The organism is Pseudomonas gregormendelii (genome assembly GCF_017114825.1).
GTDB lineage: Bacteria > Pseudomonadota > Gammaproteobacteria > Pseudomonadales > Pseudomonadaceae > Aquipseudomonas > Aquipseudomonas gregormendelii.
In genome coordinates, this window is the sequence record NZ_JADEVO010000003.1 from 112,803 (window position 1) to 228,145 (window position 115,343).

At 60.8% G+C, this 115,343-nt stretch carries 98 protein-coding genes and 3 pseudogenes (2 of these 101 cut by a window edge); 59 read left to right on the top strand and 42 right to left on the bottom strand.

Annotated features, from left to right (window positions below):
• Window positions 1–3,837: the 3' portion of an ATP-dependent RNA helicase HrpA gene (hrpA, locus tag IMW75_RS03585; protein WP_205891896.1), read on the top strand. It extends 75 nt beyond the left edge of the window; only the last 3,837 of its 3,912 coding nucleotides appear in the window; the start codon falls outside the window, past its left edge; the stop codon is at window positions 3,835–3,837.
• Window positions 3,838–4,162: 325 nt separating this feature from the next.
• Window positions 4,163–5,284: a beta-ketoacyl-ACP synthase III gene (locus IMW75_RS03590; protein WP_205891897.1), complete on the top strand. Its 1,122-nt coding sequence runs from the start codon at window positions 4,163–4,165 to the stop codon at window positions 5,282–5,284.
• A gap of 241 nt (window positions 5,285–5,525) precedes the next feature.
• Here IMW75_RS03590 and IMW75_RS03595 read toward each other — a convergent pair whose 3' ends face one another.
• Window positions 5,526–6,842 carry a putative porin gene (locus IMW75_RS03595; protein WP_205891898.1) on the bottom strand — a complete coding sequence of 439 codons (1,317 nt, stop codon included), beginning with the start codon at window positions 6,840–6,842 and terminating at the stop codon, window positions 5,526–5,528.
• 281 nt (window positions 6,843–7,123) lie between these two features.
• Here IMW75_RS03595 and IMW75_RS03600 point away from each other — a divergent pair, with 281 nt between their 5' ends.
• Window positions 7,124–8,248 (top strand): GNAT family N-acetyltransferase, encoded by a 1,125-nt coding sequence (locus IMW75_RS03600; RefSeq protein ID WP_205891899.1) that lies wholly within the window; start codon window positions 7,124–7,126, stop codon window positions 8,246–8,248.
• 15 nt (window positions 8,249–8,263) lie between these two features.
• On the opposite strand, the gene aqpZ is transcribed toward IMW75_RS03600, so the two are convergent.
• The 5 genes and pseudogenes from aqpZ to IMW75_RS03625 all read right to left on the bottom strand — a co-directional run bounded on the left by aqpZ (window position 8,264) and on the right by IMW75_RS03625 (window position 13,473).
• The gene (aqpZ, locus tag IMW75_RS03605) at window positions 8,264–8,959 is read right to left on the bottom strand and encodes an aquaporin Z (protein WP_205891900.1); all 696 of its coding nucleotides are present in this window, start codon (window positions 8,957–8,959) and stop codon (window positions 8,264–8,266) included.
• A 295-nt stretch (window positions 8,960–9,254) separates the two neighbouring features.
• On the bottom strand, window positions 9,255–11,087 hold the full coding sequence (locus IMW75_RS03610; protein ID WP_205891901.1) for an ABC transporter ATP-binding protein: 1,833 nt from the start codon (window positions 11,085–11,087) through the stop codon (window positions 9,255–9,257).
• Window positions 11,088–11,168: 81 nt separating this feature from the next.
• Complete coding sequence (locus IMW75_RS03615; protein WP_205891902.1) at window positions 11,169–11,726, bottom strand: peptidylprolyl isomerase; 558 nt, start codon at window positions 11,724–11,726, stop codon at window positions 11,169–11,171.
• A 3-nt stretch (window positions 11,727–11,729) separates the two neighbouring features.
• Window positions 11,730–12,535 (bottom strand): annotated as a pseudogene (locus tag IMW75_RS03620) (alpha/beta fold hydrolase).
• Window positions 12,536–12,549: 14 nt separating this feature from the next.
• Window positions 12,550–13,473: a PA3225 family LysR-type transcriptional regulator gene (locus tag IMW75_RS03625; protein WP_205891904.1), complete on the bottom strand. Its 924-nt coding sequence runs from the start codon at window positions 13,471–13,473 to the stop codon at window positions 12,550–12,552.
• A gap of 49 nt (window positions 13,474–13,522) precedes the next feature.
• Between IMW75_RS03625 and IMW75_RS03630 the strand changes: the two genes are divergently transcribed.
• From IMW75_RS03630 to IMW75_RS03640, 3 genes are all read left to right on the top strand, one after another.
• On the top strand, window positions 13,523–13,837 hold the full coding sequence (locus tag IMW75_RS03630; RefSeq protein WP_122837881.1) for a 3-phosphoglycerate kinase: 315 nt from the start codon (window positions 13,523–13,525) through the stop codon (window positions 13,835–13,837).
• A 237-nt stretch (window positions 13,838–14,074) separates the two neighbouring features.
• Entirely contained in the window at window positions 14,075–14,674 is a 600-nt protein-coding gene (locus tag IMW75_RS03635) for an FMN-dependent NADH-azoreductase (protein WP_045058708.1), read from the top strand.
• 350 nt (window positions 14,675–15,024) lie between these two features.
• Window positions 15,025–15,891 (top strand): carboxylate/amino acid/amine transporter, encoded by an 867-nt coding sequence (locus IMW75_RS03640; RefSeq protein ID WP_122837882.1) that lies wholly within the window; start codon window positions 15,025–15,027, stop codon window positions 15,889–15,891.
• A gap of 63 nt (window positions 15,892–15,954) precedes the next feature.
• Here IMW75_RS03640 and IMW75_RS03645 read toward each other — a convergent pair whose 3' ends face one another.
• A complete protein-coding gene (locus IMW75_RS03645; protein ID WP_205891905.1) occupies window positions 15,955–17,253 on the bottom strand; it encodes a mechanosensitive ion channel family protein in 1,299 nt (432 codons plus the stop codon).
• A gap of 193 nt (window positions 17,254–17,446) precedes the next feature.
• Here IMW75_RS03645 and IMW75_RS03650 point away from each other — a divergent pair, with 193 nt between their 5' ends.
• Window positions 17,447–18,793, top strand: a complete 1,347-nt coding sequence (locus tag IMW75_RS03650) for a DEAD/DEAH box helicase (RefSeq protein ID WP_205891906.1) — start codon at window positions 17,447–17,449, stop codon at window positions 18,791–18,793.
• Between the two features lie 58 nt (window positions 18,794–18,851).
• Here the strand turns inward: IMW75_RS03650 and IMW75_RS03655 are convergent, their stop codons facing one another.
• Together IMW75_RS03655 and IMW75_RS03660 are read right to left on the bottom strand one after the other, a co-directional pair.
• Window positions 18,852–19,127: a hypothetical protein gene (locus IMW75_RS03655; protein WP_045058698.1), complete on the bottom strand. Its 276-nt coding sequence runs from the start codon at window positions 19,125–19,127 to the stop codon at window positions 18,852–18,854.
• A gap of 86 nt (window positions 19,128–19,213) precedes the next feature.
• Window positions 19,214–19,945 (bottom strand): DUF899 domain-containing protein, encoded by a 732-nt coding sequence (locus IMW75_RS03660; protein WP_205891907.1) that lies wholly within the window; start codon window positions 19,943–19,945, stop codon window positions 19,214–19,216.
• A 172-nt stretch (window positions 19,946–20,117) separates the two neighbouring features.
• On the opposite strand from IMW75_RS03660, the gene IMW75_RS03665 reads away from it, so the two are divergent.
• Window positions 20,118–20,507, top strand: a complete 390-nt coding sequence (locus IMW75_RS03665) for a transcriptional regulator (RefSeq protein WP_205891908.1) — start codon at window positions 20,118–20,120, stop codon at window positions 20,505–20,507.
• 148 nt (window positions 20,508–20,655) lie between these two features.
• Here the strand turns inward: IMW75_RS03665 and IMW75_RS03670 are convergent, their stop codons facing one another.
• The 3 genes from IMW75_RS03670 to IMW75_RS03680 all read right to left on the bottom strand — a co-directional run bounded on the left by IMW75_RS03670 (window position 20,656) and on the right by IMW75_RS03680 (window position 22,734).
• Window positions 20,656–21,525 (bottom strand): DUF6279 family lipoprotein, encoded by an 870-nt coding sequence (locus IMW75_RS03670; RefSeq protein ID WP_205891909.1) that lies wholly within the window; start codon window positions 21,523–21,525, stop codon window positions 20,656–20,658.
• Window positions 21,526–21,624: 99 nt separating this feature from the next.
• Window positions 21,625–22,341 carry a TorF family putative porin gene (locus IMW75_RS03675; protein ID WP_045058694.1) on the bottom strand — a complete coding sequence of 239 codons (717 nt, stop codon included), beginning with the start codon at window positions 22,339–22,341 and terminating at the stop codon, window positions 21,625–21,627.
• Between the two features lie 204 nt (window positions 22,342–22,545).
• Complete coding sequence (locus tag IMW75_RS03680) at window positions 22,546–22,734, bottom strand: hypothetical protein (protein ID WP_177328536.1); 189 nt, start codon at window positions 22,732–22,734, stop codon at window positions 22,546–22,548.
• Between the two features lie 351 nt (window positions 22,735–23,085).
• Here IMW75_RS03680 and IMW75_RS03685 point away from each other — a divergent pair, with 351 nt between their 5' ends.
• Both IMW75_RS03685 and IMW75_RS03690 read left to right on the top strand, forming a co-directional pair.
• Window positions 23,086–23,922, top strand: a complete 837-nt coding sequence (locus IMW75_RS03685) for a CvfB family protein (protein ID WP_045058693.1) — start codon at window positions 23,086–23,088, stop codon at window positions 23,920–23,922.
• A gap of 43 nt (window positions 23,923–23,965) precedes the next feature.
• Entirely contained in the window at window positions 23,966–24,358 is a 393-nt protein-coding gene (locus IMW75_RS03690) for a DUF2177 family protein (RefSeq protein ID WP_045058692.1), read from the top strand.
• 4 nt (window positions 24,359–24,362) lie between these two features.
• Here IMW75_RS03690 and IMW75_RS03695 read toward each other — a convergent pair whose 3' ends face one another.
• A complete protein-coding gene (locus IMW75_RS03695; RefSeq protein WP_205891910.1) occupies window positions 24,363–25,544 on the bottom strand; it encodes an MFS transporter in 1,182 nt (393 codons plus the stop codon).
• Window positions 25,545–25,645: 101 nt separating this feature from the next.
• Here IMW75_RS03695 and ptrR point away from each other — a divergent pair, with 101 nt between their 5' ends.
• Together ptrR and IMW75_RS27145 are read left to right on the top strand one after the other, a co-directional pair.
• On the top strand, window positions 25,646–26,539 hold the full coding sequence (ptrR, locus tag IMW75_RS03700) for a putrescine utilization regulator PtrR (RefSeq protein WP_045058690.1): 894 nt from the start codon (window positions 25,646–25,648) through the stop codon (window positions 26,537–26,539).
• A 139-nt stretch (window positions 26,540–26,678) separates the two neighbouring features.
• The gene (locus tag IMW75_RS27145; protein WP_003184145.1) at window positions 26,679–26,807 is read left to right on the top strand and encodes a PA1414 family protein; all 129 of its coding nucleotides are present in this window, start codon (window positions 26,679–26,681) and stop codon (window positions 26,805–26,807) included.
• Window positions 26,808–27,226: 419 nt separating this feature from the next.
• Here the strand turns inward: IMW75_RS27145 and IMW75_RS03705 are convergent, their stop codons facing one another.
• The 4 genes from IMW75_RS03705 to speB all read right to left on the bottom strand — a co-directional run bounded on the left by IMW75_RS03705 (window position 27,227) and on the right by speB (window position 31,710).
• Window positions 27,227–28,606 (bottom strand): sodium:solute symporter family protein, encoded by a 1,380-nt coding sequence (locus IMW75_RS03705; RefSeq protein WP_205891911.1) that lies wholly within the window; start codon window positions 28,604–28,606, stop codon window positions 27,227–27,229.
• A 146-nt stretch (window positions 28,607–28,752) separates the two neighbouring features.
• Window positions 28,753–30,273 (bottom strand): purine-cytosine permease family protein, encoded by a 1,521-nt coding sequence (locus IMW75_RS03710; RefSeq protein ID WP_045058688.1) that lies wholly within the window; start codon window positions 30,271–30,273, stop codon window positions 28,753–28,755.
• A gap of 54 nt (window positions 30,274–30,327) precedes the next feature.
• Window positions 30,328–30,750: a YybH family protein gene (locus IMW75_RS03715; RefSeq protein ID WP_045058687.1), complete on the bottom strand. Its 423-nt coding sequence runs from the start codon at window positions 30,748–30,750 to the stop codon at window positions 30,328–30,330.
• Window positions 30,751–30,759: 9 nt separating this feature from the next.
• The gene (speB, locus tag IMW75_RS03720) at window positions 30,760–31,710 is read right to left on the bottom strand and encodes an agmatinase (protein WP_045058686.1); all 951 of its coding nucleotides are present in this window, start codon (window positions 31,708–31,710) and stop codon (window positions 30,760–30,762) included.
• Between the two features lie 263 nt (window positions 31,711–31,973).
• On the opposite strand from speB, the gene IMW75_RS03725 reads away from it, so the two are divergent.
• Both IMW75_RS03725 and IMW75_RS03730 read left to right on the top strand, forming a co-directional pair.
• Window positions 31,974–32,867, top strand: coding sequence for a LysR family transcriptional regulator (locus IMW75_RS03725; RefSeq protein ID WP_045058685.1), 894 nt, complete (start codon window positions 31,974–31,976; stop codon window positions 32,865–32,867).
• Window positions 32,868–32,871: 4 nt separating this feature from the next.
• Window positions 32,872–33,468 carry a tRNA-uridine aminocarboxypropyltransferase gene (locus tag IMW75_RS03730; protein ID WP_205891912.1) on the top strand — a complete coding sequence of 199 codons (597 nt, stop codon included), beginning with the start codon at window positions 32,872–32,874 and terminating at the stop codon, window positions 33,466–33,468.
• A 76-nt stretch (window positions 33,469–33,544) separates the two neighbouring features.
• Here the strand turns inward: IMW75_RS03730 and IMW75_RS03735 are convergent, their stop codons facing one another.
• The 3 genes from IMW75_RS03735 to IMW75_RS03745 all read right to left on the bottom strand — a co-directional run bounded on the left by IMW75_RS03735 (window position 33,545) and on the right by IMW75_RS03745 (window position 38,528).
• On the bottom strand, window positions 33,545–34,918 hold the full coding sequence (locus tag IMW75_RS03735) for an HlyD family type I secretion periplasmic adaptor subunit (protein ID WP_045058683.1): 1,374 nt from the start codon (window positions 34,916–34,918) through the stop codon (window positions 33,545–33,547).
• Between the two features lie 9 nt (window positions 34,919–34,927).
• A complete protein-coding gene (locus IMW75_RS03740) occupies window positions 34,928–37,087 on the bottom strand; it encodes a type I secretion system permease/ATPase (RefSeq protein ID WP_205891913.1) in 2,160 nt (719 codons plus the stop codon).
• Window positions 37,088–37,169: 82 nt separating this feature from the next.
• Window positions 37,170–38,528 (bottom strand): TolC family outer membrane protein, encoded by a 1,359-nt coding sequence (locus IMW75_RS03745; RefSeq protein WP_205891914.1) that lies wholly within the window; start codon window positions 38,526–38,528, stop codon window positions 37,170–37,172.
• 608 nt (window positions 38,529–39,136) lie between these two features.
• Here IMW75_RS03745 and IMW75_RS03750 point away from each other — a divergent pair.
• Window positions 39,137–47,062 (top strand): retention module-containing protein, encoded by a 7,926-nt coding sequence (locus IMW75_RS03750; protein ID WP_205891915.1) that lies wholly within the window; start codon window positions 39,137–39,139, stop codon window positions 47,060–47,062.
• 118 nt (window positions 47,063–47,180) lie between these two features.
• On the opposite strand, the gene lapD is transcribed toward IMW75_RS03750, so the two are convergent.
• From lapD to IMW75_RS03770, 4 genes are all read right to left on the bottom strand, one after another.
• On the bottom strand, window positions 47,181–49,121 hold the full coding sequence (gene lapD, locus IMW75_RS03755) for a cyclic di-GMP receptor LapD (RefSeq protein ID WP_205891916.1): 1,941 nt from the start codon (window positions 49,119–49,121) through the stop codon (window positions 47,181–47,183).
• A 32-nt stretch (window positions 49,122–49,153) separates the two neighbouring features.
• The gene (gene lapG, locus IMW75_RS03760) at window positions 49,154–49,861 is read right to left on the bottom strand and encodes a cysteine protease LapG (RefSeq protein WP_045058678.1); all 708 of its coding nucleotides are present in this window, start codon (window positions 49,859–49,861) and stop codon (window positions 49,154–49,156) included.
• A gap of 117 nt (window positions 49,862–49,978) precedes the next feature.
• Entirely contained in the window at window positions 49,979–50,374 is a 396-nt protein-coding gene (locus IMW75_RS03765; RefSeq protein WP_045058677.1) for a YbaN family protein, read from the bottom strand.
• A gap of 10 nt (window positions 50,375–50,384) precedes the next feature.
• Window positions 50,385–50,972: a UPF0149 family protein gene (locus tag IMW75_RS03770; protein ID WP_045058676.1), complete on the bottom strand. Its 588-nt coding sequence runs from the start codon at window positions 50,970–50,972 to the stop codon at window positions 50,385–50,387.
• Window positions 50,973–52,765: 1,793 nt separating this feature from the next.
• Here IMW75_RS03770 and recQ point away from each other — a divergent pair.
• The 3 genes from recQ to IMW75_RS03785 all read left to right on the top strand — a co-directional run bounded on the left by recQ (window position 52,766) and on the right by IMW75_RS03785 (window position 57,331).
• Window positions 52,766–54,892: a DNA helicase RecQ gene (gene recQ, locus IMW75_RS03775; protein WP_205891917.1), complete on the top strand. Its 2,127-nt coding sequence runs from the start codon at window positions 52,766–52,768 to the stop codon at window positions 54,890–54,892.
• A 119-nt stretch (window positions 54,893–55,011) separates the two neighbouring features.
• Window positions 55,012–55,446 carry a MarR family transcriptional regulator gene (locus IMW75_RS03780; protein ID WP_045058845.1) on the top strand — a complete coding sequence of 145 codons (435 nt, stop codon included), beginning with the start codon at window positions 55,012–55,014 and terminating at the stop codon, window positions 55,444–55,446.
• Window positions 55,447–55,573: 127 nt separating this feature from the next.
• Entirely contained in the window at window positions 55,574–57,331 is a 1,758-nt protein-coding gene (locus tag IMW75_RS03785; RefSeq protein WP_205891918.1) for a motility hub landmark protein FimV, read from the top strand.
• 115 nt (window positions 57,332–57,446) lie between these two features.
• Here the strand turns inward: IMW75_RS03785 and IMW75_RS03790 are convergent, their stop codons facing one another.
• On the bottom strand, window positions 57,447–59,636 hold the full coding sequence (locus tag IMW75_RS03790) for a patatin-like phospholipase family protein (RefSeq protein ID WP_205891919.1): 2,190 nt from the start codon (window positions 59,634–59,636) through the stop codon (window positions 57,447–57,449).
• 71 nt (window positions 59,637–59,707) lie between these two features.
• Here IMW75_RS03790 and IMW75_RS03795 point away from each other — a divergent pair, with 71 nt between their 5' ends.
• The gene (locus IMW75_RS03795) at window positions 59,708–59,995 is read left to right on the top strand and encodes an Rdx family protein (protein WP_205891920.1); all 288 of its coding nucleotides are present in this window, start codon (window positions 59,708–59,710) and stop codon (window positions 59,993–59,995) included.
• Here IMW75_RS03795 and IMW75_RS03800 read toward each other — a convergent pair.
• Window positions 59,989–60,882: a DMT family transporter gene (locus IMW75_RS03800; protein WP_205891921.1), complete on the bottom strand. Its 894-nt coding sequence runs from the start codon at window positions 60,880–60,882 to the stop codon at window positions 59,989–59,991. The genes IMW75_RS03795 and IMW75_RS03800 overlap by 7 nt on opposite strands.
• A 106-nt stretch (window positions 60,883–60,988) precedes the next feature.
• Window positions 60,989–61,753, bottom strand: coding sequence for a helix-turn-helix transcriptional regulator (locus IMW75_RS03805; RefSeq protein WP_205891922.1), 765 nt, complete (start codon window positions 61,751–61,753; stop codon window positions 60,989–60,991).
• Window positions 61,754–61,888: 135 nt separating this feature from the next.
• On the opposite strand from IMW75_RS03805, the gene IMW75_RS03810 reads away from it, so the two are divergent.
• The gene (locus IMW75_RS03810; RefSeq protein ID WP_045058850.1) at window positions 61,889–62,704 is read left to right on the top strand and encodes a UDP-2,3-diacylglucosamine diphosphatase; all 816 of its coding nucleotides are present in this window, start codon (window positions 61,889–61,891) and stop codon (window positions 62,702–62,704) included.
• A gap of 20 nt (window positions 62,705–62,724) precedes the next feature.
• Here IMW75_RS03810 and IMW75_RS03815 read toward each other — a convergent pair whose 3' ends face one another.
• On the bottom strand, window positions 62,725–63,315 hold the full coding sequence (locus IMW75_RS03815) for an HD domain-containing protein (protein WP_205891923.1): 591 nt from the start codon (window positions 63,313–63,315) through the stop codon (window positions 62,725–62,727).
• Between the two features lie 27 nt (window positions 63,316–63,342).
• On the bottom strand, window positions 63,343–63,654 hold the full coding sequence (locus IMW75_RS03820) for an Mpo1-like protein (protein ID WP_045058852.1): 312 nt from the start codon (window positions 63,652–63,654) through the stop codon (window positions 63,343–63,345).
• Between the two features lie 161 nt (window positions 63,655–63,815).
• On the opposite strand from IMW75_RS03820, the gene IMW75_RS03825 reads away from it, so the two are divergent.
• The gene (locus tag IMW75_RS03825; protein WP_082069152.1) at window positions 63,816–64,877 is read left to right on the top strand and encodes an AraC family transcriptional regulator; all 1,062 of its coding nucleotides are present in this window, start codon (window positions 63,816–63,818) and stop codon (window positions 64,875–64,877) included.
• On the opposite strand, the gene IMW75_RS03830 is transcribed toward IMW75_RS03825, so the two are convergent.
• On the bottom strand, window positions 64,834–66,288 hold the full coding sequence (locus tag IMW75_RS03830) for a TrkH family potassium uptake protein (protein ID WP_045058854.1): 1,455 nt from the start codon (window positions 66,286–66,288) through the stop codon (window positions 64,834–64,836). The two genes, IMW75_RS03825 and IMW75_RS03830, sit on opposite strands and share 44 nt — an antisense overlap.
• A 121-nt stretch (window positions 66,289–66,409) precedes the next feature.
• On the opposite strand from IMW75_RS03830, the gene IMW75_RS03835 reads away from it, so the two are divergent.
• Window positions 66,410–66,976, top strand: a complete 567-nt coding sequence (locus tag IMW75_RS03835) for an NAD(P)H nitroreductase (RefSeq protein ID WP_205891924.1) — start codon at window positions 66,410–66,412, stop codon at window positions 66,974–66,976.
• 96 nt (window positions 66,977–67,072) lie between these two features.
• On the opposite strand, the gene IMW75_RS03840 is transcribed toward IMW75_RS03835, so the two are convergent.
• From IMW75_RS03840 to IMW75_RS03860, 6 genes and pseudogenes are all read right to left on the bottom strand, one after another.
• Window positions 67,073–68,413, bottom strand: coding sequence for an ATP-binding protein (locus IMW75_RS03840; protein ID WP_205891925.1), 1,341 nt, complete (start codon window positions 68,411–68,413; stop codon window positions 67,073–67,075).
• A 172-nt stretch (window positions 68,414–68,585) separates the two neighbouring features.
• Window positions 68,586–69,035 carry a Spy/CpxP family protein refolding chaperone gene (locus IMW75_RS03845; RefSeq protein ID WP_122837915.1) on the bottom strand — a complete coding sequence of 150 codons (450 nt, stop codon included), beginning with the start codon at window positions 69,033–69,035 and terminating at the stop codon, window positions 68,586–68,588.
• Window positions 69,036–69,260: 225 nt separating this feature from the next.
• Complete coding sequence (locus tag IMW75_RS03850; RefSeq protein WP_205891926.1) at window positions 69,261–69,938, bottom strand: response regulator transcription factor; 678 nt, start codon at window positions 69,936–69,938, stop codon at window positions 69,261–69,263.
• A 7-nt stretch (window positions 69,939–69,945) separates the two neighbouring features.
• Window positions 69,946–70,027: pseudogene (locus IMW75_RS27295) on the bottom strand (translation initiation factor 2); the annotation flags it as partial.
• A 101-nt stretch (window positions 70,028–70,128) separates the two neighbouring features.
• On the bottom strand, window positions 70,129–70,428 hold the full coding sequence (locus tag IMW75_RS03855) for a YciI family protein (protein WP_045058859.1): 300 nt from the start codon (window positions 70,426–70,428) through the stop codon (window positions 70,129–70,131).
• Window position 70,429: 1 nt separating this feature from the next.
• A complete protein-coding gene (locus tag IMW75_RS03860; RefSeq protein WP_122838617.1) occupies window positions 70,430–71,026 on the bottom strand; it encodes a septation protein A in 597 nt (198 codons plus the stop codon).
• A gap of 87 nt (window positions 71,027–71,113) precedes the next feature.
• On the opposite strand from IMW75_RS03860, the gene IMW75_RS03865 reads away from it, so the two are divergent.
• The 8 genes from IMW75_RS03865 to arfB all read left to right on the top strand — a co-directional run bounded on the left by IMW75_RS03865 (window position 71,114) and on the right by arfB (window position 79,055).
• Window positions 71,114–71,977 carry a PHP domain-containing protein gene (locus IMW75_RS03865; protein WP_205891927.1) on the top strand — a complete coding sequence of 288 codons (864 nt, stop codon included), beginning with the start codon at window positions 71,114–71,116 and terminating at the stop codon, window positions 71,975–71,977.
• Window positions 71,978–71,990: 13 nt separating this feature from the next.
• Window positions 71,991–72,620 carry an L-threonylcarbamoyladenylate synthase gene (locus IMW75_RS03870; RefSeq protein ID WP_045058915.1) on the top strand — a complete coding sequence of 210 codons (630 nt, stop codon included), beginning with the start codon at window positions 71,991–71,993 and terminating at the stop codon, window positions 72,618–72,620.
• 60 nt (window positions 72,621–72,680) lie between these two features.
• Window positions 72,681–73,439: a segregation and condensation protein A gene (locus tag IMW75_RS03875; protein WP_177328538.1), complete on the top strand. Its 759-nt coding sequence runs from the start codon at window positions 72,681–72,683 to the stop codon at window positions 73,437–73,439.
• An 11-nt stretch (window positions 73,440–73,450) separates the two neighbouring features.
• Window positions 73,451–74,485: an SMC-Scp complex subunit ScpB gene (gene scpB / locus IMW75_RS03880; RefSeq protein WP_205891928.1), complete on the top strand. Its 1,035-nt coding sequence runs from the start codon at window positions 73,451–73,453 to the stop codon at window positions 74,483–74,485.
• Window positions 74,486–74,613: 128 nt separating this feature from the next.
• Window positions 74,614–74,805: a DUF1289 domain-containing protein gene (locus IMW75_RS03885; RefSeq protein ID WP_045058864.1), complete on the top strand. Its 192-nt coding sequence runs from the start codon at window positions 74,614–74,616 to the stop codon at window positions 74,803–74,805.
• 155 nt (window positions 74,806–74,960) lie between these two features.
• On the top strand, window positions 74,961–76,229 hold the full coding sequence (rluB, locus tag IMW75_RS03890) for a 23S rRNA pseudouridine(2605) synthase RluB (protein WP_045058865.1): 1,269 nt from the start codon (window positions 74,961–74,963) through the stop codon (window positions 76,227–76,229).
• An 877-nt stretch (window positions 76,230–77,106) separates the two neighbouring features.
• A complete protein-coding gene (locus tag IMW75_RS03895) occupies window positions 77,107–78,519 on the top strand; it encodes an amino acid permease (RefSeq protein ID WP_205891929.1) in 1,413 nt (470 codons plus the stop codon).
• Between the two features lie 122 nt (window positions 78,520–78,641).
• Window positions 78,642–79,055 (top strand): alternative ribosome rescue aminoacyl-tRNA hydrolase ArfB, encoded by a 414-nt coding sequence (gene arfB / locus IMW75_RS03900; RefSeq protein WP_045058867.1) that lies wholly within the window; start codon window positions 78,642–78,644, stop codon window positions 79,053–79,055.
• Here arfB and IMW75_RS03905 read toward each other — a convergent pair.
• The 6 genes from IMW75_RS03905 to phhA all read right to left on the bottom strand — a co-directional run bounded on the left by IMW75_RS03905 (window position 79,052) and on the right by phhA (window position 83,459).
• A complete protein-coding gene (locus IMW75_RS03905; RefSeq protein ID WP_205891930.1) occupies window positions 79,052–80,251 on the bottom strand; it encodes an MFS transporter in 1,200 nt (399 codons plus the stop codon). The two genes, arfB and IMW75_RS03905, sit on opposite strands and share 4 nt — an antisense overlap.
• Window positions 80,252–80,333: 82 nt before the next feature.
• Window positions 80,334–80,573: a hypothetical protein gene (locus tag IMW75_RS03910; RefSeq protein WP_205891931.1), complete on the bottom strand. Its 240-nt coding sequence runs from the start codon at window positions 80,571–80,573 to the stop codon at window positions 80,334–80,336.
• Between the two features lie 37 nt (window positions 80,574–80,610).
• On the bottom strand, window positions 80,611–80,742 hold the full coding sequence (locus tag IMW75_RS27150) for a hypothetical protein (protein WP_272873804.1): 132 nt from the start codon (window positions 80,740–80,742) through the stop codon (window positions 80,611–80,613).
• A gap of 306 nt (window positions 80,743–81,048) precedes the next feature.
• The gene (locus tag IMW75_RS03915; RefSeq protein WP_209012690.1) at window positions 81,049–82,242 is read right to left on the bottom strand and encodes an amino acid aminotransferase; all 1,194 of its coding nucleotides are present in this window, start codon (window positions 82,240–82,242) and stop codon (window positions 81,049–81,051) included.
• Window positions 82,242–82,598, bottom strand: coding sequence for a 4a-hydroxytetrahydrobiopterin dehydratase (locus IMW75_RS03920; RefSeq protein ID WP_045058870.1), 357 nt, complete (start codon window positions 82,596–82,598; stop codon window positions 82,242–82,244). The genes IMW75_RS03915 and IMW75_RS03920 overlap by 1 nt, the downstream gene beginning before the upstream one ends.
• 69 nt (window positions 82,599–82,667) lie before the next feature.
• On the bottom strand, window positions 82,668–83,459 hold the full coding sequence (gene phhA / locus IMW75_RS03925) for a phenylalanine 4-monooxygenase (protein ID WP_045058871.1): 792 nt from the start codon (window positions 83,457–83,459) through the stop codon (window positions 82,668–82,670).
• 319 nt (window positions 83,460–83,778) lie between these two features.
• On the opposite strand from phhA, the gene IMW75_RS03930 reads away from it, so the two are divergent.
• The 29 genes and pseudogenes from IMW75_RS03930 to fliM form a co-directional block, all read left to right on the top strand.
• A complete protein-coding gene (locus tag IMW75_RS03930; RefSeq protein WP_205891932.1) occupies window positions 83,779–85,341 on the top strand; it encodes a sigma-54-dependent transcriptional regulator in 1,563 nt (520 codons plus the stop codon).
• Between the two features lie 286 nt (window positions 85,342–85,627).
• A complete protein-coding gene (locus IMW75_RS03935) occupies window positions 85,628–86,368 on the top strand; it encodes a flagellar basal body rod protein FlgF (RefSeq protein WP_045058873.1) in 741 nt (246 codons plus the stop codon).
• Window positions 86,369–86,413: 45 nt separating this feature from the next.
• Complete coding sequence (gene flgG / locus IMW75_RS03940; RefSeq protein WP_045058874.1) at window positions 86,414–87,199, top strand: flagellar basal-body rod protein FlgG; 786 nt, start codon at window positions 86,414–86,416, stop codon at window positions 87,197–87,199.
• Window positions 87,200–87,251: 52 nt separating this feature from the next.
• A complete protein-coding gene (gene flgH, locus IMW75_RS03945; RefSeq protein ID WP_045058875.1) occupies window positions 87,252–87,947 on the top strand; it encodes a flagellar basal body L-ring protein FlgH in 696 nt (231 codons plus the stop codon).
• Between the two features lie 18 nt (window positions 87,948–87,965).
• Window positions 87,966–89,075, top strand: coding sequence for a flagellar basal body P-ring protein FlgI (locus IMW75_RS03950; protein ID WP_045058876.1), 1,110 nt, complete (start codon window positions 87,966–87,968; stop codon window positions 89,073–89,075).
• A gap of 11 nt (window positions 89,076–89,086) precedes the next feature.
• Entirely contained in the window at window positions 89,087–90,394 is a 1,308-nt protein-coding gene (gene flgJ, locus IMW75_RS03955) for a flagellar assembly peptidoglycan hydrolase FlgJ (RefSeq protein ID WP_205891933.1), read from the top strand.
• A 23-nt stretch (window positions 90,395–90,417) separates the two neighbouring features.
• The gene (gene flgK / locus IMW75_RS03960; RefSeq protein WP_205891934.1) at window positions 90,418–92,442 is read left to right on the top strand and encodes a flagellar hook-associated protein FlgK; all 2,025 of its coding nucleotides are present in this window, start codon (window positions 90,418–90,420) and stop codon (window positions 92,440–92,442) included.
• Between the two features lie 14 nt (window positions 92,443–92,456).
• Window positions 92,457–94,046 carry a flagellar hook-associated protein 3 gene (locus IMW75_RS03965; protein WP_205891935.1) on the top strand — a complete coding sequence of 530 codons (1,590 nt, stop codon included), beginning with the start codon at window positions 92,457–92,459 and terminating at the stop codon, window positions 94,044–94,046.
• Window positions 94,047–94,388: 342 nt separating this feature from the next.
• Window positions 94,389–95,315: a ketoacyl-ACP synthase III gene (locus IMW75_RS03970; protein ID WP_205891936.1), complete on the top strand. Its 927-nt coding sequence runs from the start codon at window positions 94,389–94,391 to the stop codon at window positions 95,313–95,315.
• 242 nt (window positions 95,316–95,557) lie between these two features.
• Window positions 95,558–97,240, top strand: coding sequence for a flagellin N-terminal helical domain-containing protein (locus tag IMW75_RS03975; protein WP_205891937.1), 1,683 nt, complete (start codon window positions 95,558–95,560; stop codon window positions 97,238–97,240).
• Between the two features lie 86 nt (window positions 97,241–97,326).
• Window positions 97,327–97,671, top strand: coding sequence for a flagellar protein FlaG (locus IMW75_RS03980; RefSeq protein WP_205891938.1), 345 nt, complete (start codon window positions 97,327–97,329; stop codon window positions 97,669–97,671).
• Between the two features lie 81 nt (window positions 97,672–97,752).
• Window positions 97,753–99,126 (top strand): flagellar filament capping protein FliD, encoded by a 1,374-nt coding sequence (gene fliD / locus IMW75_RS03985; protein WP_045058883.1) that lies wholly within the window; start codon window positions 97,753–97,755, stop codon window positions 99,124–99,126.
• A 153-nt stretch (window positions 99,127–99,279) separates the two neighbouring features.
• Complete coding sequence (gene fliS / locus IMW75_RS03990; protein WP_045058884.1) at window positions 99,280–99,660, top strand: flagellar export chaperone FliS; 381 nt, start codon at window positions 99,280–99,282, stop codon at window positions 99,658–99,660.
• 33 nt (window positions 99,661–99,693) lie between these two features.
• On the top strand, window positions 99,694–99,990 hold the full coding sequence (gene fliT / locus IMW75_RS03995) for a flagellar protein FliT (protein WP_045058885.1): 297 nt from the start codon (window positions 99,694–99,696) through the stop codon (window positions 99,988–99,990).
• 173 nt (window positions 99,991–100,163) lie between these two features.
• A complete protein-coding gene (locus IMW75_RS04000) occupies window positions 100,164–101,639 on the top strand; it encodes a sigma-54 dependent transcriptional regulator (protein ID WP_045058886.1) in 1,476 nt (491 codons plus the stop codon).
• A 128-nt stretch (window positions 101,640–101,767) separates the two neighbouring features.
• A pseudogene (locus tag IMW75_RS04005) lies at window positions 101,768–102,934 on the top strand (sensor histidine kinase); the annotation flags it as partial.
• A 125-nt stretch (window positions 102,935–103,059) separates the two neighbouring features.
• The gene (locus IMW75_RS04010) at window positions 103,060–104,433 is read left to right on the top strand and encodes a sigma-54-dependent transcriptional regulator (protein ID WP_205891939.1); all 1,374 of its coding nucleotides are present in this window, start codon (window positions 103,060–103,062) and stop codon (window positions 104,431–104,433) included.
• 115 nt (window positions 104,434–104,548) lie between these two features.
• Complete coding sequence (fliE, locus tag IMW75_RS04015) at window positions 104,549–104,878, top strand: flagellar hook-basal body complex protein FliE (protein ID WP_045058888.1); 330 nt, start codon at window positions 104,549–104,551, stop codon at window positions 104,876–104,878.
• Window positions 104,879–104,893: 15 nt separating this feature from the next.
• On the top strand, window positions 104,894–106,681 hold the full coding sequence (gene fliF / locus IMW75_RS04020; protein WP_205891940.1) for a flagellar basal-body MS-ring/collar protein FliF: 1,788 nt from the start codon (window positions 104,894–104,896) through the stop codon (window positions 106,679–106,681).
• Window positions 106,674–107,693: a flagellar motor switch protein FliG gene (gene fliG / locus IMW75_RS04025; RefSeq protein WP_045058890.1), complete on the top strand. Its 1,020-nt coding sequence runs from the start codon at window positions 106,674–106,676 to the stop codon at window positions 107,691–107,693. Before fliF ends, fliG begins: the two co-directional genes overlap by 8 nt.
• A 7-nt stretch (window positions 107,694–107,700) precedes the next feature.
• A complete protein-coding gene (gene fliH / locus IMW75_RS04030; RefSeq protein WP_205891941.1) occupies window positions 107,701–108,501 on the top strand; it encodes a flagellar assembly protein FliH in 801 nt (266 codons plus the stop codon).
• On the top strand, window positions 108,491–109,849 hold the full coding sequence (fliI, locus tag IMW75_RS04035) for a flagellar protein export ATPase FliI (protein ID WP_045058892.1): 1,359 nt from the start codon (window positions 108,491–108,493) through the stop codon (window positions 109,847–109,849). Before fliH ends, fliI begins: the two co-directional genes overlap by 11 nt.
• Window positions 109,850–109,855: 6 nt before the next feature.
• A complete protein-coding gene (gene fliJ, locus IMW75_RS04040) occupies window positions 109,856–110,305 on the top strand; it encodes a flagellar export protein FliJ (protein WP_205891942.1) in 450 nt (149 codons plus the stop codon).
• Window positions 110,306–110,390: 85 nt separating this feature from the next.
• Entirely contained in the window at window positions 110,391–110,690 is a 300-nt protein-coding gene (locus IMW75_RS04045) for an STAS domain-containing protein (RefSeq protein ID WP_045058894.1), read from the top strand.
• Entirely contained in the window at window positions 110,687–112,402 is a 1,716-nt protein-coding gene (locus IMW75_RS04050; RefSeq protein ID WP_205891943.1) for an ATP-binding SpoIIE family protein phosphatase, read from the top strand. Before IMW75_RS04045 ends, IMW75_RS04050 begins: the two co-directional genes overlap by 4 nt.
• 31 nt (window positions 112,403–112,433) lie before the next feature.
• Window positions 112,434–112,805, top strand: coding sequence for an Hpt domain-containing protein (locus IMW75_RS04055; RefSeq protein WP_045058895.1), 372 nt, complete (start codon window positions 112,434–112,436; stop codon window positions 112,803–112,805).
• Between the two features lie 82 nt (window positions 112,806–112,887).
• Window positions 112,888–114,171, top strand: a complete 1,284-nt coding sequence (locus tag IMW75_RS04060; RefSeq protein WP_205891944.1) for a flagellar hook-length control protein FliK — start codon at window positions 112,888–112,890, stop codon at window positions 114,169–114,171.
• Between the two features lie 195 nt (window positions 114,172–114,366).
• Window positions 114,367–114,867, top strand: coding sequence for a flagellar basal body-associated protein FliL (gene fliL, locus IMW75_RS04065; RefSeq protein ID WP_045058897.1), 501 nt, complete (start codon window positions 114,367–114,369; stop codon window positions 114,865–114,867).
• Between the two features lie 9 nt (window positions 114,868–114,876).
• Window positions 114,877–115,343 carry the beginning of a flagellar motor switch protein FliM gene (gene fliM, locus IMW75_RS04070; protein ID WP_045058898.1) on the top strand. The gene runs 502 nt beyond the window's last position, so only the first 467 of its 969 coding nucleotides appear in the window; its start codon is at window positions 114,877–114,879; its stop codon lies off the right edge, out of view.

Consider the following 115,343-nt stretch of genomic DNA (forward strand, 5'->3'; position numbering starts at 1 on the left):
CTGCGTCGGCAGCTGCTTGAACTGCGCAAGAAGCCAGACGAGGCCAAGCTCGCCCAGTGGGTGACGCGCATGCAGGCATCCTGCGACCAGGTGCTGGCGCGGCGTGCCAGCCTGCCGGTGGTGCGATATGACGACAGCCTGCCCATCGCCGCCAAGCGCGATGAAATCAAGGCTGCGCTGCTCAAGCATCAGGTCCTGATCATCGCGGGCGAGACCGGCTCGGGCAAAACCACCCAGTTGCCGAAGATCTGCCTGGAAATTGGCCGTGGCCAGCATGGGCTGATCGGCCATACGCAACCCCGTCGGATCGCTGCGCGCAGCGTGGCGAGCCGGGTGGCTGAAGAACTGGGCACGCCGCTGGGGGCGCTGGTCGGTTATCAGGTGCGGTTCGAAGATCAAAGCGATTCCAATACGCTCATCAAGCTGATGACCGATGGCATCCTGCTGGCGGAAACCCAGAACGATCGCTACCTCGAACGCTACGACACGATCATCGTCGACGAAGCCCACGAACGTAGCCTCAACATCGACTTCCTGCTGGGTTACCTCAAAACCCTGCTGCCCCGCCGTCCGGACCTCAAGGTCATCATCACGTCGGCCACCATCGATCTGGAGCGTTTCTCCAAGCATTTCGATGATGCGCCGATCGTTGAAGTCTCGGGTCGCACCTTCCCGGTGGAAACCTGGTACCGCCCGCTGACCCTGGAGCAGGACGAAGAGGGCAATCGCGTCGAAGATGACTTGACCGTGGATCAGGCGATCCTCGCCGCCCTCGACGAAGTCGCCGCGTTCGAGCGTAGCGAGCGTAAAAGTCCCGGGGATGTGCTGGTGTTCCTGCCCGGCGAGCGGGAAATCCGCGACGCCGCCGACATGCTGCGCAAGGCCCAGCTCAAGCACACTGAAATCCTGCCGCTGTATGCACGGCTGTCACCGGCCGAACAGCAGCGCATTTTCCAGTCGCACCCCGGGCGCCGGGTGGTGCTGGCTACCAACGTCGCGGAAACCTCGCTGACCGTGCCCGGCATCCGCTACGTGATCGACAGCGGCACCGCGCGCATCAGCCGCTACAGCTATCGGGCCAAGGTCCAGCGCCTGCCCATCGAAGCCATTTCCCAGGCCAGCGCCAACCAGCGTAAAGGTCGTTGCGGTCGCGTCGAACCAGGCATTTGCATCCGCCTGTACAGCGAAGAGGATTTCATCGGGCGCCCGGAATTCACCGACCCGGAAATCCTGCGTACCAACCTCGCGGCCGTGATCCTGCAGATGCTGCACCTGCGCCTGGGCGAGATCACCGATTTTCCGTTTATCGAACCGCCCGATGGCAAGGCCATCAGCGACGGTTTTAACCTGCTGCAAGAGCTCTCGGCGGTCGATCGCAACAGCCAGCTGACACCGCTCGGTCGCCAGCTGGCGCGGCTGCCCGTAGACCCGCGCATGGGCCGCATGCTGCTGGAAGCGGCCAAGCTGGGCAGCCTGCAGGAAGTGCTGATCGTCGCCAGTGCCATGTCGATCCAGGACCCGCGCGAGCGTCCACCCGAACGCCAGCAGGCTGCCGATCAGGCCCACGCGCAGTGGAAAGACGTGGACTCGGATTTCGCCGGGCTGGTCAATCTGTGGCGTGGTTTCGAGGAGCAGCGCCAGGCGCTGACCGCGAGCCCCTTGCGTAACTGGTGCCGCAAGAACTTTCTGAATTACCTGCGCCTGCGCGAATGGCGCGACTCCCATCGCCAGCTGAGCCTGATCTGCCGCGACATGCAGTTGAGCCTCAATAAAGAGCCGGCCGATTACCCGAAACTGCACAAGGCCGTGCTGTCCGGATTGCTCAGCCAGATCGGGCAGAAGACCGACGAAGGCGATTACCTTGGCGCGCGGCAGCGACGGTTCTGGATTCATCCATCGTCGGGCCTGGGCAAGAAACGTCCGCAATGGCTGATGACCGCCGAACTGGTGGAAACCACCAAGCTCTATGCGCGCATGGTCGCCAAGATCGACTCCGACTGGATCGAGCCTCTGGCCGGGCACCTGATCAAGAAAAACCACTTCGAACCCCATTGGGAGAAAAAGCGCGGACAGGTGGTGGCTTTCGAGCAAATCACCCTGTTCGGGCTGATCGTGGTCGGTCGCCGACCGGTGCACTATGGTCCGATCGATCCGGTGGTGTCGCGCGAGCTGTTCATCCGCGAAGGCCTGGTGCGCGGTGAGATCCAGTCCAAAGCCAAATGCCTGTCGGCCAATGCGCAGTTGCTGGAACAGCTCGACGAGCTGGAAGCCAAGGCCCGTCGTCGCGACATTCTGGCCGATGAAGAAACCCTGTTTGCGTTCTACGATGCGCGGTTGCCGGCGGAGATTCACCAGACCGCGACTTTCGACAGCTGGTATCGCGTCAACAGCCAGAAAGATCCGCAGTTGCTGATCATGCGCGAGGAAGACGTGCTGGCCCGGGAGGCCAGCGAAGTCACCGCACTCCATTACCCGGACACCCTGCACATTGGCGATCTGGAACTGGCCCTCAGTTACCATTTCGAACCGAACCATCCCCGGGACGGCGTGACCCTGCGGGTGCCGGCACCCTTGTTGCCGATGCTGCCACCGGAGCGTCTGGAATGGCTGGTGCCTGGCGTGATCGAGGCCAAGTGCATCGCCCTGGTGCGCAACCTGCCCAAGGCCCTGCGCAAGAACTTTGTACCGGTGCCGGACTTCGTCAAGGCCGCCCTGCAGCGCATGACCTTCGCCGAGGGCTCGTTGCCCCAGGCACTGGGTCGCGAATTGCTGCGCATGACTGGCGCGCGGGTCAGTGACGAAGCCTGGGCCGAAGCGGCGCAGCAGGTCGACAGTCATCTGCGCATGAACCTGGAAATCGTCGATGGCCAGGGCAAGTTCCTCGGCGAGGGTCGTGATCTGGCCGAGCTGACTGCGCGTTTTGCCGAGGCCAGCCAGGCCGCGCTGGCCGTGCCGCAAACCGCCAAAAGCCAGCAGCCGGTAGAGGCGAAGGTGTTTGCCGCAGTGGCGGAGAAAACCCAACAGAAGATCGCCGGCCTGTCGATGACGGTGTACCCGGCATTGGTGGAGGAGGCCGGCACGGTCAAGGAAGGGCGTTTCTCGACCCCGGCCGAAGCCGAGTTCCAGCATCGTCGCGCTCTGCAGCGCCTGCTGATGCAGCAACTGGCGGAGCAGGCCAAATTCCTCCGTGGCAAGTTGCCGGGGCTGACCGAGCTGGGGTTGATGTACCGCGACATGGGGCGCATCGACAGTCTGGTGGAAGACATCCTGTTGGCCAGCCTCGACAGTTGCATTCTCGAGGGCGAAGACCCGCTGCCGCGCGATGGCGCCGCACTCGCGGCATTGGCCGAGCGCAAGCGCGGAGCCTGGACCGAACACGCCGAGCGCCTGGCGCGGTTGACCCTGGACATTCTCAAGCTCTGGCATGGTCTGCAGAAGCGCTTCAAGGGCAAGATCGACCTGGCGCAAGCCGTGGCCCTGAACGACATCAAGCAACAGCTCGGCAACCTGGTGTATCCGGGCTTTGTGCGTGAGACACCGATGCAGTGGCTCAAGGAGTTGCCGCGTTATCTGAAAGCCATCGAGCAGCGCTTCGAGAAACTAGGCGCCCAGGTGCAGAAGGATCGGGTCTGGAGTGGTGAACTGTCCGGCCTGTGGGCTCAGTACCAGACCCGTGCGAACAAGCACGCCCAGGAAGGCAAACGCGATCCGCAGCTGGAGTTGTATCGCTGGTGGCTGGAGGAATACCGGGTTTCGCTGTTTGCCCAGCAGTTGGGCACCAAGGTGCCGATCTCGGACAAGCGCCTGAACAAGCAATGGTCCCAGGTCGAGCCATAGCCCCGGCAGCTCCTGCATGGGGCCGCCGAAGGCGATCTTTTGATCTTCCTGTGTCGCGACAAAAAATCAAAAGATCGCAGCCTGCGGCAGCTCCTACGTCGGGGCCGCGTAAAATCGTTGGGTCGTGCAATATAGGGCGAAAACTCGGTGTTTATGGCAAACTTCGCGCCTATAAACGCCGGCCCTGCGGTTTTGAGCCTTCGCGGCTACAGGCGGACCGGAATAAAGCGATGCCAGGTTTGCGTTCCACGGACGGGAATGAACCCTTTGTGTGTTGGTACGTCGGTGCCAATGCTTTCTGCCTGAACAGATTAGAGAAACGACCATGCATAATGTCGTCATCAGTGGCACCGGCCTGTACACCCCGGCCAACAGCATTTCCAACGAAGAGCTGGTGCAGTCTTTCAATGCTTACGTCGCGCTGTTCAACGCCGACAACGCCGAAGCCATCGCCCGCGGCGAAGTCGAAGCCTTGACCGAGTCCAGTGCCGCATTTATCGAAAAAGCCTCCGGCATCAAGAGCCGGTTTGTCATGGACAAGGATGGCATCCTCGATCCGCAGCACATGGCGCCGCGCCTGCCGGAGCGTTCGAATGACGAATGGTCGGTGCTGTGCCAGATGGCCATGGGAGCTGCCGAGCAGGCCCTGCAACGCGCCGGCAAGACCGCTGCAGACATCGACGGCGTGATCGTCGCCTGTTCCAACCTGCAACGTGCCTACCCGGCCATTGCCATTGAAGTCCAGGAAGCGCTGGGTATCCAGGGGTTCGGCTTTGACATGAACGTGGCCTGTTCTTCGGCGACCTTCGGCATTCAGGCGGCAGCCAACAGCGTACAACTGGGCCAGGCCCGGGCCATCCTGATGGTTAACCCGGAAGTCTGCACCGGCCACCTCAATTTCCGTGATCGTGACAGCCACTTCATCTTTGGTGACGCGGCCACAGCGGTGATCATCGAGCGTGCCGACCTCGCGACTTCCCAATACCAGTTTGACGTTGTTAGCACCAAGCTGCTGACCAAGTTCTCCAACAACATCCGCAATAACTTCGGCTTCCTCAACCGCGCGGCGGAAGAGGGCATTGGTGCCAGGGACAAACTGTTCGTGCAGGAAGGCCGCAAGGTATTCCGCGATGTCTGCCCGATGGTGGCCGAACTGATCGCCACTCACCTGGAAGAAAACCAGTTGAACGTGGCTGACGTGAAGCGCTTCTGGCTGCACCAGGCCAACCTCAGCATGAACCACCTGATCGTGAAGAAGCTGCTGGGCCGTGAGGCGACGGAAGAGGAAGCACCGGTGATTCTGGACACCTATGCCAACACCAGCTCGGCGGGTTCGGTGATTGCGTTTCACAAGAACCAGGATGACCTGGCGGCGGGCTCGCTGGCAGTGCTCAGCTCGTTCGGTGCGGGTTACTCGATTGGCAGCGTGATACTGCGCAAGCGCTAAACGCCCACACCTGTAGGAGCGAGCTTGCTCGCGATGGTCGTCAACGATACCGCGGGGAGCCTGGCACCCTGCGAAGTCCTCACTACCATCGCGAGCAAGCTCGCTCCTACAGTGGGGCAGGGGAATGCGCGAGCGCAAAAAAACCGCTATGCACTATCGGACGGATGATGGGGACCGATAGCACAAAGCGGGTTTATAAACGCGACTCAGGCCTCCCTGCCCGAGCTGGAGAGCGGGGTTATCAGAACTTGGCTTCAGCATCCAGTTGCAGGGTGTTGATTTTCGAGTCGCGCAAAGTGGCGTTGGTATAGTCGGATTTCGCCATCAGGTAAGTCGCGCCGAGGGAGAAGTTCTTGTCCAGCTCGTAGCTCACTTTCAACTTGCTGCCGCGCGAACCGGTGAAACCGTTGGCGAAGTCAGAGTCGGTGAAGGCGCCAACCACGGAGTTACGCTGTACATCGCGATAGTTGTAGTCCAGGCCGAAGCCGTAGACCTTGGTCTTTACACCCGCCAGCCAGCCCATGTCCTGGTCGTTGCTGGCATCCTGGTTATTGACCACCTGACCGTACAGCGACAGCGGCATCGGCAGGCCGCCGATGTCCAGCTGACCAAAGCCTTCGTACAGTTTGAACTGCTCGTTCGGGGTGTTGCCGTTGGTGGCCAGTACCGATGGGATGCTGGTGCCGCCGGCGGTGATGTCGTCGTCGTTGTCGTAGCCGTAGATGCTGCCGCCCAGGGTCAGCTTCAGGTTGTCGGTGAGGGCAAAACGCGCGCCCAACTGGCCTGCGTAAAGGCGCAGGTCGTGCTTGAATTGCACGCCTTCACCGTCGACGTTGTCCTTGAGGGTGTAGTGACCGGCGCTGCCGAACAGTTCGGTGCTCGCGCCCAACGGGTATTTGTAAGTGACGGCCAGGCCTTCGGGGCTGATATCGCTATCCCAGATGATGTCGCCCATGCTTACCCATTGCTGCGGCATCTTGCCGCCAACGATGTGCAGGTTCTTGATCGCATCGGGATGGTAGTCGACGTAACCCTGATCCAGCCAGATCGATTTCTTGTCGAAGTAGTTGTCCAGGCTCTGGTTGGTGGAGCGCGCGTCGTCGTTGTTACCGGTAGCGATACGGATACCGGTGTCGACTTGCGGGTTGATCTCGGTGTAGGCACCCAGGCGGGCACGAACACGCTGACGATCGGAGTCGCGGTTGTTGGGAACGCCATCGTTCTTGATGGTTTCCTGGCGGAACCGCACATCACCCTTGAACTGGGTCTTGGCCGCCCAGGCCAGTTTCTGGTCGAAAGTACTCAGTGCGTCTGTTTTCTTCGCGGTGGCCGCGATCTGCTCGTTGGTCTCTTGCTGAGCCTGACGGGCAATCTGCTGGTCTTTCTGATCCCTGGCCAGCTCGGCTTGCAGTTCACTGTATTGCGCGGTGGTAATCGAGCCGTTTGCCTTGAGCATGTCGAGCAGTTTGGCTTCGACTGCGGCACTGGCCGGGACGCTCATGGCCAGCAACAGACCGCCACACAGGGCCGCCGCAGTTTTCGTGGAAGCAAGACGCATATCAATCTCCGAAGATGAGAGTGGATGACTGAGCCATCCAGGACACAACCGACCTTTGATGGACGGAAAACAGTGGCCGGGTAGAACCCGACGCTCTAAAAACAGGCGCCAGTATCGCGATCGTTTATGACAGAGCAGTGGCAAAGTGATGGCGATGCGATGACGATACGAATTCAACTGCAAGGCCCCGTCCAGAGCACTGCGGTCGGATAGGTCGTGTAGGTTGCGCCGCGATAAGCGATACTCGCGAAGCTTTCACGCATTCAGGTGAAGAGGAATTTATGCCCCTGCAGCGACTGGAAAATCTGTCCGACATTGCCCCGCGCACCTGGGATGCCCTGGTGCCGGAGGCCCAGCCGTTTTTGCGCCATGCCTTTCTCAGTGCCCTGGAAGACAGCGCCAGCATCGGCCCGCATTCGGGTTGGCAAGCCGAGCATCTGTTGCACGTAGAGGGCGACCGGCTAATCGCCGCGCTCCCCTGTTACCGCAAGTGGCACTCATACGGCGAATACGTGTTCGATCACGCCTGGGCGGATGCCTGCGCACGGGCGGGCATCGACTATTACCCCAAGCTGTTGACAGCGGTGCCGTTCAGCCCGGTCAGCGGGCCGCGACTGCTGGCGGCCAGCGTGGAGGACGGCTTTGAATTGCTGCAGAGCCTGCCGGGTTACCTGGAAATCGAAGGCCTTTCCAGCGCCCACATCAACTTTACCGATCCCTTTACCGACGCCGCTTTGGCCCAGCAACCGGGCTGGCTGCAGCGAATCGGCTGTCAGTACCACTGGCAGAATCGCGGTTATCGGGACTTCCAGGATTTCCTCGACGCCCTCAGTTCACGCAAGCGCAAACAGATGCGCAAGGAACGCGAGCAGGTCGCGGGGCAGGGCATCGAGTTCGAGTGGCTGGAAGGGCGGCAACTGAGCGAAGCGCAGTGGGATTTTGTCTATGCCTGCTACGCCAACACGTACGCGGTGCGGCGCCAGGCGCCTTACCTGACGCGGGCGTTTTTCAGCTTGCTGGCCGAGCGCATGCCCGAGTCAATTAGGGTGGTCCTGGCCAAACAAGGTGCACGCCCGGTGGCAATGGCTTTCAGCCTGGTGGGCGGCGGCAGTTTTTACGGGCGCTACTGGGGCTGCCTGGCGGAATTTGACCGCCTGCACTTTGAGACCTGTTTCTACCAGGGCATGGATTACGCCATCGCCAATGGTTTTCAGCGCTTCGACGCTGGCGCCCAGGGCGAGCACAAGCTGATCCGCGGCTTTGAACCGGTGATCACTCATTCATGGCACTACTTGCGCCATCCCGGGCTGAAGGCTGCGGTCAAAGACTTCCTGCAACAGGAGCGTCTGGGCGTGCTGGCTTACGCCGAGGAAGCGAGGACCGCCCTGCCTTATCGACAGGAATGATCCTCGCTCCCGGTCTCAGCTGTCTTCCTCGCCCAGCCAGCGGTATGTCACCCCGCCGACCACCGCGCCGAGCAACGGCGCGACCCAGAACATCCACAGCTGTGCGATCGCCCAGCCGCCCACCAGCAGTGCCGGGCCGGTACTGCGGGCCGGGTTGACCGAGGTATTGGTCACGGGGATCGAGATCAGGTGGATCAGCGTCAGGGCCAGGCCGATGGCGATCGGTGCCAGTCCTGCCGGCGCGCGCTTGTCGGTGGCACCGAGGATGATCAGCACGAACATCGCCGTCATCACCAGTTCGCAGACGAAGCCTGCCGCCATCGAGTACTTGCCGGGAGAGTGTTCGCCGTAGCCGTTGGAGGCCAGCCCCGTCGACAGATCGTACCCTTCCTTGCCGCTGGCGATGTAGTAGATCAACCCCGCAGCAATAATGGCGCCGACCACCTGGGCGATGATGTAGGCCGGCAATTCCCGGGCAGGGAATCCACCGCCGACGCATAAACCGACCGAAACGGCCGGGTTCAGATGACAACCGGAGATATGGCCAATGGCAAAGGCCATGGTCAGTACCGTGAGGCCAAACGCCAGGGCCACACCCAGTACTCCGATTCCAAGCGGAGAAGACGCGGCCAGGACCGCACTGCCGCACCCCCCCAACACCAGCCAGAATGTACCGAACAACTCAGTAACTGAACGTTTGAACAGAGACATGAGAGCGTCCTTGATAGGCTTGCTATCGAGACTGCATCGCGTGATGCATCCTGCAGATTTACGACAGGTTCGTCTCCAGAACCTTGGCTGAGTACAGCAGGGTTTTTGTGGAATGCCAATCTGGGAAAAACTGCCAGCGCCCGTGGTCTGGGGCCTGTGGCGGTTTAACAGGGTAGAGGGGGCCCTGTGGGAGCGAGCCTGCTCGCGATGGCGGAGTTTCAGTCAATGTAAATGCTGAACCTAAAACCGCTATCGCGAGCAGGCTCGCTCCCACAGGGGGATGGTGGCATTCAACTCAGTCGATCCCGACGAACCCACCCGTCTGGTGCTGCCACAACCGCGCATACAATCCGCCATGGGCGAGCAGTTCGGAATGGCTGCCGGTTTCGGCGATCCTGCCGTTTTCCAGGACCACCAGACGGTCCATACGTGCGATGGTCGAAAGCCTATGAGCGATGGCGATCACGGTCTTGCCCTGCATCAGGGTTTCCAGGCTTTCCTGGATCGCGGCTTCGACTTCCGAGTCCAGGGCCGAGGTGGCTTCGTCCATGATCAGGATCGGTGCGTCCTTGAGCAGCACCCGGGCAATGGCGATCCGCTGGCGCTGGCCGCCGGAGAGTTTCACCCCGCGTTCACCCACATGGGCATCAAAGCCGGTACGACCTTCAGAGTCCGACAGCAGCGGGATGAACTCATCGGCGCGGGCCTTGCGCGCCGCTTCCCAGAGTTCAGCATCGGTGGCGTCAGGTTTGCCGTAGAGCAGGTTGTCACGAATCGAACGGTGCAGCAGCGAAGTGTCCTGGGTGATCATGCCGATGCACTCGCGCAGGCTTTCCTGGCCGACTTCGGCGATGTTCTGGCCGTCGATGAGGATGCGCCCGCCTTGCACGTCATACAGGCGCAACAGCAGGTTGACCAGGGTCGACTTGCCGGCGCCGGATGGCCCGATCAGGCCGATCTTTTCCCCCGGCTTGATGGTCAGGCTGAGGTCGCCGATGATCCCGCTTTTCTTGCCGTAGTGAAAATCGACGTGCTCGAACCGCACCTCGCCATGGGGCACGGTCAGCGGCTTGGCCTGGTCGCGGTCGGTGACGCTGACCGGTTGCGCGATGGTCTGCAGACCGTCCTGGACCATGCCGATATTTTCAAAGATGCCGTTGACCACCCACATGATCCAGCCGGACATGTTGACGATTCGGATCACCAGGCCGGTCGCGAGGGCAATGGCGCCCACCGAGATCAGCGACTGGGTCCACAACCACAGCGCCAGGCCGGTGGTGCCGACGATCAGCAGGCCGTTCATGCTGGTGATGACCACGTCCATGCTGGTGACCACGCGCCCTGCGAGCTGGGCTTTTACCGTCTGTTCCTCGATGGCCTCCTTGGCGTATTGCTGTTCGAAGTTGGTGTGGGCGAACAGCTTCAGCGTGGTGATGTTGGTATAGCCGTCAACGATGCGCCCCATCAGTTTGGAACGGGCATCAGAGGACACCACCGAGCGTTCTTTGACCCGCGGCACGAAGTAGCAGAGCGCGCCAATGTAGGCCGCGATCCACGTCAGCAAGGGAATCATCAGGCGCCAGTCGGCTTCGGCGAACAGCACCAGGGAACTGATCGCATAGATCAGCACATGCCACAGCGCATCCACCGCTTGCACGGCGGAATCGCGCAGGGAGTTGCCGGTCTGCATGATGCGCTGGGCAATGCGGCCGGCGAAGTCGTTCTGGAAGAAATTCAGGCTCTGCTTGAGCACATAGCTGTGGTTCTGCCAGCGGATCAGGCTGGTCATGCCAGGGCTGAGGGTCTGGTGCACCAGCAGGTCATGCAGGCCGACGAAAATCGGCCGCAAGACCAGGGCGACCACCGCCATCCAGGCCAGCTCGATGCCGTGCTCCTGGAAAAAATTGACGTTGGGTGTGCCTTGGGTCAGGTCGATGATGCGGCTCAGATAACTGAACAGCGCCACTTCGATCAGCGCACCGATCAGGCCGACAATCAACAGGGCGGCGAAACTCGGCCAGACCTGCTTGAGGTAATAGGTGTAGAAGGGGAGAACCCGATCTGGCGGAGCCGCCGTCGGAGCATCGCGAAAAATGTCGATCAGTTGTTCAAAACGGCGATAAAGCATCGGTTCTCCGCCCGCGCACGGGCTCTCCTTTGACAGTGCGAACGGCGCCCTGAGGAGCGCCGCCCGGTACTTTCCTGCAGCTTAGTCGATGCGCTTGGCCGACTTGATGAACACAGGATCGGCAGGCACGTCTTTCATGCCGCCGCGCATGGTGGTTGGCGAGTTGACGATGATGTCGACCACGTCCATGCCCTTGACGACTTTCCCGAACACCGCATAGCCGTCGCCCTGGTCGAGGAAATCGTTGTCCTTGACGTTGATGAAGAACTGGCTGGTGGCCGAATCCGGTGCCGAGGTACGGGCCATGGAAAGGGTGCCGCGCACGTTGACCAGGCCGTTCTTGTGCTCGTTCTTGATGGACGCCTTGGTGTCTTTCTGCTGCATCTGTTGAGTGAACCCGCCGCCCTGGACCATGAAGCCGGGGATCACGCGGTGGAAAATCGTGTTGTTGTAGAAGCCGCTGTCGACGTACTCAAGAAAGTTCTTGGTACTGATCGGCGCCTTGACCGGGTCCAGTTCGATCTCGATCTGGCCATTGGTGGTTTCCAGCAGCACGTGCGGGGCCTTGGCAGGCGTGGCGGCCATCAGGTTGGCGGCAAACAGAACGGTGCCGGCGGCGAGGGCGATTTTTTTCAGCATGGGTCAGTGATCCTGAGTGTGGTGTTGTCGACTGCGGTGAGAAACTCGAGCAGGGTTTGATTGAAATGTTCGGGCTGGTCAAGCGGGGTGGCGTGGCGCGAATCGGCAATCACAACCAGCCGCGCATCAGGCAGCAGTTTTACATAGTTTTCTTTCAACGCGACCGGGGTGTAGTCACGGTCGGCGCTGATGATCAGCGTTGGACAGGAGACTCTGGAAAGTCGTTCCTGAACGCCCCAGCCGACGATGGCATCGAAGCTGGCGAGATAAGCATGTTTGTCGTTTGTTGCCCAGCGCAGGGCCATCTTCTCACGCAGGTTTGCCTGCTCCGGCTTGGGAAACAGTTTGGCGCCCAGGGCTTTGCCGATGGTGCCCAGGCTCAACGCGCGCATCAGGCTCCAGCGCTTGAACCACTGCCAGTAATCGTCGCGGCTGCGCAGCTTGACCTCTGGTGCGCTGTTGACGATGCACAGGCTTTTGAGCAGCTGCGGCTGGTCCACGGCCAACTGGAAACCGATCATGCCGCCCATCGACAGGCCGACATAATGCACGGGGCCAAGATTCAAATGCTCGATCAGGGCGACCAGGTCGGCGCTGAACCCGGCGATGCTGTAGCGCTCCCGGGGTTTTTCGGAACGGCCGTGGCCGCGGATGTCCGGGACAATCACCCGGTAGCGGGCTGATAGCGCCGGGATCTGCATTTCCCAGTCCAGGGTGCTCGAGCCGAGGCCATGGACCAGCAGCAACGGGGTGCCGTGGCCATATTCCTCATAGTGCAGGTTGCAACCTTCATGTTCGAAATAGGCCATGCAGTCACTCCATGTCAGGCTTGTTCAGGGGCCGCGAAGGGCGCATCCAGCGGCGCGGTGTCGAATGTTCGTAGCAGGTCGATGAGGATCTGCGTCGCCGGGCCCAGGGGTTTGTCCTTGTTCGAATACAGGTAGAAGCTCGGATTACGACTGCCACCCTGATCCAACGGTAGCAGCTTGAGCGAACCTTCCTTCAATTCGCGTTCGATCATGTGCCGGGGCAACCAGGCAAAGCCGAGGCCGCTGCTGACAAAAGTGGCGGCGGTGGCCAGGCTGCCTACCGTCCAGCGCTGCTCAGCCCCCAGCCAGCCGACATCCCGCGGCTGCTGGCGGCCGGAGTCGCGAATCACCACCTGCATCTGGCTTTCCAGGTCCTGAAAGCTCAATTCACGGTTCAGGCGATGCAACGAGTGATCGGGGTGGGCCACGGCGACAAATTCGACGTCGCTCAATTCCGCCCCCAGGTAGCCGGGAATGCTTAAACCGGTGATGGCCAGGTCGGCAACCCCTTCCAGCAATACTTCCTCGACGCCGGACAGCACCTCTTCACGCAGCCGCACCCGACAGCCGCGACTTTGCGGCATGAACGCGGTCAGGGCGCGCACCAGGCGGGCACTTGGGTAGGCGGCATCCACCACCAGGCGCACTTCCGCTTCCCAGCCCTGTTCCATGTGGTGGGCCAGGTCTTCCAGCTGGCTGGCCTGTTTAACCAACTGCCGGGAGCGGCGCAGCAGCACGCCGCCGGCCTCCGTCAGCACGGCCTTGCGACCATCAATACGCAGCAGCGGCACGCCGAGCTGGTCCTGCATACGCGCCACGGTGTAGCTGACAGACGATTGCGAGCGATGCAGCGCCTCGGCGGCCTGGGCAAAACCGCCGTGATCGACCACGGCCTGCAACGTTCGCCATTGATCAAGGGTCACGCGGGGCGCTTTCATGTTGGGCTCCTGTTGTCCTAAGCTGGCAGCACTTATTGGAGACTGCCGAATGAAAAAATTCTGTTATCTGGTGCTGGCGATGTTGCCACTCACTGCGTTTGCCTATCCGATCGACGTCACCAAGCAGCTCAATGGCATGAGCATCGACTACGATGCCACTGATACCGATAGCGACATCGCCTCCATCCAGGTCAACAACTACGGCACTGTCGATGCAACCTGCAAGGTGGTCTTCACCAATGGCCCGGAAGCGCCGCGCACTCGCAAGATCGAGGTGCCCGCCGGGAAACACAGCTTCGCCACCGCCAAATTCACCCGTACCATTATTAAAATGCGCATCAACCTGACTTGCTCCCCCAAATAGCATCGTCCGGGGAACTCCTGTGGGAGCGAGCCTGCTCGCGATGGCGATCCGTCGGTAGAAACTGCTGAAACAGATACACCGTTATCGGGGGCAGGCTCACTCCCACAAGCGCATGCCCTGAGGTTATAAACGAATTTATTGATGGGTTGTAGCAGTTATTTGCGCTTTTTCATCGATATGGTTCTGTTTAACCTTCACTCCATCGCCTTACAGCATTCTCAGATGGAGCCATAAACCATGTCACGCGTCCTGATCATTGAAAGCAGCGCTCGTCAGCAAGATTCGGTTTCCCGCCAACTGACCCAAACCTTTATCAGCCAGTGGCAAGCCGCGCACCCGGCCGACCAGATCACCGTCCGTGACCTCGCCGTGAATCCGGTGCCCCACCTGGACAGCACGTTGCTGGGTGGCTGGATGAAGCCGGCTGACCAGCGCAATGACAGCGAACATGCCGCGCTGGAGCGTTCCAACCAGCTGACCGACGAATTACTGGCCGCCGACGTTCTGGTGATGGCTGCGCCGATGTACAACTTCGCCATTCCAAGCACCCTTAAAGCCTGGCTGGACCATGTGCTGCGTGCCGGCGTGACGTTCAAATACACCGAGACCGGCCCCCAGGGCCTGCTCAGCGGCAAGCGCGCCTACGTGCTGACCGCACGCGGCGGTATATACGCCGGTGGCCCGGCGGATCACCAGGAACCGTACCTGCGCCAGGTGATGGGGTTCATCGGCATCAACGATGTGACCTTCATCCATGCCGAAGGCATGAACCTGGGGGGTGACTTCCAGGAGAAGGGCCTGAATCAGGCGAAAGCCAAGCTGGCCCAGGTTGCTTGATATGTTAATCGTCAGATAATCGCTGGATGTTCTAGTGACCTGGCGTGACCCCTTCAAGGCTTTTACGCGCATCGAACCTCCCTTTGCACTTCTGCTCCTGAGTGCTGCCGCCCGATTGAACGCTTTAGCGAGATCGGGCTTTTTTTTGCCTTGATGTTTTGGGTTGGCGGTGAGGGCTACCTGCGGCCGTTGATTTCTCTGTAGGAGCTGTCGAGAGAAACGAGGCTGCGATCTTTTGATCTTGCTTCGGATATATATCCATCACCCAGAAAGGGATATGCACACGAACTCAACATCGCGATAACCGAAAAAACCCGCTATCGTCGCCGCCATTCAAAACGAGGCGACCCATGGGCTATCTACTTTTCGTCACCCTGATCCAGGCGTTTTCCTTCAGCCTGATCGGCGAATACCTCGCCGGACACGTCGACAGCTACTTCGCCGTACTGGTACGGGTAATGCTCGCCGGCCTGGTCTTTATCCCCCTGACCCGCTGGCGCTCGGTTGAGCCCGCATTCATGCGCGGCATGCTACTGATCGGCGCCCTGCAGTTCGGCGTCACCTATGTCTGCCTGTATCTCAGCTTCAGGGTCCTGACCGTGCCCGAAGTGCTGCTGTTCACCATCCTCACGCCACTGCACGTGACCTTGATCGAAGACGCGCTGAACCGCCGCTTCAACCCCTGGGCCCTGGTCGCTGCACTGGTAGCCGTGCTTGGCGCCGCAGTCATTCGTTACGACCGCATCAACCCGGACTTCTTCATGGGCTTCCTGCTGCTGCAGTTGGCGAACTTCACCTACGCCGCCGGGCAAGTGCTTTACAAACACCTGGTCGCCAAACACCCCAGCGACCTGCCGCACTATCGGCGTTTCGGTTACTTCTACCTGGGCGGATTTGCCGTGGCACTGCCCGCGTTCCTGCTGTTCGGCAAAGCCGACTTCCTGCCCGAAGCGCCGCTGCAATGGGGGGTGCTGGTATTCCTCGGGCTGGTCTCGACCGCGCTCGGCTTGTACTGGTGGAACAAGGGCGCGTGCATGGTCAACGGCGGGACGCTGGCGGTGATGAACAACCTGCACGTGCCAGTGGGGCTGCTGCTCAACCTGCTGATCTGGAACCAGCATGAAGAGCTGGGACGGCTGCTCTTTGGCGGCATGGTGATTCTGGCGGCGGTGTGGATCAGCCGGCTGGGTATCAGGCCAGACCCGAAACGGGTGTAGGAGCTGCCGAAGGCTGCGATCTTCTGATGTTGAAGATCAAAAGATCGCAGGCTGCGCCAACGCCTACATCACGTGTTTTTCCGGTTCTGGAACCGCGCTCGCGCCCAGCACAGCCGGCAACAAACCCGTGCGCAAATCCCCGCCACTGGGCTGCTGATAAAGACTCAAGCCAAACTCCGGCAGCACCGCCAGCAGATAATCGAAGATATCGCCCTGGATTCTTTCATAATCAGCCCACACCGTGGTGCGGGTGAAACAGTAGATCTCCAGCGGAATGCCCTGGGCAGTGGTTTGCATCTGGCGAACCATGCAGGTCATGTTCGGCTGGACTTCCGGGTGGCTTTTCAGATACGCCAGGGCATAGGCGCGGAACGTGCCGATGTTGGTCATCCGCCGCCGGTTGGCCGACATCGCCGCGACGTTGCCCTGGGCTTCGTTCCAGGCCTTGAGTTCGGCCTGCTTGCGACTGATGTAGTCAGTCAGCAGATGCACCTGGGACAGCTTCAACTCCTCGTCATCGCGCAGAAAGCGCACGCCACTGGCGTCGATGTACAGGCTGCGCTTGATCCGTCGTCCACCGGACTGCTGCATGCCGCGCCAGTTCTTGAATGACTCGGACATCAGGCGCCAGGTCGGGATCGACACGATGGTCTTGTCGAAATTCTGCACCTTGACCGTGTGCAGCGTGATGTCGACCACATCACCATCGGCACCCACCTGCGGCATTTCGATCCAGTCGCCTACCCGCAGCATATCGTTGCTGGTCAGTTGCACGCTGGCGACAAACGACAGCAGGGTGTCCTTGTAGACCAACAGGATCACCGCCGACATGGCGCCAAGACCCGACAGCAGCAACAACGGCGAACGGTCAATCAGGGTGGCGACGATGATGATGGCGCCAAACACGTACAGCACCATTTTCGTCAGTTGCACGTAGCCTTTGATCGACCGGGTGCGGGCGTGCTCGGTGCGCGCATAGATGTCCAGCAAGGCGCTGAGCAGGGCACTGATGGCCAGCAGCAGGAAAAGAATGGTGAAGGCCAGTGCGACGTTGCCAAGGAAGACCAGGCTGGTCTTGCTCAGCTCGGGCACCAGGTGCAGGCCGAACTGGATGACCAGCGACGGCGTCATCTGGGCCAGGCGATGGAAGACCTTGTTGTGCCGCAGGTCATTCATCCAGTGCATGGCGGGCTGACGCCCGAGCAGTTTGGCGGCGTGCAGGATCAGGTAGCGTGCCACTCGTCCGAGGACCAGGGCAACCACCAGCAACACCACCAGCGCCAGGCTGGAGTGCAGGAGCGGGTGCTGATCGAGCGCACCCCAGAGGTCTTGGACGTTGAGCCAGAGCTGTTTGATATCCATAAGCTAAAACGGTTCTTCTGTAAGACGCGACGGGTCGATTAGAGCATTTAAGACGCTTCATATTGCGACTGGAGACAAACAAGGCAACAAAAAAACCACTGATTAGCGCCGTTTGTATAAAGAAACTCGGCCTCGGCGCCCGAAACCGGTAACCTATGCAGCTGTTTTTTTGTATTTCTTCGAGGTAGCACCCGTGTTTTCCCAATTCGCCCTGCACGAACGCCTGCTCAAAGCCGTGGCCGAGCTTAAATTTGTCGAGCCAACGCCTGTGCAAGCAGCGGCTATTCCGCTGGCGCTCCAAGGGCGTGACCTGCGGGTGACTGCGCAAACCGGTAGCGGCAAAACCGCTGCTTTCGTTTTGCCGATCCTCAACCGTCTGGTCGGCCCGGCTAAAGTCCGCGTCAGCATCAAGACCCTGATCCTGCTGCCGACCCGCGAGCTGGCCCAGCAGACCATCAAGGAAGTCGAGCGCTTTGCCCAGTTCACGTTCATCAAGTCCGGCCTGATCACTGGCGGTGAGGACTTCAAGGTCCAGGCCGCCATGTTGCGCAAGGTGCCGGACATCCTGATCGGTACGCCGGGCCGGATGATCGAGCAACTGAACGCCGGCAACCTCGACTTGAAAGAAGTCGAAGTGCTGGTGCTCGACGAAGCCGACCGTATGCTCGACATGGGCTTTGCCGAGGACGTCCAGCGTCTGGTCAAAGAGTGCACCAACCGCCAGCAGACCATGCTGTTCTCCGCGACCACCGGTGGTTCGGGCCTGCGGGAGATGGTCGCTGCGGTGCTGAACAACCCTGAGCACCTGCAGCTCAACAACGTCAGCGACCTGAACGCGACCACCCGTCAGCAGATCATCACCGCTGACCACAACCAGCACAAAGAACAGATCGTCAACTGGCTGCTGGCCAACGAGACCTACCAGAAGGCCATCGTGTTCACTAACACCCGCGCCATGGCTGACCGCATCTACGGTCGCCTGGTGGCGCAAGACTACAAAGCGTTCGTGTTGCACGGCGACAAGGACCAGAAAGACCGTAAGCTGGCCATCGACCGCTTGAAGCAGGGCGGCGTGAAGATCCTGGTGGCTACCGACGTGGCCGCTCGCGGCCTGGATGTCGACGGCCTGGACCTGGTGATCAACTTCGACATGCCACGCAGCGGCGACGAATACGTGCACCGCATCGGTCGTACTGGGCGTGCCGGTAACGATGGCCTGGCGATCTCGCTGATCTGCCACGGCGACTGGAACCTGATGTCGAGCGTCGAGCGCTACCTCAAGCAGAGCTTCGAGCGCCGTACCATCAAGGAAGTCAAAGGCACCTACGGCGGACCGAAGAAGGTCAAGGCTTCGGGCAAGGCTGTTGGCGTGAAGAAGAAAAAGGTCGACGCCAAGGGCGACAAGAAGAAAACCGGCGCCAAGGCTCCGACCAAGCGCAAGATCGCCAACCGCCCGAAGACCGACGCACTGTCGCTGGTGAGCAAGGACGGCATGGCGCCGCTCAAGCGCCGCAAGCCGGAAGCGCCGGCCGCTGAGTAATAAGCGGTTCCAGCGCCACATGAAAAACCCGGATTAGCGTCCGGGTTTTTTTATGCCTTTAGCTTTCAGCTTTTTTCTCTGCTGAATTCAGCTCTTTGAGCCGCTGGTCAATCAACTGGCACTTGTCCGGCAAATCGGCACTGGCAGTACCCAGGTCCATCTTCTGCAACTCGTCGTTGATTTCCTTGGCCTTGGCCGGGTTCTGCTCGGTCAGCCGGGTCACTTCCTTGGCCAGCTGTTCGCGTTTGGCGGTGGCTTCTTCAGGCGTGCAGGCCCAGGCGGGCAGGGCGCAGGCAAGCGTGGCGGCAAGGGTGATTTTCAGCAATGTCTTCATGGGGCAGCCTCGTTTCCGGTGAGGGCGGTATAACGGGTTGAGCGTTTTGGTACGCAAAAAGTTCAGAAACACAGCGCGCCCTTCGTTCAACGATGGCAGCAGCTTGCCGGTGCTTGCGCCTCATAGCGGTCGTGGTGTCGCACCCACTCCATGATTTCTTCCTCATTACGGCCCTTGGGCGTGAGGTCCAGGTAATTGTATGCCCCAACCAACAGGTCGAGGCCCCGGGCATAGGTGGAGTAGGTGTGAAAAATATCCCCGGCTTCGTTGCTATAAAAGACGCTGAGGCCAGGCAGTTCTTCTTCTGCACCATCAGATTTTTCGTAGTTGTAGGTGGCTTTTCCGGCGGCAATATCCTCGGCCCGCGCGCAGACGCCAAAGTCGTAGTTAAAATCGCAACCTTCAGATGACACCCAGTCAAACTTCCAGCCCATGCGTTGCCGGAAGTCCTGGAACCGGGCATAAGGCGCGTGGGAGACCGCAACCACAGAGACGTCATGATGGGCCAGGTGCAGGTTGGCACCGTCGATGTGATCGCTCAGGAAGGAGCATCCAGGGCAACCTTCGTCCCAACCCTCGGCAAACATGAAGTGGTAGATGATCAGCTGACTGCGGCCGCCGAACAGGTCGGCCAGTTTCAGTTCGCCGCCTGGGCCCTGGAAGTGGTAGTCCTTATCGATCTTCACCCATGGCAAGGCGCGGCGTTCGGCGCTGAGTTTGTCGCGCTCGCGGGTAAAAGCTTTTTCATGGGCCAGGTGTTGCCGGCGCGCGGCGAGCCATTCTTCGCGGCTCACGACCGGATGGTTCTGAACGTTCATGGTGGGTTCTCCTTCAGGCAGCGATAGCGGGCACCCATTAGTCGTCCGGCCTTCGCCCAATTCGACATACCGCCGGTCAGTGCCGCTGAAAATCCAGGCTGAACGGCTGGGACCGGTGCAGGTCACACTCTATGAAGGCCAACTCACTCTCTGGCTTGGAGGTTGAATCAGGATGACGACTTATAATTGGGATTTGATTGAATGCTTGCTGCATGAAGTGCAGAGCGATGACACAAGCTTCGCGCCACGTGCTTATGCCGAAAAATACGCGGCGGCGAAGGCGGCAGAGGGCGGGGAACCCGAAAACCTTGATCACCTTAAAGCCGTGGCAGGAGAGTACGAAAAGCTATTGCTGGAGCGCGGTTACATCGAACCTCGGCCAGAAGAGCAGGGTGGCTCGGGGTCCAACTACATCTTGACGGCGCGAGGCTCGAGTTTGTTGAGCCTGATCGACAGCTGCATTCCGGGCAATGACCACCCGCGTCAGGTGCTGGACGAGCAGGAAGATGCGCTGGATGAAGTCACGTTCGATACGGTCGCGTCGAAAGCTCAGATTGCCTGAACGCCCGCGATGCCCGTGTGGCTCAACTCTGTGGGAGCGAGCCTGCTCGCGACGCGGTATAACATTCAACTTTGATGTTGGATGGGATGATGCTATCGCGAGCAGGCTCGTTCCCACATGCAATCGTGGTATCTGAACGGGTATTTGTTCAATTTTGCTGCGCCGCTTTCAGGCATTTCAAATCTTTGAAGTCTTTCCTCACTCCCTCGATCTTCTTCAATAACCGCTCGCGCTGTGCTGGCGTGCTTTCGGCCATCAAATCCACAAACAGCGATCGAGCCTGTGCTTCGGTTGCAGCGAAGGCCTGGCGATAAGCCGGCGTCCACAAACTCTCCCTGTTCACCAGCAACGTCTCGATGCGTTGCGCAAACTCCGGACTGTGGCGCTGCGCCACGGCCGCGCTGAATTGCTTCTGCCAGTGGACCCGGTTGGCGATCCATTGGGTGTTCTGGTCACCCAGAGCCGTGGACCAGGCCACTACACGTTGCTTCTGGGTCGAACTCAAAGGCCCGAGCCAATCATCCAGGCGTTTCTCCATGCGCCGTGTGCGGTCCTTGATCTGTTGGTCCAGGGATGGCTTGAGGTATTCCTCCTGACGCTTGCGCTGATCCTTGGCAAAGGCTTCATTCATCTCCGCCACTTGCTTGTCGTCCAACCCCTGCAACAGCACGATGGCTGAGGGGGTGATTGCCCGGGCAGTCTGCGCGATGGCTTCCTTGGCTTCCTGGGTCCGGGCTTGCAGCGCTTCGTCGGTTACCTGATTGTTTTCGACCATGGTCTGCAGGCGATCCAGCCAGTCCAGATACCCTGGCAGTTGTGTCGTGCAGTGCCAGCTCAGGTGTTCCTTGAGGCGTTCGTTGAACCAGCCTTTCTGCTCGCCATTCATGTCCAGGTAGTCGCTGAGCGTCCAGGGAATGATCACGTCGAGGTTGCGATAGGCCAGGCCCACGCGGCTGCACGCGCCGAGGGCCAGGCTAAGGGTGAGGATGACGGCGAGACATTTAAACCAGCGCGACATGGGCGAGTCCTTGCAAAAGCCTGGCTACTTGAGGAGATTCTTATGTGATCGCAGGATCAGCCTTGCAGTTCATATCATCGGCGCACACCGCCCCGCCGCTCAGTAGAAGCTGCGCTCGGCCTTGAGGGTTACCAGCCCGTCGCACTGGCTGTTGTGTCCGGAATAGGCGGAGCAATCACTGCCGCTGAGGTTGGAATCGCTGTAGATCAGGTTCAGGTCGATGCCCATGAAGGGGCGGGAAAGCTGCACTGACCAGTCGGTAAAACTGCCGATATTGCCGCCGTCGACCGAGACCGGCGCGTTCAGCTGGTGGCTGGTGTACTTCATGCTAACCCCAATTCCAAACGGCTTGTTGCCGCCAAGATCGGCAAACACGGTGCTGTTCTGCTTGTCGGGGTCGTTGCTGAACGCGGCGCCGAAGCGGCTGCCCAGTAACGTCAGGCCGCCAAACAGCTCCTGGCTGTCGAGGGTGTCCACTTTCGGGTAGCTGTAGTGAATCATCCCGACCTCGTAACCGAGCGTCTGGTCGAAAGGCTGCTTGAAGCCCATGTAGGAATCGACTTCCAGGTTGTTACCTGTACTCAGGCCCATGCTGGGTGACCATTGGCCGACGTAGAACCCGCTGTCGTGGCTCAGGTCGAGGCCGCCATGGAATGAGCCGACGGCGGCCGGTTTGACCAGGCCCTGAGCCATGCTGCGCGAGGGCGAGGTGCCGAGTTTCAGGTCGAAGTCGCCCAACTCGCGCTGGAAGATCTGCGCATGGGCGAGCGAACACGACAGCAGGGTGCCGAGCAATATGAGTGGGGGCTTGAACATGCGTCACTCCATGAACAGCGCGAAGCAGAAACCTGAAAGCGGCTGAAACGCTTGATCTAGAGGTGTGCAAGGATACCGGCGAATACCCGGCGCTGGAGGCCGTTCGTCGATTTTTGAGAATTGGGAGTTTGTGCGGGTATTTCGGGAGGGTTCAGTCCAAGCGCTTCGAAGCTCAAAGCGCCTATGGACCAGTTGATGCCGGTATTACTTTTTGCCCAGCGTGATCTGCTTGGACGGGCCGAACGTCTGACCGCTGACGCCTTTGGCAATTTGCTGGATCTCGCCGCCGGACTTGAGGAATGCAGCGATCTGGTTGTTGATCGATTCGCTGGTTTCAACGGCTGGAGCTGGCTTTGCTTTGCTGTTGGATGCTTTTTGACGCATGGCGGCCATTAACCTATAGAAAATTAACTTGGCCATGAATAATACAGGAAATACTTGACAATTGCTTGGGAAATATCTCCCCAATTTAATCTTGGCGGCAGTGGGATTTAAACCGGATTAATAATCTTCCGGTCGCCCTAAGCTGCTGTTTTAACTACAGACGTGTGGATGAGAAAAGGTTTTTTGTGCAGGCGATGGGCGCTGAAGCTGGGTCGGTTCGTCGGACGAGCGGCTGGTGCCGGTGAGCCAAACCCATGAAAATCAAGCTTTTGAGCTAATTTTTCGGCGCCACCGGGCCGGGCGCAGAACGCTGACCGCAAAACCGGGTAGAATGCCGCCCACGCAATGAGGGTATTGGACATGGCTTTAATCGGGCGTTACAACAGTTTGCAAGTGGTTAAACACACTAACTTCGGTTTATATCTGGACGGTGGCGCGGATGGCGAAATCCTGCTGCCTAATCGTTATATTCCCAAAGATATTCCCAGCGAAGATGAAGATTGGCTTAACGTTTTCATTTATCTGGACAGCGATGACAAACTCATCGCAACGACCGAAACGCCGAAAGTTCAAGTCGGTGAATTCGCCAGTTTGAAAGTTGTTGAAGTCAACAGCATCGGCGTATTTCTCGATTGGGGCCTGCCTAAAGACCTGCTGCTGCCGTACTCCGAAGAAAAACGCCAGATGACCGCCGGCGAATATGTCGTGGTGCACGTGTATCTCGACAAGCACACGCGTCGGATCACCGCCACTGCACGGCTGGATCGCTACCTGGACAAGACCCCGGCCAGCTACACTGCCGGCCAGGAAGTGGACTTGCTGGTAGCCGAAGCGACCGATATGGGTTTCAAGGCAATCATTAACAACAAGCACTGGGGCTTGATTCACAAGAACGAAATCTTTAAGTTCATGCGCGCCGGCAAGGAAGAGAAGGGCTTCATCAAGGAGGTTCGTCCCGACGGCAAGATCAGCCTGAGCCTGCAGCCGGTTGGCGAAGAAGCGGCCACCAGCTTGAACTCGAAGATCCTTGCCAAGTTGCGCGACAACAACGGTACCTTGCCGATCAGCGACAAGAGCGATCCGACCCTGATCAGCAGCATGTTCGGCGTCAGCAAAGGCAACTTCAAGAAAGCGATCGGCGCGTTGTACAAGAACGGCCAGATCGTCATTCACGCAGATCGTATTGAACTAAGCTGATGGCCGACCAGCCCCATGCTTATCAACAGGGGGATGGACGACCATGAAAAAAGAGTTATTTGCGTACGCGGGCACCTTGCTGGCGTTTCTGGTCCTGGATGGCCTTTGGCTCGGCGTGTTGATGGCGTCGAAGTACAAGGCACTGCTTGGCTCGCTGATGCTCGACAAACCGCTGCTGGGTCCGGCAGCGGTTTTCTATCTTTTGTATGTCTTCGGTTGCGTGATGTTCGTGGTATTGCCAGCCACCAGTTGGCAGCGCGCAGCGTGCATGGGCGCCTTGCTGGGCCTGGTGGCGTATGGCACGTATGACCTGAGCAACTGGGCGACGCTGAAAGGCTGGTCGGCCCAGTTGGTATTCATGGACATGGCCTGGGGCGCCTTTGCCACTTGCCTCGCCTGCACCGTTGGTTACTGGGCTGCCCGCAAGGCGCTGTGACCCTTCAACGTTGAACGATGGTTGTGCGGTCGCCCGCGCTGAACCTCGTTGCAGCATTGTCGGCGCTGCCCGACAGCGCACCCGCGATCAGCAAGCCGCTGCCGGCAACGATCAACCCAGGCTGCAAACTGCCGCTGTAATGGCTGCTTGCCGCAGCCAGCAGCGGGCCTGCGAGCTGACCTATTGCGAAGCACGCGGTCAGCAACCCCGCGTTGCGCTGAGTGGCGTGGGGTGCCAGTTCCCGCGAGCGTTGCATCACCAGTTGCATGCAGGCCAGGAACGGTCCGCCGCACAGCAGCACACCCAACGCCAGGCCCGTGCCACTGCCCAGCAGGCAGGCAAAGACGCCCGCCGCCTGCAGCCACAAGGTCGCCATCAGCCAGTGCCGGGTGGCGTTCGGATTGTGTCGGCGCAAACTCACCAGCACCACACCGGATGCAGCGGCCAGGCCGAAGCATGGCCAGAACAAATCGGCCTGCCATTGGCCCTGAAATTGCGCGCTGGCCATCTGTGAAAGGAAGGTGGCGGGAATGATGTAGCCCAAACCGTACAATCCATAGACCAGGCCCAGACGGCCGATGCCGCGGTGTGCGGTGCCTGCGTCGACGGGTGCGCTAGCCGCTGTTGCGGCTGGCCGGGGCAGGAATGGCAGGATCCCCAGCAACATCACCAGCCCGACTGCGGCATATACCAGCCACAATGTGGCCGAGGTCTGCCCCAGCAGGTTCGAGCCCAGCGCCAGCATCCCGGTCAGGAAAATGCCCAGGCCCGGTCCGGCAAATACCAGGGCACCCAGACGTGGACGACCGGCCGCGACGGCCAGGGGCTGACTCAAGGCGGTGATCATCACCAGCACCCAGGCGCTGGCCACACCGGTACCAAAGCGCAGCAACAGATGCGACCAGAAACCGTGGGCCCAGAACGACGCCAGGGTCAGCAGGACACATAGCCACAGCCCACCCTGCAACCGACTGCGGATCTGCGCAGGCCTGCGGGAAAACATCGCGTCCACGGCGCCGACGAAATAACCCAGATAATTTGCTGCAGCGATCAAACCCGCCGCAGTCAGGTCGATCTGACCTTCGCTGAGCAGGTGCGGGAGTTGGGGTGTCAAGGCGAAGCGGCCGATGCCCATGGCCATCATCAAGGCGATAAAGCTGGCAGACAAACGAATCAAGGGGGTCATGGTGGACTCCTGCTGAATATCAACGACCGTCAGGCTAGGACTGTTTGACTTTCTTTAAAAATGAATAATAGTGAGTAACTTATTCATTTTTGGAGAATGGCGTGGAATTCAGTCAACTGCGCATCTTCCAGGCAGTCGCCGAGGAGGGTTCCATTACCCGAGCCGCAGAGCGTTTGCATCGGGTGCCGTCAAACCTGTCGACGCGGCTCAAGCAATTGGAAGAGCAACTCGGTGTAGAGCTTTTCCTGCGCGAACGTCAGCGTTTGCAGCTGTCGCCTGCAGGGAAAGTTCTGCTGGACTACACCGGCAAGTTGTTCAGCCTGCACGATGAGGCGCAGGCGGCCGTGCAAGGCGGGCAGCCGGCGGGCGATTTTGTGCTCGGTACCATGTACAGCACGGCCGCGATTCACCTTCCGGCCTTGCTGGCGCGCTATCACCGCAGTTACCCGGCGGTGAACCTGCAGGTGCAGTCCGGTCCCAGCGGTGAGCTGCTGGAAGGGTTGTTGACCGGTCGGCTGGATGCGGCATTGGTAGACGGCCCGCTGGAACTGGCCGGCCTCGACGGCTTGCCACTGTGCGACGAACGACTGGTGCTGATCAGCGAGGCTGACCATCCGCCGGTGCGCAGCGCGCTGGATGTGCAGGGGCGTTCGGTGTTCACGTTTCGTCAGGGGTGTTCCTACCGCATGCGCCTGGAGGCCTGGTTCGCCCATGATCATGCAGCCATGGGGCGGGCCATGGAGATTGAGAGTTACCCGGGCATGCTCGCCTGTGTGATCGCAGGCTCTGGCGTGGCGCTGATGTCGGAATCCATGCTCGCCAGCTTGCCAGGGCGCGAAAGCGTGGCCGTGCACCCGTTGGCCGAACCGTTTGCCAGTGCGACTACTTGGCTGATGTGGCGCAAGGGCATGGTCGGGGCCAATCTGAATGCATGGATAGAACAGCAGCAGGCGGTCTACCCGGGGCTTTCGAAGGCGGAGCAGGCGTTTGCTTGAACTATCCGAGCGGGATTTGGATCAATTCAGTAACAGATCATTGTTTCTTTTGCCGAGCATTGCGCAGGACTTCGGACTATTATCAGTGCGAAGCGACTTCAGAATTCCGGTCGCTCGGCACTACCCTGAAGGGGGCACCATGAAAGAGAAAATCCAAAACTGGCTGCACGACCTGGGTGTCGCACTCGGTTTGATCGAACCGCCTCTGCAACCTGTGCCTATCCGTACAGACGACGAACAGCGTCGACGCCAGCCGCGCCGCCGTTAATCGTGGTTGCAGGCGCTCGCTTGCTCGCGATGGTCGCGAATGATCACACGGGCAGGCTGGCAGGCTGCATGCGCCGCTCGATCCATCGCGAGCAAGCTTTGCTCCCACGGACGCCCTCAGGTTTCCCATCGCCAGCAGAGCACCCGTAATCCTAGCTCCCGCAATCCTCTGCCAAGCAACCTGATGTATCCCCATCTCAATCAAAACGGCTCAGATCATTGGCCGTTTTTGCGTTTCTGAGCATCCAGCTTCCCGCCAGTAAACGCGGTCCATCCTGGTTTTACTCTTCCAGTACAGCAGGCCGATTCCGAATCCGCGCTGTCGCTGTTCTGCCATGATCTTTTCGGCGGGCGAAAAAAAACGGGTGTGGCAACCGACGCCACACCCGTCGAAGAAAACATTTAGTCAGTTGTGCGCTATCAGATCGCGCTCGCCACCACTGAAGGGCGACGGGACGCCAGGCTCACCACCACAAAGCTCACCAGGCCGACAGCCAGGCTGTAGTAGATCGGCGTGTTGGCATCCAGGCCATCCTTGAACATGAACAGCAGTGCGGTGGCAAAGCCCAGGCCCATGCTGGCAATGGCGCCGGCGGTGGTTGCGCGTTTCCAGAAAATGGCCCCCATCAGCGGGATCAGCATGCCACCCACCAGCAGGTTATAGGCGAGGGTCAGTGCGCTGATGACGTCGTTCACCACCAGGGCGATACCCAGCACGGCGATGCCGGTCAGCAGGGTAAACAGCCGGTTGATGCCCAGGCTCGACTGTTTGCCGCCACGCAGCTTTGGCAGCAGGTCTTCGGTCAGTGTGGTGGACGCCGCGAGGAGGCCGGCGCTGGCGGTGGACATCATGGCGGCCAGTGCGGCAGCGATGACCAGGCCACGGATGCCGTCCGGCAACGACAGTTTGACGATGGCGGCGAAGGCGTTGTTGACGTTGTCCAGGTCCGGGATCAACACGTGGGCGGCCATGCCGATCAGGGCGCAGGCCAGTCCGTAGAGAATGCAGTAGAAGCCTGCGAAAGTACCGGCGTACTGGGCAATCTTCGCGGTCTTCACGGTGAACACGCGCTGCCAGATGTCCTGGCCGATCAGGATCCCGAAGAAGTAGATCATGAAGTAGGTGATGATGGTGTCCCAGCCGATGGTGGTGAAGCTGAAGGCGGTCGCCGGCAGTTTCAGCACCAGTTCATCCCAGCCGCCAACGCGGTACAGGCAGATGGGTAGCAGGATGAACATCAGGCCAACGGTCTTGATCACGAACTGGACGATGTCAGTCAGGGTCAGGGACCACATGCCGCCGATCGCCGAATAGACCACCACCACACCGCCGCCCAGCAGCACCGAGATCCAGAAGGGCAGGTCGAACAGCACTTGCAGGACCGTGCCGATTGCCAGGATCGAGGTCACGCCGATCATCAGCGCGTACGCCAGCATGATCGCCGCACTCGCGGAGCGGGCCATCGGGTTGTAGCGTTTTTCCAGCACCTGGGTAACGGTGTAGATCTTCAGCTTGAGCAGCGGCTTGGCGAGGAACAGGTTCAGCGCCACGATCCCGCAGCCCAGTGCCGCGCAAAGCCAGAACCCGGAAATACCGTGGACATAACCCAGGCGCACGGTGCCGACGGTGGACGCACCGCCCAGGACGGTCGCGGCCATTGTGCCCATGTACAGGGTCGGGCCGAGATTGCGACCGGCAACCAGGTAGTCTTCGTTGGTCTTGGCCTTGCGCATGCCGAAGTAGCCGAGGACCAGCATTGCGGCGGCGTATATGAGAACGACGAATAAATCCAAAGCCATGATGGCGTGTCTCCGATTGTCTTTTTTATGGTGAAACAAAAATGGTTCTGTGGTGCTGCTCGGTCCCCGCAGGCAACTCATTCCCTGTGGTAGCAAGGCTTGCCCGCGATAAACGATGACGCGGTCCAGCTATAAATCGCGGCGCCTCAATCGCGGGCAAGCCTTGCTCCCACAGGTCTTGCATCAAGCGGCGCTATGCCTTCGCTGCGTAAATCATCCGGGCCAAACACCGCCTTGGGCTCCGGGAACAGGCTCAGCAGGACCAGGTACACCACGGACGCCAGGCCCAGGGTGACCGGCAGGCTAATGTCGATGCCGTCGGCCAGGTTACCCAGCGGTCCAACGAATTGGCCGGGCAGGTTGACGAAGCACAGCCCCACCAGCGCACTCGGGATCCAGGCCCCCAGGCCGCGCCAGTTCCAGCCGTGGGTGAACCAGTAGCGGCCACCTTTTTCGCCTCGGGTGAATACCTGCAGGTCATCCGGGCAGTAGAAGCCACGGCGCACCACCAGGCCGATAATCATGATCACCATCCATGGCGTGGTGCAGGTGATGATCAGTACGGCGAAGGTCGATACGCTTTGCACCAGGTTGGCGGCGAAGCGACCGATGAAGATGAAGGCAATCGACATCACCCCGATCAGCAACGTGGCCTTGACCCGTGACAGCACTCGCGGAAACACACTGGACATGTCCAGCCCGGTGCCATAAAGGGACGTGGTGCCTGTGGACATGCCGCCGATCACCGCGATCAGGCACACCGGCAGGAAAAACCAGCTAGGCGAGACCGCCAGCAGACCGCCTACATAGTTATTGGCCGCGATGTAATCCGGCGCCTTGATCGCCACGATGGTGGCAGTGGCCAGGCCGAACAGGAACGGGATCAGGGTGGCAAGCTGTGCCGCGATCACTGCAAACATGATCCGGCCTTTCGGGGTTTCGCGTGGGATGTACCGCGACCAGTCACCGAGAAACGCGCCGAAGGATATCGGGTTGCTCATGGCCACCAGCGCTGCGCCGATAAAGGCTGCCCAGAAGCCGGCCTGACCCAGGGCCACGGTGCCGGCGAACTGGCTGTCGAAGGTCGGGGCAAACGCGAAGATGCCGAGCAGGAACAGCGCGCTGGCCGCCCATACCGCAATGCGATTGACCCACAGCATGAAGCGGAAACCGTAGATGCACACGGTCAGCACCAGGATGGCGAACAATCCGTAGGCCAGGCCCAGACTCAGGTCGGTTTCCGGCAGGCCGATCAGGCGTTTGGCGCCACCGATCAGCGCATCACCCGAGCTCCACACCGACAGTGAGAAGAAGGCGATGGCGGTCAGCAACGACAGGAACGAACCGACGATCCGCCCGTGCACGCCGAAGTGTGCACCGGAAGACACGGCGTTGTTGGTGCCGTTGATCGGGCCGAACAGGCCCATGGGTGCAAGGATCAGCGCGCCCAGCACGACGCCCAGCACGATCGCCCATACACCGGCCTGGAAGGACAGGCCAAACAACACCGGAAAGCTGCCGAGCACGGCGGTCGCAAAAGTGTTGGCGCCGCCGAAGATCAGGCGAAACAAATCGCCGGGACGGGCATCGCGTTCGTGATCCGGGATCTGTTCGACCCCGTTTGTTTCGATGCTGCTAAGGCTTTTTTCGTTGTTGTTGTTATTCATGATCTGCTCCGATCATAAAGGCGCGCTCATCGTGTGTGAGCGTCACCTGTTTGGCTAAGGGGGTGGCAGCCCTTCCGGCATCGCGGATAAATGTTCGTGGCAGGCCAGCCAATGGCCTTGTTGTTCTTGGCCAGACGAGTGTTTTCTGAAAACAATCGTCTCGCGCTCCTGGCTGAAGTGTTGCTTCCCTTGCATGCGCAGCTCGGTGGCCACGTCATGGATGAAAATCGCCACGTCACCCTGCAGGCTGACGAAAGCGTTGCTTGAAGTGCACGAAAGCACCTCGAAGCCATCCTCGCGGCGCCAGGTGTCCCACAACGCCTGATAGGCATCGCGCGACAGCAGGGGCTGTTCGAGGGTGTAGAAGACGAAGCTGGCATCGGCGCTGAAGGCGCCGAAATAGGCTTCGCGATCGTTACCGGCAAAGGCCGACACCAGATCGGCGGCGGCTTGCAATACTTGATCGCGTTCGTTCATGACCCGTCCTCAGCGATGAACCACGCCAGGCAGCACGCAAAGCATTTCGTACAGCAGGTTGGCGGCCAGCAGAGAGGTATTACCGGTGGTGTCATAAGCGGGCGAGACTTCTACCAGATCGCAGCCGACCAGGTCGAGGCCTTGGCAGCCGCGCACGATCTCGATCGCCTGAATGGTCGTCAGTCCGCCAATTTCCGGGGTGCCGGTGCCTGGCGCCCAGGCCGGATCGATGCCGTCGATGTCAAAACTCAGGTACACCGGGCCGCCACCCACTTTCTCGCGCACTTCAGCCATCAGCGGCGCAAGAGATTTGTGCCAGCACTCTTCGGCCTGCACGACGCGAAAGCCCTGGTTGCGGCTCCAGTTGAAGTCGTCGGCGGTGTAGCCCTGGGCGCGCAGGCCGATTTGTACTACGCGGTCCGGGTCCAGCAGGCCTTCTTCGACTGCGCGACGGAACGTGGTGCCGTGGGCGATTTTTTCGCCGAACATGTGATCGTTGACATCGGCATGGGCGTCGATGTGCACCAGGCCGACTTTGCCGTGCTTTTTATGGATGGCACGCAGGATCGGCAGGGTGATGGTGTGGTCGCCGCCCAGGGTCAGCGGGATCACGTCGTGTTCGAGGATGTTGTCGTAGGATTCTTCGATGATCCGTACGGCATCGAGCAGGTTGAAGGTGTTGATCGCCACGTCGCCGATGTCAGCCACCGACAGCGAATCGAACGGAGCGGCGCCGGTCGCCATGTTGTAAGGGCGAATCATGACCGATTCGGCGCGGATTTCCCGAGGCCCGAAACGGGTACCAGGGCGCAGGGAGGTACCGATGTCCAGGGGCACGCCAACGAAGGCAGCGTCCAGACCGGCAGCGGTCGGCACATGGGGAAGTCGCATCATGGTGGCGATGCCGCCGAAGCGCGGCATTTCGTTGCCGCCCAGTGGTTGGTGAAGAATCTTGTCCACGGGTTCAGGCCTCATCATTTTTTTGTATTAGGCGCCGATTCTGCGAAATGTAGTGGCGGGGAAGAATCGCTACGCACAAATACTTAGTTCAGATTTTTCTAAACTAATGGAAAATGGCGGCGGTAAATTTAACGGCTGATGGCAGGAGCTGCCGCAGGCTGCGATCTTTTGATCTTGATTCTTTGCGGCCTAGTACCCCGAAAGTCAAAAGATCGCAGCCTGCGGCAGCTCCTACAGGTAGCTGCCGCGAATCCGGAGTTCCCATGGCCAACGCTTTACCCGACCTGAAACTGCTGCGCATTTTTGTCAGCGTGGTTCGCCATCAGGGGTTTGCCACTGCCCAGCAGGAGCTCAACCTCTCGACTTCGGCCATCAGCACTTACATGAGTCAGCTCGAAGCCGCCCTCGGCCTGGTGCTCTGCCATCGCGGGCGTGGCGGTTTCAGCCTGACCAGCAAGGGTGAGCTGTTCCACCAGGAAACCTTGCGGTTGCTGGCCGAGCTCGAAGGATTCGAGCAATATGCCGCCGCACTCAAGGGCGAGTTGCGCGGCACGCTGAACCTGGGGGTCATCGACTCCACCGTCAGCGACAAGGCCCTGCCGTTCGCCGAAGCCATCGGCGCCTACAGCCAGGAGCACCCGGCCGTGCATCTGCACTTGTCGGTCATGAGCCCCTACGAGCTGCAACTCGGCGTGCAGGACAATCGCCTGGACCTGGCCATCGGTGCATTTTCCACGCGCATGAGCGGGCTGGTGTACATGCCGCTGTACCGCGAGCAGCACTGGTTGTACTGCAGCAGCCGGCACCCGCTGTTCACCGAACGACGTATCCCCGAGCAGGTCATTACCCAGCAGCGCATGGTCGGCCGGGGGTACTGGAGCCAGGCGGAACTGGCGCGCCACGGCTTCAAACACAGCGCCGCCACCGTGGAGAGCATGGAGGCGCAGTTGATCCTGGTGCTGTCTGGCGCCTACATCGGTTACTTGCCCGAACACTACGCCCAGGCCTGGGCCGATAAGGGCGATTTGCGGGTGTTGCTGCCGGCGACTTTTGGTTATCAGGCGCCATTTTCCATGATCGTGCGCCGTGGCCGCAGCCGCGAACCGCTGATCCAGACCTTCCGCGATCTGCTCAAAGCGCAACTCAATCAGGCTTGAAATAATGTCCAGAATCCATTGCCCGCGCTGCCTGCGCCCAGAAGCCCATTGCCTGTGCCCATTGATCCCGAGCCTCGACAGCCGCACCCGGGTGCTGGTGCTGCAGCATCCGAGTGAAGTAAACCACGCGCTGAATACCGCACGTTTGGCCGCGCTTGGCTTGACCAATGCCGAGCTGATCGTGGGCGAAGTGTTCGCGGATCTGCCGGCGTTGTTGAATCAACCGGGGTACCAGGCGCGGCTGCTGTTTCCGGGCGAGGATGCGCAGACGCTGCAGGGCTATGGCGCAGATGATCAGCCGCTGTTGCTGGTGGTGCCGGACGGTACCTGGCGCAAGGCGCGCAAGCTGCTGCACCTCAATCCGCTGCTGGCGACTTTGCCACGGGTGACGCTGGCGCAGGGCGGAGTGTCGCGGTATCGATTGCGCAAGGCGCCGGGGCCGGGGGCTTTATCGACGGTGGAGGCCATCGCGCAGGCGTTGCAGGTGCTGGAAGCGCCGATTTGCTTTGAGCCATTGCTCAAGCCGTTCGAGGCGTTGATCGAGGGGCAGATCGCGGCGATGGGGGAGGAAGTTTTTTTGCGTAATCATGGGCCGAATTAGGCGTTGCTCGTGCCGGCCTCTTCGCGGGCTTGCCCGCGAAGACGGTAGAGCTATCACCACAACTCCAGGCCAGAACCTACCGCTCGCGCATCGCCTCGGTCCGCGCCTTCAACACCGGCTTGAGCAGGTAGTCCAGCACACTCTTCTCACCGGTGATGATGTCCACCGTCGCCACCATCCCCGGGATGATCAGTAACGGCTTCGCATCCCCACCCAAGTGGTTCTTGTCGGTGCGCACCTGGATCAGATAAAAGCTGTTGCCCTTGTCATCGGTAATGGTATCTGCGCCAATCAACTCCAGCTTGGCGCTCAAGCCGCCATAAATGGTGTAGTCGTAGGCGCTGAACTTGACCATCGCCCGCTGCCCCGGATGCAGAAACGCCACGTCCTGCGGACGGACCTTGGCCTCGATCAGCAGGTTGTCTTCCAACGGTACGATTTCCACCATGTCGCTGCCGGGCTGGACCACGCCGCCGATGGTGTTGACCTTCAGCACCTTGATGATCCCGTGAACCGGCGAGACCACCGTGGTGCGGGTGACGCGGTCATCGATGGCGATGCTCGAAGCGGTAATTTTTGACAGGTCGGTGCGTTTCTCGTTGAGCTCCTTGGCAGCGTCCGAACGGAAAGATTGTTCGGACTCGTCAATCTTGCTCTTGATTTCAGCGATCGCCGATTCCGCCCGAGGAATGGCCAGGGTCGTGGCGTTCAACGAGCCGCGAATTTCCACCGCGCTGCGCTTGAGTCGCAGAATTTCCACGGGGGACACGGCACCGGTGCCGACCAGCGGTGCTGACATGTTCATCTCTTGCTGCAGTAGGGCCAGGCTCGAACTGAATTGCCCTTGTTTCGAGCGAAATTCCGCCAGTTCCTGGGTTTTTTGCCGGAGTTGTTCGCTGAGCGTGCGCTGTTCACTGGCCAGTCGACGCTGCCGTTGCTCGTAGAGCGAGCGCTCGTCCTCGGCCACCTGCGGCGCCTTGGCGATCACCTCGGCCGACAACTTGAAGGGCCGCCCTTCGGCCTCGGCGGACAGGCGTTCAACCTGGGCGGTCAAGGCATACCGATCGGCCTCGCTTTCACCCTTGTTCGATAGAAAGCGGGTGTCATCCAGGCGCAGCAAGGTATCGCCCTTGTTCACCATCTGCCCCTCGCGGACAAAGATCTCGGTGACGATGCCGCCTTCCAGGTTCTGAATCACCTGGACCTTGCTTGACGGAATCGCCTTGCCTTCGCCCATGGTGACTTCCTGGAGCACGGCGAATTTGGCCCAGACCACGGCGCTGACGATCAGCCCCGCCGCCAGCCACACGGTGATCCGCGACCAGCGCGGGGAATCCTGCAGCGTCGCGCCGGCGGTCTCCGGCATGAACTCGCTCTCGGCGCTTTTCCTGAAACTGCCGAAATAACCGCGCGGCTTTGCGTCGGGCGAGTCGGATGATGATCGGGCCATGGGCAACTCCTAGACCGCTGCAGAGCCGACGCGGCCCTTGCGCAGTGCATCGATGACCGCTTCTTTCGGACCGTCGGCGACGATCCGTCCGTTGTCCAGCACCACCAGCCGATCCACCAGGCTGAGCATCGAGGTCCGGTGGGTGACCAGCAGCAGGGTCTTGCCCTGGACCCAGCCGTGGAGTTTCTGGCGCAGGACGTCTTCGCTGCTGTTGTCCATGGCGCTGGTGGGCTCGTCGAGCAGCATGATCGGTGGGTCGAGCAACAAGGCCCGGGCCAGCAGCACGGCCTGGCGCTGGCCGCCGGACAGCAACTGGCCGCGTTCACCTACCGGCCGGTCGAAGCCTTGCGGGTGTTGGCGGGCGAGCTCTGTGACGCCGGTGAGTTCTGCCACTTCGAGCATTCGCGAATCACTGACATAGCGGGCGCCCAGGGTCAGGTTATCGCGCAGGCTGCCGGCCAGCAGCGGCAAGTCATGGGCAACGTAGCCGATCTGCTGGCGCAAGTCGGCGACGTCCAGTTGCCGCAGGTCCAGGCCGTCGAGTAGCAACTGGCCTTCTTCCGGGGTGTAGAAACCCATCACCAGGCGGGCGAGGGTGCTTTTGCCCGAGCCGCTGCGGCCGATAATGCCGATGCGCTCACCGGGTTTCATGCTGAAACTGACGTTGTGCAGCGCCGGGGCACTCTGGCCGTTGTAGTGAAAGGTCACGCCACTGACGTCGAGGGCGCCTTGCAGTTGCGTGCGCTCCAGCGGCCGTTGCCGGGCGTCGCGCTCCTGGGGCAGCCCCATCAGCGCATCGGTACTTTTCATGGTCAACTGCGCTTGCTGGTAACGCGTGATCAGGCCGGCAATCTGCCCGAGCGGTGCCAGCACCCGGCTGCCAAGCATGTAGGTCGCCACCAGCGCACCAACGCTGAGGTTGCCGGCAATGATGCTGTAGACCCCGGCGACGATGGTCGCCATGCCGGAAAATTGCTGGATGAACAGGGTGCCGTTGGTGGCCAGGGCCGAGAGATTGCGGGCGTGGCTGTCGAGGCGGGTCAGGGCGCCGTGGGTGGTTTCCCATTTGTGCTGGCGCTCGCTTTCGGCGCTGCAGGCCTTGAGGGTTTCCAGGCCGCCCAGGGTTTCAATCAGCAGGGCCTGGCGTTCCGCACCCAGGGTCAGGCTTTTTTGCACGGTGTCGCGCAGGCGTGCCTGGATGATCATCGCGAAGATGATGGTGATCGGAAATGCCAGCAGCGGGATCACCACCAGCCAGCCGCCCAGCAGACCGATCACCACCAGCATGAGCACGGCGAATGGCAGGTCGATCAGGCTGGTGAGGGTCACGGCGGTGAGAAACTCACGCAGGCCCTGGAAGTCATGGATGCTCTGGGCAAACCCGCCGATGGTGGCCGGCCGTGCCTTCATCGACATGCCAGTGATGCGCTCGAACAGAGTGGCCGAGAGAATCACGTCGGTTTTCTTCCCGGCGGTGTCCAGCAAGTGCGCGCGCACCACGCGCAGCACCAGTTCAAAACCGGTGCCGATCAGCAAGCCGATGGACAGCACCCACAGGGTCGATGTGGCCTGGTTCGGCACGACCCGGTCGTAGGTCTGCATGACGAACAGCGGCACCATCAGGCCCAGGAGGTTGATCAGGAAGCTTGCCAGGATGGCGTCGCTGTACAGCCATTTGGACAGTTTCAGTGTGTCGCGAAACCAGGCTTCCACCCGGGGTACCAGGGGCGAGCGCAGGTCTTCAAGTTCATGGCGTGGCCGGGCAAACAATGCCTGGCCGCTGTAATTTTCAGTCAGCTCTTCACGGCTGACCCATTGTTCGCCACCGTCGGCTTCGCTGGGCAGGATGAGCAGGCGGCCATCGTCTCCCAGACGTCGCAGAACGGCCGTGCGGCCGTTGCCGAGTATCAGCATCACGGGCAGGTTGAGAGGGGAAATATCCGCCAGGTCCCGGCGCAGCACGCGCGCCTGCAAACCGGCCCGGGCTGCTGCGCGGGGCAGCAGGTCCAGGCTCAGGCGTTGTTTGTTCAGGGGCAGCCCGGCACTCAGGCTGGCGCGACTGACCGTCGCGCCGTGGAGTTTGCAGAGGATCAACAGCCCGTCAAGAAGCGGGTCGTCGAAGCCAAGACGCGGATCGACACCAGTGTTGCCGGTTTCCATGCTGGTCAAATTGATCGCTCCAGGTGAACGGGCTGCCACATCAACACAACATACTGTGTAGGAGCCTGGGGCAGCTCCTACGCCGCAACGTTTACCTCAGTTCAGGCAAGCGGGCTTCATTCTTCACTTCGGTCTGGGCGATCGCATCGGCAGGCAGCACCACGCGTTGTTTGCTCAGCAACAGGCCCATGTTCGAGAGGATGCGGTACATCGAGTATTCCTCGGTGTAGCGAACTTCGGTGTAGCGACGGTTGGCGTTGTAGAGCTCGTTCTCACTGTCGAGCACGTCCAGCAGGGTGCGCTGGCCGAGGCCGAACTGGTCCTGATAGGCCGCACGCACGCGTTTGGTCGTTTCGGCGTACTCGCGCGCGGTCGGCGTCTGCTTTTTCGCGTTGAGCATGGCGTTCCAGGCCAGGTGGATATTTTCGTTGAGCTGGCGCAGGGCGTTGTTGCGGATGTCCATGGCCTGGTTGATCTGGTGCGCGTTGGACTGCAGGCGGGCCTTGTCGCTGCCGCCGCGGAACAGGTTGTAGTTCATCACCACACCGACCCGCCACTCGTTGTCGTGACCTTCATCGCCCTGCACGTTGTTGTTCGCGCCCACTGCCGCTTCAGCGTCGAAGCGTGGGAAGAACGGCGACTTGGCAACTTCGTACTGGCTCTCGGCGGACTGCACGTCTGCCTGGGCGGATTTCAGGTACGGGTTGTTCTCCACCATGCTCTGCTGGGCTTCCTGCAGGGTAGCGGGCAATTCACCGCGGGTCGAAGGCAGGGTTTCCAGTTCATCCGGCAGGCGACCTACCACGGCGTAGAAGTTCGATTCGGCGTCGGCCAGGTCGACTTCGGCGGTGTCCAGGTTGTTTTGCGCCAGTGCCCGACGAGCGGTGGACTGGTCGGCGTCGGCGGTGCTGCCGATACCGCGCTCGGTGCGCAGGCCGATCTGGTCGTTGACGCGCAGGTGAGCTTGCAGGTTGTTCTTGGCCAGGGTCACCAGTTCGCGACGCTTGAGCACTTCGAGGTAGACCTCGATGGTCCGCAGGGCCAGGTCCTGGGCAGTGCCCTGGGCGTAATAGGCCCGGGAATTGACCACACCCTTGGTGCGTTCGACTTCGTTGGCGGTGTTGAAACCGTCAAACAGCATCTGCCGCAGGCGCAGTTCCGACTGGGTGTAAGTCAGGACCTCAGTGTTGTGATTGCCCTGTGCACGGGTGTTGGTGTTATCGCTGTAGCCGCGGCCGTAAGCAGCGTTCAGATCGACAGATGGATAGAAGCCCCCTTTGGCGATTTTGACTTCTTCGTCCGCGGACAGCCGCGCGTCCACGCGTGAGGCAAGTTCCGGGTGAGTTGCAATAGTGCTTTGGATGGCCTCGGTCAAGGACATGGCCTGGGCCTGTGAAGTGCAGGCCATGGCCAGCAAAATCGCGCTGCAGAGGGGGGTTAAAACGCGCATGGGTGTATCTCCCTGATTCCTAATGATGCTTATCAGTCGCCAAATATTTGACGGCATTTATAGTGAAAACCGTTTCAAGCTTGTAACAACAGAGCTAAGAACATTCTAGAGCAAAGCTAAGAAATTTTTCTCATAAGTCTTATGCCAAAAAAAACTTATGCGCTCTGAAAAATCCAGCACATTGTTCACTCGTGGAACCCTTGTATTACGAGCTCTAGGGAGCTTGCAAGGGCAAATCGAAAGTTCCATCCATTTATCGATAACGGACGATGGAGTGCTGGAGGGGAAGGAGGCGGGGCAGTTTTTGGGTGACATTTTTTTTGTCACTTGGTCGGTTCAGAACTGTAACGCATCGCTGGCAGGTGATCATTTTTGCCGATTAGTAGCCCAAAGCCATTGAATGTATTGGGTTTATTTGAATCAGGCGCTGATTGCCCATACGCGACAGGCTTGGCGAGAAAGTCGCCAGGGCCACGGTTGACCCGGAATTATCCGGGAAAAAACTCGTAGCCCGGTAGACGATTCACCCGGTAACTGGCTTTTTTCCATGAGCACGATCTTCGCAAAAAACAGGCTGCCGGCAACGGTTGGCAGCGGAGGAAATGCACATGGCTACGCTCATCGGTATCGTCACTAAAGTCATTGGTCAGGTGGTTGCTGTAGCGGGTGACGGCACCCGACGCGCGCTGGTCGAGGGCGATCGGCTGTTTGCCGGCGATCAATTGGTCACCGGGGCCGAAGGGGCGGTGGCGGTGAAGCTGCAGAACGGCCAGGAACTGACGCTTGGACGTGGCAGCAGCCTGCAAATGACCTCGCAACTGCTCGCGCACCAGGCGCCCCATGTGCAGACGCCGGAAGCCGTGGCGCCCAGCGAGGCGCAGCTGACCGACGTCGAACGCCTGCAGAAAGCCATCGCCGCTGGCGAAGACCCGACGCAAACCGGTGAAGCCACTGCGGCCGGGCCAACGGGCAGCACCGCTGCCGGAGCCCTGGGCGGCGGCCACAGTTTTGTCCAGCTCGAAGAAGTGGCAGGCCGGGTCGATCCGACTGTGGGTTTCCCGACGGCCGGATTCAACGGCATTCCAGAGTTTCCCCTGGAGCGCATCTTTAACGATCCCGACAACAGCCTCGATAACCTGGACAACGTCACACCCCCCGTCGTCGTCCCACCGTTGGTCGTGAACAACCCCGTCATCCTTGGCGGCCTGAATACCTCGGGCGGCGAGCTGACCCTCAACGAGGCCAATCTTCCCGACGGCACGGCCAGTAACCCCTCGGCCCTGACCCAGAACGGCACCTTCACCGTGACTGCGGCCGATGGCCTGCTCAACCTCAACGTGGGCGGGATCAGCGTGTTCAGCGGTGGCGTGGCGGCAGGCTTCCCGCAATCGATCACCACGCAGCTGGGTAACACGCTGGCGATCACCGGCTATGACCCGGCCACTGGCGTGGTGAGCTACAGCTACACCCTCAATGGCAACGACACCCATTCGGCGGGTGATGGCGCGAACTCCCTCAGCGAACAATTCACCGTGGTGGCGGGCGACACCAATGGCGACACGGCCACCGGTTCCCTGGACATCAACATCACCGACGATGCGCCAACAGCGATCGACGACAGCAACGCCAATACCGCTTCGGAAACCCTGTTGACCCTGACCGGTAGCGTGCTGCCCAACGATATCCAGGGTGCTGACCGCATTCCCACCGGCCCTAATAGCGGACCGGTAATCGGTGGTACGTTCACCGGCACCTACGGCACCCTGGTGCTCAATCCGAACGGCACTTACACCTACACGCTGAACCCTAATGACGCCGACTTCAAAGCCCTGCACGGTGGTGGCAGCGGCACGGAAAGCTTCGTCTACACCCTCACCGATTCGGATGGTGATACCAGCACCGCAACGCTGGTGCTGAACATTCACAACAACGATGACCCGATCGATATCGGCGGGCTCGGCGTGTCAGGCGGCGAGCTGTCCGTCTACGAGAAAAACCTGGGCGACGGCAGCGCGCCGGATGCTGGCGCACTGACCCAAAGCGGCACCTTTACCATCACCGCCCTCGACGGTGTGCAGAGCCTGAGCATTGGCGGGATCAGCGTGGTGAGCGGTGGCGTCAGCGCAGGTTTGCCGCAATCAATTACCACCCCGCTGGGCAGTACGCTCACCATCACCGGCTTTGACAGCGCAACCGGCGTTGTCAGCTACAGCTACACCCTGGCCGACAACGAAACCCATGCCAATGCCGATGGTGCGAATAATCTGTCGGAGCAGTTTGCAGTCACCGTGGTCGATGACAACGGCACCACCGCCAATGCCAGCCTCGACGTCAACATCGTCGACGACCTGCCCAAAGCCGTGGATGACAGCAACGCCAATACCGCCTCGGAAACCCTGCTGACCCTCAATGGCAATGTGCTGACCAACGACGTGCAAGGCGCTGACCGGGTAACCACCGGGGAGAACGCCGGCCCGATCACGCCCGGAACCTTCACTGGGGTCTATGGCACCCTGGTGCTGAACGCCAATGGCACTTACACCTACACGCTGAACACCAGCGACGCGGACTTCAAGGCGCTGCACGGCGGTGGCAACGGCACTGAAACCTTCGCCTACACCATCACCGATTCCGACGGCGATACCAGCACCGCGAACCTGGTGCTGCAGATCCATAACAACGATGATCCAGTGACCATCGACGGTTTGAACGTCAACGGTGGCGAGCTGACGGTCTACGAGAAAAACCTCGGCGACGGCAGCGCTCCGGATGCCCCTGCGCTGACCCAGACCGGCACCTTCACCATCACCGCGCTCGACGGCGTGCAGACCCTCAGCATCGGCGGCCTGAACGTGGTGGTCGGTGGTGTGAGCGCCGGCTTCCCGCAGTCGATCGTCACTCCGCTGGGCAGCACCCTGACCATCACCGGCTTTGACAGCGCAACCGGCGTTGTCAGCTACAGCTACACCCTGGCCGATAACGAAGCCCATGCGAACGCCGGCGGCGCGAACAACCTTTCCGAGCAGTTTGCAGTGACCGTGGTCGATGACAACGGCACCACCGCCAATGCCAGCCTCGACGTCAACATCGTCGACGACCTGCCCAGGGCGGTGGATGACAGCAATGCCGGCACCGCCTCGGAAAGCCAGCTGTCCCTTAACGGCAACGTGCTGACCAATGACGTGCAGGGCGCTGACCGGGTACCGACCGGGCCAAGCGCCGGGCCGATCACCTCAGGCACATTCGTAGGCACCTACGGCACCCTGGTGCTGAACGCCAATGGCACTTACACCTACACGCTGGACACCAACGACGCGGACTTCAAGGCCCTTGAAGGTCGCGGCAAAGGCACTGAAACCTTCGCCTACACCATCACCGACGCCGACGGCGATACCAGCACCGCCAATCTGGTGCTGCAGATCCATAACAACGATGACCCGGTGATCATCGGCGGCCTGGACGTCAACGGCGGCGAACTCACCGTCTACGAGAAGAACCTCGACTGGGGCACCAACCCCGACGCGCCGGCGCTGACCCAGTCCGGTACCTTCACCGTCACGGCACTCGACGGCCTGAACTCCCTGGTCGTGGGTGGCTTCGCGGTGGTCGCCAACGGCGAGGTGGTCGGCTTGCCGCACACCGTGGTAACGCCGCTGGGTAACTTCCTGACGATCAACGGCTTTGATCCCGTCACGGGCGTGCTCAGCTACAGCTACACCCTGGTGGGCAGCGAAACGCATCCAACGGCCGACGGCGCCAACGCCATCGTCGAGAATTTCGACGTGGTGGCGCACGACAACGATGGCAGTACTGCGTCGGGCCAGATCAACGTCAACATCATCGATGATTTGCCGAGCGCCAATCCGGACTTCAAGCATGTGCAAGAGGGCGGGACGGTCGGCACCAACGTCCTGGTCAATGACATCGGCGGCTCCGACGGCCCGGCGGCTACAGGTGCAGTGGTCGGCGTGCGTGCCGGCAGCGACACCTCGACCTCGGCCAGCGGTGGCCTCAACACCAATATCAATGGCGCCTACGGTTACCTGACCCTGGACGCCAACGGCAACGCCATCTATCACAGCAACCCGAACAGCGTCAGCGGGCCCGGTGCGATCGATGTATTCACCTACACCGTGCGCGATGCCGATGGCGATGAGAGCACCACCACGCTCACCATCGACGTCTACAACAGCTGCCTCAAGGCAGTGTCCGATACCGACGTAACGGTCTACGAAAAAGCCCTCGATCTGAGCAAGGACGGTCAGGACCTGGCGGCAGGCACAGTCGCAGGCAGCGATCCGGGCAATACCGGGGAAACCGCTTCCGGCACACTGGTGGGCTCGGTCACTGGCGCCGTGGGTGCGATCACCTACGCCCTGGTCGGCAGCGCCACGGGCAGCCATGGGCAGATTCAGCTCAATGCCGACGGCACCTACACCTACACCCTGACTTCGCCGGCCAGCACCACCCCGCACGCCAACGATGGCCCCAATACCCTGAGCGAAACCTTCACCTACCAGGCCACCGATTCCCTGGGCAACATCACCACCAGCACCATCGTGGTGAACATAGTCGATGACGTGCCAAAGGCTGTGGACGACAGCAACGCCGACAATGCATCGGAAACCCGCCTGACCCTCGACGGCAATGTCCTGACCAATGACGTGCAAGGCGCGGACCTTGTCGCGACCGGCCCGAACACCGGCCCAGTCACGCCGGGTACATTTACCGGCACTTACGGCACCCTGGTGCTGAACGCCAACGGCACGTACACCTATACGCTGGACACCAACGACGCGGACTTCAAGGCCCTGGAAGGTCGCGGCAAAGGCACTGAGACGTTCGCCTACACCATCACCGATGCCGACGGCGATACCAGCACCGCCAACCTGGTGCTGCAGATCCATAACAACGATGACCCGGTGATCATCGGCGGCCTGGACGTCAACGGCGGCGAACTCACCGTCTACGAGAAGAACCTCGGCTGGGGCACCAACCCCGACGCGCCGGCGCTGACCCAGTCCGGTACCTTCACCGTCACGGCACTCGACGGCCTGAACTCCCTGGTCGTGGGTGGCTTCGCGGTGGTCGCCAACGGCGAGGTGGTCGGCTTGCCGCACACCGTGGTAACGCCGCTGGGTAACTTCCTGACGATCAACGGCTTTGATCCCGTCACGGGCGTGCTCAGCTACAGCTACACCCTGGTGGGCAGCGAAACGCATCCAACGGCCGACGGCGCCAACGCCATCGTCGAGAATTTCGACGTGGTGGCGCACGACAACGATGGCAGTACTGCGTCGGGCCAGATCAACGTCAACATCATCGATGATTTGCCGAGCGCCAATCCGGACTTCAAGCATGTGCAAGAGGGCGGGACGGTCGGCACCAACGTCCTGGTCAATGACATCGGCGGCTCCGACGGCCCGGCGGCTACAGGTGCAGTGGTCGGCGTGCGTGCCGGCAGCGACACCTCGACCTCGGCCAGCGGTGGCCTCAACACCAATATCAATGGCACCTACGGTTACCTGACCCTGGATGCCAACGGCAACGCGACCTACCACAGCCGGCCGGACTCGGTGGGCGTAGCGGGCGCCACTGACGTGTTCACCTACACCGTGCGCGATGCCGATGGCGATGAAAGCACCACCACCCTCACCATCGACGTGTCCAACAGTAGCATCAAGGCCGTGTCCGACACCGACGTGACGGTCTACGAAAAAGCCCTCGACCTGAGCAAGGATGGCCTCGACCTCGCGGCCGGCACCGTGGTCGGCAGCGATCCGGGCAATACCGGCGAAACTTCCACGGGAACACTGGTCGGTTCGGTCACCGGGGCTACCGGCGCAATCACCTACACCCTGGTCAGCAGTGGCACCGGGGCCTACGGGCAAATGCTCCTCAACCCCAACGGCACCTACACCTACACATTGACCTCGGCGCCGAAAACCTCGCCGAACGCCAACGACGGGCCCAACAGCCTGAGCGAAAGCTTCACCTACAAGGCCACCGATGCCCTGGGCAACACCACCACCAGCACCATCGTGGTGAACATCGTCGATGACGTACCCAAGGCCGTCGCTTCCGAGCGTTCGGTGGCGGCGGTGGAAATCGATTCCAACCTGCTGTTGGTGATCGACGTGTCCGGCAGTATGGCCGATGCGTCCGGCGTGCCTGGCCTGTCGCGCCTGGCCCTGGCCAAGCAGGCGATCAGTGCCTTGCTCGACAAGTACGACGACCTTGGCGACGTGAAGGTGCAGATCGTCACTTTCAGCAGCAACGCCACCGACAAGACCGCGATCTGGGTTGACGTGGCAACGGCCAAGTCGATCATTTCCGGCCTGACGGCGGGCGGCGGGACCAACTACGATGCCGCCGTGGCAACCATGAAGACCGCGTTCAACACGGCCGGCAAACTGACCGGCGCGCAGAATGTCGGCTATTTCTTCTCGGACGGCAAACCCAACGAAGGTGACATCAACGCGGCCGACGAGGCTTCGCTCAAAGCCTTCCTCGACGCTAACAACATCAAGAACTACGCAATCGGCCTGGGTAATGGCGTCAGCAATGCCTACCTCGACCCAGTGGCCTATGACGGCAGCACCCACACCAACACCAATGCTGTGGTGGTGACCGATCTCAACCAGCTCAACTCGGTACTCTCGGGCACCGTGCAGGGGGCCCCGGTCACGGGCACCTTGCTGGAGGGCGGAAACTTTGGTGCCGATGGCGGTTTCATCAAGTCCATCGTCGTCGATGGCACCACCTACACTTACGACCCTAAAGCGTTGAACAACCAGGGTTCGCTGATTTCCAGCGGCGGGGACAACCACGGCACTTTCAACACGGTAAACAACTCCCTGAGCATCGCCACCAATAACGGCGGTACGCTGGTCATCAACCTCGACAGCGGTGAGTACAACTACACCTCGCAGAAAGCCACGAACGTGGTGATCACCGAAAATATCGGCTTCACCGTCAGCGACAACGACGGCGACCTGGCGAGCTCGACCCTGGTGGTCAAGGTCGTGCCGAACGCCGCGCCCGTGGCCGTCGACGACCACATCATCACCAACGTGCTGTCCGGCAGCGTGGTGGTACCTGGCGAATTGTTGCTGGCCAACGACACTGATCCCGAAGGCGATACCCTCACCGCAGCGCCGACTACTTTCAACACCGGCTGGGTGGCCAGGGGCGCGGACTTTGTCGGCACCGGCGCGATCAACTTCAAGGGCAGCAACAACACCGCAGCGAACCAGAACCTGGCGGATGTGCGCGGGTCCTTCGCGGCCAATACCGCAGCGATGACAGCGGTGCTGGTGATCAGCGGTTATCTGGGCTCTGTCACCACTTCCAATGCCAATGATGAAGACCTCATCACGGTGAAACTCAAGGAGGGTGAGACCCTTAATCTGGATCACAACCTGGCGGGCGGTCGGATTGCCATGGAGTACTCGCTCAATGGCGGTGCGTTCATGACCCTTGCCGATGGCGCTACCATCTCGGCCGATGCCGATGGCACGTACAAGATCCATGTCACCAACATCACCAATTCCGGCGGCGGCGTCGGTGCCAACAATGCCGAAAACTACGAGCTGACCATGACGGTCAACTACGCCGGTGCCCATGACGTCACCCCGGACTTCAACGGCGCCTACAGCGCCAACGACACCCATGGTGGCAGCGACACGGCGAATGTGACCATCAGCTACCAGGACGGCCACACCCTCACGGGTACCGCGGGTGACGACGTTCTGGTGGCCGGCACCGGCAACAACGTGCTCAACGCCGGCGATGGCAACGACGTGTTGACGGCGGGTACCGGTAACAACGAACTGCACGGGGGGGCCGGCAACGACCTGCTGTTCAGCGGGGCAGGCAACGATCTGCTGGACGGCGGCGCTGGTATCGATACTGTCAGCTACGCCCATGCCACCAGCGGTGTCACCGTCGACCTGGGCCTGCTCACTGCGCAAAACACCGGAGGCGCCGGCACTGATACCCTCACCGGGCTCGAGAACCTCACCGGCTCCAACTTCAATGACAGCCTGATGGGCGACAACAACAGCAACATCATCACTGGCGGCCTGGGCAACGACGTCCTCAACGGCGGTGGCGGCGATGACTTCCTCATCGGCGGCCTGGGCAACAACACCCTCACCGGCGGCGCTGGCGCGGATACCTTCCAGTGGCTCAAAGGCAACTCCGGGCATGACCTGGTCACCGATTTCACCCCAGGCACCGACAAGCTCGACCTGTCGCAACTGCTGCAAGGTGAAAACGGCACGGCGGCTTCGCTGGATGATTACCTGCACTTCAAGGTTGTCGGCAGCGGCGCTTCGGTCCTGACCAGTATCGACGTCAGCGCCATGGCCGGCGCCACGCCGAACCAGACCATTGACCTTGCCGGTGTCAACCTCGCCAGCCACTACGGCGTCACGCCGGGGGCGGGTGGTGTGGTGGCCGGGGGGCATGACACGGCGACCATCATCAACGGGATGTTGAATGATCACTCGTTGAAGGTGGATACGGTTTGATCTGAAGGGTGAAGGAGCGAGGCTGATCTCCTGTAGGAGCAAGGCTTGCCCGCGATAGCGATCTTGAAGACGCTATCGCGGGCAAGTCTTGCTTCCACCGTGGAGGGCAGCTACCCCGTCACATTGGCTCAGGCGGCCCGATGAACCTGCCCATGACCCCATACACCCCTAATTCCCTGATCGTCGCAAACTCTCCCTGGGTCTCGACCATCTCCGCAATCAACGGCAAATCAATACTGTTGGTTGCCCGGAAGATCGCATCAATGAACAGGCGCTTGTCGCCCTGGCGATCTATACCCCGGATATACGCACCATCAATCTTCAAGTAAGCCAACCCCAGCTGTGTCAGGTTGCCGATCTGGCTGAAGCTGCCGCCAAAATGCTGCAGCCCGACGCGATAGCCGGTGTCGAGCAGGCTATGACACAAGCGTTGCAACTCCAGCGGGGGCGGCAGTTGGCGTTCGTCGATTTCCAGCGTCAGCAGCGGCGCCAGATCGGGTAACGATTCGAGCATGTCGAGTATCTTCGCCAACTGCGCCGGATCGCGCAGGGTGCTGCCAGACAGGCTCAAGGCCAGCGGCCAGCGATTGACGACAAGGTAATCCAGGGTCGCTTCGAGCATCGCCAGGTCCATGCGCGCCGACCAGCCCAGACGCTCTATCCAGGGCAGGAAATGTCCGGCGGCGATCGCCTCGCCGCTGGGGTCGAGCAAGCGTGCCAGCACTTTGTGGTGAAGCACCTGGCTGGTGTCGGCGCATTGCACCACCGGCTGAAAGTACAGCTGCATGCTCCCCTGCGTCAGGGCTTCGTCGATCCAGGTTCGCCAGTCGTGCTGGGACTGGTTCGGCGCGCAGTCACCGTCGTCCAGGTATGTCCACGGCCGCTCGGGGTGTTGCCGGGCCTGAGTCAGGGCTTGATCCAGGCGCAGCAGCACCGCATTGGCGGATTCTCCCGGGCGATAGGGGACGATGCCCAGGTGCGCCACTGGCATGCTGTCACTGGCGCCGGTCAGGCGCAGGTTTTCCAGGGTGGCACTGACTTCCGCGACCAGGCGGGCGGCGTCCGCCTGGCCCAATCCAGGTGTCAGCAAGCTGAACTCTCCGCCACGATTACGCGCAGCCAGCCAGGTACGGCGCTCGGGTAATCCGCAAAGACGCTTGAGCAATTCGGCGACTGCGCTAATCAACGCATCAGTGCGCTGTCCGCCCATGCGCTGATTGAGCCCCGCCAGGTCATTGATCCGCAGCATCAGCAAATGGCCCTCACTGCTCTGCTCGGCCATCAGCAAATGATCCGCCAGTTGCTCGTCCAGTAATCGCCGGTTGGCCAGCCCGGTGAGGCCGTCGAGGTAGGATTCGGCGCGCAGTTTTTCGCTGCGAGCGGCTTCTTCGGCGAACAGCGCCTTGAGCTTTTCGACCATCTGATTCATCGCCAGCACCACGCGTTTCAATTCCGGGGTGCGGGGCAATTTCGTCAGGCTGCGAAATTCGCGCTTGCTGATGGCTTCGGCCTGTTTGACCATCTTGTCCAGCGGGCGCAATTGCCGGCGCAGCAGCCAGCCGCCGAACACCGCGCTGAGCAGCCCGCAGATGAGCAACCAGATCAGGCTGCCCAATGTACTGTCCCAGAGCTTGGCCAGGGCAAATCGCGGGTTGCTCAATACTTCGATCCGGGCGAATTGCTCCCAGCCGCGCATGACCAACGCTTCGCCTGCCTGGGGACGCAGGTCGACCAGCCTGGTGAACCAGCCGGGCACACGTTCGCCGCGGGCCTGGGCGCTGCGCTCCACTAACACCTGCTCATCGGCAATGCTCACCACGCGGATGCTGGTGAAGTAGCCACTGTCGAAAATCGAGCTGACCATCAACTCCATCATTGCCGGATCGTCTACTTGCGCGGTCAATGACAACCCCAGCGCCGTCGCCGCGTCCTGGGCGTGCGAGCGCAACTGGCCGAGCATCTGGTCGCGGGAGCTTTCCAGGCTGACAAAAAAGCTGCCGCTGAATGCCACCAGCAGGAACAGGCAAATGGCGAGAAACAATTGTTTGCGCAGTGACATAAGACGCTCCTTGCGAGACCTTGCGAGGACGACTAGCCGTCGCCCACGGCGAAACCTTCAACCTGCATTTTTTTCAACACATCCTGCCAGCGCGACAACTTTTTCGAGTCGCTGGAACGCTTGCCCCCGTTAGCCCCCGGCAGGTACAGCCCCTCGGCATTGAATGCGTAGACCGGTAGCAGGTCCTTGCGCCGTGAAGCGGGGGAGATCTCGCCCACCAGGTTGTCCAGCACCAGCGGATCGGCCGTGGGGCTGCTGTAGAAGGTCAGTACCATGTGCGCCTGGTTCTGGGTCAGGGCTTTGACGTAGGTGATGCGCAATTTGTCGCTGGGAATGCCGAGATGGCGCAGGCTGAAATACTTGGCCAGGGCGTAGTCCTCGCAGTCGCCCGCGCCCTTGACCAGGGATTCGACGGGGGTGGCCCAGTAATCGATCTGGCGCCAGATGCGCGTATCGTCCTGGAAAGTCAGTTGCTGGTTGAAGAAGCGATTGACCGCATTGAGTTGCTCGCGCTCGGGCTGATCCTGTTGACCTTGCAGCAATTGGCTCCAGGCCTCTATCCGTCTTTGCGCGGGACCCTGCGCGCCGTATCGGGCCTGGGCGTTCTGCAAGACCTGCGCATAATCCCAGCTGGCGAACACCGCACCGAGGCCCGGCATCAGCCAAAATGCCAGCAGCAGCCATCCGCCGAACCGAAGTCGGAGCGTTGACCATCCTGGACTACGCCGGCGACGGGGCATGTCGGGCTGCTCGGGGTGCAGATGGATGGAGTCTAGGCGGTGTTTGCAGGGGAAGAGGGCAGATCGTCGGTTGGCAATGCAGTTGCAGTGAGTCACAGGGATGCTGTGACGAGGCGATCAGGGCTTGCGCAGGGTTTTCTGTCTGAGGATGTAAATAGTCACCAGCACCGCACTGGTCAACATGAAGCCCCGCGCCCACGGCATCGGCACCAGATAGCAGGAAAACCCGATGCTCAACCACATCAGCCCGATGGCGTAGACCTTGCCCTTGAGCGGAATGCCCTCACCGTCAAGGTAACCGCGGATCCACGGCCCAAGGCGCGGATGCTCCACCAGCCAATGGTAAAAGCGCGGTGAACTGCGGGCAAAACAGGCAGCGGCCAGCAACAGGAAGGGGGTCGTGGGCAATACCGGCAGGAAGATCCCGATCACCCCCAACGCTACGCTGAGCCAGCCGATGGCCAGCAGCCCGTAGCGCAACATCAGGGAGCGGTTGCCTATGGGATTGTCCATAGGCAGAACCTTAGTGGTGACGAGGCTTGAGGATGGCCGGTTTTTCGTCAGGCGCGTTGCACAGCAGGTACAGCGCGGTCAGGGCTTCCGGGATCTGCACGATCATGTCGTCCATCAGGTTGGCATCGGCGGCGATATCGGAGAATTCCGGTTGCTCGTCGAACAGGCCCGAACCGACCATGATCGGCAGCAGCATTTCGCTGACTTCGTCTTCAGCGGTCTCAAACCAGGCGGCTTCACGCAGGAACACGCCTTCCATGAAGCCGATGCACCAGCCGCGCAGGTCGGAATCATCCGGGTCTTCGCCAAGATCGAGTTCGCAAGGCAGCTCGAATTCTTCATCGGAAGCCAGCTGGCGAGCGATGTGGGCTTTGAGTGCCAGCAGGGTGGATTCGATGGCCTCACGCTCGGTGTCGTCGGCGTAATGCGGCTCTTCGGCGAACAGGGCATCGATCCATTCACGGTCCGGTACGGTTTCGGAGCAGATCGACAGGGCCGTGAGGTAGCCGTGGGCGGCCACGTAGTCCAGCGCCTCGTCATGCAGTTCATCGGCGTCGAGGAAGACTTGCAGGCGGGTTAGTTGCTCAGCGAAGGACATTAAAGGGCTACCTTGGGAATTAAACAGATGCGGGAATTCTAGGCCTTCTTGAGCAGTCAGGCCAGCCGCGCGGCACATTTGCCCCCTCTGGGCTCGTTTTTCTATATGCGCTCTGTAGGAGCTGTCGAGTGAAACGAGGCTGCGATCTTTTGATCTTGCTTTGTGTACATATCCATTGCTGCGGTAATGGCTGCTTATGGTTCCGCCCTTACGGCGGGTCACTTTGAACAGCGCAAAGTAACCAAACGCTTTCTGCCCCACCACTCGGCACCTCGCCTAGGCTCGGTGTGCCCTCACTCCGGCATTGCTCCGCGGGTCGCCGCGATGGGCCATCCCTGGCCCAGCGCGGCTAAACCGGCATCCTTGCCGGTTTCCCCGCTGCGCAATGCCTGCGTTCGGCCAGCGTGGTTAACGGGGCGCCTGCGATCCAGAGCTTCGCCGTGGCGGCCTTCGGGCCGACCAAGGCATCAAACCGGCGCGCTGCGCTTCTATGATTGTGCACTGCCTCCGGGCTGGAGTTGTTCCTGAGTAGGAGCTGTCGAGTGAAACGAGGCTGCGATCTTTTGATCTTGTTTTGTGTGCAGATCCATTGCTGCGGTAACGGCGGCTTAGGGTTCCGCCCTTACGGCGGGTCACTTTCGAAGAGCGCGAAAGTAACCAAAGCGCTCTTGCCCCACCACTTGGCACCTCGCCTGGGCTCGGTGTGCCCTCACTCCGGCATTGCTCCGCGGGTCGCCGCGATGGGCCATCCCTGGCCCAGCGCGGCTAAACCGGCATCCTTGCCGGTTTCCCCGCTGCGCAATGCCTGCGTTCGGCCAGCGTGGTTAACGGGGCGCCTGCGATCCAGAGCTTCGCCGTGGCGGCCTTCGGGCCGACCAAGGCATCAAACCGGCGCGCTGCGCTTCTCTGATGTGCACTGCCTCCGGGCTGGTGTTGTCCCTTTTGGAGCAAAGCTTGCCTGCCGGGCTGATGTTGTTTCTGTGGGAGCAAGCTTTGCTCCCACAGATATCAATCCTTCCACAGACATCAGTCGTTCCACAGATATCGAACTCTTCACAGATATCGAACCTCCACAGAAATGACTGTCCAGAGGCATCACTTTCCAGCGGCCACCTTCCACGGATACCACCTCACAGGGCTCATTTCATATCCAGAAAAGGTGCGCGACCCAACAAGCGAAGCGCGCCGGCGTGATGCCTTGGTCGGCCCGAAGGCCGCCACGGCCAGGTATTTGATCGCGGACGCCCCGTTAACCACGCTGGCCGAACGCAGGCATTGCGTAGCGGGTAAACCGGCAAGGATGCCGGTTTAGCCGCGCTGGGCCAGGGATGGCCCATCGCGGCGACCCGCGGAGCAATGCCGGAGTGAGGGCACACCGAGCCTAGGCGAGGTGCCAAGTGGTGGGGCAAGAGCGCTTTGGTTACTTTCGCGCTCTTCGAAAGTGACCCGCCGTAAGGGCGGAACCATAAGCAGCCATTACCGCAGCAATGGATATGCACACAAAGCAAGATCAAAAGATCGCAGCCTCGTTTAACTCGACAGCTCCTACACACCAACAACACCACCCGCCGCACCCACAGCACCCACCAATGAAGTGTTTGTCCCAATGTGTCTACCAAGCGGCACCCTTTGAACCGGAGGGGTCGGGTATACTCCCGCGTTTTGCGATGCCCTGCCGGCGTCATGGCTGAGATGGACAGCGTCATGCAATCCGCACTTACGATTTGTTCAGTGCAGACTGCGCGATTCTGAACCAGCCTTGCAGGGATGTTTCGGTGATTTTTGGAGTTTTTATGCTCGAACAGGCTCAACGCGTCCTCAAGGACATCTTCGGCTACGACAGCTTTCGTGGCCGCCAGGGTGCGATCATTGAGCGCGTGGCCAGTGGTGGCGACGCCCTGGTGCTGATGCCTACCGGCGGCGGCAAGTCCCTGTGCTTCCAGGTACCGGCATTGCTGCGCGAAGGCCTGGCCGTCGTGGTCTCGCCGCTGATTGCGTTGATGGACGACCAGGTCGCCACCCTCGAAGAACTGGGTGTTGCCGCCGCTGCGTTGAACTCCACACTGAGCGCCGAACAGCAACGGGACCTGGCCAACCGCATCAAGCGCGGTGAGGTGAAGATGCTCTACCTCGCGCCTGAACGCCTGGTTCAGCCGCGGATGCTGGCATTCCTGCAAAGCCTGGAAATCGCCCTGTTCGCCATCGATGAAGCACACTGCGTATCGCAATGGGGTCACGATTTCCGCCGCGAATACCTGCAATTGGGCCAACTGGCCGAGCTGTTCCCCAACGTCCCGCGCATCGCGCTGACTGCCACCGCCGACAAACGCACCCGCGAAGAAATCGTCGATCGCCTGCACTTGCAGGACGCCGAGCGTTTCCTGTCGAGTTTCGACCGCCCGAACATCTTCTATCGCATCGTCCCCAAGGAGCAGCCGCGCAAGCAGTTGCTGGCGTTCCTGGCCGAGCGGCGCAGCGACGCCGGTATCGTCTACTGCCTGTCGCGCAAGAAAGTCGACGAAGTCGCGGTATTCCTCAGCGAGCAGGGGTTTCCGGCGCTGCCTTATCACGCCGGGCTGCCCAACGAAACCCGCGCCCATCACCAGAAGCGCTTTCTCAACGAGGAAGGCCTGATCATGGTGGCCACCGTGGCGTTCGGCATGGGGATCGATAAACCCAACGTGCGTTTCGTCGCGCACCTGGACTTGCCCAAATCCCTGGAAGCGTACTATCAGGAAACCGGCCGCGGCGGGCGTGATGGCCTGCCGGCTGATGCCTGGATGGCTTACGGCCTGCAAGACGTGGTGATGCTCAAGCAGATGCTGCAGAACTCCGAAGGCGACGAGCGTCACAAGCGCCTGGAGCAGCACAAGCTGGACGCCATGCTTTCGCTCTGCGAAGAAACCCGCTGCCGCCGGCAAACCTTGCTGGCCTATTTCGACGAAGACATGCCGCAGCCGTGTGGCCATTGCGACAACTGTGTCGATGGCGTGCAGACGTGGGACGCGACCGAGCCGGCTCGCCAGGCCCTTTCGGCGATCTTCCGCACCGGCCAGCGTTATGGTGTGGGGCATCTGGTGGACGTGTTACTGGGCAAGGACAATGAAAAGGTCCGCAGCTTTGGGCATCAGCATCTGTCAGTGTTTGGTGTCGGCAAGGCGATGGGCGAGAGCGAATGGCGATCGCTGTTTCGCCAGCTGGTTGCCCGCGGGCTGGCGGACATCGACCTCGAAGGTTATGGCGGCCTGCGGTTGAGCGCCACTTGCCGGCCGCTGCTCAAGGGCGAAGTGACCCTGGAGCTGCGCCGCGACCTCAAGCCGCAAACGACTGCGAAAAGCAGCAAGAGCCAGGCGAGCCAGCTGGTTCGTGGTGAGGAACGCGAGCAGTGGGAAGCCTTGCGCGCGTTGCGTCGCAAGCTTGCCGAAGAGCACGGGGTGCCACCGTACGTCATCTTCCCGGATTCGACCCTGCTGGAAATGCTGCGCAGCCAACCGGGCTCCATGGCCGAGATGGCACGGGTCAGCGGCGTCGGCGCGCGCAAGCTGGAGCGTTACGGGGAGGCATTCCTCGAAGTGCTGGGCGGCCAGGCCGAGGCGCCAAAAGTGGTGGCCGACCTGCGCCACGAGTTGATCACACTGGCCCGCGCAGGCATGACGCCACTGCAGATCGCCGGCCAGTTGCAGTGTTCGGAAAAGAATGTGTACACCCTGCTTGCCGAGGCGATTGGCAAGCAACAGTTGTCCCTGGAGCAGGCACTGGATTTGCCTGAGGAATTGATGGGCGAAATACAGGATGCTTTTCTCGACGGTGAAGGCGAGTTGCCACCGGTTGTGGAGATCGCAGCAATATTTGCCGGACGGGTTCCAGAGGACGTGTTGTACTGCGTCCGGGCGGCACTGCAGTCGGAATTCGAAATTTGAAACAACCCTTGCTTTGATGTAACGATTCAGTACAAAGCGAGCCTTGCTTCATGTCCTCGGCCATGCTTAGCTGACTAATAATTAGGTTTTCTCTATTTCAGTCTAACCATGAGTTTTTTATGCCGTTAACCGATCAACACCGCTTTGGCATGCAGTTGGCGCAGGTGTCCCGTGGCTGGCGAGCCGAACTGGACCGTCGCCTGGCGGGCCTGGGATTGTCCCAGGCCCGTTGGCTGGTGCTATTGCACCTCGCGCGTTTCGGAGAGCCGCCGACCCAACGAGAGTTGGCGCAAAGCGTTGCCGTAGAAGGTCCGACCCTGGCCAGATTGCTCGACAGCCTCGAAAGTCAGGGTCTGGTCCAGCGCCAGGCAGTGGTGGAAGACCGCAGGGCGAAGAAAATCGTCCTCTGCGCCCCGGCCCGTCCGTTGATTGAACAGATTGAAACCATTGCCAACCAGCTGCGCCAGGAACTGTTTGAAGGCGTCGATGAGGCGGAATTGAAGATATGCATGCGAGTTCACGGGCATATCCTGGCCAACCTGGAAAAATCCTGACTCGTTGCTTCGTGCAGGACTTTTGAGATCGCCCGTTGGGCGGACTATAAAGAACTACTATGCATTATCGCGTTCGTACCGGATGTGCGAACGCGTACGGTTGGTTCTGGTTATCTAAGGGATGCTCATGCTTGAGAGTTTGCACGTTGTCTTGCGGTGTGGCACCAGGCTGCTGCTGGTGGGTGGCGCTGTGTGTTACTCGGCATTGGCGCCTGCGCTGGGGTTGGGTGAAATCACCCTGCATTCCGCGCTGAATCAGCCGTTGCGGGCAGACATCGCGCTGGTGGACGCGGCGGGGCTCGAAGAGGGCGACCTGTCGGTCAACCTTGCTACGGCGGACGAATTCAGCCGCGCGGGTGTTGAACGCGTGTTTTTTCTCAACGACCTGAAGTTCACCCCAATCCTCAAGGGCAATCGCAGCCTGATCCGGGTGAGCTCCAATAAAGCGGTCAATGAACCCTTCCTGAATTTCCTGGTGCAGCTCAATCAGCCCAATGGGCGGGTGCTGCGCGAATACACGGTGTTGATCGATCCTCCTGGCGCGCCGGGTGTTGTTCCTGTGGTCGATGAACCCGCCGCCACCACGCCAAACTCTCCGTTTCCTGCAGTCAAGCCTGCGGCAGCCACGCCAGCGCCAGCGCCGAAAAAAGCTGCTGCGCCCAAGGCCGAGGCTGTTGCCCCGGTAGCGGAAATTGACCCCGCTGCAGAGCAGTTGGCTGCCAGCGTCCTGCAAAACCAACAACTGCAAGCGACCATAACTGAGCTGAATGCGCGGCTGCAGGCACAGGACGAACAGATTGCCGCCCACAAGAAGCAGGTGATCGAACTGCAAACCCGGTTGGCCGAACTGCAACAGGCACCGCCCGCGGCACCTGTTGCCGTGGCACCGCCGGTAGTCGCCGTTGAACAGCCTGATGCCAATCAATGGCCAATGATTCTCGGCGTTCTGGCCCTGGCGGTCCTGGTACTCCTGGGTTTGTTCATGCGGCGCCAACGCCAACGCCAACAGGCGGATGAGGTGGCGCAGGAGGCTCCCGTGCCTGCTTCCCGGCCTGAGTCCGTGGCTGATGATCCTGTAGGAATGCAGGCACCGCCGGCCAAATCGGCGGCTGATCACCAAGAGGATGCGCCGTCGGGCGACGTGCTGGAGGGCGTGGGTATCTACATGGCCTATGGCAGGTTTTCCGAGGCGGCCGGTTTGCTGCGCGAGGCGCTGGCCAAAGAGCCACAGCGCACTGATCTAGCCGTGCAACTGCTGGAAGTGCTCGGCAAACAAGGCGATGTGGCGGCCTATGACGTCCAGGAAACCCAGCTGCGCGACTCAGGATTTGACCCACAGACCCTGCAGGACATTCGCAGCCGACACCCGAAAATGCACAACGTGACGCCGCTGGCTGCTGCGCCGGTTGTCGCTTCAGTGATCGCCGCAGCGCCCGTTGTTGCCCAGGGCGATGAGTTCCAGTTGAATCTGGATGACCTGTCGATGGACGCCAATTGGGACCTGATCAGCCCCTTCGACAGCGCTCCGCCGCCACCCGCACTTCCAGAAGAGCCGGCGTTTCACTCCAACCTCCACATCTTGCCCGAGGTGTTCGAAATGCCCGAGGAGCCGTCACTGGGCGAACCCGAGCTGGAGTGGGATGCGCCGGCGGATTCCCAGGGGCTGGACGACGATTTCCTCGCCGAATTCGGTGACCCGGACTCATCGCTGGAAATTGAGCCCTTCAGTCTTGAACCGGACAACGCCGGCAAACTCGAACAGGCTCAGACCTGTATTGATGACGGCGACCTGGACAGCGCGATTGAGCTGCTCAACGAGCTGCTCAAGGATGCTGATGAACCACTCAAGCAGACCGCGCGGAGTTTGTTGGCCGGCATTCGCTGATAGTGCATGTGTCGTTATCAATGTGGGAGTTAACCTGCTCGCGATAGCGGTGAGTCAGTCGACATAAATAGCGACTGACCAGCCGCAATCGCGAGCAGGCTCCCTCCCACAGGCTTCAGAATGTTTGCCCCAGGTTCAGGTACACGGCCTGCTCATCGGCATCGTTAAAGCCGTAACTGAAGTTCAGCGGCCCCAAGGGCGTGTCGAAGCCAATGAATACGCTGGCGGCATTGATGTAGCCACTGTCGAACTCATTGTCGTTGTTCCACACCCGACCTCGTTCCAGTGACCCGCCGGCATACAGCGGGAAATCGAGCGGCAGGTACGAGCGCGGTGTCAGGCGTCGAAAGTAGACGGCGCGCATCAGGCTGATGTTCTGCCCGGAAATCGCATCCTCCCTGAAACCCGATAACTGCCGTGCTCCGCCGAGCAGGAAGCTGGAAGTCACCACATTGGCGTCATTGAGCGTGCGCCCGTAGCGGCCGCCGAGAATGAAGGTGTCCGGGCCGTGGCTGAGGGCCTTGTCCAGCGCGACTTCCCATTGTCGATAGCGATTGTCCGAGCCCAGGCCGGGTTCGTACTGCCGCAAGGCCAGGCCGAAGTCTTCGCCTTCATGGGGGAAGTAGACGTTATCCAGTGAATCGAACGAGTACTTCACTTCATAAAACCCTTCGTTGAAGCTTTCGCTGGGCAGGTCCTGGTCGCCAATGCGCACGTCTGCCTTGCCCCAGGCTTCGCCAACACCCAGGCGCACTTCGCCGCTGTTGCCGATCTGGCGGCCTACGTTCAGGCCAAAGCCGTAGCGCTCAACCCGGTATTGGGCGATCGGATCGTTGTCCAGGGTGGCTTCGACGTTCTGCGCGTCAAAGGCGCCGTAAGGCGCAATGAAATATCGCGATCCGACATCCAGTGGCTGGTAGAACTCGCTGTACAGTTCCTGGCGGTCGCCGATCTGCGCGCGGGTCAACCATTCGGCACCCAGGCGGTTGATGCCGTTGACGCGGTAACTGGCGCCCAGGTTGAACGCACTGTCGCCGCGCATGTCGTCCGAGAGGTTCAAGCCCAGCCGCAGGTAATCCGTGCCGCTGCGCTTGCCGCGGGCAGTGATGATCAGGGTGTGGTTAGTGCCCTTGTGGGCGACTCGGTATTGCACCTGCTCGAAGTAGTCCAGGCCATACAAGGTGCCCATATCGGTTTGCAGGCGTCCCAGGTCCAGTGGTTGACCAATGTGCTGGCGAATGTAGTACCGAATGACATCATCGCCGACTTTCGAGTCATTCTCGACCTTGATTGCGGTGATGATCGGCGTGCGCTCGCTGGGCTCACGGGCGGCGCTCAGCTCCGGATCCAGCGGCTGCGACGGCTTGAGCTGCGCCAGGCGTGCATCGAGAATCCTGGTTGCGCGATAGCCTGCCTCGATCATTTCTTCGGCACGACCAAAGTCGGTCACCCCAAAACTCGCCAGTGACGGCTGGATCAGGATGTCGTCCGGGTGCAAGGCGGCGAGCTGTTCTTCGGAGTTGCGGCGGGTCATCAAGGTGATCGACTGGTTCAGCACGTCGACCACGGTGGTCAGTTGTTTGCTGTTGCGCAGGGGCGTGCCGATGTCGACCACGATCGCCACGTCGACCCCCATTTCCCTGGCGACATCCAGCGGGATGTTATCGGTCATGCCGCCGTCCACCAGCAGGCGCCCATCCAGTTCGACAGGGGCGAACACCGCCGGGATCGACATGCTGGCGCGAATCACCTGAGGCAGGTGACCCTTGCGAAACACCACCTTCTCACCACTGGCAATGTCGGTGGCGACCGCGCGGAAGGGTATGGGCAGCTTGTCAAAATCCCGGGTATCGCTGGCATGGGCCAGCAGGCTTTCCAGCATCAAGGCAAGGTTCTGGCCCTGGATGACCCCGAGCGGCAAGCCGAGGCTGCCGTCGTCGCGAAAACTGAGTTTCTGCTTCACCAGGAAGTCGCGATCATCCTGCTTGCGCCGGAACGGCACGTCAGCTCTGGGCGGCGCATCCGACAGGGCCTGCTGCCAATCAATGTTGAGGGCGAGCTTTTCCAGCTCATCGATCTTGTACCCGGATGCGTATAACCCGCCCACCACCGCACCCATGCTGGTGCCGGCGATGGCATCGATCTGGATGCCTTGCTCCTCCAGCGCCTTGAGCACACCAATGTGCGCCAGGCCTCGGGCTGCGCCACCGGACAGCACCAGGCCGACTTTTGGTCGGGGGGCCTCGGCGGCCTGGACGATCATGGGCAGCAAGCAGAGCAGCAGGCAGGACAGAAGATGGCGCATCATGAATCTCGGGACCAGCGGAAAAGGTCGCTATTATAGCGGCGCCCCTCGCCTCTGGAGTCTCGTCAATCATGCCTGCCAGCAAACCGGAAATTGTCATCACCTATTGCACCCAGTGCCAGTGGTTGCTGCGCGCAGCCTGGCTGGCCCAGGAACTGCTCAGTACCTTTGGTGACGACCTGGGAAAGGTGTCGCTGGTGCCCGGCACGGGTGGGGTATTCCATATTTCTTGTGATGGCGTGCAGCTTTGGGAGCGCAAGAGTGACGGCGGTTTTCCCGAGGCCAAGGTGTTGAAACAGCGGGTCCGGGATCAGATTGATCCCGACCGCGACCTCGGTCACAACGACCGGACTCAGTGAGAGGCTGCCTCTGCAGCAACGGTTTTCTTGTCTGACCCGCCGGCAAGACGGCTGGAGACCACAATCGCCACGATGATCAACGCGCCGCCGAGCAGCATGCGTGGCGTGGGATTTTCGTTGAACAGCAGCCAGGCCATGGTGATGCCGTATACCGGTTCCATGGCGAACACCACTGCGGCGGTGCGAGCCTTGATCACCGCCAGGCTGGCGACGAACAGGCTGTGAGCGACACCGGTGCAGAAGATTCCGAGCAGGCTGATCCACAGCCAGTCCAGGGCGCGCACTTCGCTCAATTGCGGTGCGGCCACCGGCAGCAGGCACAGCGCGACCACCACGTTCTGGCACAGCGCGGCCTGCACCGGCGGAATCCGTGAGGAACTGGCGCGGTTGGTCAACGACAATAAAGCGAAGAGCAAGCCCGAACCCACTGCCCACAGCAGGCCGGTGGTGGCGCCGCTGGCGAGGTCGAAATCAGGCGTGACCAGCACCAACCCGATACTCACCAGCACCACCAGGAGAATTTCGTTGGCGTGAATTCGCTCGCGGAAGATCAGTCCTTCGAGGATCACGGTAAAAGCCGGGAAACTGGCGAATCCCAACGTCGCAATCGCCACACCGGCAACCTTCACCGCGATGAAAAAGCTTACCCAGTGCCCGGCCAGCAGTACGCCGCTGAGTAACAATCGGCGCCAATCCACGGCTTCGAGAGGTTGCCAGCGGGTGGCACTGGCGAACCGTGCAAACACCGCCAAGGCGAGCACCGCGAATGCCGCGCGGCCAAAAACGATTACGGCCGGGGAGGCTGCCGCGAGTTTGCCGAACACGCCGGTCAGGCCGAACATCAGTGCACCAATGTGCAGGGCGCCAAGGGCGGTACGGGGAGTCATTGCAGATCCTTGATCGATGTGTGAGCACGGCCGATACACGACCCGTAGGAGCCTCCGGCAGCTCCTACAGTAGACCGTGGAGGAGCCGTATACGTCTGTCGCCAGACTAGCGTCTTTTGTCGCCGCCCTCGCGTCGCAGTTTTCCCGGAGAGGCGCCGAACTCGCGCAACACCGCGGCGGCGAATGCACTTTGCGAGCTGTAGCCGACCCGGCTGGCGATTTCGCCGATAGGCAGCACGGTGTCGCGCAACAGCTCGACAGCCCGGTGCAGGCGGCGGCTGCGGATGTAATCCATCGGCGTCTGCCCGCATTCGGCGACGAAGCGGGCATGCAGGCGGGCGCTGGACAAGTCGGCGATGCGGGCGAGGTCAGCGACCTGCAGGGGATAGGCCGCGTGCTGGTCGATGTGCGCATTCAACGCCGCATAGGGCAGGCGACGCCCCCCCATGACCTCGGGTTTGACGTTATTGAGACTGGCCAGCAACAGCACGGCACCCTGTTGCGCAATCAGCGGGTCGTCGACCTGGCTGCCCGCCAGCCAGCTCACCAATTGGCTCTGCCCGGCATCGAGGGGCAGGCGTGCGGCGCTGTCGAGCAGGCGTCGGCTGGCGTCGGCATGCTCACCCAGGGACTGCGCCACCCATTGATCGCTCGGTATATCCAGCACCAGGCAACGGCTGCCATTGGCACTGTTGCAGGCGTGATGAAAACCGGAAGGCACCACCACAAAACTCTGCTGTATCACCTGGCTGCCATGCCCGCCCACCTCGAAATCCAGCGCCCCCGACAACCCGAACACCAACTGCGCATGGTCGTGGCTGTGGATGATCAGGTCCTTGGTGTATTGGCGGAGCGTGAGGATCGGTCTCATCGCAGGTCTCCCGGGCAAGGTGGGCATTCTACACCGCGTTGGCCGCCCGGCGTTGTCACAGGACTGACGCGTCATTGTCATGGGCGATTCACCCGCCCGGCGCACAGTTGCCCAAACCATCGTGGAGCGTTGCCAATGACCAGTGCCGAGCTCGCCAGACCCGGTCGCAAGCAGCGGGTGCGGACCTTGTGGATTTCCGACGTGCATCTGGGCACCCGGGACTGCCAGGCCGAGCACCTGAGCACATTTCTCAAGGGTTACCACGCGGACAAGGTCTACCTGGTCGGCGACATCATCGATGGCTGGAAGCTGCGTAGCGGCATGTACTGGCCCCAGGCGCACACCAACGTCATCCGCCGCCTGCTGACCATGAGCAAGCGCGGCACCGAGGTGATCTACGTGACGGGCAACCACGATGAATTCCTGCGCCGTTACTCGAAGTTGATCCTGGGCAATATCCAGTTGGTCGACGAGGCGGTGCACGTCACGGCGGATGGCCGGCATCTGCTGGTGATCCACGGCGACCAGTTTGATGTGATCACCCGCTACCACCGCTGGCTGGCGTTTCTTGGGGACTCGGCCTACGAATTTACCCTGACGCTCAACCGCTGGCTGAATCACTGGCGCGCCCGCTATGGATATGGGTACTGGTCGTTGTCGGCCTACCTCAAGCACAAGGTGAAAACCGCGGTCAGCTTTATCAGTGATTTCGAGGAGGCTATCGCCCACGAGTGCGTGAAGCGCGAGTTGCACGGCGTAGTGTGCGGGCACATTCACCATGCCGAAATCCGCCGGGTGGGCGGCGTGGATTACTTGAACTGCGGGGATTGGGTTGAGTCGTGCACGGCGCTGATCGAGCACTGGGACGGCTCGATCGAGTTGTATCGATTGGCGGACGCACAGGCGCGGGAAGAGCAGATGACGGCGCAGAAGGTGGGTGAGCCTGCCTGAGATCAGAAGATCTTTTGATTCTAGGCTGGTGAGTGCTCCTGCATCGCCGCCTTGTAGATCGAGTTCTTCGGCTGCGCAAACAGGCGCTCCATCATCGGCTCGAAGAAGCTCAGCGGCAGCGTTTCGTAGGCGGGGTCAAACGCCGCCGCATCATATTTGGCACAGAAATCAATGGTCGCCTGATACTGCGGATGACCACTGAATTGCTCGCGCAGATGCCGATCCATACCCAAGTGATGAAAAAAGTAGTAACCCTGGAAAATCCCGTGCTTTTCCACCATCCACAAATTCTCGGCGCTGACGAATGGCTTGAGGATCGCCGCAGCAATGTCCGGATGATTATAGGAGCCCAACGTATCGCCAATGTCATGCAACAGCGCACACACCACATATTCCTCATCACGGCCGTCGCGCCAGGCACGTGTTGCGGTTTGCAGGGAGTGGGTCAGGCGATCCACGGGAAAACCACCGAAGTCACCCTCGAGCAGCGTCAGGTGGGCCACGATCCGTTTCGGTAACTGCCTGGCGTAGGCGCTGAAGTCGGCAGCGATGATTGCCCAGTCTTCCTGGGTGCCGTCCTGCATGTGGGTGAAGCGGGCATTGGCATTCATCGACTGTCCTCGAATAGCGGGTGATTCCTAGAACGGCACGCGACCCAGGATCATGTCGCGGTACATGACAAAATCGCCGAGCAGGCTGTAAAAGGGATGCTGGAAGGTCGCGGGACGATTTTTCTCGAAAAAGAAATGCCCGGCCCAGGCGAAGCTGTAACCGGCCAGCGGCAGGCTCAACAGTAATAGCCAGGCGCCTTTGCCGATGGTCATGGCCAGAATGAAAATAACCAGGGTGGTGCCGATGAAGTGCAATCGTCGGCAAGTACTGTCGCTGTGCTCGCTGAGGTAATACGGGTAGAACTCGGCGAAGCTGTTGAAACGTTTGATGTTTTCCACGACAACGGTCTCTGTGGTTATTGTTCTGGCGCCAAGTTGTTCTGCGGGTAGCTTATTTAAGTCTAGAGTGATCATTGGCATCAGCCAGTGACAATAGGCGCCACTTTAGTATCCTTCGGTAAACCTGACGCCGTAGACGGCTCACCAAGACAGTAAACGCCATGAGCGAAAGAACGACTTCTGCAAGCTGGGCGATGGGGATTGTCAAGGCACTGGAAATGGACGGCCTGGATTGTCGGGTCCTGTTCAGGCAGCTGGGGCTGGACTACGCGGCCCTGACCGACCCGGATGGGCGCTTTACCCAGGACTCCATGACACGACTGTGGCAACGCGCGGTCGAGCTGTCGGGTAACCCGGCGATCGGCCTGAACATGGGCAAAGTGGTGCGGCCGGCATCCTTTCATGTGGCGGGCTACGCCTTGATGTCGAGCCAGACTCTGGTTGAAGGTTTTCAGCGCCTGGTGCGTTATCAACGGATCATCGCCGAAAGTGCCGACCTGAGTTTCCGCCTGCTGGACGAGGGTTATGCGCTGATCCTGACGGTGCATGGCGACCATCTGCCGCCGACCCGGCAAAGCGCCGAGGCTTCCCTGGCCTGCGCCCTGGGGCTGTGCAACTGGCTGACCGGGCGAACCCTGCAACCCCGCAAGGTGATGTTCCAGGGTGAGCACCCCGTCAACCTTGAGCCCTATACCCAAACATTCCACGCCCCGCTGGTATTCAGCGCGCCCTATGACGCGCTGATTTTCGAGCGCGCCGACATGGAGGCGCCGCTGCCTACGGCCAATGAAGCGATGGCGGCGTTGCATGACCGGTTTGCCGGTGAGTACCTGGCGCGGTTTTCCGAAAGCCGAGTGACCCACAAGGCGCGTCAGGTGTTGTGCCGGCTGCTGCCGCAGGGCGAACCCAAGCGCGACACCGTAGCGCAGACGCTGCACCTGTCGCAGCGCACCTTGCAGCGCCGGTTACAGGAAGAGGGCACCAGTTTCCAGGCCTTGCTCGACGATACTCGCCGCGAGATGGCCGAGCAGTACCTGGCCCAGCCCAGCATGACCCTGCTGGAAATTGCCTACCTGTTGGGTTTCGCCGACCCCAGCAACTTTTTCCGCGCGTTCCGCCGCTGGTTTGACGCCACGCCGGGAGAGTACCGGGCACGGTTGGCGGGCACGCCTGCGCCGGTCAGTGACGCCAAAACGCCGGAATACACAACACAAACACCGTGATGATCTCCAGTCGGCCCAGCAACATGCCGAACGACAGGATCCACTTGGCGGCGTCGGGCAGCGTCGCGAAGTTGCCCGCCGGGCCAATGGTCTCACCCAGCCCCGGGCCGACGCCGGAAACGGTACTGGCTGCGCCTGTCAGCGCGGTCATCCAGTCCACTCCCAGCAGCGAAAGCAGCAGGGCGATGACGCAGATGGTGATGGCAAAGAAGAATGAGAAGGTCAGGATCGACCGCACGATCTCTTCGTCGAGCCGGTGTCCGTTGTACTTCTGCTTGATCACTGCGCGCGGGTGAATCAATTGGTTAAGGTTGGCCTTGAGCAGGATATAGGCGACCTGAAAGCGGAAGATCTTGATCCCGCCAGCGGTCGAGCCTGAGCAACCACCGACAAAACCCAGGTAGAAAAACAGCATCAGCGAGAAATTGCCCCACAGGCTGTAGTCTCCCAGGGCAAATCCGGTCGTGGTGACCACCGAGGTCACGTTCAGTGCCACGTGGCGCAGGGCCTCCAGCCAGTGCAGCTGGGTGGTCCACCAGTACCAGGTGCCGAGCACCAGCCAGGTCACCAGCAACATCCCGAGCAAACCCTGAACCTGCTGATCCTTTATCAAGGCGCGCCGGTTGCCGCGCAGGGTCGCCACGTACAAGGTGAATGGCAGGCTGCCGAGGATCATGATGACGATCGCCACCCAATGCACCGCGGGCTGTGTCCACTTGGCCAGGGACAGGTCGGAGGTCGAGAAGCCCCCGGTGGAAATGGCCGACATCGCATGGTTGATGGCATCGAAGGGGCTCATCCCGGCCCACCAGAAGGCCAGGCTGCCGAGGATGGTGATGCCGACATAGGCTGCAACAATAAGACGCGCCACCATGTGCGAGCGGGGCATGACTTTTTCGGAGCGGTCCGAGGATTCGGTCTGGAACAGGCGCATGCCACCGATGCGCAGCAACGGCAGGATCGCCACTGCCATGCCGATAAAGCCGATGCCGCCGATCCAGTGCAGCAACGAGCGCCACATCAGGATCCCGGGGGACATCTTGTCCAGGCCGTTGAGCACTGTCGACCCGGTGGCGGTGATGCCGGACATGCTTTCGAAGAATGAGTCGGTGTAGCTGATGTGCTGGGTCAACAGGAACGGCAGCGCGGCGAATATGCACACCACCAGCCAGCTGCTGACGGTCAGCAGGTACATGTCCCGCGGGCGCAGGTGTATGTGTTCGGGCCGACCGGGGATGACCAGCGCCAGGCCGGCGACGAAGGTGATCATGCTGGCCCAGAGGAACGAAGGCAGGTCGCTGGTGCGGTCGAAAATCACCAGCGTGGCCATGGGCACGACCATGGCGATGGCCAGGGTGATCAGAAAGATGCCGATGATGAAACCAATGATCCGTAAGGTCGGCAACGCCATGAAGTCCGCTCGGGCTGAATAGGGAAGGGCGCCATTCTACCTGCGGGGCAGGGCATGTAAACCGGCATCCCTGCGGCAGTTACCGCTAGAATAGCCAAACATTTTTCATTGGAGGTGGCCGATGCAGGCTCTCGACGCTTTGCTCAACCGTGTTTCCGTTCCCCGACTGCTCGACCCGGCACCGACCGCCGAGCAGCGTGAGGCCCTGTTCGCCGCAGCCATGCGCGCACCGGACCACGGTCATTTGCAGCCTTGGCGGTTTCTGACCATCGAGGGTGCTGCACGGGAGCAGATGGGCGAGCTGCTGGCTGAAGCGGCGAAGCTGCAGGACGGCGAAGTGTCTGAAGCCGCGGTGGACAAGGCGCGCAACGGGCCGCTGCGGGCACCGCTGGTGGTCGTGGTGATCGCGCGATTGCAGGAACACGTGAAGTATCCGAAATCCGAGCAGCTGCTGGCTGCGGGTTGCGCGGCCCATGGCATCCTGTTGGCCGCTTATGCCCAGGGGATTGGCGCGGTGTGGCGCACTGGCGACCTGGCGTATTCGCCCCACGTGGCCAAGGGCTTGGGTTTGGCGGAGGGGGAGGAAGTCATTGCGTTTCTCTACCTGGGCACGCCGCAGAAAGAACCGCGGGTGGCGGAGAAAGTGAACCTTGATGAGTTCGTCAGCGCCTGGCCGGGCAAGCGCTGAACATCGACAGATCGCAGCCCCGTTTCAAAGACGGCGCGTTCTGTAGGAGCTGTCGAGTGAAACGAGGCTGCGATCTTTCCGACAACACCGCTATCGCTACGGCTGGACCACGGCCCCTGGCACCAACGGCAACTCGAGACTGGCAATGAACCCGCCTTGCGGATGATTGCTTAGCATCAGACTCCCGCCATGCCGCTCCGCCGCTCGGCGCGCAATCGCCAGACCCAGGCCATGCCCTGCGGCAGTCTGTCCCGGCGCCCGATAAAACGGCTCTCCCAGCTGACTCAGATGCACGGCCTCCACGCCGGGGCCGTGATCGCGCACGCTGATCACTATCCGCTCGCCCTGCCGGGTCGCCCGCATTTCTATCGATTGCCCGGGCGGATTGAACCGTTGGGCGTTGCGCAGCAGATTATCCACCGCACGTTCAATCATCGTTGGCCAGCCCTTGAGGCTGAGCGCCGAGTCGGCCTCCAGGTTTACGGGCTGTTCCGGCGAGCTCAGCTGGGCATCTTTTTGCAGGGTTTGCAGCAGCGCATGCAGATCAACGTCTTCGGCGCTGGCATTGTCGGCATCGACCCGCGCCAGGACCAGGATTTCGCTGATCAGCGCCTCCAGACGGTCGCACTCGCGGGTCAGGCGAGGCCAGAGCTTCTGCCGTTCTTCCGGGTTGGCCCGCTCGGCCAGCGCTAGGGCGATACGCAGTCGGGCGAGGGGCGAGCGCAGTTCGTGGGATACATCGCGCAGCAATTGCCGCTGGCTGCCGATCAGGCTTTGCAGACGCGCGCCCATGCGGTTGAAATCATTGGCCAGTACGCCGAATTCGTCGCGGCGATTGGCCAGTTTGACCAGGCTGTTCTGTTGGTAGGTGGTTTGCCCCAGGTCATGCACGGCGCCGCGTAAGCGGCTGAGCGGGCGGGTGATCGACAGGGTCACGAACAGGCTGAACAGGGTGAGTACCACCAGCGCGATGCCTAGCGCACTCAAGGGCCACAGCAGGCTTTCGCGGTGCCAGGAGTCGAGTTCCGGGTGCGGGATGCGGTAGATCAGCAAGTAGGTGTTGCCGGTTTTTTCGCTGGTGTACTCGTCGGTCAGGCGCCGCCAGGGCAGGCGTCGATCACCGTCGTTCTGGCGTGCTTCGAACGCTGCGGCGCGACGCGGGAAAGTGCCGCGAACCACCGGATCGCCGCTCTCGTTAAGCACCTGGACGTCGATATGGTATTGGCGTTTGCGCTGTTCAAGGATGTCTTGCGCGGCTTCTTCGCCCTGGGCTTCGAAGGTTTGCGTCCACTGTTCGGCCAGGGTGTTGAGGCCCGGGTGGCGGCTGAGGATCCATGCGTCCTGGTTGAGCATGTGCCCCAGCAGTATGGAAAGCCCTGCAACCAGAGCGATGGCTAGCCAGAAGCTTGCCAGGATACGCCAGAACAGTGAACGCACAGAAAGTCCTCAGCAGACACGAATTAACACTGTAGGAGCGAGCTTGCTCGCGAAAAACGCAGGTACGACGTGGGCTGTCTGATATCCCGCGTTTTCGTTGACGATTTTCGCGAGCAAGCTCGCTCCTACAAAAAACAGGACCCAACGGGCCGTTGGGTCTGTGGTCAGCGTATTATTGCGCTTTTTGCGGTTGCTGCGCTTTCCACGCCTTGAACTCGGCCCATTCGGCGCGACGTTCAGCTTTTTTCTTCTGCATCTCGTCGAATTGCTTCTGCTGATCCGGTTTCAGCAGGGCGCGGACGTCCGCTTCGGCCTTCTTGTGGTTGGCGGCCATTTCATCTTTCATGGCTTTCTGGTCGGCCGGGGAGAGTTTCTCCAGGTACTTGTCGACCACTTGCTTACGCTCGTGCATCTGCTCGCCCATGATCTTGCGGATCTGCTCGCGCTGTTCGCGGCTCAGGTCAAGTTGGCCGTAGGGGCCTTTGCCGTGCATGCCGTGCATCTGACCGCCGTGGCGCGGGCCATCCATCGGACCACCCATCGGGCCGGCGCCTTCAGGCATCGCCATGGCAACGGTCGGCAGGGCGGTGGCGAACATCAGAGCGATAAGAGTCTTGCGCATGGTGAATCTCCTTGTCTCGTTCCCGGTACGTTCCGGATGAGTACAGATTATCGAGACCAAGGTAAGCGGCGGTCAGTGGAGCGTAAAGCCTGTGTAAAGAGCATTTTTGCCCGGCCTGACAAACCAGTTAGCCACCTGATCTCCAGGACTCATGATCTACCGCCCCGCCCCCGAGCCTCCGGCAGCTCCTACCGAGAGCGCGATTTATGTCGATCGTAGGGGGCTTCAGAGACTGTAATAGTACCCACGGCTGCGCAACGCAATGATGCGCGGGCGGCCGTCGGGGTGGGGGCCGATCTTTTTGCGCAGGTTGCTCACGTGCATGTCCAGGCTTCGATCGTACAGGGTCAGTTTGCGGCCCAGGGCGATCTGCGCCAGTTCCTGTTTATCCAGCGGCTCGCCCGGTTGCTTGAGCAGCGCTTCGAGCAGGCGGCTTTCGGAAACCGTGAGGGTGAACTCCTGTTCGTCGATGCTGACCACGCCTCGCGCCGGGCTGAAGCACAGGTCGCCCAGTTCCACCTGGCTGGACACCGCCGCCGGATGACTGCGCCGTAGCACCGCGCGCAGGCGGGCGGTCAGTTCCCGCGGGTCGCAGGGTTTGGCCAGGTAGTCGTCGGCACCCAGTTCCAGCCCAAGAATCCGGTCCAGGGGTTCGCCACGGGCCGAGAGCATCAATACCGGCAGGTCCGGATGATCGCTGCGCAACTGCTTGAGCAACTCCAGCCCGCTGCCGTCCGGCAACATGACGTCCAGCACCACCGCTGCGGGAGAAATTTCGGTCAGGGCCCGGCGGGCACTCTGGCCATCGTGGCAGGCACGGACCTGAAAGCCTTCCTGGCCCAGCCAACTGCACAGGAGCTCACACAGCTCCTGGTCATCATCAATTAATAACAGCTCGCTCATGAATCACTCAATTTAGCCATTGCCGAGGTTTTTCGACTTGCCCCGATGGCGAAGATACCGCACAGCAGGGCCAACCGCGCAACTCCCGCCTGATTCCAATCGGTTATTGGGCAGGTTGTCGGCAGGTAAACGGGAAGGATGAGCGATTGAGAACACGATGAACCCGGGAAGGTTCATCGTGGGGGACAAACTAAGGCAGGACTTGCTTGAACGGCTTGACCGAAACGTTGGCGTACACGCCCGCGGCGATGTAGGGGTCGGCGTCGGCCCAGGCCTGGGCGGCATTCAGGGAGTCGAACTCGGCGACGATCAGGCTGCCGGTGAACCCTGCAGCGCCCGGATCATTGCTGTCGACCGCCGGGTGCGGCCCGGCCAGTACGATTCGGCCTTCGCCCTTGAGCTGTTGCAGGCGCTCAAGGTGGGCAGGCCGCGCGGCCAGGCGAGCTTCCAGGGAGTTGGCGACGTCTGTGGCAATGATTGCGTAAAGCATGTCAGTCCTCGGTTTTTGGCGTTGTGGTATCGGTGTCGTGCAGGTGGCGCGACAGGTAGATCCCCTGTGCGACCAGGAACAACAATGTCATGCCCAGGCTGCCGAAAACCTTGAAGTCGACCCAGTAGCTCTGGAACGTGAACGCGACAAACAGGTTGGCGGCTCCGCAGAACAGGAAAAAGCCGATCCATGCGATGTTCAGGCGAGTCCAGACCGGGTCTGGCAGGGTCAATGCATGGCCCATGATGCGCTTGATCAGCAGGCGGTCGCCGATGAAATGACTGCCGATGAACGCCAGGGCGAACAACCAGTTGACCACCGGTGCCTTCCATTTCAGGAAGGTTTCGCTATGAAACGCCAGGGTCATGCCGCCGAACACCAGGCAGGCGATAAGGGTCAGCCACTGGCTCTTCTCCAGCTTGCGCTGGCTGATGAACAGGGCGCCGTAGACCACCAGGGAGCTGATGATCAGCATCGCGGTGGCGCTGTAGATACCGCCTACAGTCAACTCATGGCCGGCGATGTCGACGACCCGTGGATCAAGTTTGTAGACGATGAAAAACAGGAGAAGCGGGATGAAATCGATGAATTGTTTCACAGTGGCAGCCAGAAGCAGGATGTGGCGGCATAATAACAAACATATGGGCGCGCGATAGCGCCAGCTGATTTGAGGTAACACTTCCCCGTGAATGTTGATCTGCACTGCCATAGCACGGCTTCCGATGGCGCCCTGGCGCCGGCGATTCTGGTTGCGCGTGCGTTCGAGAAAGGCGTGCGAGTCCTGGCCTTGACCGATCACGACACCCTTGAAGGGCTGGATGAAGCCCGCACGGCCGCCACGGCGCTGGGCATGCAGTTGGTCAATGGCGTCGAATTGTCCTGCACCTGGGGCGGCGCGACCATTCATGTGCTGGGTTACGGGTTTGATGTAAATGCGCCATCGCTGGTCGAAGCTATCGCCCGGTTGCACGATGGCCGCTGGTTACGGTCCGAGGAAATAAGCCGCAAGCTGGCGCTCAAGGGCATGCCGGGCGCGCTCGAAGGCGCACGGGCCATCCAGCAGGAGTTGGGCGACAGTGGCAACGCGCCGGCCCGTCCGCATTTTGCCGACTGGATGGTGAGCGAAGGTTTCGTCAAGGATCGCGCCGAGGCGTTCCGCAAATGGCTGGGTGCCGGCAAGTTGGGGGACGTCAAGCAGCATTGGCCGACCCTGGAAAAAACGGTCGAAACCCTGCGCGCGGCGAAAGCCTGGGTCAGCCTCGCGCACCCATGGCACTACGATTTCACTCGCAGCAAGCGTCGTCGGCTGATTTCTGACTATATTCAAGCAGGCGGCCACGCCATAGAAGTGGTCAATGGCCATCAGCCCGCCGAACAGGTCGGCAGCCTGGCGATTCTTGCTCGTGAGTTCGGTCTGCTGGTCAGCGCCGGCAGTGATTTCCATGGCCCTGGAGGCTGGTCCGAGATCGGCGAATATCGCCCGCTTCCGGAGGATCTGCCGCCACTTTGGTCTCGATTCAAACATGACCCAATTATTGCCGCCGTCTGAACAGGTAGAGAATGTGAGTCAATTTTTCCAGATTCATCCGGAAAACCCGCAAGCGCGCCTGATCAAACAGGCGGTCGAGATCATCCGCAAAGGCGGGGTGGTGATTTACCCCACGGACTCGTCCTATGCGATTGGTTGCCAGATTGGCGACAAGAATGCGGTTGAGCGTGTGCGTCGCTTGCGTCAATTGGATGAAAAGCACAATTTTGCGCTGATTTGTAGCGATCTTTCGCAATTGGGCCTGTTCGCCAAGATTGATACCGGTACGTTTCGCCTGCTGAAGGCCCATCTTCCGGGCCCCTACACCTTCATTCTCAACGCGACACGGGAAGTCCCGCGGCTGTTGCTGCACCCGAAAAAGCGCACCATCGGCCTGCGTGTGCCGAGTCATCCGATTGCCCTGGCCTTGCTCGCAGAGCTGGGCGAGCCGCTGATGAGCGTGACGCTGATCATGCCGGGTGACACCGATCCCTTGACCGACCCGTACGAAATGCGCCAGCTGCTCGAGCATCAGGTCGACCTGATCATCGACGGCGGCGTCGGCGGGATCAAGGCCTCCACCGTGATCAGTCTTGCCGATGGCGAGCCGGAAGTGATCCGCGTCGGCTGCGGCGACCCTGCGCCGTTCATGGCCGAAGCCTAGATGTCGGCAGTAGAGCCCGTCGACACTCAGGCCGGCGCCCAACAGGAGCTGCCTTTCGCCATGGTCTATGGCCAGGCGGTAATGGAAATGCCGCTGGACCTGTACATTCCGCCGGATGCTCTCGAGGTCTTTCTGGAAGCCTTCGAAGGCCCCCTCGATTTGCTGCTGTACCTGATCCGCAAACAGAACATCAACATTCTCGACATTCCGGTCGCGGAAATTACCCGCCAGTACATGGGCTATGTCGAGTTGATGCAGTCGGTGCGCCTGGAGCTGGCGGCCGAATACCTGGTGATGGCCGCGATGCTGGCCGAGATCAAGTCGCGGATGCTGTTGCCTCGGGCGGAGTCGATCGAGGCCGAGGAAGACGATCCCCGCGCCGAACTGATCCGGCGCCTGCAGGAGTACGAACGGTTCAAGGCCGCAGCCGAAGGCATCGATGGCCTGAGCCGGGTTGGCCGTGATGTCGTGGTGCCCAGGCTTGATGCCCCCGAGGCGCGGGCGCGCAAGCTGGTGCCGGACGTCAGCCTGGCGGAGTTGCTGATGTCCATGGCCGAGGTGCTGCGCCGGGGCGATATGTTCGAAAGTCACCAGGTCAGTCGCGAAGCCTTGTCCACCCGCGAGCGCATGAGCGATGTACTGGAAAGGCTCAAGGGCGGCGGGTTCGTGCCCTTCGTCGAGCTGTTCACCGCCGAGGAAGGGCGCCTGGGGGTGGTGGTGACCTTTATGGCGATCCTCGAACTGGTCAAGGAATCCCTGGTCGAGCTGGTGCAGAATGAGCCGTTCGCGCCGATCCACGTGCGGGCCCGAGCCGAATAACGAGTTGAATCATGAACCTGACTGAACCCCGCGAGCTGGCACCACTGCTTGAAGCCTTCCTGTTGGCCTCGGGAAAGCCGCAATCGCTTGAACGCCTGTTCGAACTCTTCGAAGAGGCCGAGCGCCCGGAGCCACCGGTCTTCAAGAAGGCCCTGACGATTCTGGCCAAGTCCTGTGATGGTCGTGCCTTCGAACTCAAGGAGGTCGCCTCCGGCTATCGCCTGCAAATCCGCGAAAAATTCTCGCCGTGGGTCGGGCGCCTGTGGGAAGAGCGCCCGCAGCGCTATTCCCGGGCCATGCTCGAAACCATGGCGTTGATCGCCTATCGCCAGCCGATCACCCGGGGTGAAATCGAGGACGTGCGGGGTGTGGCGGTCAACAGCCACATCGTCAAGACCCTGCTTGAGCGCGAGTGGATCCGCATCGTCGGCTACCGCGACGTGCCCGGCAAACCGGCGATGTTCGCCACCACCAAGGCGTTTCTCGACCATTTCAACCTGAAGAATCTGGACGATCTGCCACCCTTGGCAGAGCTGCGCGAGCTGGAGCCCGACCCGGTGCTCGACTTCGACGACGCCCCCGTACCTGCCAGCCTGCAAGAGCTGGCCGACGCCAGTGCCGAACCGGAGGAGCCCAAGGAGGAAACCAGTTTCCATACCTTGCTGCTGGAACTGGACACCATGGAGGAGGGGCTCAAGACCGATTTCGATGATCTGTTGCGCGATGGTGCGGTGACCCAAAGTGATGAGTTTCAGGATCAGCCTGAATCTGAATCCGAGATTGAGCCTGAGATGGAAGTTGAGGTTGAGGTTGAGCCAGAACCTGCGATTGAAGTTGAACTTCACGCCGAGCCTGACGCCACACTCGAAGAGGAACCGGACGACGATGTGCTTGGCGTTGCCGAAGCTCGCGAAAAACTACTGGCCGCCGTCGCTGCCCTCGAACAGCACAAACCGGAGCCCGAATCTGAGTTGAGTGACGAGGAAGCCGAAGCCCGCGCTCTGGCCGAAGCCATCGAAGCTGAACGCCGCGAATTCGAAGACTGAGGTGCTGCCAAAAGATCGCAGCCTTCGGCAGCTACAGGACCGCGTTTGCCACCGGTATCAATTTGTACCCGGTCATGTAGGAGCTGCCGCAGGCTGCGATCTTTTGACTTTAATTTTTGAGGCCTCAAGTGAGCTCAACCAAAGACCCCTGCATCAGCGTCTGCAAATTCACCGACGACATCTGCATCGGCTGCGGCCGCAGCAAGCGCGAGATCAAGTCGTGGAAGAAGCTCGACAAGGTCGACAAGCGCACCGTGCTCGCCGAAGCCGCGTTACGCCTGATCGCGCTCGGCCCTACCGCTCGGCGCAAAAGCAAATAACCTGGTCTGCCTGCGCTAGTCTCTGATGCGTAAATCCGCGCATGCGCGTATGATTCGCGACCCTTCGGCGATCCCTTCGCCCAAGTACCAGATAGACAACGCTTCAGGACGCCTTATCAGCGCTTCCTGAACAGACCACACCGGGAGGTGCCCAGATGAGTATCAACGACCAGAAAGACGACCAGGAAATCGGCCCAGCAGGCGAAAAGCTGCAGAAGGTCCTCGCCCGTATCGGCGTAGGCTCGCGCCGTGACGTGGAAGCCTGGATCAGCCATGGCCGCATCAAGGTCAATGGCAAAGACGCCACCCTTGGTCAGCGCGTCGACCTGCATGATGCCATCACCATCGATGGCAAGGTGATCAAGCGCGAAGAGGCCGCCGAGTCGGTTCGCCGCGTGATCATGTACAACAAGCCCGACGGTGAAATCTGCACCCGTAACGACCCGGAAGGCCGTCCAACCGTTTTCGACAAGATGCCGCGCCCGAAAGAAGGTCGCTGGATCAATATCGGCCGCCTGGACATCAACACCACCGGTCTGCTGATGTTCACCACTGACGGTGAGCTGGCCAACCGCCTGATGCATCCTTCCTACGAGATGGACCGTGAATACGCGGTACGTGTGCGTGGCGAAGTGGATGACGAGATGATCGAGCGCTTGAAAGCCGGGGTTGTCCTCGAAGACGGCCCGGCCAAGTTCACTGACATCAAGCAGGCGCCAGGTGGCGAAGGCTTCAACCACTGGTACCACTGCGTGGTGATGGAAGGTCGTAACCGCGAAGTTCGTCGTCTGTGGGAATCCCAGGGCCTGGTGGTCAGTCGCCTGAAACGCGTGCGTTTCGGTCCGGTGTTCCTCAACTCCGACCTGCCGATGGGTCGCTGGCGCGAAATGAGTCAGTACGAAGTCGACATCCTCAGTGCCGAGGTTGGCCTGACGCCTGTGGCCATGCCGCAGATGAACGCCAAGAGCAAGGACAAGCTCGAGCGGATGCAGCGCAAGTCGTCGCGTCCGATGGGCACCACCGAGCGTGTACGGACCCTGCGTCCAGCCGCCGGTGCTCCAGCTGCCAACCCGCGTCCGGCCCGTGAGCCGCACATCGAAGGCGAACGTCCGGCCCGCAAGCCGGCGGCTCCTCGCGCCGATGGCGAGCGCGGTCCACGTACGCCGCGTCCGGCCAATGGCCGTACCGAGCGCGGTGAAGGCCGTGGCGCGCCAGCCGGTGGTCGCAGTGATCGCGGCGCTCCCGCCGGTCGCGGTACGCCAGTGGCGGATCGTCCAGCGGACACCAAGCGTCCAGCCAAGCCAGCCGCGAAAAAGCGTCCGGGCATTGTCCTGGTCGACAAGGATGCGCCATCAGGCAAGCGCCGTGGCGCGCCGGCCGGTTCGGGTCAGCGTCCGGGCTTCGGGCGTCGCAAGCCGGAGTGAAGCAGCGGTAAGCTTCAAGCGGTAAGCCGTCAGTGAAAAGCGCCATCCTTCGGGGTGGCGTTTTTTTTTGTCTGGCTCAAATGCTGCGGCTTCTGACAGTCCGCCTTCGCGAGCACGTCGCACCGTCGCTCCCACAGGGTATTGGAGGTGGTCGCAGCATTTGTGTTCGGCGGATATCCCTGTGGGAGCCGGGCTTGCCCGCGATGGCACCGGCGAAGACACCAAAGCATGTCGATTGGAAATCCGTCGTTACACGCTGTAACGAGATCTTGACGAATTACCCAGTGCTTCAGCTACTTCCCGCCGTGTGTAAGGAAATCCTTCCGCTAGCCCAGACCTTATGGATTCCCAAGCCCTCTATCGCGCTTGTTTCAACCTCCATAGCAGGATCAGATGCGCCCCATGCCTGCCGTGCAGGTGCATAAAAACAAGGAGGCGCAATGAACGCCGTGACCCAACTCCACCTCTCTCCGAGGGGCGATTTTCCTGTCGTCCCCGTCGAAGACCTGCAAAGGTCTGAATCAGTTTTTGCAGCCGTCCGGCACTGCCGGGGCGGACACAGGCAATCCCGGCAAATGACACGCTGATCCAGCGGGTCTGGCAGCAGGGGGTTACAGGTGTACAATGCGCCGCGTTTTAACTGTGACTTCCTGCGCACCAGCGCAAACCTCAGGGCTATCCGCCTTGTTAACTCCGTTGCGCCACAAGCGCGTCGGGTTCGATTTCGTCACAGATAAAAACAAACAGGTGACGCATGAACGTTGTAAATACGCTGAACTCCTGGTGCTTGCGCTGGGGTTTGATCGGCGCTGCTTGAAATCGCAACCCGAGCAGCACGTCTACTGAACATCATCAAACCTTGCGTGAGACCCTTTTCATGAGTGGACAAAACTCGCATTCAGGCGAGCTGAAACGCGGCCTGAAAAATCGCCATATTCAACTGATCGCCCTCGGTGGGGCGATCGGTACCGGACTGTTCCTCGGCTCGGCCGGGGTGCTTAAATCCGCCGGCCCGTCGATGATCCTCGGCTACGCCATCTGCGGCTTCATCGCATTCATGATCATGCGCCAGCTTGGCGAAATGATCGTCGAAGAGCCGGTTGCCGGTTCGTTCAGCCACTTTGCGCACAAATACTGGGGTGGTTTCGCCGGCTTCCTGTCGGGCTGGAACTGCTGGATCCTGTACATCCTGGTGGGCATGTCGGAGCTGACTGCCGTCGGCAAGTACATCCACTATTGGGCGCCGGACATCCCTGCCTGGGTCTCGGCGGCCGGTTTCTTCGTCCTGATCAACCTGATCAACCTGGCCAACGTCAAGGTGTTCGGCGAGGCAGAGTTCTGGTTCGCGATCATCAAGGTCGTGGCGATCGTCGGCATGATTGCCCTGGGCAGCTACCTGCTGGTCAGCGGCAACGGCGGGCCGCAGGCGTCGGTGAGCAACCTGTGGTCCCACGGCGGCTTCTTCCCCAATGGTGTCAGCGGGCTGGTGATGGCCATGGCGATCATCATGTTCTCCTTCGGCGGCCTGGAAATGCTTGGCTTCACCGCAGCAGAAGCAGACAAGCCGAAAACCGTGATCCCGAAAGCCATCAACCAGGTGATCTACCGGATCCTGATTTTCTACATCGGTGCATTGGTCATCCTGCTGTCGCTGACCCCATGGGACAGCCTGCTGGAAACCCTGAACGCCTCCGGCGATTCCTACAGCGGCAGCCCGTTCGTGCAAGTGTTCTCGATGCTGGGCAGCAACACGGCGGCGCACATCCTCAACTTCGTGGTGTTGACGGCGGCATTGTCGGTCTACAACAGCGGCACCTACTGCAACAGCCGCATGCTGCTGGGCATGGCCGAGCAGGGCGATGCCCCGAAAGCCCTGGCGAAGATCGACAAGCGCGGCGTGCCGGTGCGTTCGATCCTGGCCTCGGCGGCGGTCACGCTGATCGCGGTGTTGCTCAACTACCTGATTCCTCACAGCGCGCTTGAGCTGCTGATGTCGCTGGTGGTGGCCACCCTGGTGATCAACTGGGCGATGATCAGCTTCTCGCACTTCAAGTTTCGCCAGCACATGAACAAAACCAGCCAGACGCCGCTGTTCAAGGCGCTGTGGTACCCGTACGGCAACTACATCTGCCTGGCGTTCGTGGTGTTTATCCTTGGCGTGATGCTGTTGATCCCGGGCATCCAGGTCTCGGTGTACGCGATCCCTGTATGGCTTGCCTTCATGTGGATCTGCTATGGCATCAAGAACAAGCGCAGCGCACGGCATGCCTTGCAGCCTGCCGTGAAGTAACGCGGTACGCAGAAACAACAAACCCGGCCATGTGCCGGGTTTTTTTGCAGGTGAGCAGCATAATCTGTGGGAGCTCGCTCCCACAGGGTATCCTGCACCTTCTGAATACGGACACTTTTACCATGCTGGAGATTTCCAACAACGTGCACCTGCCGGATGCCGAGATCGAGCTGACGGCCATTCGCGCCCAGGGCGCCGGCGGGCAGAACGTCAACAAGGTCTCCAGCGCCATGCACCTGCGCTTCGACATCCCCGCGTCTTCATTGCCCGAGTTCTACAAGGAGCGGCTGCTGGCGCTGCGCGACAGTCGCATCACCAGCGATGGCGTGCTCATCATCAAGGCCCAACAGTACCGCACGCAGGAAGCCAATCGCGCCGATGCGTTGGAGCGCCTTGTCGAGCTGATCCAGAGCGCCACCAAGGTCGAAAAGAAGCGCCGCCCGACCAAGCCGACCCTTGGCTCGAAAAAACGTCGCCTCGAGTCCAAGACCAAACGCGGCAGCATCAAGGCCGGGCGCGGCAAGGTCGACTTCTAGCGGGCGTCCCGTTGATCCCGGTACTTCGGCGCCTGGCGGTACAAATAGATGCTCAGGGCCAGACCGCCAAGGGCGGCAAGCGCGGCGAACAGGAAGATCGAGGCAAAGCCGAACCCTGCGGCGATGGCACCGGCCAATGGCCCGGTGATCCCCAGTGACAGGTCGATAAACAACGAATAAGCGCCCACTGCTGCCCCGCGGCTCGAAGCCGGCACCAGGTTCACGGCTTCCACGCCCAGCGCCGGGAATACCAGGGAGAAGCCAAATCCGCTAAGCGCTGCGCCGGCCAGGGCCCAGTGTGCATCCGGTGCCAGCCACAGCAGCAATAAGCCCAGGGTTTCCACCGACAGGCAGGCGATCGCCACGCGAAAGCCCCCGAGGCGGTTGATCAGGTTGCCGAACAGCAGGCGCGCGCCAATGAAGCTGGCGCCGAACAGGCTCAGGCACAGCACGGCGTTGTTCCAGTTTTGCGTGGCGTAATACAGGGTAATGAAGGTGGCGATGGTGCCAAACCCGATGGAGCCCAACGCCAGGCCACAGCCATGGGGCAGCACTCGCCCCAGCACGTGCATGAACGGCAAGCGCTCGCCGACCACGATCGGTGCGGCGGTCTTTGGCCATGCCAGGGCCAGGCCGATCACCGCCAGCAGCACGATACTCACGCCCATGCTCCACAAGCCCAACTCCCTCACCAGCAGCACACCCAGCGGCGCGCCGACAGCCAGTGCGCCGTAGCTGGCGATGCCGTTCCAGGAGATGACTTTGGCGGTATTCGCCGCACCGACCCGGCCGATGCCCCAGCCGATCGAACCGGAGCCGACCAGGCTTTCGGCGCTGCCGAGCACCAGGCGGCCAATCAACAGGCTGATCAGGCTCACCATCGGCAGGCTTTGGGTCCAGGCTGAAATCAGCATGAACACCCCGCTCAGGCCGCAGCCGGCAAGGCCGTACATGACTGCCAGCTTGCTGCCCTTGTTGTCGATGATCTTGCCGGCGTAGGGTCGGCTGAGCAGGGTGGCCAGGTATTGCACGCTGATCACCAGCCCGGCGATCACGGCACCAAAGCCCAGGTCGCTGTGGACATAGCCCGGCAGTACCGCCAGGGGAATGCCGATGTTCAGGTAGCCGATGAAGGTGAAGAGGACGATGGAGACAACTTGCAGCGTGACCGCCAGGGGGCGCTGGTTTTCAGACATGGGTAAAGGTCCACGGCAAAGCAGGATAGATAGGCTGCTTATGATAGCGGTGGGAGGGCGCGCAGGTCGTGAAAAAGTAAAACTATTTGCCGGGCGGGGTTGAGTCGGTCGTGTCCGGGGCAAACAGTTGCGTCGTGACCAAGGCGGCCAGGGCGTTTTCCTGGGTGCCGAAACGGGCGAGCAGGGCAGCCTGTTTTTCGGCGGAGAGGCGATTCCAGATAGCGATCATTTTCTCGGCGGTGCCGATCAGGACGCTGGCCTGGTTCTCGTTAAAGTCGTCGTTCATGCGCGGCTCAGGGTTCAGGCGGTGTGGAAAGCGCATGTTAGCGCTTTCCACACGGTCTGGCATTGCGGGTGTCTCAGTCTTCGCTGTCAGCCTTGCGACCGTCAGATGCTTCTTTCGGCTCGGGCTGTTGGGCGCCGGCTTGCTGCGTGGTTGTCTGCTCAGTTTCGTGCAGGCTTGGGAAGGGGAGATTAGGGATCTCGTGCATGTTTCGCGCTCCTCGCAAAGTCTGTTGATAGATCTGGTAGATCCGCGCTTTTACAAAGCCTGGGCAGGATACAGCAGGAGAAATGACAATTAGAGTTTTATCTGGAATTTCTGCGACAGATGGCCGCAGGGGGGGGGGCGCTCGATCTTGCGATGGTTCCCTGCAGGAGCTGCTTAGGAGCTGCCGAGCCTGCGAGGCTGCGATCTTTTGATTTTGTGTTGAAGGGCAACATCAAAAGATCGCAGCCTCGCAGGCTCGACAGCTCCTACGGGGTTGTTTTGCAAACAGGGCTATTTGCAACCAGGGTTACTTGCAGACCTCGGCGATGGCCTCGGCCAGCAGGTCCAGGCGCGTTGCATCGATGCCGGCCACGTTCGCCCGGCCGGTGCCGACCATATAGACGCTGTGGTGGTCACGAAGATTTTTCACCTGCTCCGGCGACAGACCGGTATAGGAGAACATTCCGCGCTGAACGCCGATGTGGGCAAAACGCTCGCGCAAACCGTGAGGCTCAAGCGCCTCTACCAAACCGCTGCGTAACTGCGCAATGCGCAGGCGCATGGCTTCCACTTCGTCGGCCCACAAGCTTTTCAACTCAGGGTCGCCAAGGATGGTCGCCACCACTGCAGCGCCATGATCCGGCGGTGTCGACCACAGGTTGCGAGCAATGTTGGCCAGCTGGCTGCGTATGTCCACCAGCTTGTCAGCGCTCTGGGCGCAAACAATCAGCGCGCCGGTGCGATCGCGGTACAGGCCGAAGTTCTTCGAGCAGGAACTGGTGATCAGCACTTCCGGCAACTCGGCGGCGAACAGTCGGGTTGACCAGGCATCCTGCTCCAGGCCATCACCAAAACCCTGGTAGGCGAAGTCGATCAGCGGCAGCAGGTCGCGGCTGCGCACGATGTCCAGCACCCGCCGCCAGTCGTCATGGGACAGATCAAAACCGGTCGGGTTGTGGCAGCAGGCGTGCAACAGCACTACGTCGCCCTTGGGCACTTCACGTAGTACCGCCAGCATGGCCTCGACGTCGAGACGGTTATCGCTGCCCACGTACGGGTAATGGCTGACCTTCACCCCGGCTGCCGCGAAAATCGTTTCATGGATCGGCCAGGTCGGGTTGCTCAGCCACACGCCACGGCCCGGCAGGCACTGGGCAATGAAGTCGGCGCTGAGGCGCAATGCCCCGGTGCCGCCTGGGGTCTGCGTGGCCCCCGCGCGCTGCCCGGCGATCAACGGGGAGTCGGCGCCCAGCAGCAGCTCGTTGATCACCTTGCCAAACGCCGGCTCGCCATGACCACCGATGTAGGTCTTGGTGGATTGCTTGTCAACCAGTCGCGCCTCGGCGAGTTTCACCGCTTGCGGGATTGGCGTCAGGCCGTGGGCATCTTTATAGACGCCCACCCCGAGGTCGAATTTGCGCGGGTTGGGATCCTGCGCATACGCCTCCATCAACCCCAGGATCGGATCGCCAGGCACCCGGCCGATCGAGTCGAAATGCATTATTTGCGGCCCTCGGCGTCCTTGGCCACTTCGTCGGTGCGCGCGGCCATGATGAAGTCGTTGCGGTGCAGGCCCTTGATGGAGTGGCTCCACCAGGTCACGGTGACTTTGCCCCACTCGGTGAGCAGGCCCGGGTGGTGACCCTCCGCCTCTGAGATTTCACCGACCGCGTTGGTGAACGCCAGCGCATGCTTGAAATTCTTGAACAGGAAGACTTTTTCCAGCTGCATGATGCTGTCGCGAACTTCGATGTTCCAGTCCGGGATCTGCTTGAGCAATACCGGCAATTCTTCGTCGCTGACCTGAGGTGCGCCGGCTTGGCAGGCTTCGCAGTGGGCTTGGTTCAGAGCGTTCATGGTGTATTCCTGAATTCGATTCTTGTTGGAAATTACTATCTTTGCGCGCAAGTCGCGAGCGGGATCTGCTCAGGCCGCTTTTGGCTTGGGCGGAAATTTTGGTGCGTGCAAGCCCATCTGCATGCCTTGCTTGACCATGCCCATGATGTCCTCGTGGGCCAGGTCGAACAGGCGCTTGAGGTTGGGCAGCACGAAGTACAGGGGCTGCAGGATGTCGATGCGGTAAGGCGTGCGCATGCATTCCAGCGGGTCGAAGGCTTGATGTTCAGGCTCATCGGACAGGCAGTAGACGGTTTCTTTCGGTGAAGAAAGGATACCGCCGCCGTAGATGCGCTGGCCCTGGGGCGTGTCGACCAGGCCGAACTCGATGGTCATCCAGTACAGGCGCGCCAGGTACACCCGTTCTTCCTTGGTCGCCTGCAGGCCAAGCTTGCCGTAGGTGTGGGTGAATTCGGCGAACCAGGGGTTGGTCAGCAGCGGGCAGTGGCCAAATATCTCGTGGAAAATATCCGGCTCTTGCAGGTAGTCCAGCTCTTCGCGAGTGCGAATGAAAGTGGCCACCGGGAACTGCTTGTTGGCGAGCAATTCGAAGAAAGTCTGGAAGGGAATCAGCGCTGGCACCCGGGCCACCTGCCAGCCGGTGGTTTCACCGAGCACCTTGTTGATCTCGCCCAGTTGCGGGATGCGGTCGTGGGGCAGACCGAGTTTTTCGATACCGTCCAGGTATTCCTGGCACGCACGACCCTCGATCACTTTCAGTTGGCGAGTGATCAGCGTGTTCCACACCGCGTGTTCTTCGGCGGGGTAATCGATAAAACCTTGCGCATCGGGCTCGCGAGCCACGTATTGCGTCTGCTTCATGCTGCTCTCCTGCTAGGGGAAATTCGTTCTTGTTATGTCCAGCTATGGACTTACAAATACCCCAGGATTTTCGGATGTGCACCCCCGTGCGCGAGGTGTAGAGAGCAAAAACCAGTGCTTTTCGTAAACTTTTCGTTACGCAATGGCAGTTGTGGCGTGGCTGTTGAGTTTTCTTGTTTGAAAAGCGCCGTGGGTGTCACATAATCTTTACGACTATCTGAGCGTCGCAGCAAAAAACCGCTCCTGCGGCCACCGCAATCCCCCTGTGGGAGCGGGTCGAGCTTGGCATGATTTCCTTAACCGCTTTTCGAGCCTTTATATGCGTATCAAAGTCCACTGCCAGAACCGCATCGGCATCCTGCGCGACATCCTCGACCTGCTGGTGGAGTACGGGATCAACGTCGCGCGTGGCGAAGTCGGGGGTGAGCACGGTAATGCGATCTACCTGCACTGCCCGAACCTCATCAACCTGCAGTTCCAGGCGCTGCGGGCGAAGTTCGAATCGATCCCCGGGGTGTTTGGCGTCAAGCGCGTAGGGCTGATGCCCAGCGAGCGCCGGCACATGGAGCTCAATGCGCTGCTCGGCGCGCTGGAGTTTCCGGTGCTGTCGATCGATATGGGCGGTTCGATCGTCGCGGCCAACCGGGCCGCCGCACAGCTGCTCGGTGTGCGGGTGGACGAGGTGCCGGGCATCCCGTTGTCCCGTTACGCCGAGGATTTCGACCTGCCGGAACTGGTACGTGCCAACAAGTCGCGGATCAACGGGCTGCGGGTCAAGGTCAAGGGCGACGTGTTCCTGGCCGACATCGCGCCATTGCAATCGGAGCATGACGACAGCGAGGCCATGGCCGGCGCGGTATTGACGCTGCATCGCGCGGATCGGGTAGGTGAACGCATCTACAACGTGCGCAAGCAGGAACTGAGGGGGTTCGACAGCATTTTCCAGAGCTCGAAGGTGATGGCCGCCGTGGTCCGCGAAGCCCGGCGCATGGCGCCCCTGGACGCACCGTTGTTGATAGAAGGCGAAACCGGCACCGGCAAGGAGTTGCTGGCGCGGGCCTGCCACCTGGCAAGTCCCCGCGGCCAGTCGCCGTTGATGGCGCTCAACTGTGCGGGGCTGCCGGAGTCCATGGCCGAGACCGAATTGTTCGGCTACGGCCCTGGCGCATTCGAAGGCGCCCGTGCCGAAGGCAAGCTCGGGCTGCTGGAGCTGACTGCCGGCGGTACGCTGTTTCTTGATGGTGTCGGTGAAATGAGCCCGCGCTTGCAGGTGAAATTGCTGCGCTTCCTGCAGGACGGATGCTTTCGTCGGGTAGGCAGTGATGAAGAGGTGTACCTCGATGTGCGGGTGATCTGTGCGACCCAGGTCGACCTGTCGGAGCTGTGCGCTCGCGGGGAGTTCCGCCAGGATCTGTACCACCGCCTGAACGTCTTGTCGTTGCACATCCCGCCACTGCGCGAATGCCTGGACGGCTTGACGCCCCTGGTCGAGCACTTCCTGGACCAGGCCAGCCGGCAGATCGGTTGTCCGCTGCCGAAACTGGCGCCGGCGGCGATGGAGCGGCTCAGTCATTACCATTGGCCGGGCAACGTTCGGCAATTGGAGAATGTACTGTTCCAGGCGGTGTCCTTGTGCGAAGGCGGCACGGTCAAGGCCGAGCACATCCGCCTGCCGGACTACGGCGTGCGTCAGCCGCTTGGCGATTTTTCTCTGGAAGGCGGGCTGGACGAGATTGTCGGGCGCTTCGAGAAGGCGGTGCTGGAGCGTCTGTATTCAGAACATCCGAGCAGCCGGCAGTTGGGTAAACGCCTGGGGGTTTCGCATACCACCATTGCCAACAAGCTGCGTGAGTATGAGGTGGGCAAGGACAGCAGCACTTAAAGTCAAAAGATCGCAGGCTCGTTTCACTCGGCAGCTCCTACGGGGATCAGGTATTCATGTAGGAGCTGCCGAGTGAAACGAGCCTGCGATCTTTCGCTCTATTGCCGCGAAGCGGCACAACACCGCCGGTTTTTCGACTTCACCCCATTCCGTCACTCATCTCCAAACCCCTCAAGCCCCCAGTTTGCCGGGCCCTGCGCCGCCAGAAAATAGTTGGTCTGCAAATTGCTTATGGCTCAGCAGTACAGCGGTGGGCGGCAAACGTCCGGCATGCAGAGGAAAGAGTGTGGATAAGTACCTTTATGTAGCTATGACCGGCGCCAGCCAGAATGCACTGGCGCAGAAGGCTCATGCGAACAACCTCGCGAACATCTCCACCAACGGTTTCCAGAAAGACCTGGAGCAGGCGCGCTCGATGCCGGTGTTTGGTGACAGCTTTCCGGCGCGTGCGTTTGCCATGTCCGAGCGTCCGGCCACCGACTTCTCCGCAGGTTCGCTGGTGGAAACCGGCCGCGACCTCGACGTTGCCGTACAGGGCAATGGCTGGATTGCCGTGCAGAACCCCGATGGCGGTGAAAGTTATGTGCGCACCGGCAGCCTCAACGTCGACGCCCTGGGCGTATTGCGCGCCGGCAATGGTATGCCGGTGATGGGCAATGGCGGGCCGATTGCCGTGCCGCCCGAGCAACAGATCGAGGTGGGCGAGGATGGCACCATCAGCATTCGGGCGATGGGCGAAGGCCCGCGCGTGATGGCCGAAGTCGACCGCATCAAGCTGGTCAACCCTGACTTCAGAAACATGACCAAAGGCCTGGACGGTTCGATCCACACCAAGGACGGTCAGCCGGCGCAGGCGGATGCCAACGTCAAGCTGGTGTCCGGTTTCCTCGAGTCGAGCAACGTCAACGCCGTGGAAGAAATGACCTCGGTGCTGGCCCTGGCCAAGCAGTTCGAATTGCACATCAAGATGATGAACACCGCCAAAGAAGACGACCAGGCCATGGCTCGGGTCTTGCAGATCAGCTAATTACCAGAACGTCGCGCCGTAAAACAGGCGCACGAGGAGAATCGAATGCTTCCGGCTCTATGGGTTGCCAAAACCGGTCTGTCCGCCCAGGACACCAACCTGACCACCATTTCCAACAACCTGGCGAACGTGTCGACCACGGGTTTTAAACGTGATCGCGCCGAGTTCCAGGACCTGCTGTATCAGATCAAGCGTCAGCCTGGCGCCCAGTCGACCCAGGACAGCGAATTGCCGTCGGGTCTGCAAGTGGGTACTGGTGTGCGCATCGTCGGCACCCAGAAAAACTTCACCGCCGGCAGCTTGCAAACCACCGAGCAGCCGCTGGACATGGCCATCGACGGTCGCGGTTTCTTCCAGATCCTGCAGCCGGATGGCACCACGTCCTACACCCGTGACGGTACTTTCCACCTGGACTCCAACGGCCAGATCGTCAATGCCAGCGGCTTCGCCCTGGAGCCGGCCATTGTCATCCCGAACGACGCCCAGACCTTCACGGTCGGCCGTGACGGTACCGTGTCGGTCACCGTTCCCGGCAACGCCGCTTCCCAGGTGATCGGCAACCTGCAGACCGCCGACTTCATCAACCCGGCCGGCCTGCAAGCGGTGGGCAACAACCTGTTCCTGGAAACCGCCGCCAGCGGCGCGCCACAGGTTGGCACCCCGGGCCTCGCCGGTTTCGGCACCACGCTGCAGAACACCCTGGAAACCTCCAACGTCAGCACCGTTGAGGAGATGGTCAACATGATCACCACCCAGCGCGCCTACGAGATGAACTCCAAGGTGATCTCCACCGCCGACCAGATGCTCTCGTTCGTAACGCAGAATCTGTAATCAAGAATATGGGGCGGCCACGCGGTCGCCTGCAACACCGTGAGGTAGGGTCATGAATCGCTTCGTATCTGTTCTGGCACTGAGTGGCATCACCGCACTCGCGGGCTGTGTCGCGCCTGCGCCGCGGCCCAATGACCCTTACTACGCCCCGGTGTTGCCGCGCACACCACTGCCGGCTGCCGCCAACAATGGCTCGATCTACCAGGCCGGCTTCGAACAGAACCTGTACAGCGACCGCAAGGCGTATCGCGTCGGTGACATCATCACCATCACGCTGAACGAGCGCACCCAGGCCAGCAAGAACGCCAACTCCCAGGTGGGCAAGACCAGCAAGACCGACATTGGCCTGAGCTCGTTTTTCGGTGGTGGCCTGAACACCAACAACCCGGTCGGTGGCGGTGACCTGAGCCTGGACGTCGGTTATTCCGGCGACCGTGCGACCAAGGGCGACAGCAAGTCCGGGCAGAGCAACAGCCTGACCGGCTCCATCACCGTGACCGTCGCCGACGTATTGCCCAACGGTATCATCGCCGTACGCGGCGAGAAGTGGCTGACCCTCAACACCGGCGATGAGCTGGTGCGCATCGCCGGCATGGTCCGCGCCGATGACATCGCCACCGACAACACCGTGTCGTCGACCCGGGTTGCCGATGCACGTATTACCTACTCGGGCACCGGTGCCTTTGCCGATGCGAGTCAGCCAGGCTGGTTCGACCGTTTCTTCCTCAGCCCGCTGTTTCCTTTCTAGGTGGCTATCAAGTTGAGCATGTTGAACTTCAAACGCCTGATGGTGGCCGCCCTGATGCTCTCGGCTGCGTTCAGCGCGCAAGCCGAGCGGCTCAAGGACATCGCCAGTATTTCTGGCGTGCGTTCCAACCAACTGATCGGCTACGGCCTGGTGGTTGGGCTTAGCGGCACCGGCGACCAGACGACGCAGACCCCGTTCACCCTGCAGACCTTCAACAACATGCTCTCGCAGTTCGGCATCAAGGTGCCGCCGGGTTCGGGCAACGTGCAGTTGAAAAACGTCGCGGCGGTGTCGATCAGCGCCGACTTGCCGGCGTTCGCCAAGCCGGGTCAGCAGATTGACATCACTGTAGCGTCCATCGGCAACTCCAAGAGCCTGCGCGGCGGTACCTTGCTGCTGACGCCGCTCAAAGGTATTGACGGTAACGTCTACGCGATCGCCCAGGGCAACCTGGTGGTCGGCGGTTTTGATGCCGAGGGCCGCGACGGTTCGAAGATCACCGTCAACGTCCCGTCGGCGGGGCGCATTCCCGGTGGTGCATCGGTCGAGCGGGCGGTGCCAAGTGGTTTCAACCAGGGCAACAGCCTGACCCTGAACCTCAACCGTTCGGACTTCACCACCGCCAAGCGCATCGTCGACAAGATCAACAACATGCTCGGCCCGGGCGTGGCCCAGGCCATCGACGGCGGCTCGATCCGCGTCAGTGCGCCACTGGACCCGAGCCAGCGCGTGGACTACCTGTCGATCATCGAGAACCTCGAAGTCGATCCGGGCCAGGCGGTGGCCAAAGTCATCATCAACTCGCGCACCGGCACTATCGTGATCGGCCAGAACGTGAAAGTGTCCCCGGCCGCCGTGACCCACGGCAGCCTGACCGTGACCATCACCGAAGACCCGATCGTCAGCCAGCCGGGCCCGCTGTCCAATGGCCAGACGGCCGTGGTGCCACGCTCGCGGGTCAACGCCCAGCAGGAAGCCAAGCCGATGTTCAAGTTCGGCCCGGGCACCACCCTCGACGAAATCGTGCGAGCGGTGAACCAGGTCGGCGCCGCACCGGGTGACTTGATGGCCATCCTCGAAGCACTGAAACAGGCCGGCGCACTGCAAGCCGACCTGATCGTGATCTGAGGACTGCGCCCATGGATATGTACAAGAGCGGTGTGGTCAGCAGCAGCGATTCGGGGTCCTACTCGGACTTGAATCGCCTCAACCAGCTCAAGGTCGGCGACAAGAACAGCGACGCGAACATGCGCAAAGTGGCGCAGGAGTTCGAGTCGCTGTTCCTCGGTGAAATGCTCAAATCCATGCGCTCGGCCACCAATGCGCTGGGCCAGGACAACCCGCTCAACACCGCCGAAGCCAAGCAGTACCAGGAAATGTACGACCAGCAGCTGGCCGTTTCCATGTCCCGCGAAGGCGGCGGTATCGGCCTGGCCGATGTGTTGATGCGTCAGATGTCGAAGAACAAACCCATGGCCCCGGGTGAAGCGGCGGCAGCGTCCGCCGCCAAGCAAGCCGAGGCCAAAGCCGCCGTGGAAACGCCAATTGCCGCCGGCACGGCTGCCACCCACGGACCCTTGTCGCGCCTCAATGGCCAGCGCCCGTTGTGGGCGTCGCGATCGATCCATGCACCGCAGGCAGCAGGCGAGGGCGCGCATCGCAATGACATGGCGCTGATCAACCAGCGCCGCCTGGCGTTGCCGCCGAAGCTCGCAGACCGCCTGCTCGCCGGCCTGGTGCCATCGGCCGCGACCCCGGCTGCGACTGCGACGACAGCGGCCACCGCACTCAGCAAAATCGACGTACCCACGATCAGCCCGACCGGTTCCGGCTCGCTGTACAACGGCGACTGGCTGACCGCCCAAACCGAAGCACCGGCCAGCGGTCGCCTGCAGGTCTACGGCCGGGCCATGGCGCAGATCCCGCTGGCACCGCCAAAGAAAGCCTTCAGCTCCGCCGACGAATTCGTCAACGCCATGCTGCCCATGGCCAAGGAAGCCGCCGACCGCATCGGCGTCGATCCGCGTTACCTGGTGGCCCAGGCCGCCCTCGAAACCGGCTGGGGCAAATCGGTCATGCGCGCCCAGGATGGCAGCAGCAGCCACAACCTGTTCGGCATCAAGGCCAGCAGCAACTGGAAGGGCGATTCAGCCCGGGCCATCACCAGCGAATTCAGAAACGGCGAGATGGTCAAGGAGACGGCGCAGTTCCGTTCCTACGACTCCTACAAGGACAGCTTCCACGACCTCGTGACGCTGCTGCAATCCAACAATCGCTATCAAGATGTTGTGAAGTCTGCCGATAACCCCGAACAATTTGTACGCGAGTTGCAGAAGGCCGGCTACGCAACCGACCCGAACTACGCCAGCAAGATTTCGCAAATAGCCAGGCAGATGACGAGTTATCAGAACTACGCTGCGGCGGGCGTTTCCACTACGCCTTTATAGGCACAAGGTATAAGGTCTGAACCATGAGTTTGCTCAATATCGGGATGTCGGGTCTCAACGCCAGTCAGGTGTCGTTGGCGACTGTCGGCAATAACATTGCCAACGCCAACACCGCCGGCTATTCACGCCAGCAGACCATTCAGACCAGCAATGCCTCGAACCTCAATGGCGGGGTGTTCATCGGCAGCGGCACGACCCTGGCGGATGTGCGTCGGGTATATAACGCCTATCTCGATCAGCAGCTGCAGACCAGCACTTCGCTGAGCAACGATGCCAACTCCTACCTTGAGCAGGTGAACCCGCTCGACAAGCTGTTCTCGGACAAAACCACCGGCATCAGTGCGGTGTTGAGCAGCTTCTTTGCTGCCGTGCAGACCTCGGCCGCCACGCCCAGCGACACGGCTGCGCGGCAGTTGCTGCTGACCAATGCGCAGACCCTGAGCAACCGCTTCAACGCGTTGTCGTCGCAGATGCAGCAGCAAAACGAAGGCATCAACAGCCAGCTGACCACCATGACCGAAAAGGTCAATCAGCTGACGTCCTCCATCGCCTCGCTGAACCAGCAGATTTCCCAGGCCGGCAGCTCGAACGGCAGCGGCCCGAACAACCTGCTCGACGCGCGTAACGAAGCCGTGCGCACACTCAATGAACTGGTCGGCGTGACCGTCCAGGAACAGAACGGCAGCTACAACGTATCCCTCGGTACCGGCCAGTCGCTGGTGTTGGGCAACACGTCCAACACCCTGACGACCGCCCGCACCGGCATCGACAAGAACCAGGTAACTATCCAGGTCAAATCGCCGTCTTCAGTGAGCGATGTGACCTCTGTCATCAGCGGCGGCAAGATCGGCGGACTGCTGCGCTACCGCGACGACGTGCTGGTGCCGGCAATGAACGACCTGGGCCGCACCGCCATCGTGGTCGCCGACAAGATCAACCGCCAGTTGGGCCAGGGCCTCGACGCCAATGGCGAATTCGGCGCGTCGCTGTTCTCCAGCATCAACAGCGCTGCGGCGATCAGCCAGCGCAGCCTGGCCGCCTCGAGCAACAGCGCGGGCTCGGGTAATCTCGACGTCACCATCACCAACTCCAGTGCGTTGACCGCCTTCGATTACGAAGTGACGTTCACCGCTGCGGACAAGTACACGGTCAAGCGCTCCGACGGCAAAAGCATGGGCAGTTTTGATCTGAACCCGGCGGCCGAGATCGATGGGTTCAAGCTCAATCTCAACGGCGCTGCCCTGAGTGCGGGCGATACCTTCAAGGTGATCCCGACCCGCACCGGTGCCAGCAACATCACCACCCAGATGACCGACTCCAACAAGCTGGCCTTTGCCGGCGCCCTGGTCGCGACCAGCAACACCGGCAACGGCGGCACTGGCGCCTTGACCGCGCCCGCGCTGACCGTGCCGATGGACATCTACGCCGGCGCCGACCTGGCCGACCTGCAGGCCGGGATCAAGAATTCCATGCCGGTGACCCTGACCTTCAAGGACGCTGCCGGCGGCAGCCAGGGCTACGAAGTGTTCAACGCCAAAGGCCAGAGCATTGGCACCGGCACCATCGTGCCGGGGCAGGGCAACGACCTGACGATCAACGTGCCGATGCTCGACGCGACGGGCACGGCGATCCCTGGTAAATCGTTTTCCTTCAACACCACGGTCAGCGGCTCGCCGTCGAAGAACGACAAGTACGAAGTCGCCTTCAACGTCGACGGCAAGAAAGACAACCGCAACGCCAACGAATTGTTGGGCCTGCAAACCAAGGCCACGGTCGGCGTCAGCGGCGGCAACGCCGGCATGAGCATGACCACCGCCTACAGCCGCCTGGTGGAACAGGTCGGCGCCAAGGCCAGCCAGGCCCTGGGTGACAGCACCGCCAGCGGGGCGATCCTGGCCCGCGCCAAGTCCGAAGTCGCCTCCGTGTCCCAGGTTAACCTGGACGACGAGGCCGCCGACCTGGTCAAGTTCCAGCAGTACTACACCGCGTCGTCGCAGATTATCAAGGCCGCGCAAGAAACCTTCAGCACGCTGATCAACAGTCTTTAAGGGAGTCTTCGACGATGCGAATTTCTACAGCCCAGTACTTTGAGACGAGTGCGGCCAAGTACCAGAACAACTTCTCCTCGATTGTGAAGACTCAGGAGCAGATCACTTCGGGCGTGCGTATTCAAAGTGCCGGTGATGATCCTGTCGGTGCTGCGCAGTTGTTGATGTTGCAGCAGCAGAAGGCGATGCTGGGGCAATACAGTACCAATATGGGCAGCATCAAGAGTTCGCTGTCTAACCAGGAGAGCGTCCTTGAAAGCCTGAATACCTCGATACAGCGCGGTCGCGAACTGGCGCTGCAGGCCGGCAACGGTGGCTACAGCGATGCTGATCGAAAGTCGATTGCCAGCGAAATCGGTGAGATCGAAGAGCAAGTATTGGGCCTGCTCAATAGCAAGGACCCGTCCGGCAACTACATGTTCTCCGGCTCGAAAACCCTGACGCCGCCGTATGTGCGCAACAACGATGGCACCTACTCTTATCAGGGTGATGACAACCAGTTGAGCTTGCAAGTCTCTGACATTTTGTCGATTGCGACCAACGACACCGGTAAGAGCGTCCTCGAGTCGGCCACGAACTCAGGTCGCACCCAGGCGGTACTCGATCCGTCCAAGCCTAACGACGGTACGGTTTCAGTGTCGGCAGGCCTGATGAAATCGAATGCGGCCTACACCAAGAACTTTGCTGCAGGCGAGCCTTACGAACTGAAGTTCGTCGACAGTACTCACTACACCATCGCTGATAAGGATGGTAACGACGTGACCACCGAAGTGTCCGGCAATGGCACTTTCGATGCGAGCAAGCAGGGTGGCTCGACCATCAATTTGCGCGGAGTGGAGTTCGACATCACGCTGCGACTAAAGGCGCCTATCGATCCGGTGACCACGTTGCCGATGACGCCTGATGAAGAAGTGAAGGATCACATTTTTTCGCTGGGCACCAAGCCTGACAGCTTTAACTCTTCACGCACGCCGAGTAATACCTCGACTGCTCAGATCACCGGTTCTGGCGTCTCCAGCCAATCTGACTACGTCAACGGATTTCCTAACAGCGGCGTGGTGGTCAAATTCACCGATGCAACAAACTACGAAGTCTTTGCCCAGCCAATGGGCTCGGACAGCAAGCCAATCGGTGGTGGGGTGCTGGCTGCGGGCTCGATCACTGTAGCGGGGGTCAAGCTCGACTTCACCGGCGCCCCGGCAGCAGACGATCAATTCGTAGTAGGTGCCAGCAGCCATAAAACTCAGAGTGCACTGGATACATTGAGTCAGTTGCGCCAGGCGCTCGAAACCCCGGCCGACGGCAATGATCTGGCTCAGATCAAGCTCAAGGACGCGGTGAATGCAGCGATCAGTAACCTGTCCAACTCCAGCGAGCAGATCGATAACGTTCGCGGGTCGATTGGTGCTCGATTGGGTGCCATTGACATCCAGAGCGCCGAAAACACCAGCATCGGCCTGGTAAACACCAGTACCCAGGCCGCAATTGGCGATACTGACGTGGCAACAGCATCTATCGACCTGGCCTTTCAGCAATCACTGCTGCAAGCCTCGCAATTGGCGTTCGTCAAAATCGCCCAGTTGAGCCTGTTCAACAAGCTGTAACCCTCCTTTGATTACCGGCACCCCAGGGTGCCGGCGATGTCTCGTTGACGCTTTTTCCTCCCTTAGGTTGATCGTTTTTACCCTCCAGTCGGCGGTTGATCGCCTGTTTGTGACTGGATGTTTGGTATAAGCCACGCATAATGCGTGACCTGCGAGTCATAAAGCGCATCTTCACTGTATTGTGTAAAAAAGGATGGGCAGGGGGCTGACCCTTGTCGGGCGTGTTTTCCGGATTGGCGGAGCGCCTGCGCCGTATTTTTTCACTCGGCGAAGTCCAGTATTGTCAGTACCTCTCGGTCTTGCGAGCGGTGATCTCCAGCTATTTAGTATTGGGAAGCCACAATGATTGGCATAAAAAGCATTGCCAGCTACGTGCCAGCGAGTGGGCTGGATAACTATGCTCAGGGTGCGAAGTTCGAAAAGGATGAAGAATTCATCCTTGGAAAAATCGGCTCGGCGTTCCTGCCGCGCAAGGACGCTGCCCAGGAAACCTCCGACCTGTGTGTCGAGGCCGCCAACGCGTTGTTCGCCAATAATCCGCAGCTCGATCGTCAAGCCATCGACGTATTGATCGTCGTCACCCAGAACGGTGACGAAGAAGGGCTGCCGCACACGTCGGCCATCGTCCAGGACAAACTCGGCCTGTCGACTAACGTCGCAGCCTTCGACATCTCCCTGGGGTGCTCGGGTTATGTCTATGGCATCTACGCCATCAAGGGTTTCATGGAAGCTACAGGCCTGAAGAATGGCCTGCTGATCACCGCCGACCCGTATTCGAAAATCGTCGACCCTGAAGACCGCAACACCACCATGCTGTTCGGCGACGCCGCCACGGCCACCTGGATGGCTGAAGACGCAGCCTGGCAACTGGGCAAGGCCAAGTTCGGCACCGACGGCTCGGGTGCTCCGCACCTGAAAGTCACCGACGGCGTGTTCTATATGAACGGCCGGCAGGTGTTCAACTTTGCCCTGCTCAAGGTGCCGGCGCATCTGCACGAGCTGCTGGACGAGTCGGGCCTGGTGTCCCAGGACATCGATGCGTTCTGTATCCACCAGGGCAGTGCGGCCATCGTCGACGCTGTGGCCCGTCGTTTCGAAGGCGAGCCGGAGAAGTTTATCAAGGACATGGTCGAGACCGGCAACACCGTGTCGTCGAGCATTCCGCTTCTCTTGGAAAAGCACATGTTCGATTCCAGTTGGAAGCGCGTGGCAATCAGTGGTTTCGGCGTGGGGCTGTCCTGGGGTTCGGCGATTATTCACCGTCTCTGACGCGCCAGTTAAATAACGCCAAAAAAAACGCCCATGGCCGCGAGGTCATGGGCGTTTTTGCTTTCTGGCGTGTCGATGTAAGCGCTTGAATCGCAAGGAGTGGCACGGTGCTAGTAAAAAAAATCAAAAAAGCGCTCAAGCAACCTGCTTTTACGACGATAACTATTACGAAGGTTCTCTAGGCCACACCCGGCGGTTGCCAGGGCCGGAAGCCGCAGCACCCAACCAACGAGGAATTCGTCATGTCTTTATCTGTTAATACCAACATCACCTCCCTGGGCGTTCAGAAAAACCTGAACAAGGCTTCCGATGCTCTGAGCACCTCGATGAGCCGTCTCTCTTCCGGCCTGAAAATCAACAGCGCTAAAGACGACGCTGCCGGCCTGCAGATCGCTAACCGTCTGACCAGCCAGATCAATGGTCTGAACGTTGCCGTGAAAAACGCCAACGACGGTATCTCCATCGCCCAGACTGCTGAAGGCGCGATGCAAGAATCCACCAACATCCTGCAGCGTATGCGTGAACTGGCTCTGCAATCGGCGAACGGTTCGAACAGCGATGACGACCGTACTTCCCTGAACCAAGAATTCACCGCACTGTCGGGTGAACTGAACCGTATCTCCAACACCACCACCTTCGGTGGCAAGAACCTGCTGGACGGTTCGTTCCAGAACACCAGCTTCCAGGTAGGCTCCAGCGCTAACGAAACCATTTCGTTCGGCATGGGCAACCTTAGCGCTTCGGGCCTGAAAGGCTCTTACAGCAGCGCTGCAGTGACTGGCAACGCAATGCAGGGTATGGCTGCAAGTGTTACCGGTTCGACCACAACGTTGGGCGAGACCGTTGTTGTGGGTGTCGCTGGTTCGGGTGTTGTTCCAACAGGCGCCGAGAAGCTCAACATCAACGGCGTTGATATCACACTGGCCGCAACAGACGTAACCAACGCCCTTGTTGCAACTGCGATCAACACTCAGCTTACTGCCGCTGGTGTAACGGATGTCACGGTCACTGAAGCTACTGACATCCTGACCATCACCAACACTGCCGGTTCTGTGTCCATCTCCGGCGCTGACGCTGGCAAATTCGGTCTGTCGACTGGTACCACCAGCACCAAAACAGACGGCACATCCATTCCTCCAACAGCTGGTAGCATTTCGGTCAATGGCACTGCTGTCACCTGGGACGGCGCTGCTGACACTGTTGACGACATTCTGACCCAACTGAAAGCAGTAGCCGGTGTTGGCGACGCTCAAATTACCGACGGCCGTCTCTCGATCACCTCCAAGAACGGCACCGAAATCAAACTGGCTGACAACACTGCAGGCTCCCTCGCCTCGTTGGGTCTGAACAGTGGCACTTCCAGCGTGAAAATGCTGGCTGATACCTCGCTGAAAATCGGTACTACTGAAATCAAGATCACCAAGGGCAGTGACCTCGATGCTGTAATCTCGGCAATCAACAGCGCCAGCGCTGGTGCAACTGCAGAGAAAACCGCCGATGGCAAAATTGCCCTCAGCGGCAAAAGCGACATCGTGATTTCGGCTGGTAACACTGGTGCTCTGTCTGATCTGGGCCTGGTTGCCGGTACTTCGAACGCCAGCGAAACCCAGACCACCGTTGGTGATCTGGACATCCTGTCCGCCGGTAATTCGCAGAAGTCGGTACAGGCTCTGGACGCTGCCATCCAGCAGATCGACAGCCAGCGCGCCGCACTGGGTGCCGTTCAAAACCGTTTCGACAGCACTGTAGCCAACCTGCAAAGCATCGCTCAGAACTCTACCGCTGCACGCGGTCGCGTTCAGGATGCTGACTTCGCTTCCGAAACTGCCGAGCTGACCAAGCAACAAACCCTGCAACAGGCTTCCACCGCGATCCTGTCCCAGGCTAACCAACTGCCATCCGCTGTACTGAAACTGCTTCAGTAATTCCAGCGTCTGGTGATTGAAATGGAAGGGCGCGTCTAACGCGCCCTTTTGTTCATTCCGTTGGTTTCTCATGTGAGGAGATGGTAATGGACATGAGTGTCACGTTGAATCAAGCCCCGCCCGTGAATCCGGTGCAAGGGACAGTCAGCGCAAAACCGTCGGCGCAATCTGTCGATGTGAGCACAGTTACACCAGTGGAACAGCCCAAGCGGGCAGAATTGGAAAAAGCAGTGACCGAGATCCGCGACTTTGTGCAATCGACCAAGCGCAATCTGGATTTCTCCATCGATGATTCGACGGGTCGAGTCGTGGTCAAGGTCATTGCTACAGAGAGCGGTGAAGTCATTCGCCAGCTACCTTCAGAAGCAGCATTAAAACTGGCAGCGAGCCTGCACGACGCAAGCAGCCTTTTGTTCGACGAAAGAGCCTGATCTGGCACGGGTTTTGATGCTGGCTGTTAAAGGTTAATCGCTCGTCAAGAACATGGCGACCGTCCGGGAAGGAGAAGAAACATGGCAAGTTCAACCGTCAGTGGCATTGGGTCAGGGATCGATACCCAGAAAATTGTCACCGCTTTGGTCGAAGCCGAAAAAGCGCCCAAACAAGCCCAGATCGACAAGCAGACCGCTTCCACCAGCACCACGCTGTCGGGTCTGTCGATCATCAAGAGCGCGCTGGACACCTACCGGGCAGCGATTGCCAAACTCAATACAGCCACCGCATTCGGCAGCATTTCCGGTGCGTCTTCGGATGAGAAAATCGCCAAGACCACGGTCAACGATGCCGCTACCAACGGTAGCTACGCACTTGAAGTGACCAAGCTGGCCACGGCCTCGAAGGTCTCCACGGCTGTGTTTGCCGGTGGCGCTTCGAGCGTAGTGAACAGCGGGACGCAAGCAACCACCCTGACCATTTCCCAATCGGGTAATGATTACGGTGTGATCATTGAGCCGGGTGCCACGCTGCAGGAAACCCGTGACGCGATCAACGAACAGCTTAAATCGAAGAACATCAGTGCCAACATTCTGACCGACGCCAACGGGTCTCGTCTGGTCTTGAGTTCGAACACCACCGGCAAAGGTACTGAGCTGACCCTCAGCGGTGCCGAGGAGCTGACCAAGGATTACGTGGTCACCACTGTTCCGCAGAATGCCGAGTACACACTTGATAATGTGAAATTGGAGTCTGCTTCCAACTCCATTTCCTCGGTGGTGAGCGGTGTTAACCTGGAGTTGATCACAGCAGGCAAGTCCACGATTACGGTGTCGAGCAGCACCGCGCAGCTGAAAACGTCTGCCCAGGCTTTCGTTTCGGCCTACAACGCGCTGATGACTGCCATCAATACACAAACCAAGGTGACTGCTACGGCGACCGCGACTGGCGGTGCGACAACGACTGCTGGAGCCCTGACCGGTGATGCGACTATGCGCAGCCTGGTGTCGTCAGTGCGCAATGAGCTGGTTTCCGCTGAAGCTGGGTCAGGCAACAGCGGCCTGAGCATGCTCTCGCAACTGGGCATCAACACTGACAAAAGCACGGGGTTGTTGACCCTTGACGATGCCAAATGGGACAAGGGCGTGAAAGCATTTGGTCCCCAGGTTGTCGAGCTGTTTACCGGCAAGACTGGGCTGATCAGTCGCATGACCAGCGCGACCGATGCGTTTGCAAAATCCGACGGAGTCCTGGCTCAGCGCCAGACCAGCCTGACTGAATCCCTGGATTCGCTCAAGGTCGATCAGGAAAGCCTGACACGCCGCATAGCGACCTTGCAGACCACGTTGACCGCCAAGTACACCGCGATGGATACCCTGGTTGCCCAGTTGAACGCGAGCTCCAAGAGCATCATGACCACGCTCAACGCGCTGAACAAAGTCAACGCCGACTGATGATTGCCTGACCGACAACCCGGACTCCTGTGCTCAGGCGCTCCGGGTTTTTTTTGTCTGGCGCGCCGCTCCAAGACTAAAGTTCTGCCGGCTTGGGTCGATAAAAAGTCATGGTAGATAATTGACCGTTTACAGTTTTTCAAGGAATCGAACATGAACCCTATGAGAGCCCTACGCCAGTATCAGAGCGTTAACTCGCACGCGCAGACTTCCGAGGCTAGCCCGCACCGCCTGGTGCAGATGCTGATGCAAGGCGGCCTTGATCGTATTGCCCAGGCAAAGGGCGCGCTGGAGCGCAACGATACTGCTGGCAAGGGCCTGTGCATCGGCAAGGCCGTGGCGATCATCGGTGGTTTGCGTGAGGGCCTGGACCCAGAGAAATCGCCAACGCCTTTGGCAGATCTCGACAGTCTTTACGACTACATGATGCGTCGCCTGACGGAGGCGAACATCAAAAGCGATCCGCTCATTCTCGATGAGGTCGCCGGGTTGCTCAGCAACATCAAGGAAGGATGGGATGCCATCGCGCCCTGATGGTCTTCGCTTTAATTCTCGAGGAACAACGCCATGAGTCAAGCATTGCAACGGATTGAACAAACCCGCGAAGCGCTCATCGATGCGCTGGCCGAGCGTGATTGGGATGCGATTGGCGAGCTGGATACGGCCTGCCGGGAATGCGTCGACGAGGTGCTCAGCGAAGCGCCGGTCGACGAGGAGGCGGTGCGGACCAATCTGGAAAGCCTGCTGGCGGTGTACAAGGATTTACTGACGGCGACGATGGGCGAGCGTCAGGCGATAGTAGACGAGATGTCGCAGATCACCCAAGCGAAGAGTGCGGCGAAGGTTTACCATCTGTTTGGCTAATTAATCCCCGGTTAATCCAGACATCTGCGCCATATATTTGACTATGCACGGTTTTTTGACTTAACTAGTGGCTGTTTACTGATTTCAGGCGTCTCATAGGCTTAACAGGTCTGCAAGCGTCTAGCTTGCCCACTCATTTCGGGCATCGAGTTGACTAGGGAAGTTGCTATTGCATGTGGCGTGAAACCAAAATTCTGCTGATTGATGACGATAGCGTCCGCCGCCGCGACCTGGCGGTGATTCTTAATTTTCTCGGTGAAGAAAATTTGCCCTGCGGAAGCCATGACTGGCAGCAGGCTGTGGGCTCTCTATCGTCTAGTCGTGAAGTGATCTGTGTCCTTATCGGGACGGTCAATGCTCCTGGTGCACTTTTGGGCTTGCTTAAGACACTCTCAACCTGGGATGAGTTCCTTCCGGTTTTGTTGATGGGCGATAATTCTGCCAGCGACTTGCCTGATGACCAGCGTCGACGCGTGCTGTCGACCCTGGAAATGCCGCCCAGCTACAGCAAATTGCTCGACTCCCTGCACCGTGCCCAGGTCTATCGCGAGATGTACGACCAGGCCCGCGAGCGCGGTCGGCATCGCGAACCCAATCTGTTCCGCAGCCTCGTCGGCACCAGCCGGGCGATCCAGCATGTGCGCCAGATGATGCAGCAGGTGGCTGACACCGACGCCAGCGTGCTGATCCTTGGCGAGTCGGGCACCGGCAAGGAAGTGGTGGCGCGCAACCTGCACTACCACTCCAAGCGTCGTGACGCGCCGTTCGTGCCGGTCAACTGCGGGGCGATCCCGGCCGAGTTGCTGGAAAGCGAATTGTTCGGCCACGAGAAGGGCGCGTTCACCGGGGCGATCACCAGTCGTGCCGGTCGCTTTGAGCTGGCTAATGGCGGCACGCTGTTCCTCGATGAAATCGGCGACATGCCGCTGCCGATGCAGGTCAAGCTGCTACGCGTGCTGCAGGAACGCACCTTCGAGCGCGTGGGTAGCAACAAGACCCAGAGCGCCGATGTGCGCATCATTGCCGCGACCCACAAGAACCTCGAAAGCATGATCGAGATCGGCACCTTCCGCGAAGACCTCTACTATCGCCTGAACGTGTTCCCGATCGAGATGGCGCCGTTGCGTGAGCGCGTCGAAGACATCCCGCTGCTGATGAACGAACTGATCTCGCGCATGGAGCACGAGAAGCGCGGTTCGATCCGTTTCAACTCGGCGGCGATCATGTCGCTGTGTCGTCACGGCTGGCCGGGCAACGTCCGCGAGCTGGCCAACCTGGTGGAGCGCATGGCGATCATGCATCCGTACGGGGTGATCGGCGTGGTCGAGCTGCCGAAGAAATTCCGTTACGTCGACGACGAAGACGAGCAACTGGTCGACAGCCTGCGCAGCGACCTGGAAGAGCGGGTGGCCATCAACGGCCATACCCCGGACTTCTCCGCCAATGCCCTGCTGCCGCCGGAGGGCCTGGACCTCAAGGACTACCTCGGTGGCCTGGAACAGGGGCTGATCCAGCAGGCGCTGGATGATGCCAATGGCATCGTGGCGCGCGCCGCTGAACGCTTGCGTATTCGTCGAACCACCCTGGTGGAGAAGATGCGCAAGTACGGCATGAGCCGGCGTGATGGTGATGAACAGGCAGATGATTGACGCCTGTTTTTCAAGTCATTCATTTATAGGCGGTTTTTTTTAGGCACGGGTATTGCTACATCCCTCGCAACGTTCCGTTTAACTGACGGTCAGCCAAGCGAGAGTGCCCGATGCCCCAAGCCGCCCAGATGTCTCCTGTCCCTGATGCTTCGGGGCCACTGTCGTCCGTAGAGCAGGCCAGCCGGCTGGGTCTTGAGCAGTCTTTTGCGTTGTTCAACCAGATGTCGAGCCAGTTGACGGATTCCTACAGCATGCTCGAAGCCCGGGTGACCGAGCTCAAGGGCGAGCTGGAAGTGGTCAGCGCCCAGTGCATGCAGGAACTGGCGGAAAAAGAACGCCTGGCCAACCGCCTGCAAAACCTCCTTGATCTGTTGCCCGGTGGCGTGATTGTCATCGACGCCCAGGGCATCGTGCGCGAAGCCAATCCTGCGGCCTGTGAGTTACTTGGCCTGCCTCTGGAAGGCGAGTTGTGGCGCCAGGTGATTGCCCGCTGCTTTGCGCCGCGTGAGGACGATGGGCATGAAATTTCCCTCAAGGACGGTCGGCGCCTGTCGATCTCGACCCGCTCGCTGGATGCCGAGCCGGGCCAGTTGGTGCTGCTCAACGACCTGACTGAAACCCGTCACCTGCAGGACCAGTTGGCCCGGCATGAGCGCCTCTCGTCCCTGGGGCGGATGGTCGCTTCCCTGGCGCATCAGATCCGCACGCCCTTGTCCGCCGCCTTGCTTTACGCCAGTCACCTGACCGAACAGGAGCTGCCCGTCGCCACGCAACAGCGCTTCGCCGGGCGTTTGAAAGAGCGGCTGCACGAGCTGGAGCATCAGGTGCGCGACATGCTGATTTTCGCCCGAGGCGAACTGCCGCTGACCGACCGAATCACCGCCAAAATGCTCATGCAGTCGCTTCAGGCGGCGGCCCTGGCGCATGTGCAGGGTCTGCCGATTCGCTGGCAATGCGACAGCCATGCCGGTGAGTTGCTGTGCAACCGCGACACCCTGGTGGGGGCGATTCTCAACCTGATCGAGAATGCCATCCAAGCCAGCGCCACGGACCTGCGATTGAAGGTGCATCTCTATGCCCGGGGCAACCACCTGCGGGTGGCGATCAGCGACAGTGGCAGCGGCATCGATCCTGCGGTGCTGGCGCGTCTGGGCGAACCTTTTTTCACCACCAAGGCCACCGGAACGGGCCTGGGCCTGACCGTGGTCAAGGCAGTCGCCCGTGCGCATCAGGGAGAATTGCTGCTGCGCTCGCGACCCGGTCGCGGCACGTGTGCGCAGGTGATCCTGCCGCTGTTTTCCAATGAACAACCCCCCTGCAGGAGCGAGCTCGCTCGCGAAAAACCAGAGAGCGCCACGGAGACTCTGGTCCCCGCCGCAATCGAAAACGTCCATCGCAAGCAGGGAGCGAAGTAACCCAAATGCCAATCAAGGTTCTGCTGGTCGAGGATGACCGGGCTCTGCGCGAAGCGCTGGCCGATACCCTGCTGCTCGCGGGGCACGATTACGTCGCCGTCGGCTCGGCAGAAGAGGCCCTGACGGCCGTCACCAAGGATGCGTTCAACCTGGTGCTCAGCGACGTCAACATGCCGGGCATGGATGGTCATCAACTGTTGAGCCTGTTGCGTGCGCGGCAGCCGCAGCTGCCTGTGTTGCTGATGACGGCCCACGGTGCGGTCGAGCGTGCGGTGGATGCCATGCGCCAGGGCGCGGTGGACTATCTGGTCAAGCCGTTCGAGCCCAAGGCGCTGCTCGATTTGCTGGCGCGGCACGCTCTGGGCAGTGTCCCAGCCGAGGGCGAGGGGCCGATTGCGTTCGAGCCGGCCAGCGCCCAGCTGCTGGACCTGGCCGCTCGCGTGGCCCGCAGTGATTCCACTGTGCTGATTTCCGGCGAGTCCGGAACCGGCAAGGAAGTGCTGGCGCGCTACATCCATCAACACTCCCATCGGGCTACCCAGCCGTTTATTGCAATCAACTGCGCGGCGATCCCCGACAACATGCTCGAGGCCACGTTGTTTGGCCACGAAAAGGGCTCGTTCACCGGCGCGATTGCCGCGCAGGCGGGCAAGTTCGAGCAGGCGGATGGCGGCACTATCCTGCTCGACGAGATATCCGAGATGCCCATGGGGCTGCAGGCCAAGCTTCTGCGGGTGTTGCAGGAACGCGAGGTCGAGCGGGTGGGTGCGCGCAAGCCGATCTCCCTGGACATCCGGGTGGTCGCCACCACTAACCGCGACCTGGCTGCGGAAGTGGCGGCGGGGCGCTTCAGGGAGGATCTGTACTATCGACTGTCGGTGTTCCCGCTGGCCTGGCGCCCGTTGCGCGAACGGACCGCCGACATTCTGCCGTTGGCTGAGCGTCTGCTGGCCAAACACGTCAATAAAATGAAGCATGCGGCGGCCAGGCTTTCGCCAGAAGCGCAGGCGTGCCTGATCGCTTATCCGTGGCCGGGGAATGTGCGCGAGCTGGATAACGCCATCCAGCGGGCGTTGATCCTGCAGCAGGGCGGGTTGATCCAGCCTCAGGATTTCTGCCTGGCCGGGCCGGTTGCCTGTGCGCCGTTGCCGGCATTGGCGGCGCCGCTGCCCCTGGTCGAGGCCGAGTCCGCCGGGGCGCTGGGGGATGATCTGCGCCGACGCGAGTTCCAGATGATCATCGACACCCTGCGCACCGAACGTGGCCGGCGCAAGGAAGCCGCCGAACGCCTGGGCATCAGCCCGCGCACCCTGCGCTACAAACTGGCGCAGATGCGCGATGCCGGGATGGACGTGGAAGCTTACCTGTTCGCCACCTGATCCCGGAGAACCTGATTTGTGATCAGTGCCCACGTAGCTGGCACCCTTGTTGCTACCACCTGTATACCCGCCGAGTGAGCGTCAAAAAATTGCGGGTAGTCATTGGGAGTGGAACATGAGCCAAGGTATTGAATTTAATCGGTTGATGCTGGATATGCGAGCCATGCAAATGGACGCCATGTCTGCGCCTAAAGCGACTGCCGCCGTGCCTCAACTGCCGGGCAGCAGCTTCTCCGATATGCTCGGCCAGGCCGTCAATAAAGTGAACGAAACCCAGCAGGCGTCCAGCCAGCTGTCCACCGCGTTCGAGATCGGTAAAAGCGGTGTCGACCTGACTGACGTGATGATCGCCAAGGAAAAAGCCGGCGTGTCGTTCCAGGCCATCACCCAGGTGCGCAACAAGCTGGTCCAGGCGTATCAAGACATCATGCAGATGCCGGTTTAAGGACGATATTGAGTCATGGCAGAAGCAGCCAGCGATAACGTTCCGGCCAAGGCCAGCGCAATAGACGGCAAACCGCCGCTGTTCGGCTTGTCCTTCCTGGAAAACCTTTCCCAGATGACCATGTTGCGTCAGGTCGGCCTGTTGGTCGGGCTGGCAGCGAGCGTGGCCATTGGCTTTGCCGTGGTTCTGTGGTCCCAGCAACCGGATTACCGTCCGCTGTACGGCAGCCTCGCCGGAATGGACGCCAAGCAAGTGATGGACACCCTGGCGGCCGCTGACATTGCCTACTCCGTCGAACCCAATTCCGGCGCCTTGCTGGTCAAGGCCGAAGACCTGTCCCGCGCGCGGCTCAAGCTCGCGGGCGCTGGTGTCACTCCCAGCGACGGCAATATCGGCTTTGAAATCCTCGACAAGGACCAGGGCCTGGGCACCAGCCAGTTCATGGAAGCCACCCGTTATCGTCGCGGCCTCGAAGGCGAACTGGCGCGCACCATCTCCAGCCTGAACAACGTCAAGGGTGCCCGGGTGCACCTGGCCATTCCGAAAAGCTCGGTGTTCGTGCGCGACGAACGCAAGCCGAGCGCCTCGGTACTGATCGAACTGTACTCCGGCCGCTCCCTGGAACCTGGCCAGGTGCTGGCGATCATCAACCTGGTGGCGACCAGCGTGCCTGAGCTGAGCAAGTCCCAGGTCACCGTGGTCGACCAGAAAGGCAACCTGCTATCGGACCAGGCGGAAAATTCCGAGCTGACCATGGCCGGCAAGCAATTCGATTACAGCCGCCGCATGGAAAGCATGCTGACCCAGCGCGTGCACAACATCCTGCAACCGGTGCTGGGTAACGATCGCTACAAGGCTGAAGTGTCCGCCGACGTGGATTTCAGCGCCGTCGAATCGACCTCCGAGCAGTTCAATCCGGACCAGCCGGCGTTGCGCAGCGAGCAGTCGGTGAACGAACAACGCACCACCAGCAATGGTCCGCAAGGCGTACCGGGGGCCCTGAGCAACCAACCGCCATCGCCGGCGTCCGCGCCTGCAACCACCGGTGGCGCTACCGCTTCTGCCGGCATGGTGCAGCCCGGCCAGCCGCTGCTGGACGCCAACGGCCAACAGATCATGGACCCTGCCACCGGTCAGCCGATGCTGGCGCCTTACCCGGCAGACAAGCGTCAGCAGTCCACCAAGAACTTCGAGCTCGACCGTTCCATCAGCCACACCAAGCAGCAGCAGGGGCGGTTGAATCGCTTGTCGGTGTCGGTGGTGGTGGACGATCAGGTCAAGATCAACCCGGCCAACGGTGAAACCAGCCGCGCGCCGTGGACCGCCGACGAATTGGCGCGCTTCACCCGTCTGGTGCAGGACGCGGTCGGCTTCGACGCCAGCCGTGGCGACAGTGTCAGCGTGATCAACATGCCGTTCTCCGCCGAGCGCAGCGAAGTGATTGCCGATGTGCCGTTCTATTCCCAGCCGTGGTTCTGGGACGTGATCAAGCAAGTGCTGGGCGTGTTGTTCATCCTGGTGCTGGTGTTTGGTGTGCTGCGCCCGGTGCTCAACAACATCACCAACGGCGGCAAAGGCAAGCAGCTGGTCGGCATGGGCAGCGACGTCGAGTTGGGTGGCATGGGCGGCCTGGATGGCGAACTGGCCAACGACCGCGTCAGCCTTGGCGGTCCGCAGAGCATCCTGCTGCCGAGCCCGAGCGAAGGCTATGATGCACAGTTGAACGCAATCAAGAGTCTGGTGGCAGAAGATCCGGGTCGTGTGGCCCAGGTCGTGAAAGAGTGGATTAACGCAGATGAGTGATAACCGAGCCGTTGCCGCCAAACTGTCCAAGGTCGACAAAGCCGCGATCCTGCTGCTGTCCCTGGGTTCTACCGATGCTGCGCAGGTGTTGCGCCACATGGGGCCCAAGGAGGTCCAGCGTGTGGGCGTGGCCATGGCGCAGATGGGCAACGTGCACCGCGAGCAGGTCGAGCAGGTGATGAGCGAGTTCGTCGACATCGTCGGCGACCAGACCAGCCTGGGCGTCGGTTCTGACGACTACGTGCGCAAGATGCTCACCCAGGCCCTGGGCGAAGACAAGGCCAACGGACTGATTGACCGGATCCTGCTGGGCGGCAACACCAGCGGCCTCGACAGCCTGAAATGGATGGAACCGCGCGCCGTCGCCGACGTGATCCGCTACGAGCACCCACAGATCCAGGCGATCGTCGTGGCGTACCTCGACCCTGACCAGGCTGGCGAAGTGCTGGGCAATTTCGACCACAAGGTACGCCTGGACATCATCCTGCGCGTATCCTCGCTGAACACCGTGCAGCCGGCGGCGCTGAAGGAACTCAACCAGATTCTCGAGAAGCAGTTCTCCGGCAACTCCAACGCCTCGCGCACCAACCTCGGTGGCATCAAGCGCGCAGCCGATATCATGAACTTCCTCGACAGCTCGATGGAAGGGCAGTTGATGGACTCGATCCGCGAAGTCGACGAAGACCTGTCCGGTCAGATCGAAGACCTGATGTTCGTGTTCAACAACTTGGCCGATGTCGACGACCGCGGCATCCAGGCGTTGCTGCGCGAAGTGTCCTCCGACGTACTGGTGCTGGCCCTCAAGGGTTCGGACGAGAACGTCAAGGAGAAGATCTTCAAGAACATGTCCAAACGAGCGGCCGAACTGTTGCGCGACGACCTCGAGGCCAAGGGCCCGGTGCGCGTCAGCGACGTGGAAACCGCACAGAAAGAAATCCTCACCATCGCCCGCCGTATGGCCGAAGCCGGAGAAATCGTTCTCGGCGGGAAGGGCGGCGAAGAGATGATCTAAGGTCACCATGTCGACCAAACACGATGAGTCCCAGACTGACCTGATCCGTGCCAAGGACGTCAGCACTGTTGATATCTGGTCCCTGCCCAGTTTCGATCCCTACGTCCCCGAGCCCGAGCCGGAACCTGTGCCCGAGCCTCCGGAAATGGAGGAGGTGCCGCTGGATGAGGTCCAGCCAATGACCCTCGAAGAACTCGAGAGCATTCGCCAGGAGGCCTACAACGAAGGCTTCGCCACGGGCGAGCGCGAGGGTTTCCACAGCACGACGCTCAAGGTTCGCCAGGAAGCCGAAGCGGCACTGTCGGCCAAGGTCGGCGCGCTGGAAAAGCTCATGGGTCAGTTGTTCGAACCGATTGCCGAGCAGGACACCCAGATCGAAAAATCTTTAGTCGACCTGGTGCAGCACATCACCAAACAAGTGATCCAGCGCGAACTGGCGATCGATTCGACCCAGCTTGAACACGTCATGCGCGATGCCCTGAAGCTCTTGCCGCTGGGCGTGGGGAACGTTCGGCTGTACATCAATCCGCAGGATTTTGAACAGGTCAAAGCCCTGCGCGAGCGTCATGAAGAAACCTGGCGCATCGTCGAGGACGACACCTTGTTGCCCGGTGGTTGCCGGGTCGAGACCGAACACAGTCGCATCGATGCCACGGTGGAAACACGCCTGGCGCGGGTCATGGCCAAGCTGTTCGATCAACTTCACGAACAGGCCCTGCATCCTGCTGCCCCGGACTTGAGCGTGGAGCTGTCGGGGCGCAATCCGCCGCCAGTCGCCCCGGCGGCGGACGAACCTGATGCGCCTTGATCGCACCAGCTTCGCCAAGCGCCTGGGCAGTTACGCCGAGGCCACGCAACTGACCGGCGGCCCGATCCTGGAAGGCCGCCTGCTGCGCATGGTCGGCCTGACCCTCGAAGCCGAAGGCCTGCGAGCCGCCATGGGCAGCCGCTGCATGGTCATCAACGACGACAGTTACCAGCCAGTGCAGGTGGAAGCCGAAGTCATGGGCTTCTCCGGCAACAAGGTGTTCCTGATGCCGGTGGGCAGCGTCGCCGGTATTGCGCCGGGCGCCCGGGTGGTGCCGCTGGCCGATGCCGGTCGCTTGCCGATGGGCATGAGCATGCTCGGGCGGGTACTGGACGGCGCCGGTCGTGCGCTTGACGGCAAGGGCGGGATGAAAGCCGAGGACTGGGTGCCGATGGATGGCCCTACGATCAACCCGCTCAAGCGCGAGCCGATCAGCGAGCCGCTGGATGTGGGCATCCGCTCGATCAACGGATTGTTGACCGTGGGGCGCGGCCAGCGTCTGGGTCTGTTTGCCGGTACCGGCGTGGGCAAGAGTGTGCTGTTGGGCATGATGACCCGCTTTACCGAGGCCGACATCGTGGTCGTCGGCTTGATCGGCGAGCGCGGACGGGAGGTGAAGGAATTCATCGAGCACATCCTTGGCGAGGAAGGGCTCAAGCGTTCAGTGGTGGTGGCTTCGCCGGCGGACGATGCGCCGTTGATGCGCCTGCGTGCCGCGATGTACTGCACGCGCATCGCCGAGTATTTCCGCGACAAGGGCAAGAATGTCCTGTTGCTCATGGATTCCCTGACCCGATTCGCCCAGGCCCAGCGGGAAATCGCCCTGGCCATTGGCGAACCGCCGGCGACCAAGGGCTACCCGCCTTCAGTGTTTGCCAAGTTGCCGAAACTGGTCGAGCGCGCGGGAAATGCGGAGAAGGGCGGGGGCTCGATCACCGCGTTTTATACGGTGCTGTCCGAAGGCGATGACCAGCAGGACCCGATTGCCGACTCCGCACGGGGCGTGCTCGACGGTCACATCGTGCTGTCGCGGCGCCTGGCCGAGGAAGGTCACTACCCCGCTATCGATATCGAGGCGTCCATCAGCCGGGTCATGCCGTCGGTGGTGACGCCGGAGCACATGACCCGGGCGCAATACTTCAAGCAGCTGTGGTCGCGTTATCAACAGAGTCGCGACCTGATCAGCGTCGGCGCCTACGTGGCCGGCGGTGACCGCGAGACCGACCTGGCGATTGCCCTGCAACCGCAGCTGGTCAAATACCTGCGCCAGGGCTTGAACGACAACATCAGCCTGGGTGAGAGCGAAGCCTATCTTGGCTCGATCTTCGCCCCGGCGGCCGGCGGCTAACCGGCCATGGCCCAGAGTCGAGCTTCGCGCCTGGCGCCCGTGGTGGACATGGCCGAGAAGGTTGAGAAAGCCGCGGTGCAGCGCCTTGGGCATTTTCAGGGCCAGGTGCGCCTGGCCGAAAGCAAGGTCGCCGACCTTGAAGCCTTCCGTCTCGATTATCAGGAGCAATGGATCGTGCGCGGCAGCAGTGGGGTGTCCGGCCAGTGGTTGCTCGGCTATCAGGGGTTTCTCGCGCAACTGGGCACTGCTATCGATCAGCAGCGGCAAAGCCTGGCCTGGCACCAGAACAACCTGAACAAGGCACGCGACACCTGGCAGCAGGCCTATGCCCGAGTGGAAGGGCTGCGCAAACTGGTGCTGCGCTACATGGATGAGGCGCGCCGCCTGGAGGACAAGCGTGAGCAGAAGCTGCTGGATGAATTGTCCCAGCGGCTGCCGCGGCAAAACCCTTATTAATATCCGCCCCTTTTGATCTTGCTCCTGTCACCACCAAATGCTACACCTTGTACTAGCAAGTTCTCCGAAGACAAGGAAGCCAACAATGTCAGTCGTCTCAGAAGTTTCCCCGGATGGGCAAAAACTGACGATATCGATCAAGGGTCGTTTCGATTTCGCCAAGCATCAGGAGTTTCGCCAGTCCTATGAGGACAGGAATCTCAATGCTGTGGTGGTGGATCTGAAGGAGGCCACCTACCTCGACAGCTCCGCCTTGGGCATGCTGCTGTTGCTGCGCGATCACGCTGGCGGCGACCAATCCGACATTCGCGTGGTCAACAGCAGCATCGACGTGAAGAAAATCCTCGCCATTTCCAATTTCGACAAACTGTTCGACATCAGTTGAATTCGGTGCAGTCGCCGCTTGAAGCACTGACGATCCTGATCGCCGAGGACAGTGCGGCCGATCGCCTGTTGCTCTCGACCATCGTCCGCCGCCAGGGCCATGCGGTGTTGACCGCCGCCAACGGCGCCGAGGCAGTCGAAGCGTTTCGTTCGCAGCACCCGCAGCTGGTGTTGATGGACGCCATGATGCCGGTGATGGACGGTTTCGAAGCCGCACGACAGATCAAGGCGCTGGCCGGGGAAACCCTGGTGCCCATCATCTTTCTGACCTCGCTCACTGAAAGCGAAGCCCTGGCACGCTGCCTGGAGGCTGGCGGTGACGATTTTCTGGCGAAGCCCTACAACCAGGTGATCCTCGCCGCCAAGATCAAGGCAATGGACCGCTTGCGCCGCTTGCAGGCTACGGTGCTGGAGCAGCGTGACCAGATCGCCCGGCACCACGAATACCTGCTCAACGAGCAGCGCGTGGCCAAGGCGGTGTTCGACAAGGTGGCGCATTCCGGATGCCTGAACGCCCCCAACATCCGCTACCTGCAATCGCCGTATGCGTTGTTCAACGGCGATCTGCTGCTGGCCGCGTTTACCCCTGCGGGTGACATGCACGTGCTGCTGGGGGACTTCACCGGCCATGGCTTGCCTGCGGCCGTTGGCGCCATGCCTCTGGCCGAGGTCTTCTACGGCATGACTGCCAAGGGTTACGGGCTCTCGGAAACCCTGCGCGAGATGAACGCCAAGCTCAAGCGCATCCTGCCGGTGGACATGTTCTGCTGCGCGACGTTGCTGCGCCTGAGCTTCCAGAGCCGCTCGGTGGAAGTCTGGAATGGCGGCATGCCCGACGGCTACCTGCACCGGATCGCCACTGGCGAGCGCACGCCGTTGCCGGCCAGGCATTTGCCGCTGGGGGTGCTGAGCCCGCAGGCGTTCGACGATCGCACCGAAGTGCTGCCCATGGCGGTGGGTGATCGGGTGTTCCTGTTGTCCGATGGCGTGATCGACACCTGCGATGCCAACGAACAGCTGTTCGGAGTGGAGCGCCTGCAGCAAGTGTTTGCCGCCAACCGGCAGCCGGATGCACTGTTCCAGGAAATCGAGCAGGCATTGGGCGATTTTCGCGGGCAAGCCCGGGACGATGTCAGTCTGCTCGAAGTCAGCCTGATCGACGCGGCGCAAATGCGCCCACCGACACTGGTCTACTCCGACAGTGGGCAGTCGTGCCCGCTGGACTGGTCCGTCAGCTTCGAATTTCGCGCCGACTCGCTCAAGCGCTTCAATCCACTGCCCTACCTCCTGCAACTGCTCAGCGAAGTGCACGGCCTGCGGGCCCAGAGCGGAGCGATGTACAGTGTGCTGGCGGAGCTGTATTCCAATGCCCTGGAGCACGGCGTGCTCGGGCTCGATTCCAGTCTCAAGCGCGATGCCCTGGGATTTGCCCGCTATTATCAGGAACGCAACACGCGCCTGGATGCCCTGGACGCAGGTTACGTGCGCGTGCACCTGCAGGTGGTGCCGGAGTGCGAGGGCGGTTGCCTGACCATTCGGGTGGAAGACAGTGGCAAGGGATTTGATGTGGTGCGGGTGATCGAGCGACCGCTGGACAGTGTCCGTTTGTCGGGACGTGGCATCAGCCTGGTCCGACAATTGGGGCGTAATGCCCGGTGGTCCGACGATGGTCGCAGTGCTCACGTGGAGTTTTTCTGGGAGGCTCTGGCATAATCCTGCCCATTCTTGATCAAGGAGTGAACAAGTGGATTCCCCACATCTGAATCGCGACGTTTTGCGCGCCTTGCAGGAAGTCATGGAAGATGAATATCCGATGTTGCTGGATATCTTCCTTGCCGACGCCGAAGAGCGGTTGGTTATCTTGCGCGGGACGCAGGATGCCGCGCAGCTGATGGAAACTGCCCACAGTTTTAAAGGCAGTTGCAGCAACATGGGGGCGGTTCGCCTGGCAGAGTTATGCAATGAGCTGGAGCAGCGCGCCAAAAACGGCAGAAACACCGAACCTGCCCAGCTGGAAAAACTCGTCCATGCGATCGGCTCCGAGTTTGCCTTGGTTCTTCCTCTCTATCAGGCCGAGCGCTCCCTCGCAGGCAGTCACATCACGCGGTCCGTCTAGCGTCAGTTCAGTAAACCTGGCTCGACCTTTGCAGTAATCCACCCACTTGTATCATCGACCACAGTGCGGCGGAGACTGTCCCATGCCCGTTACCCCGAATTTGCTGCTTCAGGCCGCCGCCAAGGCCAAGGCTCAACCCGCATCCGCCAATCCCTTGGCGTCGCCCGCCGAGCCGGCGGGCAAGGCCTCGAGCTTCGCTAACGTGTATGCCCGGCAGGAGCGAACCAGGCCTGCTGACGGGTTTGACACTGCTGCCCGGACGGTGCGCGATAAGTCGCCTGACTTCGCTGCAAAGAAGGACTTGGGCAACGACAAGTCTGCCGCCGCGAAACCTCAAGTTGCCGATAGCGGCAAATCCTTGCCCGCCGATAAACCGGCGCAGGTCGACGATAAGGTCGCCAGTGGCGAGACCGGCGACACAACGGTTGCGGCTGACCCTGCAACTGCAACTGCGCCCGTGGTTGAGTCGCAGCCCGCCGCCCCTGTGGCCGCCACCGAGCCTGCGCTCGACCCCGCTACAGCCGCAGCACTGGCGGCTGCAGCCGTCGCTGCCGACCCTGATTTCGATCCTGAAGCCGACCCCCTCGATGCGCTTCCAGCCGTGCGCATGGCCCTGGAGCAGAGCGGGCATGTGTCCGCTTCCAGTCAGGCGCAAGCCAAGGCTTCCCCGGCCCAGGCAGACGGCGAGCCGACTTCGGCGCAGAATTTCGCCTCCGGCCTGGCCAATATGCTGGACGTGCAAGCCGGCAAGGACAGTACCAGCCAGGGAGGAGAGAAGGCCTTCAGCGGCCTGATCGATGATGGCCTCAAGGACTTGAAAGCCTCGACCAGCGACACCCGCGTCGAAGATTTCGCCAGCCGCCTGGCTGCACTGACCCAGGCGGCCACCCCCAAGACCGCCAACGCGATCCCGGTAAACCAGCCGATCGCCATGCACCAGAGCGGCTGGACCGAAGAAGTGGTCAACCGCGTGATGTATCTCTCCAGCGCCAACCTCAAGGCGGCCGATATCCAGTTGCAGCCGGCCGAGCTTGGCCGCCTGGACATCCGGGTGAACATGGTGCCTGACCAGCAGACCCAGGTGACCTTCATGAGCGCCCATCCCGGCGTTCGCGAAGCGCTGGACGGGCAAATGCACCGGCTGCGCGAGATGTTCGTGCAGCAGGGCATGGGGCAGGTCGACGTCAATGTCTCCGACCAGTCCCGGGGCCAGGATCAGCAACAGGCCCAGCAGAGTCAGGCTGGGCGCGCGGGCGCCGGTGGCGGTCGTCTGGACGCCATGGATGAAGACCTCGCCCCGGCGGTTGCGCAAGTGGCCGCAGCCACCAGCGTGATCGGCTCCAGTGCAGTCGACTATTACGCCTGAAATTGGGCGGTGCCCTTTCAAAAGATCGCAGCCCTGCCGCAGCTCCTACAGTGGGATGGTGTACACCCTGCAGGGGCTGCCGCAGGCTGCGATCTTTTGCGCTTCCATCCCCACTCAATTTTTCCTACATGGCATAACACTTGCTCTTGCCTTCCCGTGCAACTGTGAAACCCCGAATAGTGACGGATTATTGGCATGGCGAAGAGCGACGCAGCAGTAAAAGACCCTGCAACCAAAGGCAAACTCAAGCTGATCATCCTGGTCGTGGTGGCGTTGCTGCTGGCGATCGGCGTGTCCGTGGGGGCGACCTGGTTCTTCATGCACAGCCCCGAAAGCAAGCCTGCCGTCGTTGCCGAAACCGCCGTGGCGGGCAAGCAGGCGGCGGTCTTCGAGCCTTTGCTGCCGGCGTTCGTTTCCAACTACAACCAGAACGGCCGCCAGCGCTACATGCAGGTGAGCATCACCATGATGGGTCGCAACCAGGCTGACATGGAAGCGCTCAAGGTGCACATGCCGGTCATCCGCAACAACCTGGTGATGCTGTTCTCCGGGCAGGACTTCGCCACCCTGGCCTCGCCGGTCGGTCAGGAAATGCTGCGTCAGAAGGCCACCGCCAGCGTCCAGGAAGTGGCGCAGAAAGAACTCGGCAAGGTCGCCATCGAGCAGTTGCTCTTCACTAATTTCGTACTGCAGTAGGAACACGACATGGCCGTGCAGGACCTGCTGTCCCAGGATGAGATCGATGCGCTGTTGCATGGCGTCGACGACGGTCTGGTACAGACCGACAACACCTCTGAACCCGGTGCTGTCAAAAGCTACGACCTGACCAGCCAGGATCGCATCGTCCGTGGACGCATGCCGACCCTGGAAATGATCAACGAGCGTTTCGCGCGGTACACCCGCATCAGCATGTTCAACTTGCTGCGCCGCTCGGCAGACGTGGCGGTCGGTGGCGTGCAGGTGATGAAGTTCGGCGAATACGTGCACTCGCTGTACGTGCCGACCAGTCTCAACCTGGTCAAGATCAAACCGTTGCGCGGCACTGCCTTGTTCATTCTCGACGCCAAGCTGGTGTTCAAGCTGGTGGACAACTTCTTCGGCGGCGACGGTCGCCACGCCAAGATTGAAGGTCGCGAATTCACTCCGACCGAGCTGCGCGTGGTGCGCATGGT

Excerpts from the sequence above, each read along its gene's own strand:
- IMW75_RS03590 (WP_205891897.1), top strand. The coding sequence starts at position 4,163 with ATGCATAATGTCGTCATCAGTGGCACCGGCCTGTACACCCCGGCCAAC.
- IMW75_RS03790 (WP_205891919.1), bottom strand. The coding sequence starts at position 59,636 with ATGCGCCATCTTCTGTCCTGCCTGCTGCTCTGCTTGCTGCCCATGATC.
- IMW75_RS03595 (WP_205891898.1), bottom strand. The coding sequence starts at position 6,842 with ATGCGTCTTGCTTCCACGAAAACTGCGGCGGCCCTGTGTGGCGGTCTG.
- IMW75_RS03610 (WP_205891901.1), bottom strand. The coding sequence starts at position 11,087 with ATGCTTTATCGCCGTTTTGAACAACTGATCGACATTTTTCGCGATGCT.
- IMW75_RS03625 (WP_205891904.1), bottom strand. The coding sequence starts at position 13,473 with ATGAAAGCGCCCCGCGTGACCCTTGATCAATGGCGAACGTTGCAGGCC.
- IMW75_RS03785 (WP_205891918.1), top strand. The coding sequence starts at position 55,574 with ATGCTTGAGAGTTTGCACGTTGTCTTGCGGTGTGGCACCAGGCTGCTG.
- rluB (WP_045058865.1), top strand. The coding sequence starts at position 74,961 with ATGAGTATCAACGACCAGAAAGACGACCAGGAAATCGGCCCAGCAGGC.
- IMW75_RS03815 (WP_205891923.1), bottom strand. The coding sequence starts at position 63,315 with ATGAATGCCAATGCCCGCTTCACCCACATGCAGGACGGCACCCAGGAA.
- IMW75_RS03730 (WP_205891912.1), top strand. The coding sequence starts at position 32,872 with ATGTCCAGAATCCATTGCCCGCGCTGCCTGCGCCCAGAAGCCCATTGC.
- IMW75_RS27145 (WP_003184145.1), top strand. The coding sequence starts at position 26,679 with ATGAAAGAGAAAATCCAAAACTGGCTGCACGACCTGGGTGTCGCACTC.
- IMW75_RS03725 (WP_045058685.1), top strand. The coding sequence starts at position 31,974 with ATGGCCAACGCTTTACCCGACCTGAAACTGCTGCGCATTTTTGTCAGC.
- IMW75_RS03600 (WP_205891899.1), top strand. The coding sequence starts at position 7,124 with ATGCCCCTGCAGCGACTGGAAAATCTGTCCGACATTGCCCCGCGCACC.
- IMW75_RS03765 (WP_045058677.1), bottom strand. The coding sequence starts at position 50,374 with ATGGACAATCCCATAGGCAACCGCTCCCTGATGTTGCGCTACGGGCTG.
- lapG (WP_045058678.1), bottom strand. The coding sequence starts at position 49,861 with ATGCCCCGTCGCCGGCGTAGTCCAGGATGGTCAACGCTCCGACTTCGG.
- IMW75_RS03705 (WP_205891911.1), bottom strand. The coding sequence starts at position 28,606 with ATGGCTTTGGATTTATTCGTCGTTCTCATATACGCCGCCGCAATGCTG.
- IMW75_RS03825 (WP_082069152.1), top strand. The coding sequence starts at position 63,816 with ATGAGCGAAAGAACGACTTCTGCAAGCTGGGCGATGGGGATTGTCAAG.
- IMW75_RS03665 (WP_205891908.1), top strand. The coding sequence starts at position 20,118 with ATGACGACTTATAATTGGGATTTGATTGAATGCTTGCTGCATGAAGTG.
- phhA (WP_045058871.1), bottom strand. The coding sequence starts at position 83,459 with ATGAAGCAGACGCAATACGTGGCTCGCGAGCCCGATGCGCAAGGTTTT.
- IMW75_RS03635 (WP_045058708.1), top strand. The coding sequence starts at position 14,075 with ATGTCACGCGTCCTGATCATTGAAAGCAGCGCTCGTCAGCAAGATTCG.
- IMW75_RS03745 (WP_205891914.1), bottom strand. The coding sequence starts at position 38,528 with ATGCGCGTTTTAACCCCCCTCTGCAGCGCGATTTTGCTGGCCATGGCC.
- IMW75_RS03670 (WP_205891909.1), bottom strand. The coding sequence starts at position 21,525 with ATGTCGCGCTGGTTTAAATGTCTCGCCGTCATCCTCACCCTTAGCCTG.
- IMW75_RS03695 (WP_205891910.1), bottom strand. The coding sequence starts at position 25,544 with ATGACCCCCTTGATTCGTTTGTCTGCCAGCTTTATCGCCTTGATGATG.
- IMW75_RS04060 (WP_205891944.1), top strand. The coding sequence starts at position 112,888 with ATGCCCGTTACCCCGAATTTGCTGCTTCAGGCCGCCGCCAAGGCCAAG.
- fliD (WP_045058883.1), top strand. The coding sequence starts at position 97,753 with ATGGCAAGTTCAACCGTCAGTGGCATTGGGTCAGGGATCGATACCCAG.
- IMW75_RS03830 (WP_045058854.1), bottom strand. The coding sequence starts at position 66,288 with ATGGCGTTGCCGACCTTACGGATCATTGGTTTCATCATCGGCATCTTT.
- IMW75_RS03645 (WP_205891905.1), bottom strand. The coding sequence starts at position 17,253 with ATGGATATCAAACAGCTCTGGCTCAACGTCCAAGACCTCTGGGGTGCG.
- flgJ (WP_205891933.1), top strand. The coding sequence starts at position 89,087 with ATGGATATGTACAAGAGCGGTGTGGTCAGCAGCAGCGATTCGGGGTCC.
- fliT (WP_045058885.1), top strand. The coding sequence starts at position 99,694 with ATGAGTCAAGCATTGCAACGGATTGAACAAACCCGCGAAGCGCTCATC.
- IMW75_RS03715 (WP_045058687.1), bottom strand. The coding sequence starts at position 30,750 with ATGAACGAACGCGATCAAGTATTGCAAGCCGCCGCCGATCTGGTGTCG.
- IMW75_RS03950 (WP_045058876.1), top strand. The coding sequence starts at position 87,966 with ATGTTGAACTTCAAACGCCTGATGGTGGCCGCCCTGATGCTCTCGGCT.
- IMW75_RS03965 (WP_205891935.1), top strand. The coding sequence starts at position 92,457 with ATGCGAATTTCTACAGCCCAGTACTTTGAGACGAGTGCGGCCAAGTAC.
- IMW75_RS03835 (WP_205891924.1), top strand. The coding sequence starts at position 66,410 with ATGCAGGCTCTCGACGCTTTGCTCAACCGTGTTTCCGTTCCCCGACTG.
- IMW75_RS03675 (WP_045058694.1), bottom strand. The coding sequence starts at position 22,341 with ATGTTCAAGCCCCCACTCATATTGCTCGGCACCCTGCTGTCGTGTTCG.
- fliE (WP_045058888.1), top strand. The coding sequence starts at position 104,549 with ATGAGCCAAGGTATTGAATTTAATCGGTTGATGCTGGATATGCGAGCC.
- IMW75_RS03920 (WP_045058870.1), bottom strand. The coding sequence starts at position 82,598 with ATGAACGCTCTGAACCAAGCCCACTGCGAAGCCTGCCAAGCCGGCGCA.
- IMW75_RS27150 (WP_272873804.1), bottom strand. The coding sequence starts at position 80,742 with ATGCACGAGATCCCTAATCTCCCCTTCCCAAGCCTGCACGAAACTGAG.
- arfB (WP_045058867.1), top strand. The coding sequence starts at position 78,642 with ATGCTGGAGATTTCCAACAACGTGCACCTGCCGGATGCCGAGATCGAG.
- fliJ (WP_205891942.1), top strand. The coding sequence starts at position 109,856 with ATGGCCCAGAGTCGAGCTTCGCGCCTGGCGCCCGTGGTGGACATGGCC.
- IMW75_RS03810 (WP_045058850.1), top strand. The coding sequence starts at position 61,889 with ATGACCAGTGCCGAGCTCGCCAGACCCGGTCGCAAGCAGCGGGTGCGG.
- IMW75_RS03800 (WP_205891921.1), bottom strand. The coding sequence starts at position 60,882 with ATGACTCCCCGTACCGCCCTTGGCGCCCTGCACATTGGTGCACTGATG.
- IMW75_RS03735 (WP_045058683.1), bottom strand. The coding sequence starts at position 34,918 with ATGGCCCGATCATCATCCGACTCGCCCGACGCAAAGCCGCGCGGTTAT.
- IMW75_RS03750 (WP_205891915.1), top strand. The coding sequence starts at position 39,137 with ATGGCTACGCTCATCGGTATCGTCACTAAAGTCATTGGTCAGGTGGTT.
- IMW75_RS03640 (WP_122837882.1), top strand. The coding sequence starts at position 15,025 with ATGGGCTATCTACTTTTCGTCACCCTGATCCAGGCGTTTTCCTTCAGC.
- IMW75_RS03630 (WP_122837881.1), top strand. The coding sequence starts at position 13,523 with ATGAAAAAATTCTGTTATCTGGTGCTGGCGATGTTGCCACTCACTGCG.
- lapD (WP_205891916.1), bottom strand. The coding sequence starts at position 49,121 with ATGTCACTGCGCAAACAATTGTTTCTCGCCATTTGCCTGTTCCTGCTG.
- IMW75_RS03795 (WP_205891920.1), top strand. The coding sequence starts at position 59,708 with ATGCCTGCCAGCAAACCGGAAATTGTCATCACCTATTGCACCCAGTGC.
- IMW75_RS03910 (WP_205891931.1), bottom strand. The coding sequence starts at position 80,573 with ATGCGCTTTCCACACCGCCTGAACCCTGAGCCGCGCATGAACGACGAC.
- IMW75_RS04000 (WP_045058886.1), top strand. The coding sequence starts at position 100,164 with ATGTGGCGTGAAACCAAAATTCTGCTGATTGATGACGATAGCGTCCGC.
- scpB (WP_205891928.1), top strand. The coding sequence starts at position 73,451 with ATGAACCTGACTGAACCCCGCGAGCTGGCACCACTGCTTGAAGCCTTC.
- IMW75_RS03975 (WP_205891937.1), top strand. The coding sequence starts at position 95,558 with ATGTCTTTATCTGTTAATACCAACATCACCTCCCTGGGCGTTCAGAAA.
- IMW75_RS03970 (WP_205891936.1), top strand. The coding sequence starts at position 94,389 with ATGATTGGCATAAAAAGCATTGCCAGCTACGTGCCAGCGAGTGGGCTG.
- flgH (WP_045058875.1), top strand. The coding sequence starts at position 87,252 with ATGAATCGCTTCGTATCTGTTCTGGCACTGAGTGGCATCACCGCACTC.
- IMW75_RS03690 (WP_045058692.1), top strand. The coding sequence starts at position 23,966 with ATGAAAAAAGAGTTATTTGCGTACGCGGGCACCTTGCTGGCGTTTCTG.
- IMW75_RS03875 (WP_177328538.1), top strand. The coding sequence starts at position 72,681 with ATGGTCTATGGCCAGGCGGTAATGGAAATGCCGCTGGACCTGTACATT.
- IMW75_RS03685 (WP_045058693.1), top strand. The coding sequence starts at position 23,086 with ATGGCTTTAATCGGGCGTTACAACAGTTTGCAAGTGGTTAAACACACT.
- IMW75_RS03770 (WP_045058676.1), bottom strand. The coding sequence starts at position 50,972 with ATGTCCTTCGCTGAGCAACTAACCCGCCTGCAAGTCTTCCTCGACGCC.
- flgK (WP_205891934.1), top strand. The coding sequence starts at position 90,418 with ATGAGTTTGCTCAATATCGGGATGTCGGGTCTCAACGCCAGTCAGGTG.
- fliI (WP_045058892.1), top strand. The coding sequence starts at position 108,491 with ATGCGCCTTGATCGCACCAGCTTCGCCAAGCGCCTGGGCAGTTACGCC.
- IMW75_RS04045 (WP_045058894.1), top strand. The coding sequence starts at position 110,391 with ATGTCAGTCGTCTCAGAAGTTTCCCCGGATGGGCAAAAACTGACGATA.
- IMW75_RS03780 (WP_045058845.1), top strand. The coding sequence starts at position 55,012 with ATGCCGTTAACCGATCAACACCGCTTTGGCATGCAGTTGGCGCAGGTG.
- flgG (WP_045058874.1), top strand. The coding sequence starts at position 86,414 with ATGCTTCCGGCTCTATGGGTTGCCAAAACCGGTCTGTCCGCCCAGGAC.
- fliS (WP_045058884.1), top strand. The coding sequence starts at position 99,280 with ATGAACCCTATGAGAGCCCTACGCCAGTATCAGAGCGTTAACTCGCAC.
- IMW75_RS03980 (WP_205891938.1), top strand. The coding sequence starts at position 97,327 with ATGGACATGAGTGTCACGTTGAATCAAGCCCCGCCCGTGAATCCGGTG.
- fliL (WP_045058897.1), top strand. The coding sequence starts at position 114,367 with ATGGCGAAGAGCGACGCAGCAGTAAAAGACCCTGCAACCAAAGGCAAA.
- aqpZ (WP_205891900.1), bottom strand. The coding sequence starts at position 8,959 with ATGTCTCTGTTCAAACGTTCAGTTACTGAGTTGTTCGGTACATTCTGG.
- IMW75_RS03805 (WP_205891922.1), bottom strand. The coding sequence starts at position 61,753 with ATGAGACCGATCCTCACGCTCCGCCAATACACCAAGGACCTGATCATC.
- IMW75_RS03895 (WP_205891929.1), top strand. The coding sequence starts at position 77,107 with ATGAGTGGACAAAACTCGCATTCAGGCGAGCTGAAACGCGGCCTGAAA.
- IMW75_RS03845 (WP_122837915.1), bottom strand. The coding sequence starts at position 69,035 with ATGCGCAAGACTCTTATCGCTCTGATGTTCGCCACCGCCCTGCCGACC.
- IMW75_RS03930 (WP_205891932.1), top strand. The coding sequence starts at position 83,779 with ATGCGTATCAAAGTCCACTGCCAGAACCGCATCGGCATCCTGCGCGAC.
- IMW75_RS03655 (WP_045058698.1), bottom strand. The coding sequence starts at position 19,127 with ATGAAGACATTGCTGAAAATCACCCTTGCCGCCACGCTTGCCTGCGCC.
- IMW75_RS03905 (WP_205891930.1), bottom strand. The coding sequence starts at position 80,251 with ATGTCTGAAAACCAGCGCCCCCTGGCGGTCACGCTGCAAGTTGTCTCC.
- IMW75_RS03680 (WP_177328536.1), bottom strand. The coding sequence starts at position 22,734 with ATGGCCGCCATGCGTCAAAAAGCATCCAACAGCAAAGCAAAGCCAGCT.
- IMW75_RS03660 (WP_205891907.1), bottom strand. The coding sequence starts at position 19,945 with ATGAACGTTCAGAACCATCCGGTCGTGAGCCGCGAAGAATGGCTCGCC.
- IMW75_RS03710 (WP_045058688.1), bottom strand. The coding sequence starts at position 30,273 with ATGAATAACAACAACAACGAAAAAAGCCTTAGCAGCATCGAAACAAAC.
- IMW75_RS03850 (WP_205891926.1), bottom strand. The coding sequence starts at position 69,938 with ATGAGCGAGCTGTTATTAATTGATGATGACCAGGAGCTGTGTGAGCTC.
- fliF (WP_205891940.1), top strand. The coding sequence starts at position 104,894 with ATGGCAGAAGCAGCCAGCGATAACGTTCCGGCCAAGGCCAGCGCAATA.
- fliH (WP_205891941.1), top strand. The coding sequence starts at position 107,701 with ATGTCGACCAAACACGATGAGTCCCAGACTGACCTGATCCGTGCCAAG.
- IMW75_RS04010 (WP_205891939.1), top strand. The coding sequence starts at position 103,060 with ATGCCAATCAAGGTTCTGCTGGTCGAGGATGACCGGGCTCTGCGCGAA.
- IMW75_RS03615 (WP_205891902.1), bottom strand. The coding sequence starts at position 11,726 with ATGCTGAAAAAAATCGCCCTCGCCGCCGGCACCGTTCTGTTTGCCGCC.
- IMW75_RS03855 (WP_045058859.1), bottom strand. The coding sequence starts at position 70,428 with ATGCTTTACGCAATCATTGCCACAGACGTCGCCAACTCCCTGGAAGCT.
- recQ (WP_205891917.1), top strand. The coding sequence starts at position 52,766 with ATGCTCGAACAGGCTCAACGCGTCCTCAAGGACATCTTCGGCTACGAC.
- IMW75_RS03915 (WP_209012690.1), bottom strand. The coding sequence starts at position 82,242 with ATGCATTTCGACTCGATCGGCCGGGTGCCTGGCGATCCGATCCTGGGG.
- fliG (WP_045058890.1), top strand. The coding sequence starts at position 106,674 with ATGAGTGATAACCGAGCCGTTGCCGCCAAACTGTCCAAGGTCGACAAA.